Raw genomic sequence first — 112,606 nt, forward strand, 5'->3', positions numbered from 1 at the left:
CCCGGAAGCCGCACGGCCTGCGGAGACCGGCGGGCGGATGCCACCCGCCCGGGTGACGGGTTACTTCTCCATTCCGCGGTTGAGCTGGTGGAGCAGTCGGGCCAGTTCCGCGACCTCGCGCCGGTCCCAGTCGGAGAAGTGCGTGACGTACCGCTCACGGCGGGCCTCGCGGACGCGGCCGACCCGGCGGCGGCCCTCCTCGGTCAGGTCGACCAGCCAGGCGCGGCCGTCGGCCGGATCGGGCTCGCGGGCGATCAGTCCGAGCTGCTCCAGGGCGCGCAGCTGGCGGGACATGGTGGCCTTGCCGACGCCGATGTATCCGGCCAGTTCGGTGGCGCGCTGACGGCCGCACTCCTCCAGCCGGACGAGCAGACCGTACGCGGCGGACTCCAGGTCCGGGTGGACCTCGCGGGCCATTTCGCCCTGGTTGGCGCGGGCGCGCCGGAACAGGACCGTGAGTTCCCGCTCCAGCGAGAGGAACTCCCGGTCGCCCTGGTCCACCCCGCGCGGCGACGCCTCGCCGTTCGCTTCCTCGTGCACGTCAGCACACTCCTGTTTCCGCCGGTGCCCGCCCTGGCCGCGGCTCCTCGATTATTTCGCAGACGGGGAGCGGCGGCTGTTCGCAGGGGCTGGGACCGGCTGGGGCGGGCGAGGGCCCGGGCCTCCCTCAGGAGGAGCCCGGACCCCGCCCTGATCCGGCCCCGTCCGTCACGCCGCGGCCGGAACCTCGGGCGACGCGCCGTGCGCGGCGGGCGCGAGCGCCAGTTCCAGGACCTGCCGGACGTCGGTGACGGCATGGACGTCGAGCTTGTCCAGCACCTCCGCCGGGACGTCGTCCAGGTCGGGTTCGTTGCGCTTGGGGATGACGACGGTCGTCACTCCCGCGCGGTGGGCGGCGAGCAGCTTCTGCTTGACGCCGCCGATCGGCAGCACCCGTCCGGTGAGGGAGACCTCGCCGGTCATGGCCACGTCCGTGCGGACCAGGCGGCCCGAGAGCAGGGAGGCGAGGGCGGTCGTCATGGTGACGCCGGCGCTCGGGCCGTCCTTGGGGACCGCGCCCGCCGGGAAGTGGATGTGCACGCCCCGGTCCTTCAGATCGCCGACGGGCAGCTCCAGCTCCGCGCCGTGCGAGCGGAGGAAGGACAGGGCGATCTGCGCGCTCTCCTTCATCACGTCGCCGAGCTGGCCGGTCAGGGTCAGCCCCGCCGCGCCGGTCTCCGGGTCGGCCAGCGACGCCTCGACGTAGAGCACGTCGCCGCCCGCGCCGGTGACCGCGAGGCCGGTGGCGACGCCCGGGACGGCCGTACGGCGCTCGGCCGGGTCCTGGGCGGACTCGGGCACATGGTGCGGCCGTCCGATCAGGGCGCGCAGTTCGGCGTCGGTGACGGTGAACGGCAGCGTCCGCTCGCCCAGTTCGTGCTGGGCGGCGATCTTGCGCAGCAGCCGGGCGATCGACCGCTCCAGGGTCCGTACGCCCGCCTCGCGGGTGTACTCGCCGGCGAGCTTGCGCAGCGCGCTCTCGTCGAGGACGACCTCGTCCTGGTGCAGTCCGGCCCGCTCCAGCTGGCGCGGGAGCAGGTGGTCCCGGGCGATGACGACCTTCTCGTCCTCGGTGTACCCGTCGAGGCGGACCAGCTCCATCCGGTCGAGCAGGGCCTCCGGGATGGCCTCCAGGACGTTGGCGGTGGCGAGGAAGACCACGTCGGACAGGTCCAGCTCGACCTCCAGGTAGTGGTCCCGGAAGGTGTGGTTCTGCGCCGGGTCCAGGACCTCCAGCAGGGCCGCCGCCGGGTCGCCCCGGAAGTCGGAGCCCACCTTGTCGATCTCGTCGAGGAGCACCACCGGGTTCATCGACCCGGCCTCCTTGACGGCCCGTACGATCCGGCCGGGCAGCGCGCCGACGTACGTACGGCGGTGGCCGCGGATCTCGGCCTCGTCGCGGACCCCGCCGAGGGCGACGCGGACGAACTTGCGCCCCATGGCGTGGGCGACGGATTCGCCCAGGCTGGTCTTGCCGACGCCGGGGGGACCGACCAGGGCGAGCACGGCACCGCCGCGCCGCCCGCCGACCACGCCCAGCCCGCGCTCGCTGCGCCGCTTGCGCACCGCGAGGTATTCGGTGATCCGCTCCTTCACGTCCTCCAGGCCCGCGTGCTCGACGTCCAGGACGGCCTTGGCGCCCTGGATGTCGTAGGCGTCCTCGGTCCTTTCGTTCCACGGCAGTTCGAGGACGGTGTCCAGCCAGGTGCGGATCCAGGAGCCCTCGGGCGACTGGTCGCTGGAGCGCTCCAGCTTGTCGACCTCCTTCAGGGCCGCCTCGCGGACCTTCTCGGGCAGGTCGGCGGCCTCCACCCGGGCGCGGTAGTCGTCGGACTCCTCGCCGTCCTTGGCGGCGTCGCCGTTGAGTTCGCGCAGCTCCTTGCGGACGGCTTCGAGCTGGCGGCGCAGCAGGAACTCCCGCTGCTGCTTGTCGACGCCCTCCTGGACGTCCTTGGCGATGGTCTCGGCGACGTCCTGCTCGGCGAGGTGGTCGCGCAGCTGCTGGGTGGCGAGCTTGAGGCGGGCCACCGGGTCGGCGGTCTCCAGCAGCTCGACCTTCTGTTCGGTGGTGAGGAACGGCGAGTAGCCGGAGTTGTCGGCGAGCGCGGAGACGTCGTCGATGGCCTGGACGCGGTCGACGACCTGCCAGGCGCCGCGCTTGCGCAGCCAGGCGGTGGCGAGCGCCTTGTACTCCTTGACCAGGTCGGCGACATGGCCCGGCAACGGCTCGGGCACCTCCTGGTCGACCCGGACGCCCTCGACCCACAGGGCGGCGCCGGGGCCGGTCGTGCCGGCGCCGATCCGGACCCGGCCGCGGCCGCGGATCAGCGCGCCCGGGTCGCCGTCGGCCAGCCGGCCGACCTGTTCGACGGTGCCGAGCACACCCGTGCTCGCGTACGTCCCGTCGATGCGCGGCACCAGCAGCACCCGTGGCTTTCCGCCCTCGGAACGGGCGGCGGCCTGGGCGGCCTCCACCGCGGCGCGTACGTCGGTGTCGCTGAGGTCCAGCGGTACCACCATGCCGGGGAGCACGACCTCGTCATCGAGAGGCAGTACGGGCAGGGTGAGCGATGCGGACGTCGAAGCCATGATCTCCCCTTCGGCAGTCAAGTTGAGCTATGCCGACTCAATGCACATGCGCCGCCGAATGTTCCCGTGGATGCGCCGCGTTCGCTGTGGGCGATCAAGGGAGGCGGGGGCGGGCCCCGCGCAAGAGCGGCCGCCGGAAGCGACGCGGCCAGGAGCGGGCGCTCGGGGGCGCGCCGAAGGAGACCGCACGACCGGCCGTGCCTCCCCGCTCCCGCCTTCCCCCTACCCCGTCCACCCGCTTACGGCATTCACCCCGAAGCCACCCCGCAGGGCGACCACAATGCGCGTATGACCGATGACTGGAAGCGACGGCTCGACGCGCTGCACGCGGATCTCGTGCGCCGGGACGACCCCGTCGCCTGGGTGATGGAGGCAGACGCCGTGGAGGCCTCCCGGCGTTATCCGCACATCGCCCTGCGGGGGCCCGTCTTCGGTGTCGCCGTCCGGGACCCCGCCCGCGGCGAACCGCGCTGGCGGCTGCTGAAGCCGGTGGTGGACGGCATGCCCCAGCAGTCCCGGGACGGGCTGAACTCGCACCTGTGGTTCACCGCCAAGGAGGGCACCGACGACCGGGCCGTCCGGCGCGCCCTGCTCGCGGCCGTCTCGTTGCTCGAGCGCGATCCGGCCGACGAGGTGGAGGCAATGGGCGTGCGCTACCGGGTCATCCGCGGCGACGAGTTCACGCGGACCGGCGACGACGGCCTGGAGCCGCCGCGGCCCACCGATCCGGAACCGGTCCGGCCGTCGTGGGAGGAGCGGGCGGCGGCCCCCTCCCCCGATGTCGGATTCGCGCTGGATCCCGGCCGGGACGAGGGCCCGATGGCGGGCGCCCTGCGGCTGGGCCTGCGCGACTTCGTGTACTCCGGCGCCCGCTTCCCCGAGGACGTGCTCGCCGACTCGGTGCGGGCGGCCGGCACCCACCCGGACGTGGTGCGGCTGCCCGTGGGTTTCGCGGTGGCCGAGCGCGGCGCCGCCGGCTGGAGCCCCTGCGGCTCCCTGCACCCGACCCCGCACGACGCCCGTCGCTCGCTCTACGACGGCATGTCCCGCGTCTGGGCGATGCTGTACCGCTTCGACGAGCGCAAGAAGGCCCGGTACGCACGTGCCGCCGAGGCGTTCCGGGCGGCGGGTCGGGCCGACGAGGCGAGCGTGGACGACCGGGTGTTCCGGGTCTGCCGGGTCGAGCGGATGGTCCGGATGGGTCCGGACGGCCCGGAGCCGCCCCGCCCGTCGGACGCCGACGAGTACGGCCCCATGAAGATCCACCCGACCCTGCGCGAGGACGGCAGCGTCCGCTACGACGACTGACGGACTGCCTTGCCCTCGCGAGCCTCCTGCCGCTTCCCCGCAACCGAACGCCTCGGCGGTGGGGGCTGCGTGGCCGGACGCGGGGGCGCACCGGAGGGGCAGGGGGGCGCCATGGGCGTCCGAGGGGAGTGAACGGGGCGTCCGAGGGAGCGTGCGGCTCGGGTGCGCGCTTCTTGGGTGCCCCGAGCTCCCCCCGTACAGCGGCATTCCGGCGTTCGGACACGCAGCACACGGGGCCCGGGTGGGCGGTCTGGTGGGTGTGATGCCCGATGCGGCCGCGGCGGGGGATGCAGCGGCCTTGACCGACGACCACCACCGAGGCCGCATGACCACGTGTACCGAGCCCGAGGACCCGGACGACGACCGCGTCCACGACACCCGTGACCACCCGCTCCCCGACAACCAATGGGTGCGCGCCATCGCCGAGGGCGACGAGGAGGCCCTCTCCGCACTGATGTCGCGCCGTTCGGGGCTCGTGTTCGCCCACCTCCTGCAGCACGGCCTGCCCGCCGATGTCGCCGAGGAGGCCGTGCAGGATACGTTCCTGTCCGTCTGGAAGAGCGCGTCGCGGTTCCACGACGGAAACGCGCTGAGGTGGCTGCTGCGGATCGCCCGGTGCCGCGCCGTGGACCTGAGCCGCAGCCGTGAACGTTCCTGGGGGCGTGCCGAACAGTCCGCCCGTGCGGGATTCGACCCGGCCGGCGCCGTCGCCCCGGCACCCGACGAGCACCTGCTCGCCTCGATCCCCGACGACGCCGCCCTGAGCAGGGCTTTCGGCCGTCTGACGACACACCAACGAGAAATTCTCACGCTGCGCCACATAGACGGTCTCACCGTCGAGGAGACGGCCCGTCACCTGGGCCTGTCCAGGAGCACCGTCACGTCCTGCACGGCCCGGGCACGGGCGCGGCTGCGCGCACTGCTGCGGGAGGAACGCGAGCGGGAGGAACGGGAGCGGCAGGAGCGGGGAGGAGAGGAATGACGACGATGGCCGAACTCACGGCGCGGCTGCCCTGGCCGGGTGTCCGAGGCCAGGGGCACGGCACGGTGGTGCGGACACGAACACTGCGGGGGGTGTGCCCGGCGGGGGCGGTCGTGCTCGCCGGAGCGCTGACGTGGGCCGGCCTGGCCACTCTCTCCTCCTGGCGCAACGACTGGTTCGCCGTGGCCCACCACATGCACGGCAGCCTCACGGTCGCCCTGCCGATCGCGGCGCTCTTCGCCTGCTGGCAGGGCGGCCTGGAAGCCCGCTCGGGAACCGCCTGGACCGACGACAGTTCCCCGCGCGGCCCGTGGATTCGCGCCCTGTTGTCCCTCGCGCCGTCCGTGCTGTGGCCGGTGGCCGTGCACGGCACGGCACTGCTCGTCATGCTGGCCGTGGCGCGGCCGACGGCCCTGGGAGGGCGGGCACCGCTGCCGATGCTGGCCTACGTCCTGTGCCTGCTGACCGGCACGGCGTGCGCCGCGCACGCTCTGGGCGCCCTGCTGCCGTTACGGGTCCTGCCGCCGGTGGTCGCGCTGTCCACGCTGTGGTCGGCGGGGCAGGGCCAGGACGTCCTGGGGTACGAGGACCCCGGTCGGCGACCGTACTCCGGCGCGTCCGGCGCGTCCTTGTTCGAGACCCCATGGCTGCCCTGGGCAGCGGCGGTCCTGCTGCTGACCGTCGCTGTCACGACCCTCGCCCTGCACATGCGGCGCCGGCTGGTCCCGGGGCTGCTGCTGCTCGTCGTGGTCGCCCTCTCCGTCCTGGAACTCCTGCCCCGGGGGGAGGTGTCACCGGGTATCGGGACCGTCGGGCTGCACTGCTCGCAGGGCACGCCGGCCGTCTGTCTGTCGGACGACCGCGCCGACCGGCGGGCGGACGTGGCCGAGCTGGCCGCGCACTTCGGCCGCCGCCTGGCCGGCGTGCACCGTGCCCCCAGCCGCTACTACGCCACAGCCGAGACGACCTCGGGCGCCCTCTGGTCGTACTGCCCGACCTTGGGGAGCTGGGGAGGCGGCACGCGGGACACGATGCCCGTCGATCTGGCGGACACGCGCGCGGAACGCTTTCGGCGGACCGCCGAGTGTCTCGCCGGCGGGGAGTACGGGACGCTCGACACCCCCCTCCGCGCCGCCGTCACCGACTGGCTCCTTCCGCCCGCCTACCGGCAGTACCGGGACACCCACGAGGTGACCCGCCTGGTCGACCGGATCGACGCGCTTCCCCCCGCACCGCGAGCCCGCTGGCTCGACGCCTACTTCACCGACAGAGGCACCATCACCCCACTCATCTCTCTCCTGAAGGCCACAGCCCGATGACCGAACACCCCACCCGCTCCGGGCCCCCGGCACCCCGCGCGGACGGCGGCGCCCACCTCTCCGGCCCCTCGGTGGCCGCCTACGCCCTGGGCCGTCTCGACGCCGGTCTGCGCGACGGCGTCGAGGCCCACCTGCTGCACTGCCCGCGCTGCGCGGACGCCGTCGACGGGGCCGTACGGCAGGGCCCGTACGGCACCCGGGTGGAGGCGCTGCACCGGGCCGTGCTCGACCGCGTGGGCGCCGCCCCCTCCGCGGCCTCACGCCCGGCGCCGCGCCGACGCCGCACACCACCCCCCGCTACGGCCCCCCGCCGCACCTGGCTCCCGCCCTGGGTCTCGGCGACGCAGGGCCTGCGGCCGTCCTGGTTCGCCGCCGTGGCCTGTGTATGCGCGCTGAGCGTGCTGTTCGGCCGGCTCAGCCAGTCCCCCGCGCCCCGCCTGCTGCTGCTGTTGCTGGCGCCCGTACTGCCCGTGCTCTGCGTGGCCGGCAGCTACGGCGGGCGGGCCGACCCGTTCGCCGAGGTCACCCGCACCACCCCGCACGGCGGCCTGCGCATCCTCCTGCAACGAACCGCCCAGACCCTGGTCGTGTGCGTACCCCTGCTGACAGGAGCCGCCGCCCTGATGCCACGGAATGGTCTGCCCGCCTACAGCTCGGCGGGCTGGCTGCTGCCCTGTCTGACGGTGACCCTCGCGACCCTGCTGCTCAGCGCGTCCCTGGGCAGCTGGGCCGCGGCCCTGACGACGGGCGGCGGCTGGCTGCTGCTGGTGTGCGTCCTCGCCCAGCCGCTCCTGGCACACTCCGGGCACGGCAAGCGGGAATCCGGCGACCGGATGGTGCACGTCCTGGAGGGAGTGCAGCTCAAGCTGCTCGACATGCTCGGAACGACCCTGTTCGGTGCCGCCTCCGCCGTCCTCGTCGAACTCCTCGTCCTGCGCCGCCACTCCTTCAGCCGGCTGGGGGCACGGTGATTCACGCCGAAGGTCTCTGTGTACGGCGCCGGGGCGCCCTCGTCCTCGACGGCGTCGACCTGCGTCTCGGCCTCGGCGTGCATGCGCTGCTGGGACCCAACGGCGCGGGCAAGACCACCCTCCTGCGGGTCCTGGCGACGGCGGCCGGCCCGACCGAGGGCCGTGTCACCCTGCTGGGCCGTGACCCCCGCGTTCCCGCCCAGCGCCTGGAGATCCGGCGCCGGCTCGGTTATCTGCCGCAGGAGTTCGGGGTGTTCCCCCGCTACACCGTGCGCGAGTTCCTCTCGTACGCGGCCTGGCTGCGCGACATGCCCGGCGGGCGGATCCCGGCGGCTGTGGAGGAGGCCGCGGCGTCGGTCGGGCTCACCGGCCGCCTCGGACGCCGTATGAAGACTCTCTCCGGCGGCATGAAACAGCGCGTCGGTATCGCCCAGGCCGTCGTCAACCTGCCGGAGCTGCTGCTCCTGGACGAGCCGACCGTCGGCCTGGATCCGGGGCAACGAACCCGTTTCCACTTCCTGGTGCGCGACCTCGGTCAGCGCTCGTGCGTCGTCCTGTCGACCCATCTGCTGGCGGAGGACGTACGCGGCGTCTGCGCGGACGTCACGCTGCTGCTCGGCGGGCGGATCGCGTTCCACGGCACTCCCGAGCAACTGGACACGGCTGGCGGCTACGAGGCGTTCGTCCCGCCGGAGGAGTGAAGGCGGCTCCACCGCCGTACCCACGGCCAGGTCGCCACGCCGATCGTCAGCGCGAACAGGTGGCCCCAGTCGGTGAGGGGGTCGGTGAAGGCGAGCAGGTCCTGGAGGAGCATGCCGCCGACGGCGATCAGGAGAGGCAGGCGCAGCCAGGGGCGGAGCAGGCAGGACAGGGCGCCCACGCACGTGGCGACCCCGAAGCTGATGCCGTAGTCGAGGCGGTGCAGGGAGCTGGTGGGCAGATGGCCGACCAGGACGGCGAGGCCGACCGGGACCTCGGTCGCGAGGGTGGCCAGGACGTGTCCGAGCAGGAAGACGACGGCCGTGCGGGCGCCCCCGATCCGGCGTTCCAGCAGGGTGAGGACGATCAGGAAGCCGAGGGTGAAGGGGGAGAGGAGACCGCCGGCTACCCAGAGCGCGCTGGCGAGGAGCACCTGTGCCGGGGCGGTCAGCAGGTGGGCCACATCCGTGCTGGAGCCCTGCTGGAGGGCGTGCACGAGGGCCGGGTCGGCGTACGCGGCGACGCAGGAGGTGACGGCGAGGACGGCGGCGTAGGACAGGGTGAAGGGGACCGGGAGCCGGCGGGGCTGCCGGTACCGGACGCGGGGTCCCTGCTCGGCGGGTCGTGTGACCTGCCGCGGGGAGTGCTGGCCGGGGATGCCGTCCAGGAGTCCGGTGACACCGGTGGCATCGGGAAGGGGCGGGCCCGTACGGGCGGTCGCGGGTTCCACTGTGAGGGCGCTCCTTCCGTTTCACCCCCACCTTTCGTGGCCGACCCGCGCCGTGTCTGTGACCGGCGCCACGCGGGGCCCGATTCACAGGAAGCTCCGAGGCTCCCACGGGCTGTACGCCATCCAGCGCACCGCGGCGCGTCAACGTCACACCCGCCCCTCACCCCCGCGCGACCGGCGCTGCCATAAACCCGTCAACAGACGGTCAGGGAGGTGCCAGGATGGGCCGATGCCCCGTTCGTACGACGTCCCCGACGGCCCCGAGGTGCTCGACCGTCGCGAGGGACCCCATGGTGAGGTCGTGTTACGCCGGCACGGCGAACTGCTCCAGATCATCGCCAACGGCTGCTTCCTGATGGACACCTCCGACGGTCGCTCGGAACGGCTGCTCGTCGACGCCGCGCTCGCCGCGCTGGACGGCCGTCCCGCACCGAAGCTGCTGATCGGCGGCCTGGGCGTCGGGTTCTCCCTCGCCCATGCCGCGGCCGACGCCCGCTGGGGCGCGATCACCGTGGTGGAGCGGGAACGGGCCGTCGTCGACTGGCATCTCGACGGTCCGCTCGGGCGCATCTCCGCACGGGCCCTCGCCGATCCGCGCACGACGATCGTCGAGGCGGACCTGCTGGACCACCTCCGTGAGACGTGCGACACGTTCGACGCGATCTGCCTGGACATCGACAACGGACCCGGCTGGACCGTCACCGAGAGCAACGACAGTCTGTACTCCCCGGCCGGACTCACGCAGTGCGCAAGGGTGTTGGCACCCGGTGGCGTGCTGGCCGTCTGGTCCGCCCAGCCCTCTCCGGAATTCGAGGGAACCTTGCGGAATGCCGGGTTCCAGCGGGTGCGTACCGAAGAGATCCCGGTTGCCCGAGGAGTGCCGGACGTCGTGCACCTCGCGGTCCGTCCCGCCGTCGGGGCTGGATAGCAATGCGTCGGTGACTCCGGGTACGTTGCATGCCTGACGCCGATCATTTACGCGTCAACCGCAGTCATGCGCAGACAAGGGATCACCCCACTGGTTCCGGAAAGCACACTCAGGGGCGGGCGATGGAGACGACACACACCTCGCACAACGGCACGACGACGGCGACCCCGGGCGCGCAGCGGCGCGTCCTGGTGGTCGAGGACGACCCGACCATCGTCGACGCCATCGCGGTCCGCCTGCGCGCCGAGGGATTCCTCGTGCAGACCGCGGGCGACGGTCCGGCGGCCGTCGACACCGCCGAGGCCTGGCAGCCCGACCTGCTGATCCTCGACATCATGCTGCCCGGCTTCGACGGTCTGGAGGTCTGCCGCCGTGTGCAGGCCGCCCGTCCCGTGCCGGTGCTCATGCTCACGGCGCGCGACGACGAGACCGACATGCTGGTCGGGCTCGGCGTGGGCGCCGACGACTACATGACCAAGCCGTTCTCGATGCGGGAGCTGGCCGCGCGCGTGCACGTGCTGCTGCGCCGGGTGGAGCGGGCCGCGATCGCGGCCACCACCCCCCGCAGCGGCATCCTGCGCCTCGGCGAGCTGGAGATCGACCACGCGCAGCGCCGGGTGCGGGTGCGCTCGGAGGACGTGCACCTGACGCCCACCGAGTTCGACCTGCTGGTCTGTCTGGCGAACACCCCGCGCGCGGTGCTCTCCCGTGAGCAGCTCCTCGCCGAGGTCTGGGACTGGGCGGACGCCTCCGGCACCCGCACGGTCGACAGCCACATCAAGGCGCTGCGCCGGAAGATCGGCGCCGAGCGGATCCGCACGGTGCACGGGGTGGGCTACGCGCTGGAGACCCCGACGCCATGAGCGGCGCGGACGGACCGAGAAGCCCCGGCTCCGGACCGGGAGAGCCCTGGGGCGGAGTGCGCCCGTTCTCGGTCAAGACCAAGCTGGGCGCGCTCGTCGTCATTTCGGTGCTGATCACCACGGGCCTGTCGATGATCGCGGTGCACACCAAGACGGAGCTGCGCTTCATCACGGTCTTCTCGATGATCGCCACGCTGCTGATCACGCAGTTCGTGGCGCATTCGCTCACCGCGCCGCTGGACGAGATGAACGCGGTCGCGCGCTCCATCTCGCACGGTGACTACACCCGCCGGGTCCGCGAGAACCGACGGGACGAGCTGGGCGACCTGGCCCAGACGATCAATGTGATGGCGGACGAGCTGGAGGCGCAGGACGCCCAGCGCAAGGAGCTGGTGGCGAACGTCTCGCACGAGCTGCGCACCCCGATCGCGGGCCTGCGGGCCGTCCTGGAGAACGTGGTCGACGGCATCGCCGAGGCCGATCCGGAGACGATGCGGACGGCGCTGAAGCAGACGGAGCGGCTCGGGCGGCTGGTGGAGACGCTGCTCGACCTGTCCCGGCTCGACAACGGCGTCGTACCGCTGCGCAAGCGCCGTTTCGAGGTGTGGCCGTATCTGTCGGGCGTGCTGAAGGAGGCCAACATGGTCGCCTCCGCGCGGGCGACCATGGGCTCGGGCGGCAGTCACACGCGCACGGACGTCCATCTGCACCTGGACGTCTGCCCGCCGGAGCTGACCGTGCACGCGGACCCGGAGCGCATCCACCAGGTCGTGGCGAACCTGATCGACAACGCGGTCAAGCACAGCCCGCCGCACGGCCGGGTGACGGTGAAGGCGCGGCGCGGGACGCAGCCGGACTCGCTGGAGCTGGAGGTCCTGGACGAGGGTCCGGGCATACCGCGCTCGGAGTGGCACCGGGTGTTCGAGCGGTTCAACCGGGGTGCCGTCCGCCGGCCGCACGGCCCGGGCAGCGACGGCGGTACGGGGCTGGGGCTGGCGATCGCCCGGTGGGCGGTCGATCTGCACGGGGGACGGATCGGAGTGGCCGAATCCGAGCGGGGTTGCCGGATTCTTATCACTCTTCCGGGAGAGCCTTCTCTTCCAAGTTGACGTATGGTGCGCACCGGAGCCTCAAGATCCACCTGTTGTCCGCGTGGCCGGACACGTGTGATCAGGCAGAGGACCGGTGCAGGTCGGCACCGGTTCGCACGGGTCCGCGCGCTCGGCGTGCGAGATCTGCGTCAACGGACCCTTTTCGCACCGCAACCGCGCTTGTTTCCCGCCATTTCCACCACCGAAACACGCTTTCCGATGTGACTTACGCGACGATGGACCGGCTCGACCTGACCTTAGTGCTCTTGGGGGCGTAGCCTTTATTCCCGCTGTCCATCACCTTGTGAAGCGGAAGAGGGCGGTTGCCGCCGTGTCGCCACAGTCCCCCAGTAACGCATCGAGCATCTCGACCGACGCAGACCAAGCGGGCAAGAACCCCGCTGCCGCGTTCGGGCCGAACGAGTGGCTCGTCGACGAGATCTATCAGCAGTACCTCCAGGACCCGAATTCGGTAGACCGTGCCTGGTGGGACTTCTTCGCCGACTACAAGCCGGGGGCGGCCACTCCCCCGGCTCCGGCGGGTACTGCGGCCGCGGGGGCCGCAGGGACCACCAGCACGCCCCCGGCGCCCGCCACCCCGGCTCCGGCCGCCGTGCCGGCCCCGGCCGCCGCCCCCAAGCCCGCGGCCGCGGCGCCCGCGCCGGCCGCTCCGGCCGCGGCCCCCGCTCCGGTGAAGGCCGCCCCGGCCGCCGCGAAGCCGGCCGCCGCCGCTCCCCAGGCAGCCGCCGGGGCGCCCGCGGGCCCCGAGCTGATCACGCTGCGCGGCCCGGCCGCCGCGGTCGCGAAGAACATGAACGCCTCGCTGGAGCTGCCGACGGCCACCTCGGTCCGCGCGGTCCCGGTGAAGCTGCTGTTCGACAACCGCATCGTCATCAACAACCACCTCAAGCGCGCCCGGGGCGGGAAGATCTCCTTCACGCACCTGATCGGCTTCGCGATGGTGCAGGCCATCAAGGCCATGCCGTCGATGAACTGGCACTACGCGGAGAAGGACGGGAAGCCCACCCTCGTCAAGCCGCCGCACGTCAACTTCGGCCTGGCCATCGACCTGGTGAAGGCCAACGGCGACCGCCAGCTCGTCGTCGCCGGCATCAAGAAGGCCGAGACGCTGAACTTCTTCGAGTTCTGGCAGGCCTACGAGGACATCGTCCGCCGCGCCCGCGACGGCAAGCTGACGATGGACGACTTCACCGGTGTCACGGTCTCCCTGACCAACCCCGGCGGCCTCGGCACCGTCCACTCCGTGCCGCGTCTGATGCCCGGTCAGTCGGTCATCATGGGCGTCGGCTCCATGGACTACCCGGCGGAGTTCCAGGGCACCTCCCAGGACACCCTGAACAAGCTCGGCATCTCCAAGGTCATGACGCTCACGTCGACCTACGACCACCGGGTCATCCAGGGCGCCGCCTCCGGCGAGTTCCTGCGGATCGTCGCGAACCTCCTGCTCGGCGAGAGCGGCTTCTACGACGAGATCTTCGAGGCCCTGCGGATCCCCTACGAGCCGGTCCGCTGGCTCAAGGACATCGACGCCAGCCACGACGACGACGTCACCAAGGCCGCCCGGGTCTTCGAGCTGATCCACTCCTACCGGGTCCGCGGCCACGTCATGGCCGACACCGACCCGCTGGAGTACCGCCAGCGCAAGCACCCCGACCTGGACATCACCGAGCACGGCCTCACCCTGTGGGACCTGGAGCGCGAGTTCGCGGTCGGCGGCTTCGCCGGCAAGTCCCTGATGAAGCTGCGCGACATCCTCGGCGTGCTGCGCGACTCGTACTGCCGCACCACCGGCGTCGAGTTCATGCACATCCAGGACCCGAAGCAGCGCCGCTGGATCCAGGACCGCATCGAGCGCGCGCACACCAAGCCGGAGCGCGAGGAGCAGCTGCGCATCCTGCGCCGCCTGAACGCCGCGGAAGCCTTCGAGACGTTCCTGCAGACGAAGTACGTCGGCCAGAAGCGCTTCTCCCTGGAGGGCGGCGAGTCCGTCATCCCGCTCCTTGACGCGGTCATCGACAGCGCGGCGGAGTCCCGTCTGGACGAGGTCGTCATCGGCATGGCCCACCGCGGCCGGCTGAACGTCCTCGCCAACATCGTCGGCAAGTCGTACGCGCAGATCTTCCGCGAGTTCGAGGGCAACCTCGACCCGAAGTCGATGCACGGCTCCGGCGACGTGAAGTACCACCTGGGCGCCGAGGGCACCTTCACCGGCCTCGACGGCGAGCAGATCAAGGTCTCCCTGGCCGCGAACCCGTCCCACCTGGAGACGGTCGACCCGGTCATCGAGGGCATCGCCCGCGCCAAGCAGGACATCATCAACAAGGGCGGCACGGACTTCACCGTCCTGCCCGTCGCCCTGCACGGCGACGCTGCCTTCGCGGGCCAGGGTGTGGTGGCCGAGACCCTGAACATGTCGCAGCTGCGCGGCTACCGCACCGGCGGCACGGTCCACATCGTCATCAACAACCAGGTCGGCTTCACCGCGGCCCCCGAGTCCTCGCGCTCCTCCATGTACGCCACGGACGTGGCCCGCATGATCGAGGCCCCGATCTTCCACGTGAACGGCGACGACCCGGAGGCCGTGGTCCGCGTCGCGCGGCTCGCCTTCGAGTTCCGCCAGGCGTTCAACAAGGACGTGGTGATCGACCTCATCTGCTACCGCCGCCGCGGTCACAACGAGTCGGACAACCCGGCCTTCACCCAGCCGCTGATGTACGACCTGATCGACAAGAAGCGCTCGGTGCGCAAGCTCTACACCGAGTCCCTGATCGGTCGCGGCGACATCACCCTGGAAGAGGCCGAGCAGGCGCTCCAGGACTACCAGGGCCAGCTGGAGAAGGTCTTCACGGAGGTCCGCGAGGCCACCGCGCAGCCCGTCGGCGGCGACGCCCACGAGCCGCAGGACGGCTTCCCGGTCGCGGTCCCGACCGCGGTCTCCGCCGAGGTCGTCAAGCGCATCGCCGAGTCCCAGGTCAACATCCCGGACTCCTTCCACGTCCACCCGCGCCTGCTGCCGCAGCTCCAGCGCCGGGCGGCGATGGTCGAGGACGGCACGATCGACTGGGGCATGGGCGAGACCCTCGCGTTCGGTTCCCTCCTGCTGGAGGGCGTCCCGGTCCGGCTGTCCGGCCAGGACTCCCAGCGCGGCACCTTCGGCCAGCGTCACGCGGTCCTCATCGACCGCGAGACGGGCGAGGAGTACACCCCGCTCCAGTACCTCGCCGAGGACCAGGCGCGCTACAACGTCTACAACTCCCTGCTGTCCGAGTACGCGGTCATGGGCTTCGAGTACGGCTACTCGCTGGCCCGCCCCGACGCGCTCGTGATGTGGGAGGCGCAGTTCGGCGACTTCGTCAACGGCGCGCAGACGGTGGTCGACGAGTACATCTCGGCGGCCGAGCAGAAGTGGGGTCAGACGAGCGGCGTCACGCTCCTGCTGCCCCACGGCTACGAGGGACAGGGCCCGGACCACTCCTCGGCCCGTGTCGAGCGCTTCCTTCAGCTCTGCGCCCAGAACAACATGACGGTCGCCATGCCGACCCTGCCGTCGAACTACTTCCACCTCCTGCGGTGGCAGGTGCACAACCCGCACCACAAGCCGCTGGTCGTCTTCACCCCGAAGTCGATGCTGCGCCTGAAGGCGGCGGCCTCGAAGGCGGAGGAGTTCACCTCGGGCCAGTTCCGCCCAGTCATCGGCGACACGTCGGTCGACGCGAACGCGGTCAAGAAGGTCGTCTTCTGCGCCGGCAAGGTCTACTACGACCTGGACGCCGAGCGTCAGAAGCGCGGGGTCACGGACACGGCGATCATCCGTCTGGAGCGCCTGTACCCGCTGCCGGGCGCGGAGGTCCAGGCGGAGGTCAACAAGTACCCGAACGCCGAGAAGTACCTGTGGGTCCAGGAGGAGCCGGCCAACCAGGGTGCCTGGCCGTTCATCGCCCTGAACCTGATCGACCACCTGGACCTGGCCGTCGGCGCCGACGTCCCGCACGGCGAGCGCCTGCGCCGCATCTCGCGGCCGCACGGCTCGTCCCCGGCGGTCGGCTCCGCCAAGCGCCACCAGGCGGAGCAGGAGCAGCTGGTGCGCGAGGTGTTCGAGGCGTGAGCCTCTGACCGGTCGTGACCGATCGGGCCTGATCAGCGAAAGAGCCCGTCCCCGGAGATCCGGGGGCGGGCTCTTTGCCGTACGTCAGTCCTTGCCGTACGTCAGTCCTTGCCGTACGTCAGTCCTCGTCGTCCTCGTCGTCCAGCCGGGCGAGCCAGGTGGCCAGGCGCTCCACCGGCACCTCGAAGTCCGGGTTCAGGTCGACGAACGTGCGCAGCTGCTCGGCGAGCCACTCGAAGGTGACCTCCTCCTCGCCCCGCCGCTTCTCCAGCTCCTCGATGCCTCGGTCGGTGAAGTACAACTCTCGCTCCTGCTCCTGTGGGCCTACGCCCCCAGGGTAGGCCGCCGGTCACCCCCTCACACTCACGGTGTCTTGACTTCCGGCGCCCGCGATATATCGTGAATTGAAGAAGACGCGATATGGCGCGTTGTACCGGGAAGTCGTGCCGAGGAGGGGTTCTCCCATGTCCGAATGGTCCGTCGCCGAGCCGAGCAAGCTCACCTTCGACGAGCCCGTCAGCACCCTGCACGTCCGCATCGTCGACGGCACGGTGAACGTGGTGGGCACGGACGAGGGCCCGGCCCGGCTGGAGGTGTCCCGGATCGAGGGGCCACCCCTGGTGGTGAGTCATCGCAGCGGCACCTTGACGGTGGCGTACGAGGATCTGCCCTGGAAGGGGTTCCTGAAGTGGCTCGACCGCAAGGGGTGGCGGCGCAGCGCCGTGGTCTCCCTGGCGGTCCCGGTCGGCACCCGGGTGGAGCTGGGCGTGGTGAGCGCCGGGGCGACCGTCTCCGGGATCGACGGGCGTACGGAGATCAAGGGCGTCACCGGTGACGCCACGCTGGTGGGCCTCGCCGGCACGGTGCGCGCGGACACGGTGTCCGGCAGTGTGGAGGCCCAGGCGCTCACCGGCGATCTGCGGTTCAACTCCGTCTCCGGGGACCTGACCGTCGTCGAGGCCGGCTCCTCCGTCAAGGCGGACTCGGTGAGCGGCTCGATGGTGGTCGACGTGGACCCGACGAGCAGGCCCACGGAGATCTCCCTGACCAACGTCTCGGGCGAGATCGCCATCCGGCTGCCCCACCCGGCCGACGCGGAGGTGGAGGCGAACACGGCGAGCGGCGCCGTCTCCAACGCCTTCGAGGACCTCCGGGTCAGCGGCCAGTGGGGCGCCAAGCGGATCACCGGTCGCCTCGGCGCGGGCAACGGCCGGCTGAAGGCGACGACGGTCTCCGGCTCGATCGCCCTGCTGCGGCGCCCGCCCGTGGAGGACGGGGACTGGTCCGCCGACGGCTTCGGCGCGGGGGACAATGCCGATTCCGGCCCGGACGGCGGTTCCCCCTCCGCCGGCCCGGCCGACAGCACGACCGACAAGAAGGTGCTCTGACATGCCTCCCGTCTTCGCCCACGGCCGTCTCCGTCTCTACCTGCTGAAGCTGCTGGACGAGGCCCCGCGCCACGGTTACGAGGTGATCCGCCTCCTGGAGGAGCGCTTCCAGGGGCTGTACGCGCCGTCGGCGGGCACCGTCTACCCCCGCCTGGCCAAGCTGGAGGCGGAGGGCCTGGTCACCCACACCACCGAGGGCGGGCGCAAGGTGTACGCGATCACCGACGCGGGCCGGGCCGAACTCGCCGACCGCAGTGGTGAACTGGCCGATCTGGAGCTGGAGATCCGCGAGTCGGTGGCGGAGCTGGCCGCGGAGATCCGGGCCGACGTCCGGGGCGCGGCGGGTGATCTGCGGCGGGAGATGCGGGCGGCGGCCACCGAGGCCCGGCGGGACGGCCGGTCCGCCCCCGCCCCCGAGCACGGCGAGTACGGCGAGTACGGCGAGTACGGCGAGTACGGCGACAAGGAGTCCTGGCGGGCCGCCAAGGAGGAGATGCGCCGCGTCAAGCAGGAGTGGAAGGAACAGGCCCGCCGGGCCAAGGACGAGAGCCGCAGGGCCCGTGAGGAGGCCCAGCGCGCCCGCCGTCAGGCCAAGGACGCCCAGGATCATGCGCGGGCCCAGGCGCAGGAGGAGATGCAGCGCATCGCCCGGCGCGTCCAGGAGCAGGTCCAGGACCACTTCGCGCGCGGCGACTGGCCGACGGGGGTCCGCGAGGGCCTGACCGAACTGGCCAGGGAGTTCGGCGAGTTCGGCAAGGACTTCGGCAAGGAGTTCGGCAAGGACCTGGGCTTCGGCCGGACCTCCGGGGGCCCGGCCCCGTCCTCCTCCCACTCCCCCGAGGACTTCCCCGCGGAGTACGAACCGTCCTGGGCCCGCGAGGACTCCAGCGGCGACCCGGCCCGCGACCTGGACCGCCTCCTGGACCGCTTCCGCGACGACATCCGCGACTCGGCCCGCGACCACGGCATCACCGCCGACCAGCTCCGGGCCACCCGCACCCACCTGTCCCAGGCGGCGGCCCACATCGGGGCGATCCTGCGCGCCCCGAAGGGCTGAGAGCCCGAGGGGCCGTGGAGCCGGGGGGCGAGGCACGGGCGCCCGGCGGGGGCCGGGGGTGGCCGGTGACGTGGGCCGGGGCGGACCGACCCGGGCTCAGCTCGCCCTGGGTTCCGCGTCGCCGTAGAGGACGCGGGTCAGGCTCGCGTGGGTCACGCCGTGGTCGGCGAGTGTCTCGGCAGTGGGGCCTGGCCGGGTGGTGAGGGCGAGGAGGATGTGCTCGTCTCCGATGCGCCGGTCACGGTGGGCCAGCGCCATGCGCAGGGACTGTTCCAGGATCCGCTTGGCCTCACGACCGAAGCCGGGGCGGCCCGCCCGGCCGCCGGCGGCCATCGCGCCGACCCCGTGCACCTCCTCCACGCGGGCGACGATCTCCGTGACGTCGATGCCCAGTCCGGCGAGGGCGTCGGTCTCGGCGCGCGAGAGACCCGCCCGCCGCCGCGACTGCGCCAGCGCCTCCCGCACCGAGTCCCTGCTGCGGTCGGCGAGCCCCAGGGCGGCCAGCGCGAAGGAGGCGCGGCTGCCCTGCCGGTCCAGCAGGGCGAGCAGCAGATGCTCGGGCCCGACGGTCCGCACGCCCGCCCCCGCACAGCGCTCGACGGCACCGCGCACCACGTCACGGGCGTCCTTCGTGAACCGTTCGAACATCACAGCCTCCCGTACTTCTTGTGCACGGCCTGCCTGCTGACTCCGAGTTCCGCGGCGATCTCCTGCCACGACCAGCCCTGATGGCGCGCACTGCGCACCTGCACCGCCTCCAGCTGCTCCAGCAGCCTGCGCAGCGCGGCGACGGCCCGCAGTCCGACCCGTGGATCGCGGTCGCCTGCACGCTCGGCGAGATCCGTTGCTTCGGTCATGATGTCAACATAGGTTGACGCACCCCGCATGTCAACCTTGGTTGACAGACGGGGTGCGGAGAAGGCGCGCAGGGCCCCGACGGACGACGGCCGGTCGGCTCAGTCGTGGGTGAGCACGATCTTGCCGAACTGGTCGCCTGACTCCAGGCGGGCGAAGCCCTCGCGGGCCCGGTCCAGCGGGAGGATCTCGTCGATGACGGGCCGGACCCCGGTGGCGGCGCAGAAGGACAGCAGGTCCTCCAGTTCCTCCTTGGTCCCCATGGTGGAGCCGACGACCTTCAGCTCCAGGAAGAAGATCCGGGTGAGCTCGGCGTGCGAGGGCCGGTCCCCGCTGGTGGCACCGGAGATGACCAGGGTGCCCCCGGGCCTGAGCGACTTCACCGAGTGGGACCAGGTGGCCGCGCCGACGGTCTCGATGACGGCGTCCACGCGCTGCGGCAGCCGCGCACCCGGCTCCACCGCCTCCACCGCGCCGAGCTCCAGCGCCCGCTTGCGCTTGGCCTCGTCACGGCTCGTCGCGAAGACCTTCAGCCCGGCGGCCTTCCCGAGGACGATCGCGGCGGTGGCGACACCCCCGCCGGCCCCCTGGACGAGGACCGAGTCACCGGGCCGGACGCCCGCGTTGGTGAAGAGCATCCGGTACGCCGTCAGCCAGGCCGTCGGCAGACAGGCGGCCTCGGCGAAGGACAGCTCCCTGGGCTTGGGCAGGATGTTCCAGGTCGGCACGGAGACCTGTTCGGCGAAGGTGCCCGGGTAGCGCTCGGTGAGGATGGAGCGGGGCTCCGCGGGCCCGACGCCGTGTCCGGTCTGGCCGATGACGGAGTGCAGGACGACCTCGTTGCCGTCGGCGTCGACACCGGCGCCGTCGCAGCCGAGGATCATCGGCAGCTTGTCCTCGGCGAGGCCGACGCCGCGCAGGGACCAGAGGTCGTGATGGTTGAGGGAGGCGGCCCGCACGGTGACGGTACTCCAGCCGGGGCGGGCCTCGGGGGCCGGCCGCTCCCCCAACTCCAGTCCGGAGAGCGGCTGGTCGCGGTCGATTCGGGCGGCGTAGACGGCGAACATGCACCTGACGATAGGCGGCGCGGGGGGTGGGCGAAACCGGGGACCACTGTGAGACATGCCCTCTTGCACAACAGCCGTCGCGTTCACCTCGTCATCACCCGGTCGGGCAGGCGGGTGGGCAAAGAAATGGGCAAGGAAATGGCCCCGCCCTCACGGGCGGGGCCATTCAGGTGCACGTCAGCGACGCGCGACGCCCTCCGCACGGGCAGCCGCGGCCACCGCCGCCGTCACCGCGGGGGCGACCCGCTCGTCGAACGGCGACGGGATGACGTAGTCCGCGGCGAGATCGTCGCCGACGACCCCGGCCAGCGCCTCGGCCGCGGCGATCTTCATCCCCTCGGTGATCCGGGAGGCCCGCACCTGGAGCGCCCCGGCGAAGATCCCGGGGAACGCCAGCACGTTGTTGATCTGGTTCGGGAAGTCCGAGCGCCCGGTCGCGACGACCGCCGCGTACTTGTGGGCGATCTCGGGGTGCACCTCGGGGTTGGGGTTGGCCATGGCGAAGACGAACGCGCCCTTCGCCATGGAGGCCACCGCCTCCTCCGGGACCGTACCGCCGGAGACGCCGATGAACACGTCCGCGCCCGCCAGCGCGTCCTCCAGCGAGCCGCTCAGCCCCGCCTTGTTGGTGAACCCGGCGACCTCGCGCTTGACGTCCGTGAGGTCCTCGCGGTCGGCCGACACGATGCCCTTGCGGTCGGTCAGCGCCACATCGCCGATACCAGCCTCGACCAGCATCTTCGCGATGGCGACCCCGGCCGCGCCGGCGCCCGAGATCACCGCCCTGAGTTCGCCGATGGTCCGCCCGCTCAGCCGCGCCGCGTTGCGCAGCGCCGCCAGCGTCACGACCGCCGTACCGTGCTGGTCGTCGTGGAAGACCGGGATGTCGAGCTCCTCCTGGAGCCGGCGCTCGATCTCGAAGCACCGGGGTGCCGAGATGTCCTCCAGGTTCACACCGCCGAACGAGGGCGCGAGACGCACCACCGTCTCGACGATCTCGTCCACGCCGGTGCAGGCCAGCGCGATCGGAACCGCGTCGACCCCGCCGAACTGCTTGAACAGGATGGCCTTGCCCTCCATGACCGGGAGGGAGGCCTCCGGCCCGATGTCCCCGAGCCCGAGGACGGCCGTGCCGTCGGTCACGACGGCGACGACGGAGGACTTCCACGTGTAGTCGTTCACCAGGTCCGGCTGTTCCGCGATCGCGGTGCACACGCGTGCGACGCCGGGCGTGTAGGCGAGGGACAGGTCGTCCTTGTCGCGGACCGGGACGGTGGCCTGCACGGCCATCTTTCCGCCGCGGTGCAGTGCGAACGCCGGATCGAACGAATCGAGGGGTTCCGCACCGCCCTCCTGGCCCGTATGGTCCGCGCTCTCGCTGCGAGGATTGACGATCTCCGCTGCCACTTCGATGTACCCCTTAGCTGTTCTTGGTCTGAGGGTGGCCACTCCGGGTGAGGAGTGGGCGGGCGTCGCGCAGGACCCTGAGCTGATGCGTACGGGCGCCTGCGCGTCGGGCGCGCCGCACACGCGCCCTGAGCCCCGGATGAGGGGTGTAGAGAACCTTCATACCGGACGGAGACCACAGCCGACGAGTCCAATCGGTGCAAGGTCACATCGCTCTGACTGTGGACCCTCGACAGAGGTGATCACGAGTGACATGACTCATGCGCGAAGACCGGCCAAGGCCTGGCGAAGGCTTGACACGGACTCAACTGAACGGACGCGTCGCACAGTCGGCGATCACATGGTGAGATGAACCGAAGATCCTTCGGCCATGGGAGCGAATTCCCGCAGATGGTCCGGCGTCGTCCGGCCGTGATGGACCGGACTGTGCGGCTCGGGGGTCGCCCGTTATCCGATTTTGACATGGCTGGCCCCCTGATTGGCGTAGTCCGAATGGCAAGATGCCGTAATCACACGAGGTCGCGACACCCGAAGCTGTGTGTTCTCGTCGACCCATCGGCACTTGTCGACTCCGGTCGACGCGTGTCGACCCATCGGCATCGCCATCCATCCGCCGGAGGAACCCAAAATGACCGCAAGCACCACCCGACGCACGACCGCCGCGCGCACCCGCCTGGCAGCGGTCGGATCTCTCGCGGTCGCGGGCGCCTTGCTGCTCTCCGCCTGTGGCGACCAGACCAACAACAGCGGCAGCAGCTCCTCGGAGTCCGCCGGCGCCGCCTCCACGGCCCCTCTCTTCTCGAAGCTGCCGGCCGACATCCAGAAGAAGAAGGTCATCCAGGTCGGCACGAACGCCGAGTACGCCCCCATGGAGTCCGTGGACGGCGGCAAGATCGTCGGTGTCGACCCCGACATCGCCGCCGCACTCGGCAAGCAGCTCGGTGTCGAGTTCAAGTTCACCAACGGTGGCTTCGACACCCTGATCACGGCCGTCAACACCGGCCGGTACGACATCGCCATGTCGTCGATCACGGACAACAAGCAGCGCCAGGAGGGCCTGGACGACAAGGGCAAGAAGCTCGGCGAGGGCGTGGACTTCGTCGACTACTTCACCGCCGGTACGGCCATCTACGTGCAGAAGGGCAACCCCAAGGGCATCCAGTCCCTGGACGACCTCTGCGGCCAGACCGTCGCCGTGCAGCGGGGCACCACCTACGAGGAGGCCCTGAAGGCGCAGTCCAAGACCTGTACGAGCGGGGGCAAGAAGGCCCTGAACATCGAGTCCTTCGAGAACGACACCGAGGCCCAGACCCGTGTGAAGTCCGGCGGTGCCGTGGCCGGCGTCAACGACTACCCGGTCGCCGTGGACATGGCGCGCAAGGCCGGTGGCGGCAACACCTTCGAGGTCCTGGACAAGCAGTACGAGGCCGCCCCGTTCGGCATCGTCGTCACCAAGAAGAACACCCAGCTGCGCGACGCCCTGAAGGACGCCGTCGACGCGATCATCAAGGACGGCTCGTACCAGAAGGTGCTGGAGAAGTGGGGCGCCGAGAGCGGCGCGATCAGCCAGTCCGCGATCAACGGCGGCAAGTGATCCACCCGCTCCGCTCGAAGCCTTCGAAGGGCAGTCCCCATGTCTGACAAGCTCGACAAGACCCCCGCGGGCGCACCACCGGAGGACAACCCTCCGGTCGCCAAGGACTCGGCGTACGCCGGGCCGCCCGAGACCATCAAGGCCATCCCGGTGCGCCACTGGGGCCGCTGGGTCAGCGGCGTCGTCGTCGTCGCGCTGCTCGCGCTGCTGATCAACGCGTTCGCCAACGGTGACATCCAGTGGTCGACGGTCGGCGACAAGATCTTCGACTCGACGGTCGTCGCCGGCGCCGGGCGCACCCTGCTGATCAGCATCCTGGCGATGGTGCTCGGTGTGGTCCTCGGCATCCTGCTGGCCGTGATGCGGCTGTCGAAGAACCCGGTGACCAGCACCGTCGCCTGGCTGTACATCTGGTTCTTCCGCGGCACCCCGGTCTACGTCCAGCTGTTGATGTGGTTCAACCTGGCGCTGATCTTCCCCGTCCTGAACCTCGGTCCGATCTACAAGGACGAGATGACGGACGTCATGACGCCGTTCATGTGCGCCCTGCTCGGCCTGGGCCTGAACGAGGCCGCGTACATGGCCGAAATCTGTCGTGCCGGTCTGCTGGCGGTGGACGAGGGCCAGACCGAGGCGGCCCACGCGCTCGGCATGAGCCACGGCAAGACCCTGCGCCGGATCGTGATCCCGCAGGCGATGCGGGTGATCGTGCCGCCGACCGGCAACGAGTTCATCAACATGCTGAAGACCTCGTCGCTGGTGTACGTGGTGACGTACAACGAACTGCTGCGCTCGACGTCGGTGATCGGCTCCTCGTCGTTCGCCGTGATGGAGCTGCTGTTCGTCGCGTCGATCTGGTACCTGGTCATGACCAGCATCTTCAGCGTCTTCCAGTACTACCTGGAGCGGTACTACGCGCGCGGTTCCAGCCGCAGCCTCCCGCCCACGGTCTTCCAGAAGATCAGGTCCCACCTGTTCGGATCCTCGAGGAGCACGGCATGACCGCGATGGTGAAGGCCGAGGGCGTCCACAAGTCCTTCGGCGCGGTCGAGGTCCTCAAGGGCATCGACCTCCAGGTCAACACCGGCGAGGTGTTCTGCCTCATCGGCCCGTCCGGCTCCGGCAAGAGCACCTTCCTGCGGTGCATCAACCACCTGGAGAAGATCAACGCCGGGCGGCTGTACGTCGACGGGAACCTGGTGGGGTACCGCCAGAAGGGCGACAAGCTGTACGAACTCAAGGACAGCGAGGTCGCGCTGCAGCGCCGGGACATCGGCATGGTGTTCCAGCGGTTCAACCTGTTCCCGCACATGACCGCGCTGGACAACGTGGTCGAGGCCCCGGTCCAGGTGAAGGGCACCAGCAAGGCCGAGGCCCGGGAGCGGGCACGGGAGCTGCTGGACCGGGTCGGCCTGGCCGACAAGGCGGGGAACTACCCCTCGCAGCTCTCCGGCGGTCAGCAGCAGCGCGTGGCCATCGCCCGGGCCCTGGCGATGGACCCGAAGCTGATGCTGTTCGACGAGCCGACCTCGGCCCTCGACCCGGAGCTGGTCGGTGACGTCCTGGACGTCATGCGCGACCTGGCCGAGTCCGGGATGACGATGGTCGTCGTCACGCACGAGATGGGCTTCGCCCGTGAGGTCGGCGACAGCCTCGTCTTCATGGACGGCGGCGTGGTCGTCGAGTCCGGCGACCCGCGCGAGGTCCTGACGAACCCGCAGCACGAGCGGACGCAGGCCTTCCTGTCCAAGGTGCTCTAGCGGCCCGGCGGGCGCTCGGGCGGTACGACGCCGAAGGGGCGGTACGGAGTCTCCGTACCGCCCCTTTCGCCGTCACGTCACTTCAGCGCGAGCAGCAGCGTGTCCGAGGGCGAGCACCACACCGGCCGGGCCTCGCCGAAGCCCTTCTCCTTCAGCACGCGCGCGTGCCACGCCGCCGAGGGCATGTCGCCGTCGGCGTGCTCGCCGTAGATCTCGAAGCGGCGGGCCGTGGGGGCGGCGAGGACCGGGTCCTGGGCGGCGAGCCGCCACCATTCGGCCCAGTCCAGGGCGCCGCCGCTCCTGGCCTGTTCCATGCGGGCGCGCCGCAGGGTCCGCTCCGCCGCGTTGATCCGGGGCGTCGTGTCGTCGATCATGTGGTCCGCGTTCATGAAGAGACCGCCGTCGCGGACGAGGTCCGCGATCCGACCGTAGAGGGCCGCGAGGGGGTCGCTGTGCAGCCAGTGCAGGGCCGTGGCCGTCAGGACGGCGTCGTACGTGTCGTACGGCAGCCGGGACGGCCAGTCGGGGTCCTTGAGGTCGGCGGTCACGAGCGTGACCCGCTCGTCCCCGGCGAAGGTGCCCCCGGCGATGGCGAGGAGCGCCGGGTCGAGGTCGACGCCGGTGCTGGTGGCGCCGGGGAGGCGGGCCAGCAGCCGGGCGGTGATGGTGCCGGTGCCGCAGGCGAGGTCCAGCACGCGGGGCTCGGGCCCGACGACTGCCTCGACCATGTCGAGCATGACCCGGAACCGGTCCTCCCGGTCCGGCATGTACCACTCCTGCTGCCGGTCCCAGCTCTCCTGCCAGGCCGCCCAGTCGGTCGTCGCGCTACCCGTGGTGGTCATGGAAGCCCCCTCGCCGCCCGTCGCGTAATACCCTGAAAGCACGATCAGCCGTTACCTGGCCGCCCTCACGACCATAGAGCCCCGCCGTAAGGACTACAAGTGGAACTGGCCTATTACTCGGACTACGCCGTGCGTCTCGTCAACAGCGAGGAGCCGGTCCGGGGCAAGGACGCGCTCACCTCGGTCGAGGCCGTCCGTGATCTGTTCGGCGGCAACCAGTCGGCCGCCCGCCGCGCGACCGACGCGGACGTCACCCGCTTCCGCTCGGTCCGGGCCCGGCTGCGCGCGGTGTTCGAGGCGGCCGACCACGGCGACGAGACCCTCGCCGTGGACCTGCTGAACTCGCTCCTGCTGGAGTTCCCGGTGAGCCCCCAGATCTCCGGCCACGACCACCGTGACGACGACGGCCGCCCGTTGTGGCACATGCACCTGGCCGACCACCCGTCGAACGCGACCGCGGGCTACGCCGCCATCGCCGCGATGGGCCTGGCCTTCCATCTCACCGAGTACGGCGTGGACCGGCTCGGCCTGTGCGAGGCGGCCCCCTGCCGCAACGCCTACCTCGACACCTCCACCAACCGCTCCCGCCGCTACTGCTCCGACCGGTGCGCGACCCGGGCCAACGTGGCCGCCTACCGCGCCCGCAAACGCCTGGAGGCCGACCGCACCGCGAGCACCGGCCTCGCCGCCGAGAACGCCCAGCGCACCACGGCCAGCGGCGAACGCTGATCCGGCTTCAGCGGCCGGTAGCGCAGCCGCACCTTGCCCAGGATCAGCTCGTCGGGCACGGTCCCGTAGTCGGTGCTGTCCCCGCCGGCGTACGCGTTGTCCCCGAGCACCCACCACCCCCCGTCCCGCCGCTCGACGGCCCGCTTGACCACGAGCAGGTCCTGCTGGAAGGGGTGCCGCAGCACGACGACGTCACCGGCCCGTACCCGGGCGCCGTACTGCACCACCAGCTGGTCCCCGTGATACAGCGTGGGCACCATGGACGGCCCGGTCACCTCGGCCAGCCCGAAGGGCGCCCCGGCCCTCTCCCGCTCGGTCTCCTGCGACAGTTCCGGCATCCCCGGCACCTCCCCGGTCCGTTCCTCCACCAGTCTCAGTCTGACCCCGGACTTTTGTCCTAAGCCCATGGGGGCACTCGCGAAAACCCGTCTCGCAGGGAGTAATGTCCCACCTGAGAAGACGATCACGAGGAAGGAATGCTCCATGCTTTCCCGCCTGTTTGCCCCCAAGGTCAAGGTCAGCGCGCACTGCGACCTGCCCTGCGGTGTGTACGACCCGGCCCAGGCCCGCATCGAGGCGGAGTCGGTGAAGGCCGTGCAGGAGAAGATGGCCGCCAACGACGACCCGCACTTCCAGGCGCGCGCCACCGTCATCAAGGAGCAGCGTGCCGAGCTCGCGAAGCATCACGTCTCCGTGCTGTGGAGCGACTACTTCAAGCCCCCGCACTTCGAGAAGTACCCCCAGCTGCACGTGCTGGTCAACGACACCCTGAAGGCCCTGTCGGCCGCGAAGGCGTCGACGGACCCGAAGACCGGCGAGAAGGCTCTCGAGCTGATCGCCGAGATCGACAAGATCTTCTGGGAGACCAAGAAGGCCTGACCGCGGTCACCTTCTTCTTTCCCGCACCCGCACCCGGCCCGCAGGCCGCCGCACATGGCGTCCTCGGCGGTCCGGGTGCGGTGCTGTTCCCGGGGCCGTCAGCTCAGCACGAGGAGCACCGCCAGCGCGATCAGCAGGGAGTCGATCCGGTCGAGCAGGCCGCCGGAGCCGGGCAGCCAGCGGCCCGCGTCCTTCGCCCGTGCACCCCTTTTGACGAGGGATTCGAGGAGGTCGCCGGCCGGTCCGCCGACCGCCACCGCGACGGCCGTCGGCCAGCCGGGCGCGGACAGCGCGGCGAGCGTGCCGAGGCCGGCCGCGGCACCGGCCAGGGTGCCGCTCCACCGTTTGGCCGGTGACAGCGGCGACAGACGCGGGCCGCCGAGCCGGCGCCCGGCGAAGTACGCCGTGATGTCGGCGACCGAGACGGCCACGAACAGCGCCAGCGCGCTCGCCCCCAGCGGCACCAGCGCCGCCAGGCCCCCCAGCCAGGCCAGCCCGAGCAGACCGGCGGTGAGCCGGTGCAGGCCCCGGTCGGCGTCACCGGCCAGCAGCGGTACGGCGGCCACCGCGAGCGCCCCGACCGCGACCGCCCGCGGCACCTGGCCGGGGACCAGCCAGGCCGCCAGGATCACCCCGGTCACCGCCGCGGACAGCACCGCGCGGTCCACCGGCCCCAGCCGCAGCAGCCCGCCGTACTCCAGCACGGCGATCACCCCGACGACGACGGCCACGGCCGCGGCCCCCGGGCGGCCCAGCCAGAACGCCCCGGTGACCAGCGGCACCCCGACCGCCCAGGCGCACCACCGGATCATCAGCTCGCGCCGCCGGGACACCGCGACGGCGACGCCGCCGAGCGCCAGCGCGCCGCCCAGCCAGGGCGCCAGCGAGGCCGTCGTGATCATCGAACGGAACCGGCCGCGAGCCGCGCGGACGCCGGCCGCAGCGCGGCCCGGACAGCGGCCACGATCCGCGCGTTCTCGTCCGTGTCCCGCACCGCGATCCGTACCGTGCGCCCCTCGTAGCGCGGCGACAGCGGGGACAGGTCGCGCAGGAACACGTCGTGCCGGCGGCACTCGGCCACCAGTCGCGCGGCGCTCGGTCCGTCCGGCGGGAGCGTGACGGTGAGGAAGTTCGCCACCGCCTCCTCGACCGTCAGGTCCCCGTCCGTGCCGGCCAGGTCGGCCGCCAGCCGGCGGCGCAGGACGTGGGTGCGCTCCCGGCGGTCGGCGTAGTACGCCGGGTCGCGCAGCGCGGCGACGGCGGCGAGCTGGGCCGGGAGGCCGACCGGCCACGGCGGGGTCCGGCGGCGCAGCTCCGCCGCCGTGACCGGCTCGGCGACCAGGTAGGCGGCGCGCAGGCCGGACAACGCGTACATCTTGGACAGGGAGGTGCAGACCACCACCCTGGGGTCCGTCGCGGCGAGGCCGGCCAGTGACTCGGCCGGGTCGACGTACCCCAGATACGCCTCGTCGATCCACCAGCGGGTGCGGGCCGGTGCGGCCGAGAGGACCGGGCGGAGGGCGGCGGCCGGGGCGTGGCGGCCGGTCGGGTTGTTCGGGTTGACGAGGACCACGAGGTCGTAGCGGCCGGAGGCGACGGCGGCGGAGAGCCGGTCGGGGTCCACCCGCCAGCCGTCCTCGCGGCGCAGCGGCAGCCGGTCCACCCGGCAGCCGATCACCCGCTCGGTGACATGGGCGTACTCGCCGTAGCAGGGGTCCGTCAGCAGGACCCGGCTCTGCGGGGTCAGCCAGTGGCCGAACGCCCGGAAGATCAGGTCGGAGGAGCCGGCGCCGACGGCGAGGGTGTCGGCCGGCAGGGCGCGGGCCGTGGCGATCTCCGCCAGCAGTCCCTCGGCGCCGGTCGGCGGGGAGGTCCGGGCGATCCAGTCCGGGTCCTCGGCGAGCACCGCGCGCACGCCGGGGGCGGGCGGGAACCAGGCGTCCAGGACGTCGGCCATGACGATGTCGTGGCGGCGGTGGAGGGCGCGGAAGTCGGTGCCGAGGGCGGTGAAGGAGGCACCGCCGTGCTCGCAGCCGTCGGGGCGGGGGTCGAAGGGCGCGTCCAGGCGCCAGTCCACGGTGGTCCGCAGCCGCTCCAGGGCGCTGCCGTACCGGTCGGTCACGAGCCTCGTCAGCTCGGTGACGCCAGCGGTGAGCACCTCGAAGCTCTGGGCACCGCTGTGGACCGTGCGGCCGACCGGGGCGAGGCCGACGGACCGGTAGAGGTCGAGGAGGTCGGTGCGCCCCATCGCCACCAGGCGGCGGCCGCCGCGGGAGGCGGTCCAGCGCAGGGCGGCGTACATGAGCAGGGGCGCGGCGGCGGTGGCCCGCCAGCGCGGCTCGACGGTGAGGATGCGCACCTCGAACGGGTCCTCGTCGAGCAGGGGCAGTTCCTCGCGGGTCAGGTACTTGTCCAGCCCGTACCGTCCCAGCCAGGGCGGCGTCAGGCTGACGAACCCGATCCGGTGCGCTCCGCGGGCCGCGACCAGGTAGACGTTGTCCCCGTCCAGCCCGTCGCGGAGCCGCCCGGCCGGATCGGGGGCGTGCTGGCCCAGCTCCTGTGCGTAGACGCGGTGCCGCAGTTCATGGATCCAGTCCCTGTCCTCCTCGGTGGCGGAACGCAGCTGCAACGGGTCACGGCCCATGGAAACCTCTTTCGACGCGGGAGCTCCCCATGCTCGGGAAGCCGCGCCGGACGCGTCAGGGCCGGGCGACGCATGCGGGGTGAGTACGGCTACTCAGGCGCGGTCGCCGTCGTCGCCCCCTCTACGATCGCCCCATGAGCTCCCGCACCCCCGTCCCGGTCCGCTGGACGTACGCCTTCGTCGACCGGCCCGCCGAGCGGTTCCGTACGGCGTGCGCGTTCTGGACCGCCGTCACGGGCACCACGCTGTCCCGACCGCGCGGTGAGCGGGAGGAGTTCGGCACCCTGCTGCCGGGCGGCGGCGCCGACGCCTGTGTGAAGGTCCAGGCCGTCGCGGACGGGGACGGCGGCGCGCATCTCGACTTCGCGGTGGAGGACGTGCCCGGGTTCGTCCGTGCGGCGACGGAGCTGGGGGCGGGGACGGTCGCCGCGCACGACGGGTGGGCCGTGCTGCGCTCCCCGGCCGGGCAGGTGTTCTGCGCGGTGCCCTGGCAGGGGGAGTCCGTGCGGCCGCCCGTCGTCGGGGGCAGCCGGCTGGACCAGGTGAGCGTCGACGTCCCGCCGTCGGCGTACGGCGCCGAAGTCGCGTTCTGGAGCGCGCTGCTGCCCGACTGGTCGGCCCGGCCGGGGTCGCTGCCGGAGTTCCATGTGGTCGCTCCCCCGCCGGGGCTGCCAGTGCGCATCCTGCTCCAGCGGCTGGGCGAGGAGCGCCCGGCCTCCGCCCATCTGGACCTGGCCTGCGGCTCGGGCATCGACGCCGTGCGCGCCCGGCACGAGCGGCTCGGCGCGACGCTCGTCGCCCCGGCCCGGCACTGGACGGTGATGCGCGACCCGGCGGGCGCCCTGTACTGCCTGACGGGCCGGGACCCGGGGACGGGCGGGCTGCCGGCTCCGGCGTCCGGCTGAGTCAGCGGGTCCAGGGCTCCACGTCCACCACGGCGTCCACCGGGATCGGCCCGTACACGTGCGGGAACTCCTCGCCGCCGGGTTCCGGTGCCTCGTACTTCAGCGGGACGTCCAGCCGGGCCGGGTCCACCACCAGGACCACCAGGTCGTCGGGGCCGTCGTAGGAGCCGTAGAGGAAGGCGGCGACCTTGGGGAGCTGGGTGCGGGTGGAGCAGTGGACGAACCCCTCCTGCGCGAGGGTGCGGCCCCGGGTGGACCAGGTGTAGGCGCCCTGCGCGCGGGCCGCCGTCCAGAGCGCGCGTTCGGTGATGTGGAGGATGTGCGGAAGGGGTTCGGTCATGGGGTCACGCTAACCGGTCGGCTCGCGGCGGACCTCCGGCTCCTCCTCGTGGGTCACCGCCGGGGCGCCCTCCTCGACGTACGCCTCGCACCCGGTGTTGTGGCACGGGCCCGGCACCCAGCGCGGGACCCAGGTGCCCAGGGTCTTGTGGCGCCGGACGACGGACTGTACGGGCTGCCCGCAGAGGGGACAGACACGCTGTTCTCTGTCCATGCCCTCAGCGTAGGGCGGGTGCGCCCGCAGCGCTCCCTTGTGTACGTCCGTACGACGACGCCGTTGCCGAAGGGATCGGACGATCTCGACGTCCGGGTCGGGCGACCGGCCAGGGTGCAGGAGGCGACGTCGGGCCTCGCGGGCCTCGGCCGCCGAGCGGGCGTGGGCCCTCGACACCCGGCTGCCCGTCCGGGGGTGCCGGAGGGGCTGGTGGAGCGGATCGTCGCGACGCTGCTGCCGCAGGGGGCCTGACCGGCGGAGAACACCGGCGGGCCCCGCACGCCGTGGGGAGGTGCGGGACCCGCCGGGGTCAGGTGCTGCGCCGGGTCACGAACTCGGCCAGGGACAGCAGACCGCCCGCGGACTCCGGGTCCGGGATCGCCCGGGCCAGTTCGTCCATCGCCCGGGACATCCGGTCGGCCGCCTGGTCCTGCGCCCAGGCCCGGCCCCCGGCCCGCTCCACCGCCAGCGCGGTGCGGACGAGGTCGTCCGGATCCTCCGGCACGGGCGGCCGGGCGTACAGCTCGGCGAGTTCGCCGGCGGCCGGGGTGCCGGAGGCCAGGGCGGCGACCACCGGCAGGGACTTCTTGCGGGCGGCGAGATCGGCGCCCGCGGGCTTCCCGGTGTGCCCGGGGTCGCCCCATATGCCGATGACGTCGTCGATGAGCTGGAAGGCCAGCCCGGCCTCCCGGCCGAACGCGTCCAGCGCGTCGACGTCCTGCGGCGCCGCCCCCGCGTACAGGGCGCCCACCGCGCAGGCGCATCCGATCAGCGCACCCGTCTTGGCCTCGGCCATGACGAGCACCTCGTCGAGGGTGACGTCGGCGGGCGACCGCTTCTCCAGCGCCGTGTCGGTCCCCTGGCCCTCGCAGAGCTCCACCACACAGGCCGCGAGCCGGGCGGCCGCCTCCGCGGCCGCCGGGTGCGGATCCCGCGCGAGCATGCCGAGGGCCTGAGCCTGGAGGGCGTCCCCGGCGAGGATCGCGGCGGCGTCGCCGAACACGGTCCAGGCGGTGGGGCGGTGCCGGCGGGTGGTGTCCCGGTCCATCACGTCGTCGTGCAGCAGCGTGAAGTTGTGGACCAGTTCGACCGCGGCGGCGGCCCGGGCGGCCGCCGCCCGGGCCGCCGGACCGCCGAGCGCGGTGGCCGCCGCGAGAACCAGCGCGGGCCGGATCGCCTTGCCCGCGTTCCCCGCGGCCGGGGTGCCGTCGGCCTGCTCCCAGCCGAAGTGATAGCGGGCGACCCGGCGCATCTGGCGGGGTAACGAGTCGACGGCGGCGCGCAGTTCGGGGTCGACCGCCGCCCTGGCACGCTCCAGGATCGCGGTCGCCTCCTGCCCGTCGGAGGCCGCCGGGCCGGTCCCCTCCTCGCCGCCGCCCCGGCTCTCCCCCTGGCTCCCGATGGACCTCCGCCTTTCCCGCGTCCCGTACGGCCTGGTGGCGGAGGTCACCGCCAGCGGCCGATCTCGACGTTCTCCAGGACGCCCAGCGCGTCCGGCACCAGCACCGCCGCCGAGTAGTAGGCCGTCACCAGGTAGTTGATGATCGACTGCTCGTTGATGCCCATGAACCGCACGGACAGGCTGGGCTCGATCTCGTCCGGGATCCCGGACTGGCGCAGGCCGATGACGCCCTGGTCCTGCTCGCCCAGACGCATCGCGATGATCGAGCTGGTCCGGGCCTCGGTGACCGGGATCTTGTTGCAGGGGTAGATCGGCACCCCGCGCCAGGTGGGGATCCGGTTGCCGCCCATGTCGATCGTCTCGGGCACCAGCCCGCGCTTGTTGAGCTCGCGGCCGATCGCGGAGATCGCGCGCGGGTGGGCGAGCAGCATCTTGGTGCCGCGGCGCCTGCTGAGCAGCTCGTCCAGGTCGTCCGGGCTCGGCACGCCGTCGTGCGGCTGGAGCCGCTGGTCGTACTCGCAGTTGTGGAGGAGACCGAACTCCCGGTTGTTGACCAGCTCGTGCTCCTGGCGCTCCTTGATCGCCTCGACCGTGAGCCGCAACTGCTGCTCGGTCTGGTTCATGGGCTGGTTGTAGAGGTCGGCCACGCGCGTGTGGATGCGCAGGACGGTCTGGGCGATGCTCAGTTCGTACTCGCGCGGGCGGGCGTCGTAGTCCACGAACGTGTGCGGGAGGTCGGGCTCACCGGCGTGGCCCGCGGCCAGGTCGACGGCCTTCTCGCCGTACTTGTTGGTGCGCTGCTCGGGAATGGCGCGCAGCCGGCGCAGGTGCGCGCGCAGGGTGTCGGAGCGCTCGGCGATCTGCTCGACGTCCTGGCGGGCCAGGATCAGCACCGTGCAGGCGGTGTCGGCGCGGGCGGTGTACTCCCAGATCGCGTCGGCGTCGAGCAGCGCCTGGTCGCCGAAGTAGGCGCCGTCGGCGAGGACGCCGAGCACCTGGTCGTCGCCGTAGGGGCCGGTGCCGACCTTCTCGACGCGGCCGTGCGCCAGCAGGTAGACCTCGTCGGACTGGTTGCCGAAGGAGGCGATGACCTCGCCGGGGCCGAACTCCCGCTGCCGGCAGCGCTGGGCCAGCTCCGACAGCACCTCGTCGTCCTCGTAGTCGCGCAGCGCCGGCAGTTCGCCCAGCTCGGCCGGGATGACCTCGACGCGGTCGCCGGTCTTGACGAACGTGATGCGGCCGTCCCCGACCGCGTACGTCAGCCGCCTGTTGACCCGGTACGTGCCGCCCTGTACGTCCACCCAGGGCAGGGTCCGCAGCAGCCAGCGGGAGCTGATCTCCTGCATCTGGGGTGCGGACTTGGTCGTGGTGGCCAGGTTCCGCGCGGCCGCGGTGCCGAGACTCTGCTGCGGCTTGCCCGCGTCCGTGCGGACCTCTTCGCCTACCGACATGGAGAAACGCCCTCCCGAATCACGCACGGGCGCCGAACTGCGCCGGTGCACTGGTACGCGGACAAGCCTTCCATCACGGTGTGTGGTCGTGGTATTACACGAAAGAGCGGGAATGGATCATCGCGGAGCTGGGCAGAGGGACGTTCCGGCGAACGGTGTTCGACAATGTGCGGATGACCCATCTGCGCCCCCGCCTGCCCTCCCCGCTCCAGGAGGTGGCCGACGACCGGTTCGCCCGGCACGGGGTGCGGCTGCTGCTGAAGCGGGACGACCTGATCCATCCGGAGCTGATCGGCAACAAGTGGCGCAAGCTCGCGCCCAATCTGACGGCGGCGGCCGGGCGGACGGTGCTCACCTTCGGCGGCGCCTGGTCGAACCATCTGCGCGCCACCGCCGCGGCGGGGCGGCTCCTCGGGCTGTCCACGGTGGGCGTGGTGCGCGGTGACGAGCTGGCGGGCCGGCCGCTGAACCCCTCCCTGGCCCGGTGCGCCGCCGACGGGATGCGACTGCACTTCGTGGACCGGGCGACGTACCGACGCAAGGGCGAGCCGGACGTCGTCGCGCGCGTGCTGCGCGCGTCGGGCGCCCCGGACGCCTATGTCGTGCCGGAGGGCGGCAGCAACGCGCCGGCCGTACGCGGCTGCCGGGTGCTGGGCGAGGAGCTGCGCGGACGGGCCGACGTGGTCGCGGTGGCCTGCGGGACCGGCGGCACGCTCGCGGGGCTGGCCGCCGGGCTCGGCCCCGGGCAGCGCGCCCTGGGCGTTCCGGTTCTCAAGGGGGGCTTCCTCGACGACGAGATACAGGCTTTGCAGGAGGCGGCGTTCGGCGGTCGGCGGGGCGAGTGGCGGCTCGACGAGCGCTTCCACTTCGGCGGGTACGCGCGGGTCACCCCCGGGCTGGAGGCCTTCGCGGAGGACTTCGAGCGGCGGCACGGCCTGCCGGTGGAACGTCTCTATGTCGCCAAGGTGCTCTACGGACTTGTCGCCCTGGCCGAGGAGGGTGCCTTTCCGCGCGGGACGACGGTGGCGGCGGTCGTCACCGGGCGCCCCTTCCCATAGGGCCGGCGGCTCAGCCCGCCTCGCGGTAGGCCGCCGCCTCCTCCAGGTCCAGCCTGCGCAGCAGGGTGCGGAGCATCTCGTCGTCGATGTAGCGGGCGTCGCGCAGCCGGACGAACATCGCGCGCTCGGCGCTGATCATCTCGCGGGACAGCCTGCGGTAGGTGTCGTCGACGGTCTCGCCGGTGACCGGGTTGACCTGGCCGAGGCGCTCCCAGACGGCGTTGCGGCGGCGTTCCAGGACGTCGCGGAGCCGGTCGGCGAGGGGTGGGGGCAGGGCGTTGCGCTCGTCGGCCAGCAGCGCGTCGAGGCGCTCCTCGGCGACCCGGGAGGCCTGCGCCTGGGCGTTCGCCTCGGCGAGGGTGGCGGCCTGCGCGTCGGGGGCGGGGAACTTCAGCATGCGGATCAGCGGGGGCAGGGTGAGGCCCTGCACGACCAGGGTGCCGATGACGGTGGTGAACGTCAGGAAGAGGATCAGGTTGCGGTGCGGGAAGGGCTCGCCGTGCTCGACGGTGAGCGGGATGGAGAAGGCGATCGCGAGCGAGACCACGCCCCGCATGCCTGCCCAGCCGATGACGAAGGGGCCCCGCCAGGTGGGGTTGTCCTCCCGCGCGCGGATGCGGGCCGAGAGGGCCCGCGGCAGGAAGGTCGCCGGATAGACCCACAGGAAGCGGGCGCCGACGACCACCAGGAAGAGGGCGACGGCGTACCAGGCGGCGTCCAGGCCCTCGTACGAACCGAGGCCTCTGAGGACCACCGGCAGTTGCAGGCCGATCAGGGCGAAGACCGCCGACTCCAGGATGAAGGCGACCATCTTCCACACGGCCTCCTCCTGGAGGCGGGTGGCGAAGTCGACCTCCCACGCGCGGTGGCCGAGATAGAGGGCGACGACGACCACGGCGAGGACGCCGGAGGCGTGGAACTGTTCGGCGGAGGCGTAGGCGACGAACGGGATGAGCAGGGAGAGCGTGTTCTGCAGGAGCGGTTCCTTCAGGTGGGTGCGCAGCCAGTGCAGGGGGGCCATGAGGATCAGCCCCGCGGCGACCCCGCCGACCGCCGCGACCAGGAACTCCTTGATGCCGCCCGCCCAGGACGCGCCCTCGCCGACCACGACGGCGAGGGCCACCTTGTAGGCGGTGATGGCGGTGGCGTCGTTCAGCAGGGACTCGCCCTGGAGGATCGTGGTGATCCTCGACGGCAGCCCGACCCGGCGGGCCACCGCCGTGGCCGCGACGGCGTCCGGCGGCGCCACCACCGCGCCCAGCACCAGCGCGGCGGTCAGCGGCAGCCCGGGGACCAGCAGATAGGCGGCCCAGCCGACGGCGACCGTCGCGAACAGCACGTATCCGACCGAGAGCAGGGCCACCGGCCGCAGCTGGGCGCGCAGGTCGAGGTAGGAGCTGTCGGTGGCCGAGGTGTACAGCAGCGGGGGCAGCAGCAGGGGCAGGACGACGTCCGGGTCCAGGGTGTAGTCCGGGACTCCGGGCACGTACGAGACCACCAGCCCGACGGCGACCAGCAGCAGCGGCGCCGGCACCGGGGTGCGCCGGGCCGCGGCCGCGACCGCCGCGCTGCCCGCCACCAGCAACAGCAGTGGCATCACGTCCATGTCTCGCCCGCCTCGTTTTTCCGCGCGGTCCCCCGCGCGACCGTCGTAATGTGGCAATCATGAAACAGTGCACGCACGCCGAAGCGCTGCCCGACCCCGAACCCGTCCCGCTCGGTGAGACGTGTCCGGAGTGTCTGCGGGACGGCACCCACCCGGTGCAGTTGCGGCTGTGCCTGACGTGCGGCCACGTCGGCTGCTGCGACTCCTCGCCGAGCCGGCACGCCACCGGGCATCACGACGAGACCGGGCATCCCGTGATGCGGACCTTCGAGCCCGGGGAGAACTGGCGCTGGTGCTTCGTCGATCATGTCCTCGTATGAGCGTCGGAGAGACGGCCCGGGCGTCCGGCGGGTACGGTTCGACCATCTGACGCCTGGGTACGTCAACCCGGCGCGCCCTCTTCCCTTTTGGGCCCGCAGACCCCTAGACACGGAGCGTGTTCACAGCTTTACTGTGAGTGACGCCAGGGGGTTGGGGTCCGGGGACAGGACACGTGAGGGCGCGATAGCGTCACCGCTGCACCACCCACGCGTTACGCCGGGGGGCGACCCTCGGCCCCGAAAAGCTTGTACCACCTTGGAGGTGAGGGTGTCCCAGATCGCAGGCGAGCCCGCGACCCAGGACTTCGTGGAAGTCCGGCTGCCGGCTGCGGGTGCCTACCTGTCGGTGCTGCGGACGGCCACGGCCGGCCTCGCGGCCCGTTTGGACTTCACCCTGGACGAGATCGAGGACCTGCGCATCGCGGTGGACGAGGCCTGCGCGATCCTGCTCCAGCAGGCCGTGCCGGGCTCGGTGCTCAGCTGTGTGTTCCGGCTCGTCGACGACTCGCTCGAGGTCACCGTCTCGGCACCGACCACCGACGGCCACGCCCCCTCGCGGGACACCTTCGCCTGGACCGTGCTGTCCGCCCTGGCGGGGAAGGTCTCCTCCGCCGTCGACGAGGACAAGACCGTTTCGATCAGCCTCTACAAACAGCGCGGCGCGGGACCCGGGCCGGCGTGAGGAACGGGGACGGGCCGGTGCGGGACGAGGAGCGCGGCACACGGGAGCTGCCGGCCGAGAACGATTCAGTCTCTCCGGGCGGTTCCCGACGCATGACCGCAGACGGTATCGACGGCATTCCCGAGCAGGCCAGGCCGCATCCGGAGGACGACGCCGGACACGGGGACCTGGATGCCGCGCAGGGCTCGCCCCGCAAGGGGCGGATCGGGGGCTCCCCCGGCCGGGCTGAGGACAGGGCTCGACAGAGGGCGACGGGCGGGACGATGAGCGAGCACGAGCGAGACGACGAACAGGGCGTGCCGGGCACGCAGCACGAACCCCGTGCCCAGCACGCACCCCGGAACCAGCACGAGCCGAGGGACCAGGGCGACCGCAGCGGGGCACGGGCGATGTTCGTCGAGCTGCGCGGACTGCAGGACGGCAGCCCGGAGTACGCGGAGCTGCGCAACAAGCTGGTCCGGATGCACCTGCCGCTCGTGGAGCACCTCGCGCGGCGTTTCCGCAACCGGGGCGAGCCGCTCGACGACCTCACCCAGGTCGCCACCATCGGTCTGATCAAGTCGGTCGACCGTTTCGACCCGGACCGCGGCGTGGAGTTCTCGACCTACGCCACCCCGACGGTCGTCGGCGAGATCAAGCGCCACTTCCGCGACAAGGGCTGGGCGGTCCGCGTCCCGCGCCGGCTCCAGGAGCTGCGGCTCTCGCTCACCACGGCGACGGCGGAGCTCTCGCAGCAGCACGGCCGCTCCCCCACCGTCCATGAGCTGGCGGAGAAGCTGGCCATCTCGGAGGAGGAGGTCCTGGAGGGTCTGGAGTCCGCGAACGCGTACTCCACGCTGTCGCTGGACGTCCCCGACACCGACGACGAGTCCCCGGCGGTCGCCGACACCCTCGGCGCGGAGGACGAGGCGCTGGAGGGCGTCGAGTACCGGGAGTCGCTCAAGCCGCTGCTGGAGGATCTCCCGCCCCGGGAGAAGCGGATCCTTCTGCTGCGCTTCTTCGGCAACATGACCCAGTCGCAGATCGCGCAGGAGGTCGGCATCTCGCAGATGCACGTCTCCCGGCTGCTGGCGCGCACGCTGGCGCAGCTGCGGGAGAAGCTGCTGGTGGAGGAGTGAGGGCTACTCGCCCTGTGCCCTGCCGGGCCCCCGGATCCCGAGGGCCCGGGTGGTCTCGGCGTTGACGAGCAGGACCAGCGCCGCCACGGCGACGACCGCGAGGGCGATGCCCGCCGGGATCGCCATGCTGTCGGCCTGGAGCAGGTTGTAGGCCACCGGCAGCGCCATGATCTGCGTGATGACGGCGGGCCCCCGGCTCCAGCCGCGTCGGCCGAGCAGCCCGCGTGCGGCGACCAGCGGCAGCAGCGCGAGCGCCATCAGGGTCAGTCCCCCGGTGACGGCCTGCCCCCGGTCGTCCGGGTCGCCGGTGATGCCGAGGACCAGGATCCACACCCCGCCGACGAGGAGCGCCAGCCCTTCCAGACCGGCCAGCGCGGCGGCGTACGTCAGCCGGCGCGGGCGCGGCCCGGTGGTGTCCGGGGCGGTCTCGGGGGCGAGGGGAGTCTGCTCACTGCTCACCCCTGAAGGGTAGCCCGGCCCTCTCCCGAGCCCGGCGGTCCCGCACGACAGGCCCGTGTCGAGGCTCACGTCCGATCTCTTACCGCTTCCCTACCTCGGCCTGTGCCCCGGTACCACCCAGTAGGTACGCTGCACCCCATGCGTGCACTCCTCGTGGTCAACCCGGCAGCAACCACCACCAGTGCACGGACGCGTGACGTCCTCCTCCACGCGCTCGCCAGCGAGATGAAGCTGGAGGCGGTCACCACCGAGTACCGCGGGCACGCGCGCGACCTGGGCCGGCAGGCGGCGGAGAGCGGGAACACCGATCTGGTGGTGGCGCTCGGCGGCGACGGCACGGTCAACGAGGTGGTCAACGGGCTGCTGCACCACGGCCCCGACCCGGAGGGGCTGCCCGGCCTCGCGGTGGTCCCCGGCGGTTCCACCAACGTCTTCGCCCGCGCCCTGGGCCTGCCCAACGATCCGGTGGAGGCGACCGGCGCGCTGCTGGACGCCCTGCGCGAGAAGCGGGAGCGCACGGTCGGCCTGGGGCTCGCCGCGGGCACGCCGGGCACGGAGGACGAGGCGGTGCCCTCGCGCTGGTTCACCTTCAACGCCGGGCTCGGTTTCGACGCGGGGGTGGTCGGCCGGGTCGAGCAGCAGCGGGAGCGGGGCCGGAGGTCGACGCACGCCCTCTATCTGATGCAGGCCGTGCGACAGCTCCTGGGCGAGCCGGACCGCCGGCGTGGATCGATCACGCTGGAGACGCCGGGCGCCGACCCGGTGACCGATTTGGTGCTGTCCCTGGTCTGCAACACGGCTCCGTGGACCTATCTGGGCAATCGCCCGGTGTACGCGTCACCTAAGGCCTCGTTCGATACCGGGCTCGACGTACTGGGTCTCAGCCGTCTGTCCACCGCCGCGGTTGTCCGGTATGGCACCCAGTTGCTCACTTCGTCCCCCGAGCGTGGCCCGCAGGGGAAGCATGCCCACTCATTCCATGATCTGGACCGCTTCACCTTGCATTCCAAGGTGCCCCTGCCCCTACAGATGGACGGCGACCACCTGGGGCTGCGCACGAGCGTGACGTTCACAGGCGTACGCCGTGCACTGCGTGTGATTGTGTGAGCAGAAAGGGCTGAAGTCCTTTCACTCGAACGTTTAGGCCAGGATCCACCCCATGGAAGTACGGCTGTGATGTAGTCGACACCGAGGAATCAAAAAAAACTTTCCAGAAGGGGTTGTATCCGCCGCTGAGGTTTGCGAGTCTCTACGTGGCGATCGGGACGGCCCGCACCACCAGCCTCCACTGATCACCAGAACCCCTCTTCAACTCACAGGACCACGTCGGTACATGCCGACGGGTTGGCCCTTCCCTTGTTGAGGGATTCGTGAAAGCGTTCACATTCACAAGCAACTTGCACGTAATACCAAGGAGAGGTAGCAGCCATGGACTGGCGTCACAACGCCGTTTGCCGCGAGGAAGACCCCGAGCTCTTCTTCCCCATCGGCAACACCGGTCCTGCGCTGCTGCAGATCGAGGAAGCCAAGGCCGTCTGCCGTCGCTGCCCCGTCATGGATCAGTGTCTGCAGTGGGCGCTCGAGTCCGGCCAGGACTCCGGCGTCTGGGGTGGTCTCAGCGAGGACGAGCGCCGTGCCATGAAGCGTCGCGCCGCCCGCAACCGGGCCCGTCAGGCCACCGCCTGACAACACCCGCCCCGCAAGCCTGAGCTTGGCGGCGCGTACAGCGTGTACGCTTCTCCCGCCCCCGAGCCGCAGCGCGCAGTACCCCCGATGCGCAGCTAATCGCTGGCAACGAGCATTCGAGCCCCGGACCCCTGAACGGTCCGGGGCTTCGTGCTGTGCCGCTCCGCTCTTACCCGGGGCTTACCCGGGCTGATCCGCGATTGTCCGGGGTTACTTCTGCGCCCGTACCGGGAGGTCCAGGATCACCTGGGTGCCGCGGTCCGGCGCCGGGACCATGTCGAACGCCCCGCCCAACTCTCCCTCCACCAGCGTCCGTACGATCTGCAGGCCGAGGTTGCCGGAGGTGTGCGGGTCGAAGCCCTCGGGCAGGCCCACGCCGTCGTCCTGGACGGTGACCAGGAGGCGGGCCTCCTTCGACGTGCCGCCGCGGACCGCCGAGACCTCGACCGTGCCGGTGTCGCCCTCGCGGAAGCCGTGCTCCAGCGCGTTCTGCAGGATCTCGGTGAGGACCATGGACAGCGGGGTGGCCACCTCCGCGTCCAGGATGCCGAAGCGGCCGGTGCGCCGGCCCGTCACCTTGCCCGGCGAGATCTCCGCGACCATCGCCAGCACCCGGTCGGCGATCTCGTCGAACTCCACGCGCTCGTCCAGGTTCTGGGACAGCGTCTCATGCACGATCGCGATCGAGCCGACCCGGCGCACGGCCTCCTCCAGCGCCTCCCGGCCGCGCTCCGACTCGATCCGGCGGGCCTGGAGCCGCAGCAGTGCGGCGACCGTCTGCAGGTTGTTCTTCACCCGGTGGTGGATCTCCCGGATGGTGGCGTCCTTGGTGATCAACTCGCGTTCGCGGCGGCGCAGTTCGGTGACGTCCCGGAGCAGCACGAGCGAACCGATGCGGGTGCCCTTGGGCTTGAGCGGGATCGTGCGGAACTGGATGACCCCGTCGTTGGCCTCGATCTCGAACTCGCGGGGCGCCCAGCCGCTGGCGACCTTGGCCAGGGCCTCGTCCACCGGGCCCCGGGTGGGAGCGAGTTCGGCGGTGGTCTGCCCGAGGTGGTGGCCGAGCAGGTCGGAGGCGAGGCCCATGCGGTGGTAGGCGGAGAGCGCGTTCGGGGAGGCGTACTGGACGATGCCGTCGCCGTCGACGCGGATCAGGCCGTCGCCCACCCGGGGGGCGGCGTCCATGTCCATCTGCTGCCCGGCGAAGGGGAAGGAGCCGGCCGCGATCATCTGGGCCAGGTCGGAGGCGGACTGGAGGTAGGTCAGCTCCAGCCGGCTCGGGGTGCGCACGGTGAGCAGATTGGTGTTGCGGGCGATGACGCCGAGGACGCGCCCCTCGCGCCGTACGGGGATGGACTCGACCCGTACGGGGACCTCTTCACGCCATTCCGGGTCGCCTTCGCGCACGATCCGGCCCTCGTCCAGGGCGGCGTCGAGCAGGGGGCGACGGCCGCGCGGGACGAGGTGGCCGACCATGTCGTCCTGGTAGGAGGTGGGCCCGGTGTTGGGGCGCATCTGGGCCACGGAGACATAGCGGGTGCCGTCGCTGGTGGGCACCCACAGCACCAGGTCGGCGAAGGAGAGGTCGGAGAGCAGCTGCCACTCCGAGACCAGCAGGTGGAGCCACTCGAGGTCGGAGTCGTCGAGGGCGGTGTGCTGGCGTACGAGTTCGTTCATGGAGGGCACGTGTGCGAGCGTACCCGTGGGTCTGTCCCTGGCCTAAAAACGCCGATACCGCCGGAGGGCCGGCCGGGAAGAACACCCGCGGGCCGCGGCGCCTAGGAGGGACCCTCAGCCCTCCCGGCACCGCAGCCCGGAGCAATATCGACCACGGGGTGTGCGGTCCCGTCGGCCGAAAGGTGAGGAGCCGGGGCAGTCAGGGCAGAGAGCACCGGTCCCTCGGTCCGCCCTCCTGTGCGGGGAGAACGGAAGTCGGTTTCATTGTGGACTAGACCACTAGGTGTGTCCATGCCCCCACCGTTCACAACGCAGCCTAGCCTGTGCGGGTTCCTCCACGGACTGAGATGCGGGGAGCAATTTCACCTGCCTCTGATAAATTGACCCTGGATTGGTCTAAACCACTCAGTTCAGAACGGCAGGTCAGCGTGGAAGTTGTCATCGTTCCGGATGCCAGGTCGGGTGGCGAACTGATCGCCGAGGCCATGGCGGAGCTGCTGCGGCGCAAGCCCGACGCCCTGCTGGGCGTGGCCACCGGCTCCACCCCGCTGCCCGTCTACCAGGCGCTGGCGGCCAAGGTACGGGCCGGGGAGGCGGACATCTCCCGGGCCCGGATCGCCCAGCTCGACGAGTACGTGGGGCTGCCCGCCGACCACCCCGAGTCCTACCGCTCGGTGCTGCGGCGCGAGGTGCTGGAGCCGCTGGGCATCGGCATGGAGGCGTTCCTCGGGCCCGACGGCACGGCCGAGGACATACGGGCCGCCTCCCAGGCGTACGACGCGGCGCTCGCCGCCGCCGGCGGGGTGGACCTCCAGCTGCTGGGGATCGGGACCGACGGGCACATCGGGTTCAACGAGCCGTGTTCCTCGCTGGCCTCGCGGACCCGGATCAAGACGCTGACCGAGCAGACCCGGGTGGACAACGCGCGCTTCTTCGACGGGGACATCGCGCAGGTGCCGCACCATGTGATCACCCAGGGGATCGGGACGATCCTGGAGGCCCGGCACCTGGTGCTGCTGGCGACCGGGGAGAACAAGGCGGACGCGGTGGCGGCCACGGTGGAGGGGCCGCTTGCCGCGGTGTGCCCGGCCTCGGCGCTCCAGTTGCATCCGCATGCGACGGTCGTGGTGGACGAGGGGGCGGCGTCCAAGCTGAAGCTTGCGGACTACTTTCGGCACACGTTTGTCAACAAGCCGGAGTGGCAGGGGATCTAGGGGAAGGGGGCGGGGGCTTCGCCCGCCGCCCCCACCCCCTTCGTCGCGGGCCTACGCCCCGGCGATCGCCTCCGCCGCCGCCCTGCCGCAGACCCGTGCCGCGCCGTGAGTCGCCAGGTGCGGCAGGCCCCGGGGCGGGGACTGGGGGACGCCCATTTCCACCACGATCGTGTCGGGGCGGGCCGTCAGGAGGGTGTCCAGGGCTGCCGACATCCAGGGGTGGCGGTGTTCGTCGCGGACCACGGCCACGATGCGCCGCTCGCCCGCTGCGGCCAGGATCGCCGGGGCGGTGTTCTCAGCGGTGAAGCTGCCCGCGCGCGTGCCGGGGAGCAGCCGGTCCAGCTCGGGCGCCACTCCCCAGGGGGTCTCGCTGCCCACCGCGATGTTGGCGACCGGGGTGAGGGCCGCGACGTAGGGAGGGGCGGTGAGCGGGGTGAAGCCGTCCGCGCCGGTGACGCGGAGGGCGCGGCGGGCGGCCGTCAGACCGATGTCCGGCTCGGGGGCGCCGGTCCCGCCGGGAGCCGTGGCCGTCCAGCGGGCCAGGCAGCGTACCCGCTCGGCCGCGTCGGCCAGGCGTTCCTCGGGGAGTTCTCCGGTGCGTACGGCGGTGACCAGGGCGTCGCGCAGACGCCGTACCGTCGCGTCGTCCTGGAGGCCGCCGCCCACGCAGATCGCGTCGGCGCCGGCGGCGATCGCGAGGACGCTGCCGCGCTCGATGCCGTAGGTCGCGGCCACCGCCTGCATCTCCATGCCGTCGGTGACGATCAGGCCCTGGTAGCCGAGGTCGCGGCGGAGCAGGTCGGTGAGGATCGGGCGGGACAACGTTGCCGGGCGCACCGGATCCAGGGCGGGGACCAGGATGTGGGCGCTCATGACCGCCTTCGTGCCGGCGCCGGTGGCCGCGAGGAAGGGGATCAGTTCGCGTGCGGTGAGGGCCTCGGCCGGGATGTCGATGCGCGGGAGCGCGTGGTGGGAGTCGACGGCCGTGTCGCCGTGGCCCGGGAAGTGCTTGGTGCAGGCCGCCACGCCCGCGGACTGAAGGCCGGTGACGTAGGCGGCGGTGTGCCGGGCGACCAGGGCGGGGTCGGCGCCGAAGGAGCGCACGCCGATGACCGGGTTCGCCGGGTTGGAGTTGACGTCGGCGGACGGGGCCCAGTTGAGGTTGACCCCGCACTCCGCGAGCCGGCGGCCCAGTTCGTGGGCCACCCTGCGGGTCAGGTCGACGTCGTCCACCGCGCCGAGCGCGTAGTTGCCGGGGAAGGAGGAGCCGGTGCGCACCTCCAGGCGGGTGACGTCCCCGCCCTCCTCGTCGACGGCGACCAGGACGTCGTCGCGTTCCGCGCGCAACTGGGCTGTGAGGGAGGCGAGTTGTTCCGGGGAGGCGATGTTGCGGCCGAACAGGCCGACCGAGGCCAGGCCCTCGCCGAGGCGGCGCAGCAGCCAGTCGGGGGCGGTGGTGCCGGGAAATCCCGGCTGGAGGACGGTGAGCGCGTCACGGGTGAGGGTGTCCGTGCCGCGGGCGAGTGTGGTCATCGGGGCGTCATCCCTTCACGGCGCCCGCGGTCAGGCCCGCGGCCATCTTGCGCTGGACGAGGAGGAAGAGGGCGACGATGGGCACGGCCAGCAGGGTGGCGCCGGCCATCATCGGGGCGTACTCGGTGCCGTGCTTGGTGGTGAAGTTGCCGAGCCAGACCGTCGCGGTCTGGTTCTTCTGGCTGAGCAGCATCAGGGCGTAGAGGTACTCGTTCCAGGCCTGGATGAAGCCGTAGACCGAGGTGGCGACCATGCCGGGGGCCAGGAGGGGGAACACCACCCTGACGAAGGCGCCGGCGCGGGAGCAGCCGTCGACCATCGCGGCCTCCTCCAGCTCCTTGGGGATGTTGACGATGAAGCCGCGCAGGGTCCACACCGTGAACGGGAGGATGAAGGTCAGATACGTGATGATCAGGCCGGAGAGCTTGTCGTACTGGTCCAGGTCGTTCAGCAGCAGGAAGACCGGGATGATCATGGCGACCAGCGGGACCATCTGGACCGCGAGGATGCCGACGATGACGACCTTGCGGCCGCGGAAGGCGAACCGGGAGATGGCCAGCGCGGCCAGCATGCCGACGACGACGCCGATCGCGACGACCGCGAGGGAGACGGTCAGGCTGCGCCCGACGGGGCCCCAGAAGTCCGCGATGTGCAGCGCCCGGCGGAAGTTGGCGAAGGTGAAGCCGGTCGGCAGCAGGCTCGGGTCGGGGTCGATCGCATCCTTGGCGGGCTTGATCGCCGTGTTGAGCATCCAGTAGACGGGGAAGCCGGCGGCGGCGAAGACGAGGAGCCCGAGGAGGTTCCAGCCGAGCCGCGTCCGTCCGCGGGCGGAAACCGTACTCATGCCGCTCATTCGACCTCTCCGATCTTCAGCATCTGGCGCATGTAGACGGCGACGACCCCGAGCAGGAGCAGCACGGTGATCAGGGCGATCGCCGAGCCCTGGCCGTAGTCGTTGACGACGAAGGCGCGGTCGTAGGAGTACGTCGTCAGCAGCTGGAACTCGGGCTCCGGGTGGCCGTTGCGCATGACGAAGACCTGCGGGAAGACGCCCATGTCCCAGATGACCGACAGGGTCGTGAGCATCACGACGATCGGCTTGAGGACGGGCAGGGTGACGTACCGGAAGACGCCCCAGGAGCCGGCGCCGTCGAGGCGGGCGGCCTCCTCCAGTTCGGCGGGGACCTGGGTGAGGCCGGCGCTGAGGGTGATGACCACGAAGGGGACCGCGCCCCAGATCACCAGCAGCATGATGACGGCCAGGCCCTGGGGCCCGCTGGCGAACCAGTTGTGGCCGATCAGGTCGACGCCGGGGAGCTTGCTGAGGATCGCGTTGAGGATGCCGTAGTCGGAGTCGAAGAGCCACTTGAAGACGGTGGTGGCGACGATGACGGGCATGCCCCAGCCGGCCACGAGGGCGATGTTGACGAGGGTCTTCACCCAGCCGGAGACCCGCTGGAGCAGCAGGGCGATCAGCATGCCGAGGACCATCGTGAGGATCACGCAGCCCGCGGCGAAGACGACCGTGCGGACGACGACCTGCCAGAACTCACCGTCGCCGAGGACGCCGGTGAAGTTGTCGAGGCCGATGTTCTGTGCGGGCTGGAAGCCCCAGAGCTGGGACTGGCCGAACTTCTGGAAGGACAGCGTGACCAGGCGGACCAGTGGATAGCCCATCACCAGCAGGAGGATGAGCAGACAGGGGGCGAGCAGCAGCCAGGGGGTGCCGGCGGACGTCCGCTTCGGCCGGGGTCGGCCCGGTGGGGCGGGCGGTGGGGGGGACGGCCGCGTCGGCGGCGCCTTGGCAGGGGTGGTCGTGTCTGCGGCACTCATCCGCGCGCTCCTCAGCGGTCCCTCGGGTCGTACGAAGGCGAAGCCCCGTACGGGTCGTACGGGAGGCGGCGCCCGGCTCGGGGGCTGGGCGCCGCCCTCAGGTCACGAGTTGTTGATGACCTTGTCGATCGCGGCGTCCGCTTCCTTCGCGGCGTCCTCGACGCTCTTCTTGCCGGTGCCGATGGACTGCAGCATGTTCTGCAGGACCTGGGCCTTCTCGACCTGGCCCCAGCCGGGGGCCATCGGGACGAACCAGTTGGACTCGGCCGCGGTGGCCGGCACGGCCGTCGCCGGGTCGTTCTTGAGGGTGGCGAGGTCGGTCTTGTTGTTGGGCAGGTTGCCCTTGGCCATCAGGCCCTTCTGACCGGAGGGGCCGGTGAAGGCGTTGATCCACTCGGCGGCGAGGGCCTGCGCGTCGGACTTGACCGGGACGGCGAGGTCGGAGCCGCCGAGGAAGACCGGGAGGTTCTTGCCGGACGGGCCGGGCATCACGAAGTTCTCGACGTTGCCGGCGAGCTTGCCGGTCTTGTCGTTCTCCTTGGCCGCGGCGGTCGCGCCCTCCCAGGCGGGGGCGAAGATCATGCCGGACTTGCCCTGGCCGTAGACGATGTACCGGTCGGACTCGTCCTTGGTCTTGTCGCCGTGCATGTACGTGTCGACGACCGTCTTGAACTCGCCCAGGCCCTTGAGGGACTCCGGCGAGGAGAGGTTGGCCTTCCACTTGCCGCCCGACTCGACGGCGATGGAGCCGCCCGCGTCGTAGACGAAGGACATGGCCGCGTACCAGTCGCGGGTGGGCTGGTACCAGGCGGAGAACTTGTCGCCCTCCTTCTTCTGGACCTTGTCGAGGGCGGCGGTCAGCTCGGCGTAGGTCTTGGGGGCGGACTTCACGCCGACCGAGGCGAAGACGTCCTTGCGCCAGTTGGCGACGCGGCCGCCGGCGTAGTACGGGACGCCGTAGATCTTGCCGTCGTAGGTGACGGAGGCCTTCAGGCCGTCGAGCCAGGCGGAGGAGTTGTCGAACATGGCGGCGTCGAGGGGGGCGAAGGCGCCCTTGACCATGTAACCGAGCATCTCGGTGTTGCCCATCTCGACCACATCGGGGGCCTTGTCGGTGGCGAGGACCGCGTCGAGCTTGGCGTTCTTGTCGGGCCAGCCGTAGTACTCGTGGTTGATCTTGAGGCCCGGGTGCTTCTTCAGCACAGCCGCGTCGGCCGCCTTGACCAGCGCGGGCCAGTTGTTCTGGGCGTCGACCGTCAGCCAGACCGTCAGCTCCTTAGGCTCGGAGCCCTTCGCGTCCCCGCCGTCCTTGTCGCCGCCGCACGCCGCGATGGAGACCATCATGCCCGCGATACCGATCGCGGCTATCAGCTTGCGCTTCACGCCACCCTCCTCAGGGATGCCCACACCCCCCGCCCACATGCCGGGACCTGGACCAATGGTGTAGACCAGTGCGGTGAGCTTGGCGCAGACCATTTCGGCTGTCAAGGGTGGCCGAAACTGCTTTGACCAGCCGTTATGGGTTCTAGATATGCAGGAACCTTTAAGTAAGAAGCCGTCGAAAACATCGGCCCCACAGGGGCGGAGTCCGGTAGACCACCCACCCTCTGGACTAGACCAGCGAAAGGGTGTGACGGTATACAGAGGGGATCACGGAACGGCGGGGCGAGTCCTGCCGCCACCGTGCCACGATGTGGAGCCGCGGCCGACGGTGTGTCGGCCCTTCGGCTCCCGAAGCCGGGAAGGCAGGCCATGAGCACCGACGTCAGCAGTGCGGAGAACGAGGGTGGGGCGACCGTCCGTACCGCGCGCGTGCCCAAGTACTACCGGCTGAAGAAGCATCTGCTCGACATGACGGAGACCCAGGCGCCGGGCACCCCGGTCCCGCCGGAGCGGACTCTGGCCACCGAGTTCGACACCTCGCGCACCACCGTCCGCCAGGCCCTCCAGGAACTGGTCGTCGAAGGGCGCCTGGAGCGCATCCAGGGCAAGGGCACCTTCGTCGCCAAGCCGAAGGTCTCCCAGGCGCTGCAACTCACCTCCTACACCGAGGACATGCGCGCCCAGGGCCTCGAACCCACCTCGCAGCTGCTGGACGTCGGCTACATCACCGCCGACGACACCCTCGCCGGGCTGCTGGACGTCACCGCCGGCAGCCGGGTGCTGCGCGTCGAGCGGCTGCGCATGGCCAACGGCGAGCCGATGGCCATCGAGACCACCCATCTGAGCGCCAAGCGCTTCCCGGCCCTGCGCCGCTCGCTGGTCAAGTACACCTCCCTGTACACCGCGCTGGCCGAGGTCTACGACGTCCGGCTCGCCGAGGCCGAGGAGACCATCGAGACCTCCCTCGCCACCCCGCGCGAGGCCGGCCTGCTCGGCACCGACGTCGGCCTGCCGATGCTGATGCTCTCCCGGCACTCGCTGGACCAGGACGGGCAGCCGGTGGAATGGGTGCGGTCGGTGTACCGGGGGGACCGCTACAAGTTCGTGGCCCGCCTGAAGCGGCCCACCGAATAGAACTGGCCACACGTGCGCGTGGAGGGTCTGTAGAGGGTCTTCCACTCGGCTTATCCGTCACTTACATTGCCTGCGCGTTACATCTGTGATCAAGGCGATCAGTGAGGGGACGGAAGCCGCCGATGTCAGAATCCCCGGAGTTGCCCAAGGAGCCGGTGGTGACGCCTGTGCGCGTCGCCATCGGCCTCTGTCTGCTCGCCCCCTTCGCGGCGATGCTGTGGGTGGGTTCCTACGCCAAGGTGGATCCCCGGTTCATCGGGATCCCCTTCTTCTACTGGTACCAGATGCTGTGGGTGCTGATCTCGACCGCGCTCACGACGGTGGCGTACCGGCTCCGGCGGCGTGACCAGCGGGCGCGGCGGGGAGGTGCCGGCCGATGAAGGACGGCGTGAACGGCGTGGCCCTCGCCGTCTTCATCCTCCTCTTCCTGGCCGTCACGGTCATGGGCTTCCTGGCCTCCCGCTGGCGCCGCGCCGACAACGAGCACAGCCTGGACGAATGGGGCCTGGGCGGCCGGTCGTTCGGCACCTGGATCACCTGGTTCCTGCTCGGCGGCGACCTGTACACGGCGTACACCTTCGTCGCCGTACCGGCGGCGATCTACGCGGCGGGCGCGGCCGGCTTCTTCGCCGTCCCCTACACGATCCTCGTCTACCCGCTGATCTTCACCTTCCTCCCCCGCCTGTGGTCGGTCTCCCACAAGCACGGGTACGTGACCACCTCGGACTTCGTGCGCGGGCGCTGGGGGTCGAAGGGCCTGTCGCTGGCGGTGGCACTGACCGGCATCCTCGCGACGATGCCGTACATCGCGCTCCAGCTCGTCGGCATCCAGGCGGTGCTGGACGTGATGGGCGTCGGCGGCGGCGACGACACCCACTGGTTCGTGAAGGACCTGCCCCTGCTGATCGCGTTCGGCGTGCTCGCGGCGTACACCTACTCCTCGGGTCTGCGCGCCCCCGCGCTGATCGCGTTCGTGAAGGACACGCTGATCTACATCGTCATCGCGGTGGCGATCATCTACATCCCGATCAAGCTGGGCGGCTTCGACGACATCTTCGCCAAGGCCGGTGAGGCGTTCAGCCTGACCAACCCGGCGACGGGCAAGCCGCGCGGCGCGCTGACCCCGGCGGAACCGGGGCAGTGGACGTACGCGACGCTGGCACTGGGCTCCGCGCTCGCCCTCTTCATGTACCCGCACTCGATCACCGCGACCCTGTCCTCCAAGAGCCGTGACGTGATCCGCCGCAACACCACGATCCTGCCGCTGTACTCCCTGATGCTCGGTCTGCTGGCCCTGCTGGGCTTCATGGCGATCGCGGCCGGCGTCAAGGTCACCAACGGCCAGCTCGCCATCCCGCAGCTCTTCGAGGACATGTTCCCGTCGTGGTTCGCGGGCGTGGCGTTCGCGGCGATCGGCATCGGGGCGCTCGTCCCGGCGGCCATCATGTCGATCGCGGCCGCGAACCTGTTCACCCGCAACATCTACAAGGACTTCATCAGACCGGACGCCACCCCGCAGCAGGAGACGAAGGTCTCCAAGCTGGTCTCGCTCCTGGTCAAGATCGGCGCCCTCGCCTTCGTCCTCACCATGGACAAGACGGTCGCCATCAACTTCCAGCTGCTGGGCGGCATCTGGATCCTGCAGACCTTCCCCGCCCTGGTCGGCGGCCTGTTCACCCGCTGGTTCCACCGCTGGGCCCTGCTCGCCGGCTGGGCGGTCGGCATGGTCTACGGCACCTTCGCCGCGTACGGGGTCGCCTCCCCCACGCAGAAGCACTTCGGCGGCTCGGCCAAGGAGATCCCCGGCATCGGCGAGATCGGCTACATCGGCCTCACGGCGTTCGTCCTGAACGTCGTGGTCACGGTCGTGCTGACCTTCGTCCTGAAGGCCGCGAAGGCCCCCGAGGGCGTCGACGAGACCAGGCCGGAGGACTACACGGCGGACGCGGGCGACCCGGGGGTACAGGTGGAGCTTCCCCCGGCGACCGCGGGCTCCGCTCACTGAAAGCGCCCTGAGGGGCGCGGGGAACCGCGCGACCGGCCACCCACAACCGGCAGCGGGCCGCCGACATGAACCACCACGGCGGCCCGCTTTCGGCTACTCCCTCGTCCGCCGAGCCATCGCACCCCAGAAACGATCCAACTCCCGGACCCGCATCCCCACCCAGTGCGGCGTCTTCCGGCGCACCCCCCGCGGCAGCCAGCGCCGCACCCGCCCCGGCAGCAGCGCCTGCTGCTGCCGGCAGAAAGGCTCCCGGATCTCACCGCGGGGCAGCCAGCCGCGCGGCGGATACGGGCAGAGCTGGAACGTGCAGTCGGGCAGACAGGTCGTCCCCGGTTCGGGCGGGGTGGACGTCCCGACCCGCAACCCGGGCCGCAGCGGTTCCCGGTCGGTACGGATGCACGGCGGCAGCGGTGCACCGGGCTGCTCCGCGCGGGCCAGGCGTTCCTCCACCTCGTCCGGGTGCCCGTCCCGTTCGATGAGGTTCAGCATGACCAGGACGTCGGCGACGAGCCGCTGGGCGCGCGGGTCAAGGGTGCTCCAGCCGACCGACGGCGGAATCCACAGGCTGTGCCTGCGGTGGCTCCCGCGGAGGTCGGTGCGGGCCCCGACGTTGTCGGCGACGCCCTTCTCGTCGATCCACAGGAACCGCTCGGGCTGCCCGGTCTCCAGGGCGAGGGCCACCAGATCCCCGGCCTCGGCGACGAACGGATGCAGACATCGCCGGGGCGTCGCACCGGACGCGTCGGTGTGGCCCGGCGCCGCGTTCACCGTGCCGGCCATCGACAGCCAGCGCCGCACGGTCTGTACGGCGGTGGCCCCGCCGTGGCCGCCGGCGCAGTCCTGGAGTTCCCACAGGCACAGCGCGTGCAGCAGGCTGAGCTGCGCGTACCAGCAGCGGGACTGCTGAAGCACGGTCTCCGCCTGCCGGATCAGACCGGCACGTCCGCCGGGGTAGGTCTCCGGCTGGCGCGGCCGCCGGTTGGCCGCGTACTTGAAGCCCTGGGCCAGCGCGGCCTCCAGGGCGAGCGGCAGATCGGGGGCGCCGCCGACGACGTTCGGGTCGAGGTGGCGCAGCCACTTGGTGAGGCGCTCGTGCGCCTCGTCGCGGTGGGCCTCGTCGACGGAGCCCAGAAGCATCGGGAGGGTCCAGGCCCGCATCACGAACTCCCGGAAGAGGACCACCCGTTGCGTGCGGTAGCGCCGGTTGAGGGCCCTGCGGTCCTGCTGGAGCCGCCGGACGCGCTCGGTCGACGCGGCGCCCGAGAGGGAGGTGGCCGACCTGGCCCGACCCATGTTCGCGGACCAGGTCTCGTACTCCCGCCGCTTCCAGGCCCTCAGCTTCGTCAGCCGGTCCTCGTACTCCCGCACGGGGTCGGTGCTCAGGCCGACCCGCTCGCGGATCACGGCGAACGCGGCGTTGCCACCGGCCCCGAACTCCTGGGCGACGGCGAGGCGGATGGAGTACGAGGACTCCTCGATGCCGAGCCGGAAGAGCTCCCAGTACAGCGGGGTGGTGTCGACCCGGTCGGACACATGGCGCAGCGCGCCTCCGAACTGCTTGAGCACGCGGCGCTTGGCGTCCCTCAGGGTGCGCCGGTCCCCCTTGATGGCGGGCCAGCGTTCGCGCAGCGCGGCCGCGATGTCGCCCAGCCGCCGGGGATCGGCCTCCGCGCTCTGCCCTGCCCGACCCGGTTGCCCACGCGTCGCAGGTCCAGTGTCGCCATCGGCGCGTCTCGCGGTCGCTCCTTGCCGGCCAGGTGCCGGACAACCCTCGTCATGGTGTGTTCTCCTTCCGAGAGCGGTGCTCGGGACGGAGGACCTGAGGGGGCGACCACGTCTCCTTCCATGGAAGCACTCCCGCCCCACCCCGCAACCCGGGCGTCCCCGACGGGAAATCGGGGGTTTCCGCAGGGCTGGGTCCGGCAGACTCGGGCCATGGACATCGTGATACGGCGGGCGGAGCCCGGTGAGTACGAGGCGCTGGGTGAGATCACCGCGCGGGCCTACCTCCAGGACGGCCTCCTCGACTACGGCGAGGGGGACGAGTACCTGCCGGTGCTCAAGGACGTCGCCGCCCGCGCGGCCGCCGCGGAGGTGCTCGTGGCCGTGGACGGCGACCGGCTCCTCGGCGGTGTCACCTTCGTCGCCGGCCCCGGCCCGGTCGCCGACATCGCGCGGCCCGGCGAGGCCGAGATCCGCGCCCTCGCGGTCGCGCACGACGCGCGGGGCCGGGGCGCCGGGGAGGCCCTCGTGCGCGCCTGTCTCGACCGCGCGCGGGCCACGGAGGGCTGCACGGCGGTCGTCCTGTCGACCCAGCGCAGCATGCACGCCGCCCACCGGATCTACGAACGTCTCGGCTTCGTCCGTACACCCGCGCGGGACTGGAATCCCGTGCCGCACCTGGACGACGTCACTCTCCTCACCTACGAGTTGACACTCTGACACCACCCCGACACAACATCTGGGGGTGGCGTTACGGGCGAGCACAAGATGTATGCTCATGCTCGTTGTCGCCGCAGGGGAATCCGGTGCGAATCCGGAACTGTCCCGCAACGGTGTACTCGTGCACGTCTGTGCCCGAGCGTCAGTCCGAGGACCTGCCGACAGCGCGCCCGGCCGTCCCGGTCCGGGTGCCTTGACGTCCGGGTCTCGTGGAGTGGGCCGGTGGACGCGACGCCGTGCGCGCTCGTGTGCTGCCCCCTGCCCTCCGCGAGGCCCCCTGCCGAGCGAGGGAGAGCCCCACGTGACCATCGCGCCAGCCGATCCGGCCTCAGCGATCCAGCCGGACTTCGACGGTCCCGGTGCCGCGCTGCTGCGGACCCTGACCGAGCTGACCGCCGACCTCCCCGACGCCGACCCCGGTCGGGTCGCCGCCGCCGCGCTGCGCGGCCGCTCGGCGCGGGCGGACGAGACGGAGCTGCGCGAGCTGGCCACGGAGGCGGCCGCCGGCCTGATCTCCGAGGACCCCGCCTACTCGAAGCTGGCCGCCCGGCTGCTGACGGTCTCCATCGCCGCCGAGGCCGCCTCCCAGGGCGTCACGTCCTTCACCGGGTCCGTCGCCGTCGGCCACCGCGAGGGGCTCGTCGCCGACCGCACCGCCGCGTTCGTACGGCTGCACGCGGACCGGCTGGACGCGCTGATCGACCCGGCCGCCGACGACCGCTTCGGCTACTTCGGGCTCCGCACGCTGCACAGCCGCTACCTGCTGCGCCACCCCCTCACCCGGAAGGTCGTCGAGACGCCGCAGCACTTCCTGCTGCGTGTCGCGAGCGGTCTCGCCGAGGACGACACGGCCCGCTCCGTGGACGAGGTCGCCGCGCTCTACGGGCTCATGAGCCGGCTCGACTACCTGCCCTCCTCCCCCACGCTCTTCAACTCCGGCACCCGGCACCCCCAGATGTCGTCCTGCTACCTCCTCGACTCCCCGCTGGACGAGCTGGACTCGATCTACGACCGCTACCACCAGGTGGCCCGGCTGTCCAAGCACGCCGGCGGCATCGGGCTGTCGTACTCCCGCATCCGCTCGCGCGGTTCGCTGATCCGCGGCACCAACGGGCACTCCAACGGCATCGTGCCGTTCCTGAAGACCCTGGACGCCTCCGTCGCCGCCGTGAACCAGGGCGGGCGGCGCAAGGGCGCGGCCGCGGTCTACCTGGAGACCTGGCACTCCGACATCGAGGAGTTCCTGGAGCTGCGCGACAACACCGGTGAGGACGCCCGCCGTACGCACAACCTGAACCTGGCGCACTGGATCCCGGACGAGTTCATGCGCCGGGTGAACGCCGACGGCCAGTGGTCGCTGTTCTCCCCCGCCGACGTGCCCGAGCTGGTCGACCTGTGGGGCGAGGAGTTCGACGCCGCGTACCGCAAGGCGGAGGCGGCCGGGCTCGCGAAGAAGACCATCCCGGCCCGTGATCTGTACGGCCGGATGATGCGGACCCTCGCGCAGACCGGCAACGGCTGGATGACCTTCAAGGACGCGGCCAACCGCACCGCCAACCAGACGGCGCTGCCGGGCCATGTCGTCCACTCCTCCAACCTCTGCACGGAGATCCTGGAGGTCACGGACGACGGCGAGACCGCGGTCTGCAACCTGGGTTCGGTGAACCTCGGCGCGTTCGTCGACCCGGCGACCGCCGATCTCGACTGGGAGCGGCTGGACGCCACCGTCCGCACCGCCGTCACCTTCCTGGACCGGGTCGTCGACATCAACTTCTACCCGACCGAGCAGGCGGGCCGGTCCAACGCCAGGTGGCGTCCGGTGGGCCTGGGCGCGATGGGTCTGCAGGACGTCTTCTTCAAGCTGCGGCTTCCGTTCGACTCCGCCGAGGCGCGTGCGCTGTCGACGCGGATCGCCGAGCGGATCATGCTCGCCGCGTACGAGGCCTCCGCCGGCCTCGCCGAGCGCAGCGGCCCGCTGCCGGCCTGGGAGAAGACCCGTACCGCGCAGGGCGTGCTGCACCCCGACCACTACGGCGTGGAGTTCACCTGGCCGGAGCGCTGGGCGGCGCTGCGCGCGCGGATCGCGACGACGGGCCTGCGCAACAGCCTGCTCCTCGCCATCGCGCCGACCGCCACCATCGCCTCCATCGCGGGCGTCTACGAGTGCATCGAGCCGCAGGTGTCCAACCTGTTCAAGCGCGAGACGCTCTCCGGTGAGTTCCTCCAGGTCAACTCGTACCTCGTACAGGACCTCAAGGAGCTGGGCGTGTGGGACGCGCGTACCCGGGAGGCGCTGCGCGAGTCCAACGGCTCGGTGCAGGACTTCGCGTGGATCCCGGCGGACGTACGGGCCCTGTACCGGACGGCGTGGGAGATCCCGCAGCGCGGCCTGATCGACATGGCCGCGGCCCGCACCCCGTACCTGGACCAGTCGCAGTCGCTGAACCTGTTCCTGGAGACGCCGACCATCGGCAAGCTCTCCTCGATGTACGCGTACGCCTGGAAGTCGGGCCTGAAGACGACGTACTACCTGCGTTCGCGTCCGGCGACCCGGATCGCCCGGGCCGCCCAGGCGCAGACGCCGACCACCATCCCGGTGCAGCAGACGGCCGACCCCGACGCCGTCGCCTGCTCCCTCGAGAACCCCGAGTCCTGCGAGGCCTGCCAGTAATGCCCAGCAACAAGAACCTGCTCGACCCCGGCTTCGAGCTGACGCTGCGCCCCATGCGCTACCCCGACTTCTACGAGCGCTACCGGGACGCCATCAAGAACACCTGGACCGTGGAGGAGGTCGACCTCCACTCGGACGTCGCCGACCTCGCCAAGCTGTCCCCGATGGAGCAGCACCTGATCGGCCGGCTGGTCGCCTTCTTCGCGACGGGCGACTCGATCGTGGCGAACAACCTGGTGCTGACGCTGTACAAGCACATCAACTCCCCCGAGGCGCGCCTGTACCTGAGCCGGCAGCTCTTCGAGGAGGCCGTCCACGTCCAGTTCTATCTGACGCTGCTGGACACCTATCTGCCCGACCCGGACGACCGGGCGGCCGCCTTCGCGGCGGTCGAGAACATCCCGTCGATCCGCGAGAAGGCGGAGTTCTGCTTCAAGTGGATCGACGAGGTCGAGAAGATCGACCGCCTGGAGTCGCAGGCCGACCGCCGCCGCTTCCTGCTGAACCTGATCTGCTTCGCCGCGTGCATCGAGGGCCTGTTCTTCTACGGCGCCTTCGCCTACGTCTACTGGTTCCGCAGCCGGGGTCTGCTGCACGGTCTCGCCACCGGCACCAACTGGGTGTTCCGCGACGAGACCATGCACATGAGCTTCGCGTTCGACATCGTCGACACGGTCCGCAAGGAGGAGCCGGAGCTGTTCGACGAGCAGCTCCGGCAGCAGGTCACGGACATGCTCCGGGAGGCCGTCGAGGCGGAGCTCCAGTTCGCGCGGGACCTGTGCGGCGACGGACTGCCGGGCATGAACACCGACTCGATGCGGCAGTACCTGGAGTGCGTCGCCGACCAGCGCCTCACGCGGCTGGGCTTCGCCCCGGTGTACGGCTCGGAGAACCCGTTCTCCTTCATGGAGCTCCAGGGCGTCCAGGAGCTGACCAACTTCTTCGAGCGGCGTCCGTCGGCGTACCAGGTGGCCGTGGAGGGCACGGTCGACCTGGACGAGGACTTCTGACCCTCGGCTCGCTTCGGGGGTCGCCTCAGGTCGCCTCACTGTGGTGGGCGGTGCCGGCGTTCTTGTACTGGAGCCCGACCTCCTGATGACCGTGGTGAGGCCGGAGGCGCGCTTGACCTTGTACTCGGCGATGTGGTCGGAGATCCAGTAGTCGCCGTCCTTCGCCTTGCCCTCGGCGTGCGCCCCCGTGGCCGCCACCAGCACGAGGGCCGCGGCTCCAACTGCCGCGGCCCCTACCGCTCTTCGCATGGTCCTCCCCTTGTCCTTCGGTCAGGAGAGGCTGTCGGCGGACCTTCCGGGGGCGGCGGGCCCCCGCGCGCTCTCACCCCGGCAGCGCCCGCACCCGCAGTCGGCGCGGGCGGAGCGTGATGCCTATGTGCGTGCGGTGGTCGGAGCCGGGCGCGGGCTCGAAGCGGAACGCGCTCGCCGCCACCGCGGTGATCAGGGTCAGTGCGGCCATCGAGAAGTGGTCGCTCGGGCACTTCCGGTTGCCGACGCCGAACGGCGACATGGCGTACTTCGGCACCGCGGCGGAGTGACCGGGCAGCCAGCGGTCGGGATCGAACTCCTCGTTCCGTGCGAACGAACGCGGATCGCGCTGGATCGCGTACGGGCTGTAGACGATGTCCGCACCGGCCGGAATGCGGTATCCGCCGAGCCTGGTGTCGGTCACCGCGCGCCGGGTCAATATCCATACGGCGGGATACAGCCGCATGGTCTCGACCACCACATTGGCCGTGTGCCGGAGCTTTCGGACGTCGTCGAATGCGACCCGCCGGTCACCGACGACTTTTTTCACCTCGGCGCGGATCTTGTCCACTTGATCCGGATGCTCGGTGAGGACGTGGAGCAGCGACATGACCACGGAACCGGCGGTTTCGCTGCCCGGGGTCAGTATCGCCACGACCTGGTCGTGGATCTCCTGTTCCCCGATGGGATCGCCATTCTCGTCCTCGGCCTCCAGCAAAGCCGTCAGCAAATCGTCCGGCTTTTGACCGGATGCCCGCCGCTCGGCGATGATCTCGTCGACCAGCCGGTGGAGATCGGCCAGTGCGCGGTTGAATTCGCGGTTGGCCGGAATCGGTAGCCGATAAAGGGGTCCGAGGGGGAGCACCATGCGCTGGTACATCCCGGCGAACAGGGTGGCGAGCGCGGAGGTGATGCGCTCGGACCGGCTGTCCATGTAGGTGCCGCGCATCAGACAGCGGGCGGAGATGCGCACCGACACCCGGAAGCCCTCGGCGGTGGCGTCGAGGACCTCACCGCGGCTCCAGCGTTCGACGAGCGCGTACGCCTCCTCCTCCATGACCGGCCCGTAGGCGGGGAGGGCGTCGAGCCGGAACGCGGGCTGGATGGTGCGTCGCTGGCGTCGGTGGAGCGGGCCGTTGGCGGTGGCCACGCCCTCCTTGCCGAGCAGGCTCTCCAGGGACTCCCACAGTGGTCCGGAGATGATGTAGTCCGGGCTGAGGGCCAGTTCCCCGGTGAGTTCGGGCGCGGTGACGGCGTACACCGTCTTGGGGCCGAGCCGGAGGCGGACCACGTCCCCGTGGTCGCGCAGCTGTTCGAGGAAGGCCAGTGGGCCGCGGGCCAGCCTCCAGCCGTGGCCGAGGAGCGGGACCCCGCCGCCGGCCAGGGGTGGTTCCTGCGGTGCCGTGGCCCCGGAGGACTCGGGTTTCACCGATTCGACGGTCATTTCTCACCTGCCGCTTCGTTGTTGACGTACGGGGGCGTGGACCGGTCGTCCCAGCTGTCGACCGTGTACCGGCCGGACTCGTGGTGGAACCAGTAGACGGAACTGAACCAGTTCCGCATGTTCGCGAGGCAGGCCCGTACGGCGGCACCGAGTTCTTTTCCGTGGACCGTCCCGTCGGCGAGCCGGTCGGCCAGCCGTAAGACGTCCTTCTCGACGTCGATGAATCCGGATATGCATTCCTCGACGCGCCGTCGTACTTCGTCCACCGCTTCTTCGAGAGTCAGCCCCTCGTGGGTGATGAGGCTGATTCCGAGATTGTGCACCTCATCGCCCGCTATTTCCTTGGGGAGCGAGCAGAGGTCGTTGTACCAGGCGGCGAACTCCTGGCTCAGCAGGGCCGCCTTTCGAAAGGAAGGGTGTTTCCTTACCGCGTCCGGCAGTTCGCATCCGGCACTCAGCTCCAAGAGGTCGGTCCAGATCCAGTGCGCAAAGGTGAGCCGGCGCAGCGCCAGATATTCGTCGACCGGGGGGACCCGCCCCTGGAGACGATTGCGGAATTCCCGGTGGTACGCCTCGATCACGGCGTGGAAGTGGCGCCTGAACCGCGCGTTCCAGGTGCCGGGAAGGAACGCGAACAAACGGCCCGCGCTGTCCGCGAGCCCGGCCACCAGCGGGTCGGGATGGCGCAGGTGGGCCGCCGGGGCGTCCAGCGCCGCGTGCAACCGGAACCTGAGCCGGCGCCACTGCGCGGTACGTCCGTGGACGACGTCGCGGTCGTGCCGGTCGTCCCAGACGAAGAACCATGCGCTGTAGTCGGCTATGGCCTGGAGAACCTCCTCGGAGGCACCCAGGTAGTAGCCCGCCATCAGATCCGTGTAGCACAGTCCGTCGGCATATTCTGCGACCTTGTCCGCCGGCATGAGGCCTTTTTCCAGCAGCCAGGAGCGGGTCTTCTCCTGCAACCGGGGCCAATACGGATGCAGATGCCGGGGAAAGGCCGCCTCGATGACCGGAAGAGAGAGCGAGGGCGGAACCGTTGGTGCGGCCACCCTCACCATGGTGCGGTATGTGGTGCTGTATGGGAAAGCTGGCACGAACAACCCCTCTCAGCCGCCAGTGGGCAACACGCCCCTCCCGCCGTGCCGGGCGCGCGCCGTTGCGTATCCCGCGCTTCCCATTCAGCACCACAAGTGACCGCTATGGGAACGGATTTGCTTCATTCACTACCTCGACCCACTGAGATTCCACCCTACGGTGACTGGTAATGGATCAGCGGATGTGCATAAGCGATCGAACATGGGTCGGGCATACGAACGACGCCCGGCCGGGAGGTTCCGGGCCGGGCGTCGTGGGCGAGGTGGCGTGGTTCAGCCGTTGGCGACCACGGGGTAACGGGGTTCGTTCTCGGCCATCTGCCGCAGGGCGTCCTTGCGTTCACGCTTGGACAGCCGGTCGATGTACAGGTACCCGTAGAGGTGATCGGTCTCGTGCTGCAAACACCGAGCGAAGTACCCGGTGCCCCGCACCTTGATCGGGTTGCCCCGCTCGTCCTGCCCGGTCACCTCGGCGTAGTCGGGCCGGGCGAGCGGCGCGTAGGCCGTGGGAACGGACAGACAGCCCTCGTTGCTGTCGTCCAGCCGGCGCCGGTCGGCGGGCAGTTCGACCAGCTTGGGGTTGCAGACGACCCCGACGTGCCGGGCGCCCTCGTCGTCGGGGCAGTCGTAGACGAAGACCTTCAGGTCGACACCGATCTGGTTGGCCGCCAGGCCCACGCCCTCGGCGGTGCGCTGCGAGGCGAACATGTCGTCGACCAGCTGCCGCAGCTCGTCGTCGAACACGGTGACGTCCTTGCACTCCTTGTGCAGCACCGGGTTCCCGACGACGGTGATGGGCCGCGAGGTACCGCGCTCCCGGTACGCCTGTTCCCGCTCCTCGGTGTCCTCGACGTCGATGACGAAGCCCTCGTCGTCCACGGGGAGCACGCCCGCGTGCTGCTGATCGGTGTCCTGCTGCGCCATGACCGACGATGCCTTCCTCAAAAACCAGGGGTGATGTTGCGGATACAGGGTACGTGGACGCGCCCTTCAGGGGCGCGGGGCGGTTTCGGTATGCGGCTCCTCCGGGGGGCGCGACCAGCCACGACGGAGCCGCAGCCGAAGAACGACCTCAGCACACCTCTTCCAGATCCCGCCAATCCCTGGAATCAGGGCTGTCGGCGACCCAGCCGTCCAGCAACCCCCGCACCAGCCCGGCCGGCGCGGCCACCCCGCACTCCCGCTCCGGCACCCACAACTGCCCGTCCGTGCGATGCCCCAGCGGCCCCGGATGTCCCGGCTCACTGTGATCATGCGGATCCAGGTGCTCCCCGTCGCCCTCGTCCGACGGCATCCGTGACTCCGAGCACATCCGGCACAGCAGACGCACCGACGACGACCAGTCCTCCGCGGCGAACCCGGCGTCCGCGGCCAGCTGCTCCAGCGCGTCCCGGTCCGCCTCCGTCGCCGCCTCCAGCAGGACGACCCAGGTCGGCACGGGCGACGGCGCCCACAGCTCGATCTCGTCGAAGACGGGGTAGGAGTGCCCGGCGGCCGTGGTCCGCTCGCCGTGCGGCACGCCGTCGTGCAGGACGACCTCGCCCCAGCGCCGCCCGGACGACGGCAGCGGGATCGACAGCACCTCCATCCGGGCGGGGTCCAGCCGCCGCCCCCACACCACCTCGGCCTCCCCCTCCGGGGACAGCCGTACGGCGGCGCTGCCCAGCTCCATCCCGACGGGCTCGCCGGAACCGATGCCGCTGCCGGGCACGTGCAGCCCGTACGCCTGCCAGGCACGGCGGGCCAGCGGCCAGTCCTGGAGCGCGGTGGCGGCGATACCGACGTTCCACCAGTCGGGTGCGCCGGTTTCTCGGTCCAGCAGCGCGACGGCCCGCAGGCCGGCGGTACGGGCCTGTTCCCAGTCGTGCCGGAACTTGTGCAGCAGGGCGAGGTTGAACCAGGACTCCGACAGCCAGGGCTCCAGGTCGGCGGCACGTGTCAGCAGTGCGCCCGCGTCCTCGTAGCGTCCGTCGCCGATGAGCGTGAACGCGCGGTCCGTGGCCTGCCGCCAGGAAGCGGAGGGCCGGTGCCGTCCCTTGCCGAAGATCCTCACGATTCCCGCCTGCCAGTTCCGTTCAGTGGGCTGGCCAGTGCCCCCGGACACTCTCTCCCTCGCATCCAACCACGTGCGGCTGGGAGGGCGCTCATTACCCATGGGTTACCCACCCCCGGGCAGGGTCAGACAGTCGCGGCACAGCACCCTGGCCAGCGCCTCGACGACCTCCGGGGCATACTCCCCGCCGGTGCCCAGACGCAGTTCCTCCAGGGCGGCGAGGGGGCCGCCCGGCCCGGTTCCCTGCACCTTCTCCTCGTAGGCGTTCACCACCCGGACGATGCGGGCGGCCGGCGGCTGCTCGGGATAGGGGTCGGCCTGCCGCTCGACGACCGCCGCGACCTGGGCACCCGCCCCGGTCTGGCGGACGACGGCCCCGCCCAGAAGCGCGATCCGGCGCTGCTCGGCCGCGGGAAGGCCGCAGGTGGCGCCGGCCGGGACCGGGTCGACCAGGCTGAGCTGACCGATGTCGTGCATGAGGGCCGCGTACTCCAGGACGGTCAGCTCCGCCTCCGGCAGCCCGAGGTCCCGGCCCACGGCCTGGCTGAGGGCGGCGACCCGGCGGGCGTGCCCGGCCGGGGTGTAGCCGGCGATCTCGGTGGCGCGGGCGAGGGAGACGATGGTCTGCCGGTTGGTGGCGCGGACCGCGGCGAACCGGCGCAGGGACAGCTGGGTCAGCAGCAGCGGCACCGAGAACACGGGCAGCGCCCACAGCCCGACGACGGCGACCGCGAGCGCCGTCACCGCGCCGGTCGCGCACACCGCCGAGCCGATCCCGGGCACCGCCCGCAGCTCGTCGCGGAGCAGCGGGGGGAACGGCCAGCCGGTGCGGGAGTGCGCGAGCGCGGCGGCGATCACGGCGTCGCAGAGCACGGTCAGGACGAGCAGGGAGAGCAGGACGAGGGCGTAGAGCGGGCCCCGCAAGTGGTCGAAGGCCCCTGTGTTGTAGAGCGGCTGGAAGCAGACGGCCGCGAAGCCGACGGCCAGGACCCGGCGGACCAGATGGTCGAGGACGGGGCCCTGGCCGCGGGCGAGATGCGGCACGCTGCCCAGCAGGGAGGCGGCGGCGACCACCGACACGACCTGGGCGACCCCGTGGTGGCCGGGGTGTCCGGCGTGCTCCCCGAGCAGGGCGTACGACAGTCCCGCGGCGGCGCCGAGCGGCGCGGCCTCGCGCAGTCCGGGGCCGCTCATCACCTCCCCCACGGCGACCAGCGCCCCGAAGGCCAGCGCGACGGCCCCCTCCTCGACGCCGGTGCGGAAGGTGACGAGGAGGGAGCCGACGGTGAGCAGCGCGGCCGCGGTGTGCAGCGGGCGGCGCGCGGTCATCGGGTCACCCCCGGACGCTCCGGGGCCGCGGCGGGGGCGGGGAGCGTGGGCCCGGGTTCGTCCGCGGTCACCCTGGGGTGCCAGCCCTCGCGGCCGATCACCCGGACCAGGGCCGTGACCATGCGGGGGTCGAACTGGGTCCCGGCGCACCGCTGGAGCTCCGCCAGGGCGACCTCGACCGGCCGGGCGCGGCTGTAGCTGCGGGTGGAGGTCATCGCGTCGAAGGCGTCGGCGACGGCCACCACCCGTGCGGGCTCCGGGATCTGACGGCCCGCCAGCCCGTAGGGGTAGCCGCTGCCGTCGATCCGCTCGTGGTGGTGGAGGATCGCCGAGCGGGCCTCGCCGAGGAAGGAGATCCCCCGGGTGATCTCGTGGCCGTACTCCGGATGCAGTTCGATCACACGCCGTTCCTCGGGCGTCAGCGGCCCGTCCTTGCGCAGCAGCCGGGTGGGCACGCCGAGCTTGCCCACGTCGTGCAGGATGCCGGCGAACCGGATGACCTCCACCCGGCGCTCGTCCATGCCCAGTTCGCGCGCGATCATCACGGAGGCCTGTCCGACGCGTTCGCTGTGGCCCCGGGTGTAGCCGTCCTTGATGTCGACGGCCTGGACGAGCGCGCGGATCGTCGCCCGGTGCGCGGCGCGCTCCCGGTGGTACTGGGCGAACACCCACCAGGAGACGGCCATCGGGAACAGCACCAGCAGCGCGGCCACCGGCCCGTAGGGGCTGCGCCAGAGCACGGCCATCATCACCCCGGCGAGTCCGTGCACGGCGAGGGGCGCGAGCGAGCGCAGGAACAGGCCGTGGACGACCTTGGTCGCCGGGAGGCCCTCGGCGAGCGCGAGCATCCCGCCGTCGAGGGCGGCGAGCACGGCGCAGTGGACGAGGACGGCCGCGCCCGCGGGCAGCAGCACGCAGGGGACGTCGGAGCCCGCCACGGCCGTCGGCCCGCCCAGAGCGCCGTGGACCTGCGCGGCGGCCCAGACGGCGAGACACGACTGGGCGGCCCGCCAGACGCGGCGGAGCAGGAAGGGGCCCTTGTCGACGTACGAGCACAGGGCCCCGGGGAGCGGTACGAGCGCGGCGGCGGGCGCCGGCAGGAGGAAGGCCCCGGCGAGCAGCACGGGGGAGAAGGTCCCGGCGAACCGGCGCCGGGCGATCTGCTCACCCGCCGCGTACAGCGCGGCGAGCAGTCCCACGGCCCACCAGGGCGTGCCCGGGGCGGTGGTGAGCGGGGACAGACAGAGCAGGGCGGCGAGGGCGGCACCGGCGACGTAACCGCGCGCCCGCGCCGGTACTCCCTCCATGACGCCTCCCCAGCCATGCCCGTCCGGGCTCCGTCAGGGGTCCGGGCTTCGGAGCCTAGGGTGGCGTGGGGTGGCTCGGCGGGCGTATCACCCGCGGATTAGCACATTCGGGTGAAGACGGACGCGGTCAGGACTCCTGCGGAGAGACCGGGGAGACCCGCGAGACCGGTGTGACGGGCGCCGCCGTGACGTCGTGCTCGGGCACGGCCTGCCCGGAACGGATCAGATCGAGCCGTCCCAGGACCTTGGCGCGCAGGTCGGTCGGTACGTCGTCGTGCCCGCAGCACCGCTTGACCAGTTTCTTCACGGCCTCTTCGAGTCCGTACTTCTCCAGGCACGGGGAGCACTCGGTGAAGTGCTGCTTGAACTTGTCGCGATCGACGTCCGGCATCTCGCTGTCGAGGAACTCGTAGAGATGATCGAGTACCTCACTGCAGTCCGTCTCGTGCGGCTCTCCGCAGCTCATGAGCCCGAGCCTTTCGCTTCGTTCGAGTCCCCGGCACCGGCCGGGACCAGCCCGCGCTCACGGGCGTAGTCCTCGAGCATGCCGCGCAGTTGACGGCGGCCCCGGTGCAGCCGGGACATCACCGTACCGATGGGTGTCCCCATGATGTCCGCGATCTCCTTGTAGGCAAAGCCCTCGACGTCCGCGAGGTACACGGCGATGCGGAACTCCTCGGGAATGGCCTGAAGTGCCTCTTTCACGTCCGAGTCGGGCAGGTGGTCCAGCGCCTGCGACTCGGCGGAACGCAGACCGGTCGACATGTGCGACTCGGCACGGGCGAGCTGCCAGTCCTCGATCTCCTCGGCCGCGCTGCGCTGGGGCTCGCGCTGCTTCTTGCGGTACGAGTTGATGAAGGTGTTGGTGAGGATCCGGTAGAGCCAGGCCTTGAGGTTGGTGCCCTCACGGAACTGGTGGAAGGACGCGTACGCCTTCGCGTACGTCTCCTGCACCAGGTCCTCGGCGTCCGCCGGGTTGCGCGTCATGCGCAGCGCGGCCGAGTACATCTGGTCGAGGTAGTCGAGCGCGTCCCGCTCGAAGCGCGCGCTGCGCTCCGCGGACGACTCGCTGCTCGTGCCCAGGCCCTGGCCCTCGGGCAGCTCCGCCTGGCCGTTGTCGGTCCCTGCGTCGGTACCGGTGACCGGACCCACCTCCTCAAGATTCCGGACGGGACCGAATCCGGTCCCACTCGAATCGGAGGATAGACGACTACCCGTGCCTGCCGCCGCTCCAAAAGGAGTGGTGGTGGCCGCGTGCAGCACCGTCCAGTCCAGGTCGGTGCGGCCGGAACGGCTCGGGCAGATGGTCGAACCCATGCGGCGGACTTCCTCTCCCACGACATCGGTGCTGCCTGTTCAGCACTTCTGTCCGCCTCAACAGCGACCCTCCGCACAACATTCCCGAACCTTTACCCCAGTGACCCGGTCCACTTCACGACCGCGTCCGTGACGATCCCCACGGCCTCCTCCTGACCGATGTCCGCCCGCTTGGGCACGGCGAGGCCGTGGTCGGCGTACGGCACCTCGACCATCTCGTACGTCCCCCCGGGGAACTCCTCGGGCCGTCCGAACGTGTCGTTGCCGCCCTGGACGACGAGCGTGGGGACGCCGGAGCCCAGCAGTTCCGCGGCGCGGGACTTCTCCGGCCTGCCCGGCGGGTGCAGCGGGAAGCTCAGCGCGAGGACCGCGTGGGCCCCGAGCTCCACCGCCGTACGGCAGGCCACGCGCGCACCGGCGCTGCGGCCGCCGGAGACCACCGGGAGGCCGGGCCTCGCGACCGCGGGCCAGATCCCGCGCCAGCCGGTGTCCAGGGTCCCGGGCGCGGGCGCCACCTTCTTGCCGGCCACCCGCCAGGGCTGCTCGACGAGGGCGACGGTGACGCCGTGCGCGGGGAGCACGGCGGCGAGGGCCACGAGGTCGCGCGCCTCGATGCCGCCGCCCGCGCCGTGACTGACGGCGAGGACGAGCCGGGGCCGCTTCGCCGGGTGCCAGGTGATGCGGGCGTCGCCGGCGTCGGTGGGGACGAGTTCGGTGGTCGCTGTGCTCACGGTGCTCACGTCAGAAGAGTGTGCCCTCCTCGGGGCCCTCCAGCTCCTTCAGCAGCTCCGGGCTGTTGTTGCGGACGTTGCTGACGGCCGTGGACACCGGGTAGGCCCGCATCAGCCCGGGCGGCGGGGGCTCCAGCAGGGACCGCAGGTGCTCGGGGTCGGTGCGGGCCGGGTCCAGCCAGGAGTCCCAGCGGTCCGGGGTGAGCATCAGAGGCATCCGGGGGTGGATCTCGGCGAGCGCGTGAGGGCCCTCGGCCGGGGCCACGGCGAGCGGGGTGGTCTCGGCCTCGGTGGTGATCACCGAGCAGGTCACCCACCAGGCCTGCGGATGGTCGTCGGGCAGGGTCCGGTCCCGCCAGAACTCGTACAGCCCGGCCATCGCGAACACCGAGCCGTCGGCCGGGAGCACGAAGTACGGCTGCTTGCGCGGCCGCTTCCTCCTCCCCTCGACCTCCAGGTCGCGCTCCTCCTTGGCGGTGACCCACTCGTAGTAGCCGTCGGCGGGCAGGATGCAGCGGCGTGAGGTGAAGGCGCGGCGGTACGACGGCTTCTCGTGGACCGTCTCGGCGCGCGCGTTGATCATCCGGGCCCCGCCCTCGGGCGACGTGGCCCAGGAGGGCACGAGTCCCCACTTCAGCTTGCGCAGCTGCCGAACCGGACGCGGGTCCTCGGCGTCTTTCACCGGACGGTCGAGGACGGCGTAGACCTCCTTGGTCGGCGCCACGTTGTAGTCGGGTCCGAGGGTCTCCTCGGGCTCCCACTTCTCGATGTCGAAGACCCCCGCGAGATCCTCGGGCCTGCGACTCGCTGCATACCGTCCGCACATACGTGCCACACTGCCAGACTCGACCCGACGAGAGGGAGTCACCGCCGACCATGGAGAGCATCGCCGCCCTAGCGCTGCCCGACCTGTGGGACCGTCTCGTCGGCACCCAGCCCGACCCCGATCTGTGGGTGGTGATCGCGACGGCGGTCGCGGCCCTCGCGGTCGTCGTCCCGCACAGTCTGTGGCGGATATCCCGCAACGCGATCACGATCGCCCACGAGGGCGGTCACGGCCTGGTCGCGCTGTTGACGGGCCGCCGGCTGACCGGGATACGGCTGCACTCCGACACCAGCGGTCTCACGGTGAGCCGCGGCAAGCCCCACGGCCTCGGCATGATCCTCACCGCCGCCGCCGGCTACACCGCTCCCCCGCTGCTCGGCCTCGGCGGCGCGGCCCTCCTCGGCGCCGGCCGGATCACCCTGCTCCTCTGGCTGGCGACGGCCCTGCTGGTCGCGATGCTGGTGATGATCCGCAACGCCTACGGCGCCCTCACGGTCGTCCTGACCGGCGGCACCTTCCTTCTGGTCTCCTGGCTGGCGGGCCCCCAGATCCAGGCCGCGTTCGCCTACGCGGTGGTGTGGTTCCTGCTCCTGGGCGGCGTACGCCCGGCCTTCGAACTCCAGGTCAAGCGCAGGCGCGGCGGCGCGGGCGACTCGGACGCGGACCAGTTGTCGCGCCTGACGCACGTACCGGCGGGCCTGTGGCTGTTCCTGTTCCATGTCGTGTCGCTGTGCGCGCTGATGGGCGGGGGCCGCTGGCTGCTGGAGATGTGAGGGGATGCGGCCCGCGGGGCGCATCCTCCGGGGCGCGGGGCTGTGCCGCCTTGCGGCTCCCCGCGGGGGCGCGAGAGGCCACGGCGGCGCCGCACCCATCCACCGGCACTAAAGTGAACGCATGCCCAGAACCCCGGCCCTCTGGCCCGCCCCCACCGCGAGCGAAGCCGTCGACGCGACGGTGCACGTGCCGGGGTCCAAGTCCGTCACCAACCGAGCCCTCGTCCTCGCCGCCCTCGCCTCCGAGCCCGGCTGGCTGCGCCGCCCCCTCCGCTCCCGCGACACGCTGCTGATGGCCGAGGCCCTGCGCGCGATGGGCATCGAGATCGAGGAGGGCGTGGGCCCGGACGGCACCGGCGAGGCCTGGCGCGTGCTCCCCGCGGGCCTGCGCGGCCCGGCCACCGTGGACGTCGGCAACGCGGGCACGGTCATGCGCTTCCTCCCCCCGGTCGCCGCCCTCGCCGACGGCGCCGTCCGGTTCGACGGCGACCCGCGCGCGTACGAGCGCCCCCTGCACGGTGTCATCGACGCGCTGCGCGTCCTCGGCGCCCGGATCGACGACGACGGCCGGGGCGCGCTGCCGCTGACGGTGCACGGCTCGGGCGCGCTGGACGGCGGCGCGGTGGAGATCGACGCCTCCTCGTCCTCGCAGTTCGTGTCGGCGCTGCTGCTGTCGGCCCCCCGCTTCAACCAGGGCGTCGAAGTCCGGCACACCGGCTCGACGCTCCCCTCGATGCCGCACATCCGGATGACGGTGGACATGCTGCGCGCGGTCGGCGCCCAGGTGGACACCCCGGAGTCGGGCGGCGAGCCGAACGTCTGGCGGGTCACGCCGGGGGCACTGCTCGGCCGGGACCTGACGATCGAGCCGGACCTGTCGAACGCTCAGCCGTTCCTGGCGGCGGCGCTGGTGACGGGCGGCCGGGTGCTGATCCCGGACTGGCCGGCGCGGACCACCCAGCCGGGTGACCGGCTGCGGGAGATCTTCACCGAGATGGGCGGCTCCTGCGAGCTGACGGAGTACGGTCTGGTCTTCACCGGCTCGGGCGCGATCCACGGCGTCGACGTCGACCTGGGGGACGTCGGCGAGCTGACCCCGGGCATCGCGGCGGTCGCCGCGCTCGCGGACTCCCCGTCCACCCTGCGGGGCGTGGCCCATCTGCGGCTGCACGAGACGGACCGGCTGGCCGCGCTCACCAAGGAGATCAACGAGCTGGGCGGGGACGTCGCCGAGACGGCCGACGGGCTGCACATCCGCCCGCGCCCGCTGCACGGCGGGACCTTCCGTACGTACGACGACCACCGTATGGCGACCGCCGGTGCGATCATCGGGCTGGCCGTGGCGGGTGTGCAGATCGAGAACGTGGCGACGACGGCGAAGACCCTGCCCGACTTCCCCGGGTTGTGGACCGGGATGCTCGGGGAATAGGGACGGCGGGAAACAGGCATGCGCCGCTACGGCAAGCACACCGACGAGGACGACATCCGCTCCCGCCCGAACCGCAAGGGCAACCGGCCTCGTACACACATCCGTCCCAAGCACGAGGACGCCGCCGAGGGCATGGTCCTCACCGTCGACCGAGGCCGGCTGACCTGTCTGGTCGAGGACCGGACCGTCGTCGCGATGAAGGCCCGTGAGCTGGGCCGCAAGGCGGCGGTCGTGGGTGACCGGGTCGCCCTGGTCGGCGATCTGTCCGGCGCGAAGGACACCCTCGCCCGGATCGTCCGCATCGAGGAGCGCGCCTCGGTGCTGCGCCGCACCGCGGACGACGACGACCCGTTCGAGCGGGTGGTGGTCGCCAACGCCGACCAGCTCGCCGTCGTCACGGCCCTCGCCGACCCGGAACCCCGGCCCCGGCTGATCGACCGCTGTCTGGTCGCGGCCTACGACGGCGGCCTCACCCCGCTGCTGGTGATGACGAAGTCGGACCTGGCCCCGCCGGACAAGCTGCTGGAACTGTACGGCGACCTGGACATCCCGTACGTGGTCACCAGCCGTGAGGAACTGGAGAACGGCGGCGCGGCGGACCGGGTGCGCGAGCATCTGGAAGGGCGGATCACGGCGTTCGTCGGGCACTCGGGCGTCGGCAAGACCACCCTCGTCAACGCGCTGGTCCCCGAGGAGCGCCGCCGGGTGACCGGGCATGTCAACGCGGTGACCGGACGTGGCCGTCACACCACGACCTCGGCGCTGGCGCTGCCCCTGGCGGGCACCGGGGACTGGGTGATCGACACTCCGGGCGTCCGGTCGTTCGGGCTCGCGCACATCGATCCGTCCCGGGTGATCCACGCCTTCCCCGATCTGGAGCCGGGCACCGAGGGCTGCCCGCGCGCGTGCAGTCACGACGAGCCGGACTGCGCGCTGGACGCGTGGGTGGCCGAGGGACACGCGGACCCCGCGCGGCTGTACTCGCTGCGCCGGCTGCTGGCGACCCGGGAGCGCACGGAGGGCGACTGACCTCCGCGGTGTTTGTCAGGACGTGAGTCCGGTCAGTGCATAATCGCACCGAGCCGGACCGCGGGCGCACGAGCGGACAAACGGGAGGACAGCACATGGCGTGGCTGCTGGTCATCGTCGCGGGACTGCTCGAGACCGGTTTCGCCGTGTGCCTGAAGCTGTCCCACGGCTTCACCCGGCTCTGGCCCACCATCGCCTTCTGCGCCTTCGCCCTCGGCAGCTTCGGTCTGCTGACGCTCTCTCTGAAGAAGCTCGACGTCGGCCCGGCGTACGCGGTGTGGACGGGCATCGGCGCGGCGGGCACCGCGATCTACGGCATGGTCTTCCTCGGCGACCTGGTGTCCATCCTGAAGATCGTCTCGATCAGCCTGGTGATCGCCGGGGTGATCGGGCTCCAGCTGTCGGGCTCGGCGCACTGACCCGCGACCGATCGGCCGCCGTCCCGTCTACGACCGCTGGAGTGCCGTCCGTACCAGGTCGGTCACCCCGTTCTCCCCGGCCGGCGGGGCCGCCACGCAGGACAGGGCGAGCCGTACGGCGAGTTCGCAGGAGCGGGCCAGGTCGGCGGCGTCCGCGCGGGCCGCGCCGGGGCCGCCGAGCACGGCGACGGCCCGGTCCCGTACGCCACCGATGAGGTCGCCCGGCGACGGCAGCGGCCCGTCCGCGCGCCGCTGCGCCGGGACGGCGGAGGAGGACGGCACCGCCGAGAGCGTCGGCGAGGGCAGCCGCTCGCTCCAGCAGCCGGTGAGCAGGGCGCGCAGGAGCGGGTTGTCCCGGGCGGCCGTGAAGGTCCAGCCGGCGGCGCCGACCAGCCGTTCGCGGGCGTCGCCGGGCCCGGCCAGCGCCCGGTCGATCCCGGCGAGGTAGGCGTCGGCCTCCCGCCGCACCAGGGCTCTGGCCAGCCCTTCCTTGCTGCCGAACTCGTTGTACAGCGTCTGCCGGGACACCGCGGCGGTCGCCGCCACGTCCACCATCCGCACCGCGGACCAGGGCCGCAGGGCGAGTGCCGCGTAGGCGGCGTCCAGCAGGGATTCCCGCGCTGCAGGCATCATCGCCTCCCGGGGCGAGCGGATGCTGCCAGGGTTGACGCGCACGGGAGCACTGTCAAGGGTGCGCGGCCACGGCGAAGACCGACCGACGGCCCCGGCCGGTCCTGCATGGCCGGTCCCGCACGGCCGGTCTCCGCATGGCCAGTCTCCGCACGCCCCGTCCCCGCGCGGCCGGTCCCTGCACGGCCAATCCCTGCACGGCCGGTCTCCGCACGGCCAATCCCCGCACGGCCGGTCTCCGCACGGCCAATCCCCGCACGGCCGGTCTCCGCACGGCCAATCCCCGCACGGCCGGTCTCCGCACGCCTTGCCCACGCATGGCCCGTCCCCGCGCGACGAGTCCCCGCGCGACCCGTCTCTGCGCGACCGGTCCCCGCACGGCCCGTCCCCACACGCCCCGTCCCCGCACGCCCCGTCCCCACACGGCCCGTCCCCACACGGCCCGTCCTCGCACGCCTTGCCCCCACACTGCCCGTCCCCACACAACCCATCCCCGCACGTCCGGTGCGTGGTCCCCTGTGGCCTCGCCCGATCCGGCCGGATACCGTTCGTCCCATGCCGGACTACCTCGACGATCTCCGCCTCGCGCACGTCCTCGCGGACGCCGCCGACGCCGCCACCATGGACCGTTTCAAGGCCCTCGACCTCAAGGTCGAGACCAAACCGGACATGACCCCGGTGAGCGAGGCCGACAAGGCCGCCGAGGAACTGATCCGCGGTCAGCTCCAGCGCGCCCGCCCCCGGGACGCGATCCTCGGCGAGGAGTACGGCCTGGAGGGCACCGGCCCGCGCCGCTGGGTGATCGACCCGATCGACGGGACCAAGAACTATGTGCGCGGGGTGCCGGTGTGGGCGACCCTGATCGCGCTGATGGAGGCGGGCGAGGGCGGCTACCACCCGGTGGTCGGCGTCGTCTCCGCTCCGGCGCTGGGCCGCCGGTGGTGGGCCGCGAAGGGGCACGGCGCCTTCAGCGGCCGCAGTCTCTCCTCCGCGACCCGGCTGCGCGTCTCCAAGGTCGCGAAGCTGTCCGACGCCTCCTTCGCGTACTCCTCGCTGACCGGCTGGGAGGAGCGCGGCAAGCTGCACGGCTTCCTGGACCTGACCCGCGAGGTGTGGCGCACGCGCGCGTACGGCGATTTCTGGCCCTACATGATGGTCGCCGAGGGCTCGGTCGACCTGTGCGCCGAGCCGGAGCTGTCCCTGTGGGACATGGCGGCCACCGCCATCGTCGTGACGGAGGCCGGCGGCACCTTCACCGGCCTCGACGGCCGCCCGGGCCCGCACAGCGGCAACGGGGCCGCGTCCAACGGTCTGCTCCACGACGAGCTGCTGGGGTATCTCGGCTGACACTCCCGACCGGCACATGTGAGCGCGTGCGCCCTCACTTGGTCGCGCGCGCCCCCTTGTTGACCCCCGCTTTACCTGAGACTCTGAGGATTCCCCCACTTGTGAACTTGTGAATCAGCGCACGTTCGGGTACCCGTCCGCATGAGGCACTGATTCCGGTAGGAGGTGGCTCCATCCCATGCTCACCCCCATGCTCGCCCCCGTGTTCGTCCGAGACGCCATGAGCACGGTGGTCCTCACCATCGGCCCCGCCCATACCCTCCGCCAGGCCGCCGCCCTGATGTCCGCCCGCCGCGTCGGCGCCGCACTCGTCCTCGACCCCGACGCCGGCATGGGCATCCTCACGGAACGGGACATCCTGAACTCCGTGGGCCTGGGCCAGGACCCGGACACGGAACGCACCGACGCCCACACCACCAACAACGTGGTCTTCGCCGCCCCGGACTGGACTCTGGAGGAGGCGGCCCAGGCGATGGCCCACGGCGGCTTCCGCCATCTGATCGTCCTCGACGGGGGAGAACCGGCCGGGATCGTCTCGGTCCGGGACATCATCCGCTGCTGGGTCCCGGCGCGCCGGCGCGTCCCCGCCTGAGCGCGCCGCCGGGTCCGACGGGCGCGCCGTGGACAGTCCCGATCCGATCATGGACACTGTCTAAGTCAGGGTCAGCTCCAAAACAACACCCGATCGGGAACTGTTCCTCCTGCTGTTAGGCTGGTGCGCATGAGTGACCTTCTGGACCGGCTGCGTGGACGCGGATGGCGGATGACCGCACAGCGACGCGTCGTGGCCGAGGTGCTCGACGGTGAGCACGTCCATCTGACGGCCGACGAAGTGCACGCCAGGGCCGTGGCCAAGCTGCCCGAGATCTCCCGGGCGACCGTCTACAACACGCTCGGTGAGCTGGTCTCCCTCGGCGAGGTGCTCGAGGTCGCGACCGACCGGCGCGCCAAGCGGTACGACCCGAACGCCCACCGCCCGCACCAGCACCTGGTCTGCGCGCGCTGCGGCGCCATCCGCGACGTCCACCCGACCGGCAACCCGCTGTCCGACCTCCCCGACTCCGAGCGCTTCGGCTTCACGGTCTCGGACGTCGAGGTGACGTACCGCGGCCTCTGCCCGAGCTGCGCGGCGGCCTGAGCCGCCGGTCCGCACCGGGGCGACCAGCCAAGAAGGCCGACCATGCAGGCCGACCAGATCGTCTGACATCACGACCGAGGGCCGGAATCCTGTCGGATTCCGGCCCTCGGCCTTCAGTAGCGGGGACAGGATTTGAACCTGCGACCTCTGGGTTATGAGCCCAGCGAGCTACCGAGCTGCTCCACCCCGCGTCGGTGAATGCAACGTTACGTGAAGGGGGAGGCCGGAGGCAAATCAGTTGGCGGAGGCCGGGTGTGCCCCAGGGGGCGAACCCCCTGGGACGGGCACCTCAGGCCGACAGTTCCTGCCGCAGCGCGTCGCGGAGCCGCGCCGCCCGCTGCGCCACCTCCCCCGGTCCGAGCGACACCGCCCGGTCGGCCCACCGCTGCCCTTCCGCGAGCTCCCCCCGACGCGCGTAGACCAGGGCGAGCCGCAACGCCGCCCGACCGTGCCCGTCGTCGGCCGCCCGCGTCCACCACACGACCGCCTCCGGCTCGCTCCCCTCGCGCGCGAGCAGCAGCCCGAGGTTGAAGGCGCCGTTGCGCGACCCGGCCTCGGCGGCCTCCCGGTACCACCGCGCCGCCCCGACCACGTCCCCCCGTGCCGCGGCGAGCATGCCGACCCTGACCTGGGCGCGCCGGTGCCCCTGCTCGGCCGCCCGCTCGTACCACTCCTCGCACTCGGTCTTCTCGTGCGCGATCTCCCCGAGCTCGTGCGCGGGCTGCGGCGGCCGGCGCGCGTCCAGCACGGCGGCCAGCCGGTACGCCGCCTCCGCGCTGCCCCCGCCCGCGGCACACCGCAGATGCCGTTCGGCCTCCTGCTCGTCGCCCTCGCGCAGCCGGGCGATGCCCACCTGGAGCGCCGCCTCGGTGTGCCCGGCGGCGGCCGCCCGCTCGTACCAGCGCAGCGCGACCGTGTCCTCGCCGCGTCCGGCGAAGAGGATCCCGAGGTTGAACGCGGCGTCGACGCTGCCCGCCTCCGCCGCCTTGGAGAACCAGGGCTCGGAACCGGCCGTGTCGCCACCCCGGAGCAGCAGCACGGCCAGCGCGTTGGCGGCCTCCCGGTGCCCGGCGTAGGCCGCGCGCCGGTACCACTGCTCGGCCTGGGCGGTGCGGCCCTGCTCGGCGCAGAGCAGGGCGAGGTTGTAGGCGCCGTTGTCGTCACCCGCGTCCATGGCGGCCCGGTACCAGCGCTCGGCGGTCTGGGTCTGCCCGCGCTCGGCGTGCAGGGCGCCCAGCGCGTTGGCGGCATTGCCGTCGCCGTCCTGGGCGGCCCGCAGCCACCAGATCGCGGCGTTCTCGGTGTCGCCGGCGTCCCGCAGCAGGAACCCGAGGGCGCAGGCGGCCCGTGCCTCGCCGTCCTTGGCGGCGGTCAGGTACCAGCGCCCGGCCTCCTTCAGCTCGCCCTTGCGCTCCAGGATCGCCCCGAGGTGCAGGGCGGCCCGCCGGTGTCCGCGCGCGGCGGCCTGCCGGTACCACTGCTCGGCCTCCGAGTGGCCTGCGGTCCCGGCGTCACCGTCCCTGCCGGCGCCTCCCGGGTCCGCCGACTCGCCCTCGGCGAAGCGGGGGTCCCGGCGGTCCAGGGCCCGCGCGAGCCGGTACGCCGCCTCCCGGTGACCACGCTCGGCGGCGGCCCGCATCCACCGCTCGGCCCCGCTGTCCCCGCGGTGTTCCAGCAGGTCGGCGAGTGCGTAGGCGCCGAGGGCGTGGCCCTGCTCGGCGGACTGGCGCAGCCAGTACTCGGCGGCGGGCTCGTCACCGCATTCACGGCAGTGGCGCCCGAGCGCGTGCGCGGCGGCGGCGGAGCCGGCGACGGCGGCGACCCGCCACCATCCGGCGGCCTCGTCGGCGTACCCGCGCTGGTGCAGCAGGACGCCCAGGTTGTTGGCGGCGGCCCGGTCCCCGGCCGCGGTGGCGGCGCGCAGATGCGGCTCGGCCCCGTCCAGGTCGCCGCGGCGCAGCAGCATGGCGCCGAGGACGCTGGTCGCCTCGGCGTCGCCGGCCGCGGCGGCGAGCCGCAGCCTCATCTCCTCGACGGCCTCCCCCGTCTCGACCGTCACCCCCGTCTCGGCTGTTTCTTCCGTCTCTACCGTCTCGTCCGTCTCTAGCGTCTCCACCGTCTCGACGCCGTCCGCCGTCTGGTCCCGGCGCTCGTCCGGGGTCGCTTCCTCACCGGAAGGCTGCACAAATCGCCCTGTCTCGAACAGAGTTGCCTTGTCCCCCATAACGTCCATCGTCGCACCACCTGCAACCCGGGTACACCTGTGTATACCGCAGCCCGTGAGGTCACTTCAGCGTTTTGTCGACATGCCCACAGAGAGACAAGTCAAACACAGTCGGCCCAACTCCCCACAGCGGCGCGACGAAGTCGAACTGCGGCACATGCATTCGCACATGACGAAGGCCCGGATCCGTGTACCGGATCCGGGCCTTCGTCTTCAGTAGCGGGGACAGGATTTGAACCTGCGACCTCTGGGTTATGAGCCCAGCGAGCTACCGAGCTGCTCCACCCCGCGTCGTGTTCCACAACCGTATCACGACGCGGGGCCGGCTTGATCAGCCGCTGGGACTGGCGCTCGGGCTGGGACTGCCGCTCGCCTTGGCCCCGCCGGTGCCACCGCTGCTCGGCGACGCCGTCGGACTCGGGCTGCTGCTCGCCTTGTTGCCGCCCTTGTCCGCCGCGGCCTGGGCGTCCTCGGCCCGCTTCAGGGCGGCCTCGAGGTCCTTCTGCGCCTTGCCGTAGGCCTCCCAGTCACCCTTCTTCAGGGCGTCCTGGCCGGCGGTGAACGCCTTCTGCGCGTCGTTCAGCGCCTGCTGGACCGTCGCGTTGGAGGAGGGCGGCGGGGTGGTGCCGTCACCGCCGTCGTCCCCGGGCGGGGTCGCGCTCTGCGCGCCGAAGACCTTGTTGAGGGCCCCGTCGAGGGTGTCCTCGAAGGCGGTGTTGCCGCCGTAGGTCACCAACACCTTCTTCAGCAGCGGGTACTTGAGTCCGCCACCGCGCACATAGACCGGCTCGACGTAGAGCAGTCCCCCGTCGAGCGGCACCGTCAGCAGGTTGCCGTACTCGATGTCGGAGTCACCGCCCTTGAGGAGTCTGATCGACTCGGCGATGTCCTGCTCGGAGTTGAACTGGCTCTGGACCTGTTTCGGTCCGTCGACGGTGGTGCTCGTCGGCAGCTTCAGGATTCTGATCTTGCCGTAACCAGGCGTCCCCGCCTCGGAGTCCACCGCCATGAAAGCGCTGAGGTTGTCCCGCCCGTTGGGCGTGAACGTCGTCGTCAGCGAGAACGCCTGCGCGGCCTGGTCCGGCATCTTCATGCTCAGGTAGTACGGCGGCACCGCGTCGCCCGACTTGTTGGACGGGTCGTCCGGCACCTGCCAGACCTCGCTGCCGCTGAGGAAGGTCGTGGCGTCCTTCACGTGGTAGCGGCTGAGCAGCTCGCGCTGGACCTTGAACAGGTCCTGCGGGTACCGCAGGTGGGCCATCAGCGACGTCGAGATGTCGGACTTGGGCTCCACCGTGCCGGGGAACGCCTTCATCCAGGTCTTCAGGACCGGGTCCTGGGTGTCCCACTGGTAGAGCTTGACCTCGCCCGTGTACGCGTCGACGGTCGCCTTCACCGAGTTGCGGATGTAGTTGACCTGGTTCTGCTGGGCCACCACCGCGCGGTTGTCGTTGGTCGCGGTGAGCGAGTCGGCGGTGGTGTCGCCGAGCGTCGTACGGGAGGCGTACGGGTAGCCGTTCGTCGTGGTGTACGCGTCGACGATCCACTGGATCTTCCCGTCGACGACGGCCGGGTAGGCGTCGCCGTCGATGGTCAGCCACGGGGCGACCGCCTCGACGCGCTCCTTGGGCGTGCGGTTGTACAGGATCCGCGAGCCCTCGCCGATCGCGCCGGAGTACAGGATCTGCGGCTCGCCGAACGCCACCGCGTACGCGGCACGGTTGACCGGGCTGGAGAGGTTGACCCCGCTCTTGCCCCGGTAGCTGGTGGTCTTCTCGCCGTTGTCGTCGGAGTAGTCGATCTCCTTCTGGGGACCGCCGACGATCGAGTACGTCGTCGTCTTCTCGCCGTAGTACACGCGCTGCTCATAGGTGCCGAGGTCGCCCTCGGAGGGCAGGTTGGACTCGGTGAAGACCGGGCGTCCCTCGGAGTCGGCGGTGGTGCCCTTGGCGGCCACCACGCCGTAGCCGTGGGTGTAGCGGAAGTGGTTGTTGATCCAGTTCTGCTTGTCCACGCCCGCGAGGTTCAGCTCGCGCAGACCGATGACCGTGTCCTGGTCGGAGCCGCTGACGTTGTAGCGGTCCACGTCCAGGTTGGTGGGGAAGGCGTAGTACTTCCGCATCTGCTGGAGCTGCTGGTACGTCGGCGAGACGATGTTCGGGTCCAGGACCCGGATGCTCGCGGTGGCGTCCACGTCGTCGCGCAGCTGCGTCTTGTCCTTGGTGGTGCTGGTCCCCGAGTACTCGGTGACCTGCGCGCCGTCGATGCCGTACGCCTCACGCGTCGCCTTGAGGTTCTTCTCGACGTACGGGGCTTCCTTGGCCTGCTCGTTCGGCTGGACCTGGAACTTCTGGACGATCGCCGGGTACAGCCCGCCGATCAGGATCGCCGAGAGCACCATCAGACCGAACCCGATCACCGGCAGCTGCCAGGTGCGCCGCCACAGGGTGGCGAAGAACAGCAGGGCGCAGATGACCGCGATGCAGAACAGGATCGTCTTGGCGGGGAGGTAGGCGTTGGCGTCGACGTACCTCAGGCCGGTCCAGTTGTCGGTCGCCTTGAAGTCGCTGGACTTGACGGCCAGACCGTACCGGTCGAGCCAGTAGGCGACCGCCTTCAGGGCGACGAAGATCCCGAGCAGCACCGACAGGTGTCCGGTGGCGGCGGCCGTGGCCCGCGCGCCGGGGCTGGTGACGCGCAGCCCGCCGTACAGGTAGTGGGTGAGCGCCGCGGCGATCAGGGAGAGGATCGTGGCGGCGAAGCCGAAGCCGAGCAGGAAGCGGTACCAGGGCAGGTCGAAGGCGAAGAACGACACGTCGAGATGGAACTGCGGGTCCTTCTGTCCGAAGGAGACGCCGTTGACCCACATCAGCCAGGTCCGCCACTGGCCGGCCGCCGAGGCGCCGGCGATGAGCCCGACCAGGGCGGTGATGCCGAGCAGCAGCCACCGCTTGTAGGGGGCGATGCCCATGCGGTACCGGTCGAGGCTCTGCTGCTCCATCGACATCGCGCTCAGCGGGGGCCGCAGCCGGTGGGCGAGCCAGATGTTGAAACCGACCGCGAGCGCCATCAGCAGACCGAAGACGGCGAACAGGCCGATCTTGGTCCAGAGGGTGGTGGTGAACACGGACGAGTAGTTCACCGACCGGTACCAGAGCCAGTCCGTCCAGAATCCCGCGAACATGGTGAACGCCATACCGAGGACGGCAAGGACGCCCAGCGTCATGAGCAGGGTCCGGACGCGCCGGGACGGGCGGCCCACTCTCATCCGCGGCCCTGTCGGGCCTCCGCCGCGGTCCGGCATCTGGAAAGCCAAGGTGCGCACCTCGAAGTTCGCTGTCGATCCCTCAGGCCCGCGTGTTCGCCGGCCCCCAGTGGCCCCCCGTGATCGTGGGCCCACACCTATGCAACTTACTCACCGTTTACTCGGTTCCCGATTCCGCCCGAGAACGAGAGAGGATTGTGACCATGTCCAACACTCCCATGGCGGCGAACCCGCTCACCCGGGCCGTACTCGAGATCGACGAGTACGCCTCCGGCCTCGGCTGGGACCAGCCCGCCCGCCTCTTCGCCCTCGTAGACACCGCACGCCTGCGGGCTCAGGAACCCTCGCTCGCCGCCCAGCTCGGCCTGACGGAAGAACCCGAGACCACCGGTCTCACCCCGATCGAGCAGGACGAAGTGCCAACGGACAAGGCGCTCGACGAGTTCCTGGCCACGATCGCCTGGCCCGACGCGGTGGCCGGCTGCGCCCTGACCGTCGAGCGGCTGATGCTGCCGCCGTCCGCCGAGGCGCAGGTCCCGCAGGGCCTCAGCGAGGGGAAACTGGCGAAGTGGGTGGCCGAGCACCCGGACCGCCAGGAGGTCCGGATGACGGTCGCGGTGCTGCGCGACGGCACCCGTGAGTCGGCACTGCGGCTGCGCGAGAAGGACGCGCCGACGGAGGTGCTCACCGGCGGGAACCTGGTCCCGGGCCTGGCGGAGGCGCTGTCGGCGACCTTCGAGGAGTAGCCCGCCCGCGGCGCTACTTGGTGCACTTCGGCAGATCGGCGGTGTCGCCGCTGCGGATGTCCTTGAGGGCGGAGAGGGCGTCGTCGATGGTGGCGACCTTGACGAGCCTGAGTCCCGAGGGGGTGTCCTTGGCGGCGGCCGCGCAGTTCTCGGCCGGCGTCAGGAAGTACTGCGCCCCCTGGCTGCGGGCGCCCACGGTCTTCATCTCGATGCCGCCGATCGGCCCGACCTTGCCCTCGTCGTCGATGGTTCCGGTGCCGGCCACGAATGTGCCGCCGGTGAGACTGCCGGGCGTCAGCTTGTCGTAGATCCCGAGGGCGAACATGAGTCCGGCGCTGGGCCCGCCCACGTCGGCGAGCTTGATGTCGATCGTGAACGGGAACGTGTGGTCGGTCCCGGCCGAGATGCCGACGATGGCCCGCTTCTGGCCGACGTCGTCGGAGGTGGCGGTCGTGATGGTCACGGCCTGCGTCCTGGTCGCCGTCCTGTTCGCCTTCTCCGCGGCGGCCTGCTCCTTGGCCGGGACGATGGTGAAGACGACGTCCTGACCGGGCTTGTGCTTGGTCACCAGCTTCGCGACATCGGAGGGCTCCTTCACCGCGGTGCCGTCCACGGCCTTGATCACGTCCCCGGCGTGCAGCTTGCCCTCGGCCGGGGAGTCCTTCACCACCGTGGAGACGATCACCCAGGACTGCACCGGGACGTCCAGCTCCTTCAGGGCGGCGACCTTGGCGCTCTCCTGGGACTGGCTGAACTCCTCGGCGTTCTCCTGGGTGGACTGCTCCTCGGTCTTGCCGTCCGGGTAGAGCGTGTCGTGCGGCACGACCTTGTTGTCGTGCGCCAGCCAGCCGTAGACCGCCTCGACGAGGTTCATCCGGTAGTCGGCGCTGGTGACCCGCACGGTGGTCATGTTCAGATGGCCGCTCGTCGCGTACGTCTTGTGGCCCGCGATCTGCAGCACCGGCTCGCCGTCGTGCTCACCGAGCGTGTTCACCGTCGGCCCCGGGGACATCTCCGAGTACGGCACGGGGATGAGCACCCCCGCGCACAGGAGCGCGATCAGCATCAGGGTGGAGGCGAGCATCGTCGCGGTGCGGCGTGGCATGCCTCGACAGTACGGGACGCCTCTGTCAGCGCACCGTCAGGGCCACCACCCGGGTCAGCACCCGGTCAGCCCCCCGAGGACGACCTCGGTACGGCGACGGACTTCTCCATGGCGGCGCGGAACCGCGCGTACCCGTCGAGCTCGGGACCGTCGCCGCGCGCCTTGCGGGTGCGGCTGGCCCAGCTCCCCCAGAGTCCGGCACCGATCGCAGCCACAAGCGGAATCAGCAACCAGGCGAGCACCGCCATGCCGACCTCCCAACCCCATTACCGCAACTGACTGATCAGCAGATTAACCATCCGTACTGACAACGCTCACGGCAGGGGTGGGGTTACGCAACCGGAGGCGGGGCGGGCGCTCAGCAGGCCCCGACCCACTCCTCGGTGCCGTCGGAGAACCTCTGGTGCTTCCAGATCGGCACCTCGTGCTTGAGATCGTCGATCAGCTTCCGGCAGGCCTCGAAGGCCTCGCCCCGGTGCGGACACGAGACGGCGACGACCACCGCGAGATCACCGACGGCGAGGTCCCCCACCCGGTGCACGGCCGCGAGCGCCCGCACCGGGAACTCCGCGGCGACCTTCTCCGCGATCCGCCGGATCTCGGCCTCGGCGGTGGGATGGCAGGAGTACGCGAGCGTGTCGACGTCGGCGCCCCCGTCGTGATTGCGCACGGTCCCCACGAACAGCGCGGTCCCCCCGGCCGCGTCGTCCCCGACCGCCCGGAAGACCTCGTCGAGGGAGAGGGCGGTGTCCCTGATGCCGATCAGCTTGATGGGGTCCTCGGCCGCCCGCTCGCCGGGATGGTCGTTGGTGGATGCCATACGTCCATCGTGCCTCACGAGGCACCGGCGGCGACCATCCGGTCCGTCCGGCGCTTCCCGTCCGGCGCTTCCCGTCCGGCCGCTTGAGGACGACGCCCGTTCAGGGCCGACGGGGGTCCAGGGGGCGAGGCCCCCTGGTTCACGGCGCGCCCTTATCGGCGCCGCGCCTTGCGCGCCCGCCGCACCACGGCGGCGGCGCCGAGCAGCGCGACCGTCGCGCCCGCGGCCCCCGCCGCCGTCGCGTCCTTGCGCCCGAGGCGACGACCCGCCACGGTGTGCCGTCCCGCCACCTCCTCCAGCAGCTCGGCGAGCACCTCCTCGTTGGTCCACTGCGCCCGCCACCCCGCGTCGTGCAGCCGCGAGCCGCTCACCACCCACGGGTACATCGTGTACGCCAGGTCGCCCGCCGGGGACGGCGTCAGCCCGATCCGGTGCAGCCGGGCCGCCGCGCCCAGCGCGACCGCCGACGGCAGCTCCATCCGCCGGATCCCGCTGAGCTCCTCGACCTCCTCCTGCTCCAGCCACCCGTCGCAGCCGACGGCCAGCTCGCCGTCCACCTTCTCCAGGACGGCGTACTCCAGGGCGCCGCACAGATCCTCGACGTGGCAGAACTGCCAGGCCGGCCGGGACCCCGCCACGACCAGCAGCCGCGGCGACTCGAAATACCTGGTCAGCGCCGTGTCCGTACCTCCCACCAGCACGGCCGGGCGCACCACGGTGACATTCAGCCCGGGGTGCGCGCGGGGCGCGCGCCGTGCCAGCCGTTCGATTTCCAGCAGGTCCCCGACGCCCGTCGCCTCCGCGGTCGCGCGCAGCTCCGCGTCCTCCGACAGGGGGAGCTCGTTGTCCGGCAGCGCCCCGTAGACCATCGAGGAGGTGCACAGCACCACGCGCCGTACACCGGCCGCCGCGGACGCCGTCAGCACGGTCTGCGTGCCACGGACGTTGTAGGCCGTCCGGGCGGCGGCGTCACTCCCCAGGTCGAGATCGAGCGCGAGGTGCACGACGACGTCGACGCCCCGCAGCTTGTCGGCGATCGCCGGGTCACGGACATCGAGGATGTGCCACTGCGCCGCGTCGCACTCGCCCCGTCGCTCGTCGATGGCGACGACCTGCTTGATCTCGTCCGACGCGGCGAGCCGCTCGGTGAGCAGCGCGCCGACCCCGGTGGCTGCGCCGGTCACGGCGACGACGGGCCCGCGCGAACCACCCGGGGCGGAGTGGTTTCGCGCTGCGCGAACCTGCGGATCTGGGGAACTCACCAGGTGTCTCCAGCGGTTGTCTTGGCATACGGGCGCGACGGACGCGTACGTACCAGGTGGCATCCATCCTGCCGCAGGCCAGGAGTCGGCGAAGCACCGAGGCCCGATCGAGCCCCGGGGTGTCTACGCTGGGTGGTGTTGCAGGGCAGCCGCGCCGCCGGGTGAAAACCCGGTGGCCTAACCAGCCGAGGAACCCCGTGAGTGACACCCCATTCGGATTCGGCCTTCCGCCGGAGGAGCCGGAGGACGGCGACGAGGGCAAGAAGAAGGACCAGCAGAGCGGTGGCGGTCAGGGACAGGCCAACCCGTTCGGTTTCGGCATGCCCGGCTTCGGCGGCCCGGGCGGTCCCGGCGGCGACAATCCGCTCGCGGCCATGTTCGGCTCGCTGAACCCCAACGACCTGGGCGCGGCCTTCCAGCAGCTCGGCCAGATGCTCTCGTACGAGGGCGGCCCGGTGAACTGGGACATGGCCAAGCAGATCGCCCGCCAGACGGTCTCCCAGGGCACCTCGGACGGCGTGAAGGACGAGAGCGTCGGCCCCGCCGAGCGCACCGCCGTCCAGGAGGCCGTCCGTCTGGCCGACCTGTGGCTGGACGACGTGACCTCGCTGCCGTCCGGCGCCGGCTCGGCCGTGGCCTGGTCGCGCGCGGAGTGGGTCGAGGCGACCCTGCCCGCGTGGAAGGAGCTGGTCGATCCCGTCGCCGAGCGCGTCGGCGCGGCCATGGGTGATGTCCTGCCGGAGGAGATGCAGGCCATGGCCGGTCCGCTGATCGGCATGATGCGCTCGATGGGCGGGGCGATGTTCGGCTCCCAGATCGGGCAGGCCGTCGGCGTCCTGGCGGGCGAGGTGGTCGGCTCGACCGACATCGGGCTGCCGCTCGGCCCGGCGGGCCGGGCCGCGCTGCTGCCGCTGAACATCGCGTCGTTCGGCAAGGACCTGGGCATCCCCCAGGACGAGGTGCGGCTCTACCTGGCCCTGCGCGAGGCCGCCCACCAGCGCCTCTTCGCGCACGTGCCCTGGCTGCGCTCGCATCTGTTCGGCGCGGTCGAGGGCTACGCGCGCGGGATCAAGGTGGACACCGCGAAGCTGGAGGACGTGGTCGGCCAGTTCGACCCGCAGAACCCCGAGCAGCTGCAGGACGCACTCCAGCAGGGCATGTTCCAGCCCGAGGACACCCCGGCGCAGAAGGCCGCCCTGGCCCGTCTGGAGACGGCCCTGGCGCTCGTCGAGGGCTGGGTGGACGCGGTGGTGCACGCGGCGGCGAAGCCCCGGCTGTCGTCGGCGGACGCGCTGCGCGAGACCCTGCGCCGCCGTCGCGCCACGGGCGGTCCGGCGGAGCAGACGTTCGCCACGCTGATCGGCCTGGAGCTGCGCCCGCGCCGGCTGCGGGACGCCTCCCGGCTGTGGGCCTCGCTGACCGACGCGCGCGGCGTGGACGGCCGTGACGCCCTGTGGGCGCACCCCGACATGCTGCCGACGGCCACCGACCTGGACGACCCGGACGGCTTCGTGCACCGTGAGCAGCTGGACTTCTCCGAGCTGGAGAAGATGCTCGGCGAGGCGGGCGGCGCCGGCGGCCCCGACCAGAAGCCGAACCTGAAGAAGGACGACTCCGACTCCGAGGGCGACGGCACCGAGTGAGCCTGTACGACGACGCGGTTCTCGTGCTCAAGGAGTACGAGGACCAGCCGGACCTGCGCCAGACCTACCTGGATCACCTGGCTGCCCACTCGGACGGCGTGTGGAAGGCCTGCGGCGACGGGCACATCACCGCGAGCGCGCTGGTGATCGATCCCTCACGCGCGCGTGTGCTGCTCACCCTGCACAGGAAGCTGCGGATGTGGCTGCAGATGGGCGGCCACTGCGAGCCGGGCGACGCGACGCTGGCGGCGGCCGCCCTGCGGGAGGGCACGGAGGAGTCGGGTATCGAGGGGCTGAGCCTGCTGCCCGGCGGCCCCGTGCGCCTGGACCGGCACGAGACACCGTGCGCCTGGCACCTGGACGTCCAGTACGCGGCGCTCGCCCCGGCCGGGTCCGTGGAGGCGATCAGCGACGAGTCCCTGGACCTGCGCTGGTTCGCCTACGACGAGGTCGCGGAGGTGGCCGACGACTCGGTCGTACGACTGCTGGAGGCGACCCTCGCCAGACTGTGACGGGGTAAGGGGCGCCCGCTCAGGCAGGCGCCCCTTACCCCGTACCTCTTACCTGTTACCTCTCATGACCGCTCGGTCAGCTCCAGGCGTTGCCCTGGTTCTGCTGGCGGACCCCGTGCTGGCCCATGCCGTACTGCGCGGCGAGACCGGAACCGATCTGGGCGTTCTGCGGCGGCAGCAGCTCGCTGGGCTGCACCAGCGCGAACCCGCTGCCCATGAAGCTGAGCTCCCAGCCCTCGCCGGTGTTGCCGCGCCGGCGCCACACACCGGAGGAGTGCGTCTGGGCCTGCATCTGCACGCGCAGCCCGGTCGACCAGGCCACGATGGCGTCGGCGTCGCAGTTGACGTACTTGTCCGGCGTGACCTGCATCATCAGCGGCGCGCCCGACGTCATCAGGGCGACCCGGCCACGGCCGGTGATGTTGAGCTGGTACTTCCCGGAGCCGGAGATGCCGTAGAGGCTGTCGACGGCGACGACCTCGTGGTGCAGCGAGGAGTCCATGGCGAGGACGTAGCTGCTGTCGACGGTCAGCCCGTCCTGCTCGACGTCCACGAGGTGGATGTGCTGGGCGAGGTTGGCGAGGTAGACGGTGCCCTGTCCGTGGCAGCGCATCAGGTCCAGGCCCTCGCCCGTGTACGCACGCGCGCGTCCCTGCTGGTTGCTCTGGTACTCGGCGTCGAACTCGACGAGCCCCTGGTAGGCGACCATCGTGCCCTTGCGGGCCAGGATGTCGTCGTGGCCCTCCAGGACGATCCGGAGCATCTGCTTGTTCTGCAGGCTCCAGCGTTCCTGGGCCTGCGAGTCGTTGTGTGCGAAAAGTGAGCTCTGCATGACTTTCTGGCTCCCCCTCAGCCCCGGAACCGGAGACGGTCGGTGCTGTCCTCGCTGGGCTGGACGACGACGATGCCCTGGCCGGAGAAGGCCATCTGGAAGGCCTCGCCGCTGCCGCGGCCGATGAGGGACTGCGCCTTGAAGCTGCGCTTGCCCTTGACCTTGAGGTTCGGCGACCAGGCGACGAGCGCGTCCGGGTCGACGTAGGTCTCGTCCTCGCCACCGCCGCAGTCGACGACGATCGGCTTGCCCCGGGAGGTGAGCGCGACCCAGCCCTGACCGGAGATCTTGGTGTTCCACAGGCCCTGTCCGGCGAACTTCGCCAGGCCCTTGACCCGCTCCACGCCCCAGGTGAGGTGCGCGTCGAAGGCGAGCAGGTTGGTGGCGTTGACCGAGATGCCGTCGCCGTTGAGGTTGATCACGACCACGTTGGCGCCGTAGTCGGCGAGGTAGAGCAGTCCGTCGCCGGAGCACTTCATCAGGGGGGCGCCCTCACCGGTCATCCAGTCGCGGGCGATCTGGCGCACGGCCGGCGGGTTGGGCTCGTACTGGACGAAGCCCTCGTAGGCGACCATCGAGCCCACGCGCGCGAGGAGGTCGTTGCCGGTCTGCATGGCGACCTTCAGCATGTGATCGCCGTGGTTCTCCATGCGGGCGGTGACGGGTGCGGGGGCGTAGCCCGCGAGCGGCTGGTTCATGACGGGCTCCCTCAGACCTCGTACGGCTGGACGACGATGAAGTTGCCGGGCGCGCCCCGGAACTGGAGGTTGACGCTCTCCCCGGTGTCGCCGGGGTAGGCGTTGCGGCGCATCCGCACCTGGCTGGAGACGACCACCTGGGCGGCGGACGACCAGGCGACGACGGCGTTGCAGTCGGCGAACGTGGTCGGGGTGACCGGCAGGACGACGGGCGTGCCGTGCGTCTTGACGACGATCGTGCCGGTGCCCGTGAACTGCATGGTGAACAGCGCGCCGCCGGGGATGCCGTGGCCCTCGATCCGGCGGACCTCGTACTGGAGGCTCTCGTCGAAGGCGAGGACGTTCTCGGCGGAGACGCAGATGCCGTCGCCCTGGAGCTCGATGGGGTGCAGCATCGTGGCGTTGTCGGCGAGGAAGACCTGGCCCTGGCCGGTGCAGCGCATCAGCTGCATCTCCTGGCCGGTCGCGTTGCCGACGATCCGGCCGGCGAATCCGGCGCCCTTGTAGCTGAAGTCGACCTTGCCCTGGTAGAGCACCATGCTGCCCTGGCGGGCGAGCACGGGCTGGCCGCCCATGCCGAGGTCGACGCGGATCAGCTTCTTGTTCTGCTGCGTCCAGCGCTGCCCGGTGGGCGTCTCCTTGAACTGCTGGAGCGCCGCGGTCACTCCGGCGCCGCCCGGGGGCGCGCCCTGCGGCACGCCGTACGCCTGCTGGCCCGGGACCTGTCCGAACGGGGGCTGCTGGCCGTAGCCGGGAGGCATCGGGGCCTGGGGCGGCATGGGGGCCTGCGGGGCGTGGGGCGGCTGGCCGTAGCCGGGGGGCGGCGGCGGGGCGGCCGGGGCGCCGGGCTGCCCGTACGGCTGCTGCTGGTGGGGCTGGCCGTAGGGCGCGGGGACCGGGCCGGGCGGCGGGACGGGGACGCCACCGGGCGGGGTCATGGGCGCGATGATGGTCGGCGCGGCGTGCACCGGGGGCGCGGGCGCCGGGACGGGCGGCGGCGCGAAGCCCTGCGGGGCGGCTGCCGGCGCCGGGGCGGGCGCGGGCGCCGGAGCGGGCGCCGAGGGGGCGGCGAACGCGGGCGGGGCGAACCCGGGAGCGGCACCGGACTGCGGCTGGGGGACGGCGGGCGCGGGCGCCTCCTCCTCGGCGACCTCGCCGCCGAAGTTCTTCAGCAGGGCCTCCAGACCGCCGTCGAAGCCCTGTCCGACGGCCGCGAACCGCCAGACGTCCTTCAGGTAGAAGTCGCCCAGCATCACGGCCCGCTCGCTGGTGAACTCCGAGCCGTTGAAGGCGTACCGGGCGACCTCCTCGCCGCCTGCGACGATCCGCAGATAACCGGGGTTGATCTGCGACATCTGTCCGGCGCCGTCGATCGTCGCCGTGAAGGACAGCTTCTGGATCTGCGGCGGGATCCGGTCCAGCGTGACGCGGAAGGACTCGGTGTCACCGGCCTGGGCGCCCAGGAGCTGGATCGACTCCTCGGGGGACTTCGGCTGGTTGAAGAAGACGAAGTACCTGTCGTCGGAGAGCCGTTCGTCGGCGTCGAGGCCGAAGCAGCTGATGTCGAAGGTCAGACCGGGGGCGGTGATCTGCACGCCTACGTACAGATCGGTGCCCGCCGTGAGGTCACTGATCCTGGCCTTGTGGCCGCGTTGGAATTCCCTGGGCATGCGTAACGACCGTCCCCCATCCCGATTGCGAGTGCGTCGCGTCAGGCTAACGGCAAACTCCGACAACGCACGATGTCGGTACAGACCCGGTACACAACCCGCGTCGACCGATACCGGGCGCGGGCACACTCCGCGCCCCCGGGGTCACTCCTCGCGCGTGCCGGGCGGATGGGGCAGCCGCTCCGCCGCGACCACGCCCTCCAGATAGCCGCGGGCCCGCTCGGTGCGCGGGTAGGCCTCGAGCAGCCGCCAGAAGTCGGGGCCGTGGCCGGGCACCAGCAGGTGGGCGAGTTCATGGGCGAGGACGTAGTCGACGACGTAGTCGGGCATGCCCTGGAGGCGGTGCGAGAGCCGGATGCTGCCCTCGGCCGGGGTGCAGGAGCCCCAGCGCGTGTTCTGGTTGGTGACCCAGCGCACCGAGGTGGGCCGGGCCCGGCCGCCGAAGCACTGGGCCGACAGCCGCTCGGCGCGCTCCGTCAGCTCGGCGTCACCGGGCACCCGCTTGCTCTCCTGCGCCGCGAGCTTGTCCAGCATGACGCCCACCCAGCGCCGTTCCTCGGCCTCGGACATCCGGGCGGGGATGAGCACGATGGTGCGGTCGCCCTCGCGGTAGGCGGAGACCGTCCGGCGTCGACGGGCGCTTCGGCGCACCTCGATCGCGCTCGCCCCCGATCCGTTCGCGGGCTGGCTCGTCGGCTTCCGCTGTGGCGTTCCGGCGCGGTGCAGGGGGTCGGCGGGCACGCCCCGACGTTACCCGTTGCACCTGGGGGAAGTCCCGACTCCGGGACGGTCGGGTTCCGATCCGGCACCTGCGTTTTACGTCATACGACGGATTTGTACGACGAATTCCCGTGCCTGTGGACAACTCTCGGCGCGGTCCGGCGGGGCCGGGCATGCTGGCAGGAGTCGGCGGAGCGAGGAGACCCCATGCACCCGCTCCGCCGACGCACGGGGAGTTTCCGGTACCGCATGGGCATATGCGGCGACACACAGGCATACGGGGGCCTTTGATGCATCCGATGGTGAAGCCCGCGCTGCGGCGCGGTTGGCGGGACCTCAACACCGTGCAGTTCGGAATGACACCGGCGCACGCGCTGACCCTCGGCCCGGTGGACACGGCGACGGGCAGTTTCCTCGACCTGCTGGACGGCACCCGGGGCCTCGACCTGCTGCGCGCGGAGGGGCGCCGCATGGATCTTCCGGACGGTCACGTGGACCGGCTGGTGGAGCGGCTGGGCCGGGCGGGACTCCTCGACGACGCGCGCGGGGGCGGGCCGGACGCGGCGGCCCTGCGCGAGAAGCGGGAGGTCGTGGACCGGCTGCGGCCGGACCTCGCCTCGCTGTCCCTGACCACCTCCGCCCCCGGCGAGGCGCTCGGCCGGCTCGCGGCCCGGCGCCGGCTGCGGGTGCAGGTGCACGGCGCGGGGCGGGTCGGCGCGGTGCTGGCGGCGCTGCTGTCGGGCGCTGGGATCGGCGAGGTGGACGTGCGGGACGGCGGTCGGGTGGAGCCGGGGGACGTGGCACCGGGCGGGCTGTCCGCCGAGTCGGTCGGCGAGCGCCGGGACGAGGCCGCCCGCCGTGCGGTGCGCGCCGCCGCCCCGGACCGCCCGTCGCGCAGAAGGACCGGGTCACCGTCCGGGGCGGAAACCCCCGGCCTCGCCCTGGTGATCATCGCCTCCCGGGACGACGTGAGCACCCACGCGCCGCCGCCCTCCGCCGCCGAACCGCTGCTCGCCTCGGGCACCCCGCATCTGTACGCGGGGGTGGTGGAGGCGACGGGTGTCGTGGGGCCGCTCGTCCTGCCCGGGGAGACGGGCTGCGCGGGCTGTCTCCAGCGGACGCGCACCGACCGGGACGAGACCTGGCCGCGGCTGCTCGCGCAATGGCAGTCGGGGCGGCGCCGCCCCGCGCGGGCCTGCGACCTGACCCTGGCCACGGCGGTCGCGGGCCTCGCCGCCGCCCACGCGCTCACCTTCCTCGACGGCCGCCTCCCTTCCAGCGCGGGGGCCCGCTGGGAGGTCTCCCTCCCCGCTCTGCAGTGGCACGCCCGGCCGGTGCGGCCGCACTCCGCGTGTCCGTGCGGCGCCTTCGGGGAGGGCGTGCGGAAAGGTAAGGGGGAACACACACACGAGGACGGGGGATCACACGCGACAATGGCAGGGCAACGGCAATCGAGGGAATTACGCCGTACGACAGTGGCGGCGCGGCAGGCTGGGACTTGGAGGGCGCATGTCTGATCTTCCCCGGAAGGCGGTCACCCGGACCGCCAAGCTCGCCGCGCTGCCGCTCGGCTTCGCCGGCCGGGCGACCTGGGGCCTGGGCAAGCGGATCGTGGGCGAGTCCGCCGAGATCGTCGGCCGAGAGCTGCAACAGCGGACGGCGGATCAGCTCTTCAAGGTGCTGGGTGAGCTCAAGGGCGGCGCGATGAAGTTCGGACAGGCCCTGTCCGTCTTCGAGTCGGCCCTGCCCGAGGAGGTCGCCGGCCCCTATCGCGCGGCGCTGACGAAGCTCCAGGACGCGGCGCCGCCGATGCCGACCCGCACGGTGCACTCCGTGCTCGCCGAGCGGCTCGGTGCCGACTGGCCGGACCTGTTCGTGGAGTTCGACGACAAGCCCGCCGCCGCGGCCTCCATCGGCCAGGTCCACCGCGCGGTCTGGCACGACGGGCGGGCGGTCGCGGTCAAGGTGCAGTACCCGGGAGCGGGCGAGGCGCTGCTCTCCGACCTGACCCAACTGAGCCGTTTCGCCCGGCTGCTGGGTCCGCTGATCCCGGGCATGGACGTCAAGCCGCTGATCTCCGAGCTCCGTGACCGGGTCTCCGAGGAACTGGACTACGCCTTGGAGGCGCAGGCCCAGCAGGCCCACGCCGAGGAGTTCGCCGGCGATCCGGACGTCGTGGTCCCGGTGGTGGTGCACCAGTGCGAGCAGGTCCTGGTCACCGAGTGGATCGACGGCATTCCCCTGTCCGAGGTGATCACCGCGGGGACGCAGGAGCAGCGCGACCGCGCCGGACAACTGCTGTCCCGCTTCCTGTTCTCGGGTCCGGCCCGCACCGGTCTGCTGCACGCCGATCCGCACCCGGGCAACTTCCGTCTGCTGCCCGGCGGACCGGACGGCGAGGAGGACTGGCGGCTCGGCGTCCTGGACTTCGGCACGGTCGACCGGCTCTCGGGCGGTCTGCCGGAACCGATCGGCGAGTCCCTGCGCATGACCCTGGACGGCGAGGCCGACGCGGTCTACGAACTCCTGTGCTCCGAGGGCTTCGTGAAGGAGTCCATCGAGCTGGACCCCGACGCGGTCCTCGACTATCTGCTGCCGATCATCGAACCGGCCAAGGTGGAGGAGTTCACCTTCACCCGCGGCTGGATGCGCAGCCAGGCCGCCCGGATCGCCGACCCCCGCTCCCCCGCCCACCAGTTGGGCAAGCAGCTCAACCTGCCGCCGGCCTATCTGCTGATCCATCGGGTGACCCTGAGCACGATCGGTGTGCTGTGTCAGCTCGGCGCGACGGTTCGGCTGCGGGACGAACTGGAGGAGTGGCTGCCGGGGTTCGTCCCGGAGGGGGACCTGGAGGAGCTGGACGCACAGGACTCGGCGGCGGGGGCCTGACGGGCCGTCGGACAACGCGCCGCGGGGGCCGGTCCGTTCGGACCGGCCCCCGCGGGGACAGTTTCCGCCTCTCCTGCCGGGAGGCCACCGCTTCCGGTGTGGGGTTACTGCATCACGGCGAGGGCGAGCGCCCGGCGGGCGCGCAGCGAGGCGCGCTCGGCCTTGCGCTGCATCCGGCGGGCGGCCGCGAGGCGCACGGCCACACGGTCACGCTCGGCCTCGTGCAGTCGCTCGTGCATATGCGCACGTGCCAGGGCTTCTGGGATGAGTTGCATTTCTCGGGTCCTGTTCTGACGCGAGTCGATCGCGCCGGTGGTGGTGACGTCTTCGGTCGCGGAGCCTGCGGGCTCGCTGGTGAACGGCTTCATCGGGGCCTGCTTCTGGGGGTCTTGCGTGAGGGGGCGGTCGATCGTTCCTGCGGTGTTCATGCCGTGACCGGGTTCTTGCGCGGGCGACCACGCGGCCGCTTCCGGGCGACGACGACACCCTGCACGAACAGCTCGCCACCCCAGACGCCCCAGGGCTCACGCCGCTCCTTGGCGCCGGCGAGGCAGGCCTCGATCAGCGGGCAGGTGCGGCAGAGGGACTTGGCGTACTCGACGTCCGCCGGCGACTCGGCGAAGAAGACCTCCGGGTCGTAGGAGCGGCAGGGGACGGGTACGCCGAGGTTCTCGATGGCGTCGTCGAGCGCGGTGAGCGCGGTGAGCGGGGTCAAGGTGGAGTCCTCCGTGAGGCCGGGCGGGGAGATCGTTTCGGAAGGCGGTACGGACGTGGCGTGCGCTTCGAGTTGCACGGTTCGTCTTCCTCGTCTGTCGGTCCGGCCCTGTTGGGCCGGGTGTCGGCGTTTCTGGTCCCGAGGCCCCTTCGCCCGTCCGTCCCCGGTACGGGGACAAACAGAAGGGCCGCGGATCCCGGTTGGGGTTCCGCGGCCCTGAAGGCGCCGGCCTGATCGACGATCAGGCTGGATCACTCCAGGGTTCTGGCCCACGGAAGGCCCACATCAGGTGGTGCTGCGTCGTCTGCTTCCGGAATCCGGCACCGGCCGCGGTAAAGGCATAGGCCTGCGCCTGTCCCTTTACTGCTTCCAGTGCCTGGGTCGGTCGCTCATCGCGCTCACGGACGGGAAGGCCCGCGGGAGCAACGGAGGAGGACGCCGGGCGACCGGCACGAATGCCGGACAGACCGGTGCCCAGGGTCGAGGCGCCGAGCATGCACGTGGAGACGACCGAGCGATCGGTCAGTTTGGCGGAGCTGATGGAGCTGCGGTTGATGATGATCACTGGAATCGCCTCCTCTCGGCGTCTCGGGGGACCGGGGGTGAGCCCAGTCCAACGGATATGTAAGTAGAGCACGGAATCAGGGCCTCAGAGAAGGCCGCCGTCCCCGTGTCCTAGAACCTATGGGGATTCCCGGGGCATGCGCAAACTATTTTTTCGACGAGTTCGCCTCAACTCCGCGCCCGTCCGCCTCCGCGTCGTCCTCGAGCGGCTGGCCTGCGCAGATGGCCAGCACATCGGCCCCGTAACGGTTGAGCTTGCGCACGCCGACCCCGGGGATCCGGGCGAGCTCACCCGCATCGTCGGGAACGGCCTCGGCAATGGCCATCAGCGTCTTGTCGGTGAAGACGCAGAAGGCCGGCTGTCCAGCGCGCCGCGCCTGTCGCTCGCGCCACTCCCGCAGCCGCTCGTAGACCTCCTCGTCCATGTCGGAGGGGCAGCCCTCGCAGCGCATCAGCTTCATCTCGCCGGCGTCGGTGAGGGTCCGTCCGCAGACCCGGCACCGGGCCGGGGTGCGCCGGGTCCGGCGGGGGACCTCCACCGTGCCCGCGCCGGCGGTGCCGAAACCGCGCTCGACACCGCCCGAGGCTCCGCCGCCCCGGGCGGCTCCCGTGCCGGATCCGGGACGCAGTCCGTCGAGGAAGCGGCTCGGGCGGCGACCGGGCCGGCCGCCCGGCGAGCGGGCGAGCGCCCAGGACACGTGCAGGCGCTGACGGGCACGGGTGACGCCGACGTAGAGGAGGCGGCGCTCCTCCTCGATCTGCTCGTCGGTCCTGGCGTAGGTGATCGGCATCATGCCCTCGGCGACGCCGACCAGGAAGACGACGTCCCACTCCAGGCCCTTGGCCGAGTGCAGGGAGGCGAGGGTGACGCCCTGGACGGTCGGGGCGTGCTGGGCGCTCGCCCGCTCGTCGAGTTCGGCGACGAGGTCGGCGAGGGTGGCGCCGGGCCGGGCGGCCTCGAAGTCCTGGGCGAGGTTGACCAGGGCGGCCAGCGACTCCCAGCGCTCTCTGACGGCCCCGGAGCCCGCGGGGGGTTGTGGGGTCCAGCCCTCGCCGGAGAGGACCGCACGCACCTGCGACGGCAGGTCGACGGTGTCCTCCAGGAGGGTGTCGTTGCGTCCGAAGCGTGCCGCGCCGCGCAGGGCGACTCCCGCCTTGCGTACCTCGGGCCGGTCGAAGAAGCGCTCGGCACCGCGCAGTTGGTAGGGGACGCCGAGGTCGGCGAGGGCCTGTTCGTACGTCTCGGACTGCGCGTTGGTGCGGAACAGGACGGCGATCTCCGCGGCCGGGACACCGGCGGCGAGGAGGTCCCGGATGCGGCGGGCGGCACCCTCGGCCTCGGCGGGCTCGTCGGTGTACTCGGTGTAGACGGGTTCGGGTCCGGCGGCGCGCTGGGAGACCAGTTCCAGCCGGTGGTCGGCGGCGCGGCCGCGGGCCTGGGAGAGCAGGCCGTTGGCGAGGTGGACGACCTGGGGCGTGGAGCGGTAGTCGCGGACCAGCTTGACGACGGTGGCGCCGGGGTGGCGGGTGCGGAAGTCGAGGAGGTGGTCGGGGGTGGCGCCGGTGAAGGAGTAGATCGTCTGGCTGGCGTCGCCCACGACGCAGAGGTCGTCCCGGTCGCCGAGCCACAGTTCCAGCAGGCGTTGCTGGAGGGGGCTGACGTCCTGGTACTCGTCGACCACGAAGTGCTGGTACTGGGCACGCACCTGCTCGGCGATGTCGTGCCGGTCCTGGAGGACGGCGACGGTCAGCAGCAGGACGTCCTCGAAGTCGATGACGCCGCGGTCGCGTTTGAGGTCCTCGTAGGCGGCGTAGAGCTGGGCGATCTCGGCGGGGTCGCGGGGGGCCTCGCGGCCGGCCCTGACGGCGGCGAGGGCGTAGTCCGCGGGGACGGTCTGGGTGACCTTGGACCACTCGATCTCCGCGGTGGCGTCCCGCAGCTCGCCGCGGTCGAGGCGGAGACGGCAGGCGGCGGCCGCGTCGGCGACGAGCTGGATCTTGCGGTCGACGAGCCGGGGCAGCGAGCCACCGATCGCTTTCGGCCAGAAGTACTGGAGCTGACGCAGTGCGGCGGAGTGGAAGGTGCGGGCCTGGACGCCCTGCGCGCCGAGCTGACGGAGCCGGCCGCGCATCTCGCCGGCGGCGCGGTTGGTGAAGGTGACGGCGAGCACGCTGGAGGGCTGGAGGATGCCGGCGCGCACGCCGTAGGCGATGCGGTGGGTGATCGCCCGGGTCTTGCCGGTGCCGGCTCCGGCCAGCACGCACACCGGCCCGTGCAGGGAGGTGGCCACCTCGCGCTGCTCGGGGTCGAGCCCTTCGAGCACCGCGTCGGCCGAGTCGGGGACCCGCGGGAAGAGGGGGGAGTGCGTTGCTGCTGTCACACCGCCATGCTGCCAGGTCGGCGGAGACGGGCGAGCCGGTTGTCCACAGGCGGGGCCTCGCGGTCGTACTAATGCGGTGGACGTCACCTCCAGGTCGTGAAGGACGGGAATGGTGGCGCTGTCACGTACGTTCCCCTTTCAGATCGCCCGTCCCCGACCCGCCTAAGGAGCACGAGAGACATGCTGGGCACTGTGACGATGTACAGCACCACGTGGTGCGGTTACTGCCAGCGGCTGAAGAAGCAGCTGGAGCGCGAGGGCATCGCGTACACCGAGATCAACATCGAGCAGGACCCGGAGTCCGCGGCGTACGTGGAGAAGGCGAATGGCGGAAACCAGACGGTGCCGACCGTCCGGGTAGTGCCCGCCACTGGTGGCGGCGAGGTCGTGATGACGAACCCGAGCCTCGCCCAGGTGAAGCAGGCTCTCGCGGTCTGACGCTTCCCAGCGCTTCGGCCCTCTCTGGTCAAGGTCACCAGAGGGGGCCGCTCCGTATGCAGCGCGACGACCGTGCGCGCGTTCTGCTCCCAACTCCCATGAAGGGGTGGGTGTCCCGGCCAGGACACCACCCTTCGCTGTCTCAGAGGAAGCTGCGCGTCGGCAGTGGCTTGCCGTACCAGAGCTCGATGAGGCGGGCCGCGATGGAGATGCCGTACGGGGGCAGGACCTCGCCCGCCTCGAAGGCCGCGGTCAGCTCGTCGCGGGAGAACCAGCGGGCCTCGTGGATCTCGTCGCCGTCGACGTCGATCTCGGTGGAGGTGGCGCGGGCCAGGAAGCCCAGCATCAGGCTGGACGGGAACGGCCAGGGCTGGCTGGCGATGTAGTCGACCGGGCCGACGCTGATCCCGGCCTCCTCGAACACCTCGCGGCGCACCGCCTGTTCGATGGACTCACCGGGTTCGACGAAGCCGGCCAGCGTCGAGAAGCGGCCCTCGGGCCAGTGGACCTGGCGGCCGAGGAGGATGCGGTCGTCCTCGTCGGTGACGGCCATGATCACCGCGGGGTCGGTGCGCGGGTAGTGCTCGGCGCCGCAGGCGGGGCAGCGGCGGATGTGGCCGGCCGCGGCGATGACCGTGCGCTCGCCGCAGCGCGAGCAGAAGCGGTGGGTGCGCTGCCAGTTCTCCAGGCCGACGGCGTGCACCATCAGGCCCACGTCCCGGGGCGACAGCAGCAGCCCCGCCTCGCGCAGTCCGGCCGGCCGGGCCGACTGGTCGATCCGGCCGGGCAGGGCGTCCTTCTGGAGGGCGAAGTAGCTGACGCCGTCGTCGTCGGTGCCCAGGAAGTAGCGGTGCGCCTCGGTGAGCGGGGCCTCGAAGGAGGGCGTCATGACCAGCTCGGTCCGGCCGTCCGGCGTCTCGTCTATGAGGACCTGACCGCCGGAGACGACGAAACAGCGCGTGCTGGGGTGGCTCCACGCGGCGGCGAGCCAGGCCTCGTCGAGCCGGTGGTGGGCGGCCCGGTCGATGCCGCTGGGCGCGGTGAGCGAGATGGGCCTGTCGGCGTTCTGGTCGGTCCAGGTGGTCACGGGTGCTTCCAACTCCCCCGGTGGAACGGTTGATTCGGCGGGCGGTTCAGCGGAACGTGCGGGTGGGGGCGACCGGCTCCGGTGCGGCGCCGCGATGCGGCCTTTCCCGTGTGCGCCGCGCGCAAACCCGCTCCGGGCCGGGCGGGGCGGTCAGGGCGCACGGCGCCAGTTCTCGGCCAGGTCGCCCCAGAGGTACGCGGCGGTCTCGACGCCTTTGAGGAGGAGGTCCAGCTCGACCTTCTCGTTCGGCGCGTGCCAGCCGTCCGAGGGGACGGAGATCCCGAGGAACAGCACGGGCGCGCCGAGGACCTCCTGGAGGTCGGCGGCGGGGCCGGAGCCGCCCTCGCGGGTGAAGCGGACGGGGCCTTCGAAGGCGCGGCCCATGGCGCGGACCACGGACTTGAGGGCGGGGTGGTCGAGCGGGGTCAGGCACGGGCGCGTGGCGGGGCTGAAGGTGATCTCGTGGCGGATCCCGGCGGGGATCCGCTCGTCGGCCCAGGCGCGGACGGCCTTCTCGATCCGGTCGGGTTCCTGGCCGGCGACCAGCCGGAAGGACAGCTTCACGAAGGCCGAGGACGGGACGATCGTCTTGCTGCCGGGCCCCTGGTAGCCACCCCCGATGCCGTTGACCTCGGCGGTCGGGCGGGCCCAGATGCGCTCCAGCGTGGTGTGCCCGGCCTCACCGTGGGAGGCGTGCGACTTGGCGGTGCGCAGCCACTGTTCCTCGTCGAAGGGCAGCTCGGCGAAGAGCTCGCGTTCGCGGTCGGTGAGCTCGACGATGCCGTCGTAGAAGCCGGGGACGGCCACGCGCGCGTGCTCGTCGTGCAGGGCGGCGACGAGGCGGGCGGCCTCGGTGGCCGGGTTGGGGACGGCGCCGCCGAAGGAACCGGAGTGGATGTCCTGGTCGGGGCCGAAGAGGCGGATCTCGCACTCGGCGAGGCCGCGCATGCCCGTGCAGACCGTGGGGGTGTCCGCGGACCACATGCCGGTGTCGGAGACGATCACGGCGTCCGCGGCGAGCCGCGCGGCGTGCGCCTCGACGAGGTCGCGGAAGTTCGGGGAGCTGGACTCCTCCTCGCCCTCGATCAGGAGCTTGAGGTGGACGGCCGGCGCGGTGCGGCCGGTGGCGGCGAGGTGGGCGCGCACGCCGAGGGTGTGGAAGAACACCTGGCCCTTGTCGTCGGCGGCCCCTCGCGCGTAGAGGCGGTTGCCGCGGACGACCGGCTCGAAGGGGTCGCTGTCCCACCCGTCCTCGCGGGCGGCGGGCTGCACGTCGTGGTGGCCGTAGACCAGGACGGTGGGGGCCTCGGGGTCGTCCGAGGGCCACTCGGCGAAAACGGCGGGGGCGCCGGGCGTCGGCCAGACCTCGACCGTCGGGAAGCCGGTCTCCGTCAGCTTCGCGGCGAGCCAGTCCGCGCTGCGTCGTACGTCGGCGGCGTGGTCGGGCTGCGCGGACACCGACGGGATGCGCAGCCACTCGGCGAGGTCGTCGAGGAAGGCGGCGCGATGCTGCTCGATGTACGTGCGGACGGCGCTGACGGCACTGTCAACGGGATGGCTCATGGTCACGAGCCTATCGGCCCGCGCCGACATCCTCGCCGGGCGGTTGCGCACGCTTTTCCCGCCCTTGGGGTGACTCGTGATCATCCGCGAAGGCTTCCTCGCCCCTCAACAGGCGCTCCAGGGCGGCCCGATCGGGCAGGTCGCGGGGCCGTACGACCTCGCCGGTGCGGACGTAGAGGAACACCGCTGTGACGGATTCCACGGGCACCCCCTGCTGCTCGGCCCAGGCGAGCCGGTAGAGGGCGAGCTGGAGGGGGTCGGCGGTGCGGGCGCGGTGGGTCTTCCAGTCGACGATCTCGTACGACGTCGTACCGCCGTCCTCTTGTCGGTAGACGGCGTCGATACGGCCCCGTACGACGCGGCCGGCGAGGGCGAGCTGGAAGGGGGCCTCGACGCGGTAGGGGGTACGCCGGGCGTACTCGGTGCGCTCGAAGGCCTCCTTGAGGTCCTCGAGGTCGCGTTCGTCGGCGATCTCGGCGTCGGCGCCGGGTAGCTCGTCGGGTTCCAGGAAGGGAAGCGTCAACGCCTCGAAGCGGGCTTCCACCCATGCGTGGAACCGGGTGCCACGGCGCGCGGCCGGTTGCGGGGGGCGCGGCATGGGGCGGGCGAGCTCCTGCGCGAGACCGTCCGGGTCCTCCGCCAGGCGCAGGACCTGCGAGGCGGTGAGCGTCGTCGGGAGGGCTACGTCCGTGACGCTCCGGCGGGCGCGCAGCAGCTCACCGGCGAGCGCGTCGAGGTCGCGGTCCCAGGAGGCGACCGCGCGGGCTTCCTCGGGCGTGAGGGAACTCCGCCGGGGCCGCACGGCAGCGGGTTCGGGGGCGGTGGCCTGGTGGGGGACGGCGGGGCGGGGCGGGGCGTCGTGGGGGTCGAGGGGGTCGTGGGGGTCGTGGGGGTCGTGGGGGTCTTCGTCGAACGGGTCGGGTTCGCCCTCGAAGGCCTCGCCAGCGAAGTCCGCGAAGGGATCCGTGTCCTCGAACGGGTCCGCCTCGAACGGGTCGGTCGCGAACGGGTCGGTCGCGTCGTGGGGCGGCTCGTCCTCGGCGGGGGGCGGGGGCCAGTCAGGGGCGTCGTGGGCGTCCGGGTCGTGCGTGGCGGGCCGTGCGTCGGCCTGGGCGGCGAGGTCGTCCAAGTGGGCGAGGACGGTGTCGGCGGCGGCGCGGCGGCGGGCGAGTGCGTCGGCGTCCAGGGGGAGCGGCCAGGCCTGGTCGGCTGTGGCGCGGTGCAGCGCGGGGTTCTCCGCGTCCTCCTCCGGCTCGTCGGCCCAGGCCTCGATCTCGCCGTACCCGGCGGCGCAGTGGTCGTACAGGGCCCGCAGGAAGTCCGAGGGGCCGCGGCGCTTCTTCTGGGTGGGGCCCCACCAGTGGCCGGAGCCCAGGAGGAGGGAGCGGGGGCGGGTGAAGGTGACGTAACCGAGGCGGAGCTCCTCGGTGTGCTGGTGGTCCTTCATGGCCTCGTGGAAGGCCTTCATGCCCCGGGAGTCCCAGGAGGCGACGTCGGGGAGGGTGTCGGCGTCGCCGCGCAGGGCGTGCGGCAGCACCTTGGCCTGGGCGGTCCACTTCTCGCGGCCCTGGCCGCTGGGGAAGGTGCCGGTGACCAGGCCGGGGACGGCCACGACGTCCCATTCGAGGCCCTTGGACTTGTGGGCGGTGAGCACCTTGACGGTGTTCTCGCCGCCGGGGAGGGCGTTGTCGAGGCCTTTCTCGTACTGGGCGGCGGTGCGCAGGAAGCCGAGGAACGCGAGCAGGCTCGCCTCGCTCTCGCCCGCGGCGAAGGAGGCGGCGACGTCGAGGAAGTTCGACAGGGTCTCGCGGCGGCGGGCGGCCAGCGCGTGCGGGGAGGCCGACAGTTCGACCTCGAGGCCGGTGACGGCGAGCACGCGGTGCAGCACGTCCATGAGCGGGTCGGCGAGGGAGCGGCGCAGGTCGCGCAGTTCGGCGGCGAGGCGGGCGAAGCGCACGCGCGCGTCCGGCGAGAACGGGAGCCTGTCGTCCCGACCGCCCTCCAGGGGTGTCTCCAGGAAGGTGTCGAGGGCGTCCGCGAGGGAGATCACCTCGGACGGGTCGACACCTTCGACGGCCTCGGCGAGGCGGCGGTCCGGGTCGTCGCCGTCGTCCCCGCGCGCGTGGGCGACGAGCAGCCGGGCCCGCCGGCCGAGGAGGGCGAGGTCGCGCGGGCCGATGCGCCAGCGCGGGCCGGTGAGCAGCCGGACCAGGGAGGCGTTGGCGCCGGGGTCCTGGAGGACCTCGCAGACGGCGACCAGGTCGGCGACCTCGGGCAGGTGCAGCAGTCCGGAGAGACCGACGACCTCGACGGGCACGTCCCGGGCGACGAGCGCGCCCTGGATCTCCGCGAAGTCGGTGGCCGTGCGGCACAGGACGGCGATCTCGCCCGGTGCCGTGCCGGTGCGGACCAGGTGGGCGACGGAGTCGGCGATCCAGTCGATCTCCTCGGCGTGGGTGGCGAGGAGCGCGCAGCGGACCAGGCCGTCGCGTTCGGCGCCGGGGGCCGGGCGCAGGGCCTCCACGCCCGCGTGCATGGCGCGCAGGGGGGCGGCGAGGCCGTTGGCGAGATCGAGGAGGCGGCCGCCGCTGCGGCGGTTCTCGCCGAGTGCCTGACGGGTGGCGGGGCGGCCGTCGGCGTGGGCGAAGTGGTCGGGGAAGTCGTCGAGGTTGGCGACGGAGGCGCCGCGCCAGCCGTAGATCGCCTGGCAGGGGTCGCCGACGGCCGTCACCGGGTGTCCGGTGCCGCCGCCGAACAGGCCGGCCAGGAGGATGCGCTGGGCGACGGAGGTGTCCTGGTATTCGTCGAGGAGGACCACGCGGAACTCGTCCCGCAGGATCCGCCCCACCTCGGGGACCTGTGCGAGCCGGGCCGCGAGGGCGATCTGGTCGCCGAAGTCCAGCAGGTCGCGGTGGCGTTTGGCGGCGCGGTAGCGGAGCACCAGGCCGGCCAGCTCACGCCGGGCGGCGGCGGCCTCGGGCACCTTGCGCAGATCGGCGTTGCTGAGCCTGGTGCCCTCCAGGGTGTCCAGCAGTCCGGCGTCCCAGGTGCGGAGCTCGTCGGGGTCGACGAGGTGTTCGGCCAGCTCGGAGTCGAGGGCGAGGAGGTCGCTGACCAGGTCGGCGACGGAGCGGGTGAGCGACGGGTAGGGGCCGGGGGCCTCGCGCAGGACGCGCGCCGCGAGCTGGTAGCGGGTGGCGTCGGCGAGGAGACGGGAGGTCGGCTCCAGGCCGATGCGCAGGCCGTGGTCGGTCAGCAGCCGGCCCGCGAAGGCGTGGTAGGTGGAGATCACCGGCTCGCCCGGCGGGTGGTCGGGGTCGATGACGTCGGGGTCGGTGACGCCCGCCTTGACCAGGGCCTTGCGGACCCGTTCGGCGAGTTCGCCGGCCGCCTTGTTGGTGAAGGTCAGGCCGAGGACCTGTTCGGGGGCGACCTGCCCGGTGCCGACCAGCCAGACCACGCGGGCGGCCATCACCGTCGTCTTGCCCGACCCTGCTCCGGCCACGATCACCTGCGGGGCGGGCGGCGCGGTGACGCAGGCCGTCTGCTCCGGGGTGAAGGGGATCCCGAGGAGCTCCTTGAGCTGCTCGGGATCGGTGATGCGGGCGGGCATGAAAAAAGGCTAACGGCGGGCACCGACAATCGATGACCACGCACGGGCCGCACTCCCGCTGGGCCCGCGGGCCCGCTCACTCCACCCCGTGCCCGCTCACTCCACCACGTGCCCGCTCACTCCACCACGTGCCCCGCTCACTCCACCACGTGCCGCCCCTCCGGCCGCGCGCTGCACGACGCCCGGAACGCGCAGTGGGCGCAGTGCTGGCCGGCGCTCGGGGTGAACCGTTCGTCGAGGACCTTGCCGGCCGCCGTGGCGAGCAGCTCGCCGACCCATTCCCCCTCCGGGCCGTCCAGTGCCTCCTGGGCCTGCACCTTGGGCAGGGCGTCACCGCCGTCGCGCTGAGCGGCGCCCTGGCGCAACTGAACGAGTTCGGCGCCGCCGGGCGTGGGGCGTACGCCGTCGAAGGCCTCGTCGACGGCGCCCTCCCGGACGGCGAGCTGGTAGACGGCGAGCTGGGGGTGCCGCTCCACCTCGCGCGCGGTCGGCGCCTGCTTGCCCGTCTTGAAGTCGACGACGTAGGCGCGGCCCTCGCCGTCCGCTTCCACGCGGTCCATCTGGCCGCGGATGCGCACCTCGTAGGCGCCCGCTTCGAGGGTGACGTCGAAGTCGTGCTCGCTGGCGACGGGCGTGCGCCCCGCGCGGTCGCCCACGTGCCACTGGAGGAAGCGTTCGAGGGCCACGCGCGCGTTGCTCTTCTCCTGCTCCGACTTCCAGGGCGCGTCGAAGGCGAGCGCGTTCCACACGGAGTCGAGGCGCTCCATCAGGACGTCGAGGTCGGCCGGGGTGTGCCCGGAGGCGACCTCGTCGGCGAGGACGTGCACGACGTTGCCGAAGCCCTGGGCGGCGGTGGCGGGCGCGTCGGCCTTCACCTCGCGCCCCAGGAACCACTGGAGGGCGCAGGTGTTGGCCAGCTGGTCGAGGGCGCTGCCGGAGAGCACGACGGGCTGGTCCCGGTCGCGCAGCGGCACCCTGCTCTCGGTCGGCTCGAACATGCCCCACCAGCGGTAGGGGTGCGCCGAGGGCACCAGCGGGCGGCCGTCCTCGTCGGCGAGCGCGGCCAGGCGCGCGAGGCGGCGGGCGGCGGCCTCGCGGAGGGCGGCGGAGGCGCGGGGGTCGACCGTCGTGGCGCGCAGTTCGGCGACGAGCGCGGCGACGGACAGGGGGCGGCGGGGGCGGCCGGTGACGTCCCGGGGTTCCACGCCGAGTTCGGTGAGGAAGCGGGAGGGCTGGTCGCCGTCGTCGGCGGGTGCCTTCACGGCGGTGACGACGAGCCGGTCACGCGCGCGTGAGGCGGCGACGTAGAACAGCCGCCGTTCCTCGGCGAGCAGCGCGCCCGGGGTGAGCGGCTCGGCGAGGCCGTCCCGGCCGATGCGGTCGGCCTCCAGGAGGGAGCCGCGGCGACGCAGATCGGGCCACAGGCCCTCCTGGACGCCGGTGACGACGACCAGGCGCCACTCCAGGCCCTTGGCGCGGTGGGCGGTCATCAGCCGGACGGCGTCGGGGCGTACCGCTCGGCGGGTGAGGGTGTCGGCGGCTATGTCCTCGGCCTCGATCTCGGCGAGGAAGTTCAGGGCGCCGCGGCCGCCGGTGCGTTCCTCCGCGCGTGCGGCGGTGGCGAACAGCGCGCACACGGCGTCCAGGTCGCGGTCGGCGTTGCGTCCGGCAGCGCCGCCGCGGCGCGCGGCCCGTTCCAGACGGGTGGGCCAGGGTGTGCCCTCCCAGAGGTCCCACAGTGCCTCCTCGGCCGTGCCGCCGCGGGCGAGGCGCTCGCGGGCCGTGGCGAGGAGCGCGCCGAGGCGCTGGGCACCGCGCGCGTACACCGGGTCGTGGGTGACCAGGCGTTCCGGTTCGGCCAGGGCCCGGGTGAGCAGTTCGTCGGAGGGCGGCGGCAGCGGGTTGCCCGCGGCGCGCTCCTCCTCGCGCAGGGCGCGCCCCAGGCGGCGCAGGTCGGCGGCGTCCATGCCGGCGAGGGGGGAGGCGAGGAGGGTGAGCGCCGTCTCGGTGTCGAGCCAGCAGGGGTCGCCCTCCCGAGAGGCGCCGGTTCCGTCGGTTCCGTCCGTTCCTTCGGTGCCGCCGGTGTGATCGGTGCCGCCGACACCGCCTGCGCCGTCCGCGCCGACCACGCCATCGGTGTCGTCCGTGCCACCGGTGCCGACCACCCCATCAGTACCGTCGCTGCCACCGGTGCCATCGCTCCCGCCGGTGTCCTCCCCGCCCCGGGAGACCTCCGCGCTCGCCACCGCCCGCAGGGCCGTCAGCAGGGGGGCCACCGCGGGTTCGTGCCGCAGGGGGAGGTCGTCGCCGTCGATGTCCAGGGGGACGCCGGCCGCGGTGAGGGCGCGGCGGACCGTGGGGATGGTGCGGGAGCCGGCGCGGACCAGGACGGCCATCTCGCCCCAGGGGACGCCGTCCTCCAGGTGGGCGCGGCGCAGGATGTCGGCGACGTTGTCCAGCTCGGTGCCGGGGGTCGGGTACGTGTAGACCTCGACGCGGCCGCCCTCGCGCGCGGGGACGAGTTCGCGGTGGGCTCGGACCTTCTCCGCCGGGAGGCGGGTCAGGGGCATGCGCCCGGTCAGCAGTCGGGTGGCGGCGAGCAGCGCGGCGCCGGAGCGGCGGGAGGTGCGCAGCACCTCGACGGGGGCCGGGCGGCCGTCGGAGCGGGGGAAGGCGCCCGGGAAGTCCAGGATGCCGTTCACGTCGGCGCCCCGGAAGGTGTAGATCGACTGGTCGGGGTCGCCGAGGGCCACGAGGGTGCGGCCGCCGCCGGCGAGGGCGTGCAGCAGTCGTACCTGGGCGGGGTCGGTGTCCTGGTACTCGTCGACGTACACGGCGTCGTACTGCGCGGCCAGTCGCACGGCGGTGTCGGGGCGGTGGGCGAGGAGGACCGCGCGGTGGACGAGTTCGGCGTAGTCGATGACGCCGTGCAGGTCGAGGACGTCGAGGTACTCGGCGAGGAACGCGGCGGCGGCCTGCCAGTCGGGGCGGCCGATGCGGGCGGCGAAGGCGTCCAGGGCGTCGGGGCCGAGGCCGAGTTCCCGGCTGCGGGCGAGCACCGCGCGGACCTCGTCGGCGAACCCGCGCGTGGTCAGGCAGGCGCGTAGTTCGTCCGGCCAGCGCACGTGCGCGAGGCCGAGCCGCTGGAGGTCGAGCTGGCCTGCGAGCAGCTCGCGGACGGCCACGTCCTGCTCGGGGCCGGACAGCAGCCGCAGCGGCTCCGCGAACAGCTCGCCGTCCTGATGGGCGCGGACCAGGGCGTAGCAGTAGGAGTGGAAGGTGGTCGCCTGGGGCGCGCGGGAGGCGCCCATGCGCTGCGCCATCCGGTCGCGCAGCTCCACGGCCGCCTTGCGGCTGAAGGTCAGCACCAGCACGCGCGCGGGGTCGCCGCCGCGGGCGACGCGGGCCGCCACGGACTCCACGAGGGTGGTGGTCTTGCCGGTGCCGGGACCGGCGAGGACGAGCAGCGGCCCGGTGACGTGGTCAACCACGGAGCGCTGTGCGGCGTCCAGACGAGGGGGGGCGGTCCGGGCGGGCGGGGTTCGGACCAGCCGGTAAGCGCCACGGTTCCCCTGTCGACCCTGGGGGTGCGACAGGCGCCTGGTGGAGGAAGAGGAGCTCACGTGGTTCGCCGGTCCTGGTGGGTGTGCTGGGTGGTCGAGGGCCGCATTCTCCGCCCCGCGCCCCTCGAACGTACGCCATGCCACCGACGTGCCCGGTTTTCCTGTTTTCCCCCGTACGGGCTACAGGGTCCCCTCGGGCGGGTCGGATGGCGGAAGCTGTCAGGTGTGACCGTCCGCGTGTTCGCCGCCGTCCCAGCGCGCCCGCCGCATGTCGAGGCGCGGCAGATGGCCCTCGGCGGCCCTGCTCGCCTCCTTCAGCGGCGTGCCCTCGTCGCGGTAGTGAGCGAGCGCCCGCAGCTCGTGGCCGGGCAGCAGCGCCCCGTCCGCGCGCACCACACGCCACCACGGCACGGCACCGCCGTAGAGGGCCATCACCCGGCCGACCTGCCGGGGCCCGCCCTCCTCGAGCCACTCGGCGACATCCCCGTACGTCATGACCCGCCCGGGCGGGATCAGCTCGGCGACCCCGAGGACCCGCTCGGCGTACTCCGGCAGCGCGTCGGGGTACTCGGGGCGGGCGTCGGGATCCTCCGGGCAGGCGTCGTCCGGGATGCTCCGCTCGCTCATCCTCCCTATCCTGCCGCACCCCACCGACAGGACGGCCGCCGCGTGACCGTGCGTGACCCTCGCCCCCGGGCGGCGCGTGGGGCAGACTGTCCGCCCCCGCATTTGCACCCTGATGCCCCCGTGTGTCGGTGGAGCATGCCACCATCGTGCGGGCGGTGACCGGTGATACGAGATCAAGAAGAGACGATGAAGCAGCAGGGTGTGCATCCCGAGGACGCGGAGGGCACCTCTGACGCTGCGTCGCGCCCGGACGGTCCCGAGAACCCGGACAGCGCCGAAGCCCCGAAGGAGGGCGGCGCCCCGAAGGAGCCGCTCGACGCGTCGCCGGACGACGTGCACAGCGACGAGGTCGAGGGTGACGAACCGCTGCTCCCCGCGCGCGTGCACCGCCCCTCCGACCTCATGCGACTCCTGGTGGGCGTGCTGGCCGTCATCGTGCTGCTGGGCATCGCCGCCTTCGCACACGGAACGACCTCGGGCCTCGAACAGGACATCAACAAGGGCACCGGTCAGGCGCCCGACCTGCTCATCAAGATCGCGGGACTGGCGTCCAGCATCGCGATCCTGCTGGTGCCGGTGGCCTTCGCGATCGAGCGGCTGATCAAACGGGACGGGCTGCGCATCGCCGACGGCGTGCTCGCCGCCGTCCTGGCGCACGGTGTGACACTCGCCACGGACCTCTGGGTCGCCAAGGCGGCCCCGGACTCGATCCAGGAGGCGCTCACCCAGCCCTCCCCCGGTGACATCCACGCCCTGACGGACCCGGTGCACGGCTATCTCGCGCCCGTCATCGCCTATATGACGGCCGTCGGCATGTCACGCCGGCCGCGCTGGCGCGCGGTGCTGTGGATGGTGCTGCTCCTGGACGCGTTCTCGATGCTGGTCACCGGCTACACCACGCCGTTCTCGATCATCCTGACGGTGCTGATCGGCTGGACGGTCGCCTACGGCACGCTGTACGCGGTCGGCTCGCCCAACGTACGGCCCACGGGACGGACGCTCATGGCGGGCCTGCGGCACGTCGGCTTCCATCCCGTGAGCGCGGCCCGGGAGGAGGCGCCGGACACCTCCGAGACCGGCGACCGCGGCCGGCGCTACTTCGTCACCCTGGAGGACGGCCCGCCGCTGGACGTCACCGTGGTCGACCGGGAGCAGCAGGCGCAGGGGTTCTTCTACCGCGCGTGGCGCAACCTGACCCTGCGCGGCTTCGCCACCCGCAGCAGCCTGCAGTCGCTGCGCCAGGCACTGGAGCAGGAGGCGCTGCTCGCCTACGCGGCGATCGCGGCGGGCGCCAACGCCCCCAAGCTGATCGCCACCTCCGAGCTCGGCCCCGACGCCGTGATGCTGGTCTACGAGCACACCGGCGGGCGCACCCTGGACTCGCTGGCGGACGAGGAGATCACCGACGACCTGCTGCGCGACACCTGGCACCAGGTGCGCGCCCTCCAGTCCCGGCGGATCGCGCACCGCCGGCTGGTGGGGGACGCCGTCCTGGTGGATCGTTCCGGCACGGTGATCCTCACCGATCTGCGCGTCGGCGAGATCGCGGCCGGTGATCTTCTGCTGCGCATGGACATCTCTCAGCTGCTCGTGACGCTGGGGCTGCGCGTGGGCGCGGAGCGGGCGGTCTCCTCGGCGGTGGGCGTGCTCGGCCCGGACGCGGTGGCGGACTGTCTGCCGATGCTCCAGCCCATCGCGCTCAGCCGCTCCACGCGCGCGACGCTGCGCCGACTGGCCCGGGAGCGGGCGCAGCGGGAGCGCGAGGCGGTCCTGGAAGCGTCCCGGCAGGCCAAGCAGGCCCGGCTGGACGCGGGGCACGAGCCGGAACCCGTCTCCGAGAAGGCCGAGAAGAAGGCCGTACGGGCACAGGCGCGGGCCGAGAAGCGGGCCATCGACGAGGCGCTGGAGGAGGCGCGCGAGGAGGATCTGCTGACCCAGATCCGGCATCAGGTGCTGCGGATCCGGCCCGAGGCCCCGGTCGAGCCGGCCCGGCTGGAGCGCGTGCGGCCGCGCACCCTGATGAGTTTCATCGCCGGTGCGATCGGCGCGTACTTCCTGCTGACGCAGCTCACGCACATCGAGTTCGGTCCGCTCGTCGCCAACGCCGAGTGGGGCTGGGTCGCGGCGGCCGTGCTGTTCTCGGCGCTGAGCTATGTCGCCGCCGCGATGAGCCTGCTGGGGTTCGTGCCGGAGCGGGTGCCGTTCCCGCGAACGGTCGCGGCGCAGGTCGCGGGGTCGTTCGTGAAGATCGTGGCCCCGGCCGCGGTCGGCGGGGTCGCGCTCAACACGCGGTTCCTCCAGCGTTCGGGGGTGCGCCCGGGGCTCGCGGTGGCGAGTGTCGGCGCGTCGCAGTTGTTCGGGCTCGGCTGCCACATCCTGATGCTGCTGTCGTTCGGCTATCTGACGGGGACCGAGAAGACCCCCTCGCTGTCGCCGTCCCGCACGGTCATCGCGGGCCTGCTGACAGTGGCGGTGCTCGTGCTGGTGGTGACGTCGGTGCCGTTCCTGCGGAAATTCGTCGTCACGCGCGTGAGGTCGCTGTTCGCGGGTGTGGTGCCGCGGATGCTCGACGTGCTGCAGCGGCCGCAGAAGCTGGTCACCGGCATCGGCGGCATGCTGCTGCTGACGTTCTGCTTCGTGATGTGTCTGGACGCCTCGATCCGCGCGTTCGGCACCGCATCGTCCTCCATCAGCATCGCCAGCGTCGCGGTCGTCTTCCTCGCCGGCAACGCGCTGGGCTCCGCCGCTCCGACGCCGGGCGGTGTCGGAGCGGTCGAGGCGACGCTGACGGTCGGTCTGATCGCGGTGGGACTGCCCAAGGAGGTGGCCGCCCCCGCGGTGCTGCTCTTCCGGCTGCTGACGCTGTGGCTCCCGGTGCTGCCGGGCTGGCTGGCCTTCAACCAGCTGAGCCGCAAGGGCGCGCTCTGATCCCCTCGGGACACCGACCGTCCAGGACCTGTGTGCGACCTAGTGCTGTGACCGGAAAGGTTCACCGGCTCGCGACGCCCGGCACGGCACCTCGCCGCGTTGGCGCATCACCCGAGTACATCCAGTACGCGGGCGATGCTCCGCCTTGCGATGCTCCCCCCACTGCCTGAATGGCGTGGGAGGTGCCCCCAGCGCCGGACGCCGCGAGCTTCCGGCAAACCTTTCCGGTCACAGCACTAGCGGTACGGCGTAGCTCGTACGGCCCGTGCCCCGCGCGCGGGGGCGGGCCCGACCCCACGATGGGACCATGCCGAACCCCGCCCGTCTGCGCGCCGCAGCCCTGACCGCGACCGCCCTGCTGCTGACCTCCGCACTGGCCGGCTGCGGCGAGGACGCCGGGGACGAGGACCTGACGGCGCAGAAGCTCGACTGGGAGGACTGTCCGGCCCCGTCCGCGTCCGAGGGCGGCGGCACCGCCCCGTCCCCGCTGCCGGACGGCGACCACTGGCAGTGCGCCACGATGAAGGCGCCCCGGGACTGGGCCGACCCCGGAGGCGACACCATCAAGATCGCACTGATCAGGGCCGAGGCGAGCGGCTCCCCGGACCGGCGGATCGGGTCGCTGGTGTTCAACTTCGGCGGGCCCGGCGGCTCGGGCGTCAGCACCCTGCCCGCGTTCGGCGAGGACTACACGACCCTGCGCACCCGCTACGACCTGGTGAGCTTCGACCCGCGCGGAGTCGGCCGCAGCGCGGGGGTGACGTGCGAGAACGACCAGCAGCTCGACGCGTACTTCCAGCAGGACATGACCCCCGACGACGCCGCCGAGCGCGCCGCGCTGCTCGACAACACCGAGGCGTTCAACGCGGCCTGCCGCAAGCACTCCGGGACGATGCTGCCGCATGTCCGCACCACCGACGCGGCCCGGGACATGGACCTGATGCGCCAGGTGCTCGGTGATACGAAGCTGCACTACTTCGGCATCTCCTACGGCACCGAACTCGGCGGCGTGTACGCCCACCTGTTCCCGAAGAACGTGGGGCGGGCCGTGTTCGACGCGGTCGTCGACCCCACGCAGACGCCGGAGCAGGGGGCCCTCGGCCAGGCCAGGGGCTT

100 protein-coding genes, 2 tRNA genes and 1 riboswitch (1 of these 103 running past the window's edge) are annotated in these 112,606 nt (G+C 71.8%); of the genes, 46 read left to right on the forward strand and 56 right to left on the reverse strand.

What is annotated here, in order from left to right:
- Positions 1 to 60: 60 nt before the first annotated feature.
- Positions 61 to 540: a MarR family winged helix-turn-helix transcriptional regulator gene (locus AQJ58_RS10575; RefSeq protein WP_067247959.1), complete on the reverse strand. Its 480-nt coding sequence runs from the start codon at positions 538 to 540 to the stop codon at positions 61 to 63.
- Between the two features lie 168 nt (positions 541 to 708).
- Positions 709 to 3,129: an endopeptidase La gene (lon, locus tag AQJ58_RS10580; RefSeq protein ID WP_067247962.1), complete on the reverse strand. Its 2,421-nt coding sequence runs from the start codon at positions 3,127 to 3,129 to the stop codon at positions 709 to 711.
- A gap of 288 nt (positions 3,130 to 3,417) precedes the next feature.
- Here lon and AQJ58_RS10585 point away from each other — a divergent pair, with 288 nt between their 5' ends.
- The 5 genes from AQJ58_RS10585 (at position 3,418) to AQJ58_RS44345 (ending at position 8,410) form a co-directional block, all read left to right on the forward strand.
- A complete protein-coding gene (locus AQJ58_RS10585) occupies positions 3,418 to 4,437 on the forward strand; it encodes a DUF5954 family protein (protein WP_067247965.1) in 1,020 nt (339 codons plus the stop codon).
- A 325-nt stretch (positions 4,438 to 4,762) separates the two neighbouring features.
- Positions 4,763 to 5,419 (forward strand): RNA polymerase sigma factor, encoded by a 657-nt coding sequence (locus tag AQJ58_RS10590; RefSeq protein ID WP_159056229.1) that lies wholly within the window; start codon positions 4,763 to 4,765, stop codon positions 5,417 to 5,419.
- Complete coding sequence (locus AQJ58_RS43265) at positions 5,416 to 6,738, forward strand: hypothetical protein (RefSeq protein WP_067247968.1); 1,323 nt, start codon at positions 5,416 to 5,418, stop codon at positions 6,736 to 6,738. Before AQJ58_RS10590 ends, AQJ58_RS43265 begins: the two co-directional genes overlap by 4 nt.
- On the forward strand, positions 6,735 to 7,709 hold the full coding sequence (locus tag AQJ58_RS44340; protein ID WP_067247971.1) for a zf-HC2 domain-containing protein: 975 nt from the start codon (positions 6,735 to 6,737) through the stop codon (positions 7,707 to 7,709). Before AQJ58_RS43265 ends, AQJ58_RS44340 begins: the two co-directional genes overlap by 4 nt.
- Positions 7,706 to 8,410 carry an ATP-binding cassette domain-containing protein gene (locus tag AQJ58_RS44345; protein WP_067247974.1) on the forward strand — a complete coding sequence of 235 codons (705 nt, stop codon included), beginning with the start codon at positions 7,706 to 7,708 and terminating at the stop codon, positions 8,408 to 8,410. The genes AQJ58_RS44340 and AQJ58_RS44345 overlap by 4 nt, the downstream gene beginning before the upstream one ends.
- Here AQJ58_RS44345 and AQJ58_RS10610 read toward each other — a convergent pair.
- Complete coding sequence (locus AQJ58_RS10610; RefSeq protein ID WP_067247976.1) at positions 8,380 to 9,138, reverse strand: rhomboid-like protein; 759 nt, start codon at positions 9,136 to 9,138, stop codon at positions 8,380 to 8,382. The genes AQJ58_RS44345 and AQJ58_RS10610 overlap by 31 nt on opposite strands.
- Positions 9,139 to 9,367: 229 nt before the next feature.
- Here AQJ58_RS10610 and AQJ58_RS10615 point away from each other — a divergent pair, with 229 nt between their 5' ends.
- The 4 genes from AQJ58_RS10615 (at position 9,368) to AQJ58_RS10630 (ending at position 16,146) form a co-directional block, all read left to right on the forward strand.
- Positions 9,368 to 10,066: a spermidine synthase family protein gene (locus AQJ58_RS10615; protein ID WP_067247979.1), complete on the forward strand. Its 699-nt coding sequence runs from the start codon at positions 9,368 to 9,370 to the stop codon at positions 10,064 to 10,066.
- A 122-nt stretch (positions 10,067 to 10,188) separates the two neighbouring features.
- A complete protein-coding gene (locus tag AQJ58_RS10620; protein ID WP_055635373.1) occupies positions 10,189 to 10,929 on the forward strand; it encodes a response regulator transcription factor in 741 nt (246 codons plus the stop codon).
- Positions 10,926 to 12,038, forward strand: a complete 1,113-nt coding sequence (locus AQJ58_RS10625) for a sensor histidine kinase (protein WP_079078850.1) — start codon at positions 10,926 to 10,928, stop codon at positions 12,036 to 12,038. The genes AQJ58_RS10620 and AQJ58_RS10625 overlap by 4 nt, the downstream gene beginning before the upstream one ends.
- A 313-nt stretch (positions 12,039 to 12,351) precedes the next feature.
- Positions 12,352 to 16,146: a multifunctional oxoglutarate decarboxylase/oxoglutarate dehydrogenase thiamine pyrophosphate-binding subunit/dihydrolipoyllysine-residue succinyltransferase subunit gene (locus AQJ58_RS10630; protein WP_067247985.1), complete on the forward strand. Its 3,795-nt coding sequence runs from the start codon at positions 12,352 to 12,354 to the stop codon at positions 16,144 to 16,146.
- A gap of 118 nt (positions 16,147 to 16,264) precedes the next feature.
- Here the strand turns inward: AQJ58_RS10630 and AQJ58_RS10635 are convergent, their stop codons facing one another.
- On the reverse strand, positions 16,265 to 16,447 hold the full coding sequence (locus tag AQJ58_RS10635) for a DUF6104 family protein (RefSeq protein ID WP_018535226.1): 183 nt from the start codon (positions 16,445 to 16,447) through the stop codon (positions 16,265 to 16,267).
- 163 nt (positions 16,448 to 16,610) lie between these two features.
- Between AQJ58_RS10635 and AQJ58_RS10640 the strand changes: the two genes are divergently transcribed.
- Together AQJ58_RS10640 and AQJ58_RS10645 are read left to right on the forward strand one after the other, a co-directional pair.
- A complete protein-coding gene (locus tag AQJ58_RS10640) occupies positions 16,611 to 17,534 on the forward strand; it encodes a DUF4097 family beta strand repeat-containing protein (RefSeq protein ID WP_067247988.1) in 924 nt (307 codons plus the stop codon).
- A gap of 1 nt (position 17,535) precedes the next feature.
- Entirely contained in the window at positions 17,536 to 18,591 is a 1,056-nt protein-coding gene (locus AQJ58_RS10645; protein WP_067247991.1) for a PadR family transcriptional regulator, read from the forward strand.
- Positions 18,592 to 18,687: 96 nt separating this feature from the next.
- Here the strand turns inward: AQJ58_RS10645 and AQJ58_RS10650 are convergent, their stop codons facing one another.
- The 4 genes from AQJ58_RS10650 to AQJ58_RS10665 form a co-directional block, all read right to left on the reverse strand.
- Positions 18,688 to 19,239 carry a Clp protease N-terminal domain-containing protein gene (locus tag AQJ58_RS10650; RefSeq protein WP_067247994.1) on the reverse strand — a complete coding sequence of 184 codons (552 nt, stop codon included), beginning with the start codon at positions 19,237 to 19,239 and terminating at the stop codon, positions 18,688 to 18,690.
- Positions 19,239 to 19,448, reverse strand: coding sequence for a helix-turn-helix domain-containing protein (locus AQJ58_RS10655; RefSeq protein WP_067247997.1), 210 nt, complete (start codon positions 19,446 to 19,448; stop codon positions 19,239 to 19,241). Before AQJ58_RS10655 ends, AQJ58_RS10650 begins: the two co-directional genes overlap by 1 nt.
- 99 nt (positions 19,449 to 19,547) lie before the next feature.
- A complete protein-coding gene (locus AQJ58_RS10660) occupies positions 19,548 to 20,513 on the reverse strand; it encodes a zinc-binding dehydrogenase (protein WP_067248000.1) in 966 nt (321 codons plus the stop codon).
- 177 nt (positions 20,514 to 20,690) lie between these two features.
- Positions 20,691 to 21,920, reverse strand: coding sequence for an NAD(P)-dependent malic enzyme (locus AQJ58_RS10665; protein WP_067248003.1), 1,230 nt, complete (start codon positions 21,918 to 21,920; stop codon positions 20,691 to 20,693).
- Between the two features lie 628 nt (positions 21,921 to 22,548).
- On the opposite strand from AQJ58_RS10665, the gene AQJ58_RS10670 reads away from it, so the two are divergent.
- Genes AQJ58_RS10670 through AQJ58_RS10680 form a run of 3 tightly spaced genes read left to right on the forward strand, consistent with a single transcriptional unit; the run spans position 22,549 to position 25,274 of the window.
- Positions 22,549 to 23,514 (forward strand): ABC transporter substrate-binding protein, encoded by a 966-nt coding sequence (locus tag AQJ58_RS10670; protein WP_067248006.1) that lies wholly within the window; start codon positions 22,549 to 22,551, stop codon positions 23,512 to 23,514.
- A gap of 39 nt (positions 23,515 to 23,553) precedes the next feature.
- Positions 23,554 to 24,516, forward strand: a complete 963-nt coding sequence (locus tag AQJ58_RS10675; protein ID WP_067248008.1) for an amino acid ABC transporter permease — start codon at positions 23,554 to 23,556, stop codon at positions 24,514 to 24,516.
- A complete protein-coding gene (locus AQJ58_RS10680; protein WP_067248011.1) occupies positions 24,513 to 25,274 on the forward strand; it encodes an amino acid ABC transporter ATP-binding protein in 762 nt (253 codons plus the stop codon). The genes AQJ58_RS10675 and AQJ58_RS10680 overlap by 4 nt, the downstream gene beginning before the upstream one ends.
- Positions 25,275 to 25,351: 77 nt before the next feature.
- Here the strand turns inward: AQJ58_RS10680 and AQJ58_RS10685 are convergent, their stop codons facing one another.
- A complete protein-coding gene (locus AQJ58_RS10685; RefSeq protein ID WP_067248013.1) occupies positions 25,352 to 26,116 on the reverse strand; it encodes a class I SAM-dependent methyltransferase in 765 nt (254 codons plus the stop codon).
- A 99-nt stretch (positions 26,117 to 26,215) separates the two neighbouring features.
- Here AQJ58_RS10685 and AQJ58_RS10690 point away from each other — a divergent pair, with 99 nt between their 5' ends.
- The gene (locus AQJ58_RS10690) at positions 26,216 to 26,845 is read left to right on the forward strand and encodes a CGNR zinc finger domain-containing protein (protein WP_067248016.1); all 630 of its coding nucleotides are present in this window, start codon (positions 26,216 to 26,218) and stop codon (positions 26,843 to 26,845) included.
- Here the strand turns inward: AQJ58_RS10690 and sodX are convergent.
- Positions 26,749 to 27,183 carry a nickel-type superoxide dismutase maturation protease gene (gene sodX / locus AQJ58_RS10695; RefSeq protein ID WP_067249618.1) on the reverse strand — a complete coding sequence of 145 codons (435 nt, stop codon included), beginning with the start codon at positions 27,181 to 27,183 and terminating at the stop codon, positions 26,749 to 26,751. The genes AQJ58_RS10690 and sodX overlap by 97 nt on opposite strands.
- 145 nt (positions 27,184 to 27,328) lie before the next feature.
- Here sodX and sodN point away from each other — a divergent pair, with 145 nt between their 5' ends.
- Positions 27,329 to 27,724, forward strand: coding sequence for a superoxide dismutase, Ni (sodN, locus tag AQJ58_RS10700; RefSeq protein WP_055634112.1), 396 nt, complete (start codon positions 27,329 to 27,331; stop codon positions 27,722 to 27,724).
- Positions 27,725 to 27,822: 98 nt separating this feature from the next.
- Here the strand turns inward: sodN and AQJ58_RS10705 are convergent, their stop codons facing one another.
- A complete protein-coding gene (locus tag AQJ58_RS10705; RefSeq protein WP_079078852.1) occupies positions 27,823 to 28,626 on the reverse strand; it encodes a phosphatidate cytidylyltransferase in 804 nt (267 codons plus the stop codon).
- Positions 28,623 to 30,368 (reverse strand): pyridoxal phosphate-dependent aminotransferase, encoded by a 1,746-nt coding sequence (locus tag AQJ58_RS10710; RefSeq protein WP_067248019.1) that lies wholly within the window; start codon positions 30,366 to 30,368, stop codon positions 28,623 to 28,625. Before AQJ58_RS10710 ends, AQJ58_RS10705 begins: the two co-directional genes overlap by 4 nt.
- A 134-nt stretch (positions 30,369 to 30,502) precedes the next feature.
- On the opposite strand from AQJ58_RS10710, the gene AQJ58_RS10715 reads away from it, so the two are divergent.
- Positions 30,503 to 31,273 carry a VOC family protein gene (locus AQJ58_RS10715; RefSeq protein WP_067248022.1) on the forward strand — a complete coding sequence of 257 codons (771 nt, stop codon included), beginning with the start codon at positions 30,503 to 30,505 and terminating at the stop codon, positions 31,271 to 31,273.
- Between the two features lies 1 nt (position 31,274).
- Here the strand turns inward: AQJ58_RS10715 and AQJ58_RS10720 are convergent, their stop codons facing one another.
- Positions 31,275 to 31,613, reverse strand: coding sequence for a DUF952 domain-containing protein (locus AQJ58_RS10720; RefSeq protein ID WP_067248024.1), 339 nt, complete (start codon positions 31,611 to 31,613; stop codon positions 31,275 to 31,277).
- A 9-nt stretch (positions 31,614 to 31,622) separates the two neighbouring features.
- Complete coding sequence (locus AQJ58_RS10725; RefSeq protein WP_067248027.1) at positions 31,623 to 31,826, reverse strand: hypothetical protein; 204 nt, start codon at positions 31,824 to 31,826, stop codon at positions 31,623 to 31,625.
- Between the two features lie 63 nt (positions 31,827 to 31,889).
- Between AQJ58_RS10725 and AQJ58_RS43275 the strand changes: the two genes are divergently transcribed.
- Entirely contained in the window at positions 31,890 to 32,078 is a 189-nt protein-coding gene (locus tag AQJ58_RS43275) for a hypothetical protein (protein WP_159056230.1), read from the forward strand.
- Between the two features lie 58 nt (positions 32,079 to 32,136).
- Here the strand turns inward: AQJ58_RS43275 and AQJ58_RS10730 are convergent, their stop codons facing one another.
- Together AQJ58_RS10730 and AQJ58_RS10735 are read right to left on the reverse strand one after the other, a co-directional pair.
- Positions 32,137 to 33,228: a family 2 encapsulin nanocompartment cargo protein polyprenyl transferase gene (locus AQJ58_RS10730; protein WP_234360042.1), complete on the reverse strand. Its 1,092-nt coding sequence runs from the start codon at positions 33,226 to 33,228 to the stop codon at positions 32,137 to 32,139.
- A gap of 44 nt (positions 33,229 to 33,272) precedes the next feature.
- Entirely contained in the window at positions 33,273 to 34,679 is a 1,407-nt protein-coding gene (locus AQJ58_RS10735; protein WP_067248032.1) for a family 2B encapsulin nanocompartment shell protein, read from the reverse strand.
- A gap of 173 nt (positions 34,680 to 34,852) precedes the next feature.
- On the opposite strand from AQJ58_RS10735, the gene AQJ58_RS10740 reads away from it, so the two are divergent.
- Complete coding sequence (locus AQJ58_RS10740) at positions 34,853 to 35,737, forward strand: 1-aminocyclopropane-1-carboxylate deaminase/D-cysteine desulfhydrase (protein ID WP_067249624.1); 885 nt, start codon at positions 34,853 to 34,855, stop codon at positions 35,735 to 35,737.
- A 10-nt stretch (positions 35,738 to 35,747) separates the two neighbouring features.
- Here the strand turns inward: AQJ58_RS10740 and AQJ58_RS10745 are convergent, their stop codons facing one another.
- A complete protein-coding gene (locus AQJ58_RS10745) occupies positions 35,748 to 37,343 on the reverse strand; it encodes a Na+/H+ antiporter (RefSeq protein WP_067248034.1) in 1,596 nt (531 codons plus the stop codon).
- A gap of 59 nt (positions 37,344 to 37,402) precedes the next feature.
- Between AQJ58_RS10745 and AQJ58_RS10750 the strand changes: the two genes are divergently transcribed.
- From AQJ58_RS10750 to AQJ58_RS10760, 3 genes are all read left to right on the forward strand, one after another.
- Positions 37,403 to 37,663, forward strand: coding sequence for a UBP-type zinc finger domain-containing protein (locus AQJ58_RS10750; RefSeq protein ID WP_067248037.1), 261 nt, complete (start codon positions 37,403 to 37,405; stop codon positions 37,661 to 37,663).
- A gap of 268 nt (positions 37,664 to 37,931) precedes the next feature.
- Positions 37,932 to 38,345 (forward strand): ATP-binding protein, encoded by a 414-nt coding sequence (locus tag AQJ58_RS10755; RefSeq protein WP_004925829.1) that lies wholly within the window; start codon positions 37,932 to 37,934, stop codon positions 38,343 to 38,345.
- Positions 38,342 to 39,463 carry an RNA polymerase sigma factor SigF gene (locus AQJ58_RS10760; RefSeq protein WP_079078853.1) on the forward strand — a complete coding sequence of 374 codons (1,122 nt, stop codon included), beginning with the start codon at positions 38,342 to 38,344 and terminating at the stop codon, positions 39,461 to 39,463. The genes AQJ58_RS10755 and AQJ58_RS10760 overlap by 4 nt, the downstream gene beginning before the upstream one ends.
- Before the next feature lie 3 nt (positions 39,464 to 39,466).
- Here AQJ58_RS10760 and AQJ58_RS10765 read toward each other — a convergent pair whose 3' ends face one another.
- Positions 39,467 to 39,922, reverse strand: coding sequence for a hypothetical protein (locus tag AQJ58_RS10765; RefSeq protein WP_067248042.1), 456 nt, complete (start codon positions 39,920 to 39,922; stop codon positions 39,467 to 39,469).
- 138 nt (positions 39,923 to 40,060) lie between these two features.
- Between AQJ58_RS10765 and AQJ58_RS10770 the strand changes: the two genes are divergently transcribed.
- Positions 40,061 to 41,029 (forward strand): diacylglycerol/lipid kinase family protein, encoded by a 969-nt coding sequence (locus tag AQJ58_RS10770; protein WP_067248045.1) that lies wholly within the window; start codon positions 40,061 to 40,063, stop codon positions 41,027 to 41,029.
- Positions 41,030 to 41,350: 321 nt separating this feature from the next.
- Positions 41,351 to 41,608, forward strand: a complete 258-nt coding sequence (locus AQJ58_RS10775; RefSeq protein WP_010353616.1) for a WhiB family transcriptional regulator — start codon at positions 41,351 to 41,353, stop codon at positions 41,606 to 41,608.
- Between the two features lie 210 nt (positions 41,609 to 41,818).
- Here AQJ58_RS10775 and AQJ58_RS10780 read toward each other — a convergent pair whose 3' ends face one another.
- Entirely contained in the window at positions 41,819 to 43,285 is a 1,467-nt protein-coding gene (locus AQJ58_RS10780; protein WP_067248048.1) for a sensor histidine kinase, read from the reverse strand.
- Positions 43,286 to 43,713: 428 nt separating this feature from the next.
- Between AQJ58_RS10780 and nagB the strand changes: the two genes are divergently transcribed.
- Positions 43,714 to 44,499, forward strand: coding sequence for a glucosamine-6-phosphate deaminase (nagB, locus tag AQJ58_RS10785; RefSeq protein WP_067248050.1), 786 nt, complete (start codon positions 43,714 to 43,716; stop codon positions 44,497 to 44,499).
- 51 nt (positions 44,500 to 44,550) lie between these two features.
- Here the strand turns inward: nagB and AQJ58_RS10790 are convergent, their stop codons facing one another.
- The 4 genes from AQJ58_RS10790 to AQJ58_RS10805 form a co-directional block, all read right to left on the reverse strand.
- Complete coding sequence (locus AQJ58_RS10790; protein ID WP_067248053.1) at positions 44,551 to 46,032, reverse strand: glycoside hydrolase family 3 protein; 1,482 nt, start codon at positions 46,030 to 46,032, stop codon at positions 44,551 to 44,553.
- Positions 46,033 to 46,039: 7 nt separating this feature from the next.
- On the reverse strand, positions 46,040 to 46,876 hold the full coding sequence (locus tag AQJ58_RS10795) for a carbohydrate ABC transporter permease (protein WP_420712149.1): 837 nt from the start codon (positions 46,874 to 46,876) through the stop codon (positions 46,040 to 46,042).
- 5 nt (positions 46,877 to 46,881) lie between these two features.
- The gene (locus tag AQJ58_RS10800) at positions 46,882 to 47,865 is read right to left on the reverse strand and encodes a carbohydrate ABC transporter permease (RefSeq protein ID WP_067248058.1); all 984 of its coding nucleotides are present in this window, start codon (positions 47,863 to 47,865) and stop codon (positions 46,882 to 46,884) included.
- Between the two features lie 102 nt (positions 47,866 to 47,967).
- Complete coding sequence (locus tag AQJ58_RS10805) at positions 47,968 to 49,248, reverse strand: extracellular solute-binding protein (protein WP_067248060.1); 1,281 nt, start codon at positions 49,246 to 49,248, stop codon at positions 47,968 to 47,970.
- Positions 49,249 to 49,617: 369 nt separating this feature from the next.
- On the opposite strand from AQJ58_RS10805, the gene AQJ58_RS10810 reads away from it, so the two are divergent.
- The 3 genes from AQJ58_RS10810 (at position 49,618) to mctP (ending at position 52,387) form a co-directional block, all read left to right on the forward strand.
- Complete coding sequence (locus tag AQJ58_RS10810; protein WP_067248063.1) at positions 49,618 to 50,382, forward strand: GntR family transcriptional regulator; 765 nt, start codon at positions 49,618 to 49,620, stop codon at positions 50,380 to 50,382.
- Positions 50,383 to 50,504: 122 nt separating this feature from the next.
- Entirely contained in the window at positions 50,505 to 50,762 is a 258-nt protein-coding gene (locus AQJ58_RS10815) for a DUF3311 domain-containing protein (protein WP_079078854.1), read from the forward strand.
- Positions 50,759 to 52,387 (forward strand): monocarboxylate uptake permease MctP, encoded by a 1,629-nt coding sequence (gene mctP / locus AQJ58_RS10820; protein WP_067248068.1) that lies wholly within the window; start codon positions 50,759 to 50,761, stop codon positions 52,385 to 52,387. Before AQJ58_RS10815 ends, mctP begins: the two co-directional genes overlap by 4 nt.
- Positions 52,388 to 52,480: 93 nt before the next feature.
- On the opposite strand, the gene AQJ58_RS10825 is transcribed toward mctP, so the two are convergent.
- Positions 52,481 to 53,953, reverse strand: coding sequence for a hypothetical protein (locus tag AQJ58_RS10825; protein ID WP_199844564.1), 1,473 nt, complete (start codon positions 53,951 to 53,953; stop codon positions 52,481 to 52,483).
- Between the two features lie 369 nt (positions 53,954 to 54,322).
- Here AQJ58_RS10825 and AQJ58_RS10830 point away from each other — a divergent pair, with 369 nt between their 5' ends.
- From AQJ58_RS10830 to AQJ58_RS10840, 3 genes are all read left to right on the forward strand, one after another.
- A complete protein-coding gene (locus AQJ58_RS10830; RefSeq protein WP_067248070.1) occupies positions 54,323 to 54,829 on the forward strand; it encodes a GNAT family N-acetyltransferase in 507 nt (168 codons plus the stop codon).
- A 45-nt stretch (positions 54,830 to 54,874) separates the two neighbouring features.
- A riboswitch (cobalamin riboswitch) is annotated at positions 54,875 to 55,007 on the forward strand.
- Positions 55,008 to 55,130: 123 nt separating this feature from the next.
- Positions 55,131 to 57,500, forward strand: a complete 2,370-nt coding sequence (locus AQJ58_RS10835; protein ID WP_067248072.1) for a ribonucleoside-diphosphate reductase subunit alpha — start codon at positions 55,131 to 55,133, stop codon at positions 57,498 to 57,500.
- Positions 57,500 to 58,510, forward strand: a complete 1,011-nt coding sequence (locus tag AQJ58_RS10840) for a ribonucleotide-diphosphate reductase subunit beta (protein WP_067248075.1) — start codon at positions 57,500 to 57,502, stop codon at positions 58,508 to 58,510. The genes AQJ58_RS10835 and AQJ58_RS10840 overlap by 1 nt, the downstream gene beginning before the upstream one ends.
- Before the next feature lie 322 nt (positions 58,511 to 58,832).
- Here the strand turns inward: AQJ58_RS10840 and AQJ58_RS10845 are convergent, their stop codons facing one another.
- The 10 genes from AQJ58_RS10845 to AQJ58_RS10890 form a co-directional block, all read right to left on the reverse strand.
- Positions 58,833 to 60,203, reverse strand: coding sequence for a bifunctional albaflavenone monooxygenase/terpene synthase (locus tag AQJ58_RS10845; RefSeq protein ID WP_067248078.1), 1,371 nt, complete (start codon positions 60,201 to 60,203; stop codon positions 58,833 to 58,835).
- The gene (gene cyc1 / locus AQJ58_RS10850) at positions 60,200 to 61,261 is read right to left on the reverse strand and encodes an epi-isozizaene synthase (protein WP_079078914.1); all 1,062 of its coding nucleotides are present in this window, start codon (positions 61,259 to 61,261) and stop codon (positions 60,200 to 60,202) included. The genes AQJ58_RS10845 and cyc1 overlap by 4 nt, the downstream gene beginning before the upstream one ends.
- A gap of 309 nt (positions 61,262 to 61,570) precedes the next feature.
- Positions 61,571 to 62,221 (reverse strand): peptide deformylase, encoded by a 651-nt coding sequence (gene def / locus AQJ58_RS10855; protein ID WP_067248083.1) that lies wholly within the window; start codon positions 62,219 to 62,221, stop codon positions 61,571 to 61,573.
- A 148-nt stretch (positions 62,222 to 62,369) separates the two neighbouring features.
- Positions 62,370 to 63,350 (reverse strand): tetratricopeptide repeat protein, encoded by a 981-nt coding sequence (locus tag AQJ58_RS10860; RefSeq protein WP_067248086.1) that lies wholly within the window; start codon positions 63,348 to 63,350, stop codon positions 62,370 to 62,372.
- 105 nt (positions 63,351 to 63,455) lie between these two features.
- A complete protein-coding gene (locus AQJ58_RS10865) occupies positions 63,456 to 64,679 on the reverse strand; it encodes an HD-GYP domain-containing protein (protein ID WP_067248089.1) in 1,224 nt (407 codons plus the stop codon).
- The gene (locus AQJ58_RS10870; RefSeq protein ID WP_067248092.1) at positions 64,676 to 65,986 is read right to left on the reverse strand and encodes an HD-GYP domain-containing protein; all 1,311 of its coding nucleotides are present in this window, start codon (positions 65,984 to 65,986) and stop codon (positions 64,676 to 64,678) included. Before AQJ58_RS10870 ends, AQJ58_RS10865 begins: the two co-directional genes overlap by 4 nt.
- A 127-nt stretch (positions 65,987 to 66,113) precedes the next feature.
- Entirely contained in the window at positions 66,114 to 66,452 is a 339-nt protein-coding gene (gene rsrA / locus AQJ58_RS10875) for a mycothiol system anti-sigma-R factor (RefSeq protein ID WP_067248093.1), read from the reverse strand.
- Entirely contained in the window at positions 66,449 to 67,303 is an 855-nt protein-coding gene (locus tag AQJ58_RS10880; RefSeq protein ID WP_079078855.1) for a sigma-70 family RNA polymerase sigma factor, read from the reverse strand. The genes rsrA and AQJ58_RS10880 overlap by 4 nt, the downstream gene beginning before the upstream one ends.
- 92 nt (positions 67,304 to 67,395) lie before the next feature.
- Positions 67,396 to 68,034, reverse strand: coding sequence for an alpha/beta hydrolase family protein (locus AQJ58_RS10885; protein WP_079078916.1), 639 nt, complete (start codon positions 68,032 to 68,034; stop codon positions 67,396 to 67,398).
- Between the two features lie 10 nt (positions 68,035 to 68,044).
- On the reverse strand, positions 68,045 to 68,860 hold the full coding sequence (locus tag AQJ58_RS10890) for an SOS response-associated peptidase (RefSeq protein ID WP_067248102.1): 816 nt from the start codon (positions 68,858 to 68,860) through the stop codon (positions 68,045 to 68,047).
- A gap of 50 nt (positions 68,861 to 68,910) precedes the next feature.
- Here AQJ58_RS10890 and AQJ58_RS10895 point away from each other — a divergent pair, with 50 nt between their 5' ends.
- From AQJ58_RS10895 to AQJ58_RS10910, 4 genes are all read left to right on the forward strand, one after another.
- Complete coding sequence (locus AQJ58_RS10895) at positions 68,911 to 69,633, forward strand: M50 family metallopeptidase (protein ID WP_067248105.1); 723 nt, start codon at positions 68,911 to 68,913, stop codon at positions 69,631 to 69,633.
- Positions 69,634 to 69,754: 121 nt separating this feature from the next.
- The gene (gene aroA, locus AQJ58_RS10900; RefSeq protein ID WP_067248109.1) at positions 69,755 to 71,062 is read left to right on the forward strand and encodes a 3-phosphoshikimate 1-carboxyvinyltransferase; all 1,308 of its coding nucleotides are present in this window, start codon (positions 69,755 to 69,757) and stop codon (positions 71,060 to 71,062) included.
- 18 nt (positions 71,063 to 71,080) lie between these two features.
- The gene (gene rsgA, locus AQJ58_RS10905) at positions 71,081 to 72,091 is read left to right on the forward strand and encodes a ribosome small subunit-dependent GTPase A (protein WP_067248112.1); all 1,011 of its coding nucleotides are present in this window, start codon (positions 71,081 to 71,083) and stop codon (positions 72,089 to 72,091) included.
- Between the two features lie 95 nt (positions 72,092 to 72,186).
- Positions 72,187 to 72,510, forward strand: a complete 324-nt coding sequence (locus AQJ58_RS10910) for a DMT family transporter (RefSeq protein WP_067248115.1) — start codon at positions 72,187 to 72,189, stop codon at positions 72,508 to 72,510.
- A gap of 27 nt (positions 72,511 to 72,537) precedes the next feature.
- Here the strand turns inward: AQJ58_RS10910 and AQJ58_RS10915 are convergent, their stop codons facing one another.
- On the reverse strand, positions 72,538 to 73,140 hold the full coding sequence (locus tag AQJ58_RS10915) for a TetR/AcrR family transcriptional regulator (RefSeq protein WP_067248118.1): 603 nt from the start codon (positions 73,138 to 73,140) through the stop codon (positions 72,538 to 72,540).
- Between the two features lie 555 nt (positions 73,141 to 73,695).
- On the opposite strand from AQJ58_RS10915, the gene hisN reads away from it, so the two are divergent.
- The 3 genes from hisN (at position 73,696) to AQJ58_RS10930 (ending at position 75,625) form a co-directional block, all read left to right on the forward strand.
- Positions 73,696 to 74,487 carry a histidinol-phosphatase gene (gene hisN, locus AQJ58_RS10920; RefSeq protein ID WP_067248120.1) on the forward strand — a complete coding sequence of 264 codons (792 nt, stop codon included), beginning with the start codon at positions 73,696 to 73,698 and terminating at the stop codon, positions 74,485 to 74,487.
- A 202-nt stretch (positions 74,488 to 74,689) separates the two neighbouring features.
- Positions 74,690 to 75,079, forward strand: coding sequence for a CBS domain-containing protein (locus AQJ58_RS10925; RefSeq protein WP_067249627.1), 390 nt, complete (start codon positions 74,690 to 74,692; stop codon positions 75,077 to 75,079).
- Between the two features lie 129 nt (positions 75,080 to 75,208).
- On the forward strand, positions 75,209 to 75,625 hold the full coding sequence (locus tag AQJ58_RS10930; RefSeq protein WP_067248122.1) for a Fur family transcriptional regulator: 417 nt from the start codon (positions 75,209 to 75,211) through the stop codon (positions 75,623 to 75,625).
- A 117-nt stretch (positions 75,626 to 75,742) separates the two neighbouring features.
- Here the strand turns inward: AQJ58_RS10930 and AQJ58_RS10935 are convergent.
- From AQJ58_RS10935 to AQJ58_RS10950, 4 genes are all read right to left on the reverse strand, one after another.
- Positions 75,743 to 75,816, reverse strand: a tRNA-Met gene (locus AQJ58_RS10935).
- Positions 75,817 to 75,914: 98 nt separating this feature from the next.
- Positions 75,915 to 77,858, reverse strand: a complete 1,944-nt coding sequence (locus AQJ58_RS10940) for a tetratricopeptide repeat protein (RefSeq protein ID WP_199844565.1) — start codon at positions 77,856 to 77,858, stop codon at positions 75,915 to 75,917.
- 208 nt (positions 77,859 to 78,066) lie between these two features.
- A tRNA-Met gene (locus tag AQJ58_RS10945) sits at positions 78,067 to 78,140 on the reverse strand.
- A 40-nt stretch (positions 78,141 to 78,180) separates the two neighbouring features.
- Positions 78,181 to 81,153 (reverse strand): UPF0182 family membrane protein, encoded by a 2,973-nt coding sequence (locus AQJ58_RS10950; RefSeq protein WP_067248125.1) that lies wholly within the window; start codon positions 81,151 to 81,153, stop codon positions 78,181 to 78,183.
- 164 nt (positions 81,154 to 81,317) lie between these two features.
- Here AQJ58_RS10950 and AQJ58_RS10955 point away from each other — a divergent pair, with 164 nt between their 5' ends.
- Positions 81,318 to 81,860, forward strand: a complete 543-nt coding sequence (locus AQJ58_RS10955; RefSeq protein WP_067249633.1) for a PPA1309 family protein — start codon at positions 81,318 to 81,320, stop codon at positions 81,858 to 81,860.
- 13 nt (positions 81,861 to 81,873) lie between these two features.
- Here the strand turns inward: AQJ58_RS10955 and AQJ58_RS10960 are convergent, their stop codons facing one another.
- The 4 genes from AQJ58_RS10960 to AQJ58_RS10975 form a co-directional block, all read right to left on the reverse strand.
- A complete protein-coding gene (locus tag AQJ58_RS10960) occupies positions 81,874 to 82,965 on the reverse strand; it encodes a YlbL family protein (RefSeq protein ID WP_067248128.1) in 1,092 nt (363 codons plus the stop codon).
- 65 nt (positions 82,966 to 83,030) lie between these two features.
- Positions 83,031 to 83,213, reverse strand: a complete 183-nt coding sequence (locus AQJ58_RS10965; RefSeq protein WP_067248130.1) for a hypothetical protein — start codon at positions 83,211 to 83,213, stop codon at positions 83,031 to 83,033.
- A gap of 110 nt (positions 83,214 to 83,323) precedes the next feature.
- Entirely contained in the window at positions 83,324 to 83,785 is a 462-nt protein-coding gene (locus AQJ58_RS10970) for a molybdenum cofactor biosynthesis protein MoaE (protein WP_067248132.1), read from the reverse strand.
- A gap of 152 nt (positions 83,786 to 83,937) precedes the next feature.
- The gene (locus tag AQJ58_RS10975) at positions 83,938 to 85,047 is read right to left on the reverse strand and encodes an SDR family oxidoreductase (RefSeq protein WP_067248134.1); all 1,110 of its coding nucleotides are present in this window, start codon (positions 85,045 to 85,047) and stop codon (positions 83,938 to 83,940) included.
- 197 nt (positions 85,048 to 85,244) lie between these two features.
- Here AQJ58_RS10975 and AQJ58_RS10980 point away from each other — a divergent pair, with 197 nt between their 5' ends.
- Positions 85,245 to 86,690 (forward strand): zinc-dependent metalloprotease, encoded by a 1,446-nt coding sequence (locus AQJ58_RS10980; RefSeq protein WP_067248137.1) that lies wholly within the window; start codon positions 85,245 to 85,247, stop codon positions 86,688 to 86,690.
- Positions 86,687 to 87,202: an NUDIX hydrolase gene (locus AQJ58_RS10985; RefSeq protein WP_067248140.1), complete on the forward strand. Its 516-nt coding sequence runs from the start codon at positions 86,687 to 86,689 to the stop codon at positions 87,200 to 87,202. The genes AQJ58_RS10980 and AQJ58_RS10985 overlap by 4 nt, the downstream gene beginning before the upstream one ends.
- Positions 87,203 to 87,278: 76 nt before the next feature.
- Here AQJ58_RS10985 and AQJ58_RS10990 read toward each other — a convergent pair whose 3' ends face one another.
- The 4 genes from AQJ58_RS10990 to AQJ58_RS11005 form a co-directional block, all read right to left on the reverse strand.
- The gene (locus AQJ58_RS10990; RefSeq protein WP_067248142.1) at positions 87,279 to 88,034 is read right to left on the reverse strand and encodes an AIM24 family protein; all 756 of its coding nucleotides are present in this window, start codon (positions 88,032 to 88,034) and stop codon (positions 87,279 to 87,281) included.
- Positions 88,035 to 88,051: 17 nt separating this feature from the next.
- Positions 88,052 to 88,732, reverse strand: a complete 681-nt coding sequence (locus AQJ58_RS10995; protein WP_067248146.1) for an AIM24 family protein — start codon at positions 88,730 to 88,732, stop codon at positions 88,052 to 88,054.
- An 11-nt stretch (positions 88,733 to 88,743) separates the two neighbouring features.
- Positions 88,744 to 90,402 carry a TerD family protein gene (locus tag AQJ58_RS11000; protein WP_067248149.1) on the reverse strand — a complete coding sequence of 553 codons (1,659 nt, stop codon included), beginning with the start codon at positions 90,400 to 90,402 and terminating at the stop codon, positions 88,744 to 88,746.
- Between the two features lie 144 nt (positions 90,403 to 90,546).
- The gene (locus tag AQJ58_RS11005) at positions 90,547 to 91,143 is read right to left on the reverse strand and encodes a M48 metallopeptidase family protein (RefSeq protein WP_067248152.1); all 597 of its coding nucleotides are present in this window, start codon (positions 91,141 to 91,143) and stop codon (positions 90,547 to 90,549) included.
- Positions 91,144 to 91,412: 269 nt separating this feature from the next.
- On the opposite strand from AQJ58_RS11005, the gene AQJ58_RS11010 reads away from it, so the two are divergent.
- Positions 91,413 to 92,639, forward strand: a complete 1,227-nt coding sequence (locus tag AQJ58_RS11010) for a TOMM precursor leader peptide-binding protein (protein ID WP_067248156.1) — start codon at positions 91,413 to 91,415, stop codon at positions 92,637 to 92,639.
- A complete protein-coding gene (locus AQJ58_RS11015; protein ID WP_067248158.1) occupies positions 92,632 to 94,011 on the forward strand; it encodes an ABC1 kinase family protein in 1,380 nt (459 codons plus the stop codon). Before AQJ58_RS11010 ends, AQJ58_RS11015 begins: the two co-directional genes overlap by 8 nt.
- Positions 94,012 to 94,115: 104 nt before the next feature.
- On the opposite strand, the gene AQJ58_RS11020 is transcribed toward AQJ58_RS11015, so the two are convergent.
- From AQJ58_RS11020 to AQJ58_RS11030, 4 genes are all read right to left on the reverse strand, one after another.
- Positions 94,116 to 94,439: a hypothetical protein gene (locus AQJ58_RS11020; RefSeq protein ID WP_067248161.1), complete on the reverse strand. Its 324-nt coding sequence runs from the start codon at positions 94,437 to 94,439 to the stop codon at positions 94,116 to 94,118.
- Positions 94,436 to 94,804 (reverse strand): WhiB family transcriptional regulator, encoded by a 369-nt coding sequence (locus AQJ58_RS11025; protein ID WP_055638270.1) that lies wholly within the window; start codon positions 94,802 to 94,804, stop codon positions 94,436 to 94,438. Before AQJ58_RS11025 ends, AQJ58_RS11020 begins: the two co-directional genes overlap by 4 nt.
- Positions 94,805 to 94,967: 163 nt before the next feature.
- Positions 94,968 to 95,291, reverse strand: a complete 324-nt coding sequence (locus AQJ58_RS40605) for a hypothetical protein (protein WP_079078857.1) — start codon at positions 95,289 to 95,291, stop codon at positions 94,968 to 94,970.
- A gap of 145 nt (positions 95,292 to 95,436) precedes the next feature.
- Positions 95,437 to 97,671: an ATP-dependent DNA helicase UvrD2 gene (locus tag AQJ58_RS11030; RefSeq protein WP_107122018.1), complete on the reverse strand. Its 2,235-nt coding sequence runs from the start codon at positions 97,669 to 97,671 to the stop codon at positions 95,437 to 95,439.
- Between the two features lie 180 nt (positions 97,672 to 97,851).
- Here AQJ58_RS11030 and AQJ58_RS11035 point away from each other — a divergent pair, with 180 nt between their 5' ends.
- Positions 97,852 to 98,109, forward strand: coding sequence for a mycoredoxin (locus AQJ58_RS11035; RefSeq protein ID WP_067248167.1), 258 nt, complete (start codon positions 97,852 to 97,854; stop codon positions 98,107 to 98,109).
- 142 nt (positions 98,110 to 98,251) lie between these two features.
- On the opposite strand, the gene nudC is transcribed toward AQJ58_RS11035, so the two are convergent.
- The 5 genes from nudC to AQJ58_RS11060 form a co-directional block, all read right to left on the reverse strand.
- Complete coding sequence (gene nudC, locus AQJ58_RS11040) at positions 98,252 to 99,196, reverse strand: NAD(+) diphosphatase (protein ID WP_067248170.1); 945 nt, start codon at positions 99,194 to 99,196, stop codon at positions 98,252 to 98,254.
- A gap of 150 nt (positions 99,197 to 99,346) precedes the next feature.
- Positions 99,347 to 100,759, reverse strand: a complete 1,413-nt coding sequence (locus AQJ58_RS11045) for a dipeptidase (RefSeq protein WP_067249636.1) — start codon at positions 100,757 to 100,759, stop codon at positions 99,347 to 99,349.
- Between the two features lie 10 nt (positions 100,760 to 100,769).
- Complete coding sequence (locus AQJ58_RS11050) at positions 100,770 to 104,372, reverse strand: ATP-dependent helicase (RefSeq protein WP_067248173.1); 3,603 nt, start codon at positions 104,370 to 104,372, stop codon at positions 100,770 to 100,772.
- A 137-nt stretch (positions 104,373 to 104,509) separates the two neighbouring features.
- Complete coding sequence (locus AQJ58_RS11055) at positions 104,510 to 107,995, reverse strand: ATP-dependent helicase (protein ID WP_079078858.1); 3,486 nt, start codon at positions 107,993 to 107,995, stop codon at positions 104,510 to 104,512.
- Positions 107,996 to 108,154: 159 nt separating this feature from the next.
- On the reverse strand, positions 108,155 to 108,562 hold the full coding sequence (locus AQJ58_RS11060; protein WP_067248181.1) for an MGMT family protein: 408 nt from the start codon (positions 108,560 to 108,562) through the stop codon (positions 108,155 to 108,157).
- A gap of 186 nt (positions 108,563 to 108,748) precedes the next feature.
- On the opposite strand from AQJ58_RS11060, the gene AQJ58_RS11065 reads away from it, so the two are divergent.
- On the forward strand, positions 108,749 to 111,490 hold the full coding sequence (locus AQJ58_RS11065) for a lysylphosphatidylglycerol synthase domain-containing protein (RefSeq protein WP_067248184.1): 2,742 nt from the start codon (positions 108,749 to 108,751) through the stop codon (positions 111,488 to 111,490).
- A 307-nt stretch (positions 111,491 to 111,797) separates the two neighbouring features.
- Positions 111,798 to 112,606, forward strand: partial view of an alpha/beta hydrolase gene (locus tag AQJ58_RS11070; protein ID WP_067248187.1) — the 5' portion only. The gene runs 736 nt beyond the window's last position; only the first 809 of its 1,545 coding nucleotides appear in the window; it begins with the start codon at positions 111,798 to 111,800; the stop codon falls past the right edge of the window.

It is taken from the genome of Streptomyces sp. DSM 15324 (assembly GCF_001514285.1).
Classification (GTDB): domain Bacteria; phylum Actinomycetota; class Actinomycetes; order Streptomycetales; family Streptomycetaceae; genus Streptomyces.

What these genes read in the sequence shown, in the direction of transcription:
- AQJ58_RS10670 (WP_067248006.1), top strand. Translation starts at nt 22,549, where the DNA reads ATGACCGCAAGCACCACCCGACGCACGACCGCCGCGCGCACCCGCCTG.
- AQJ58_RS11060 (WP_067248181.1), bottom strand. Translation starts at nt 108,562, where the DNA reads ATGAGCGAGCGGAGCATCCCGGACGACGCCTGCCCGGAGGATCCCGAC.
- AQJ58_RS10725 (WP_067248027.1), bottom strand. Translation starts at nt 31,826, where the DNA reads ATGGACAGAGAACAGCGTGTCTGTCCCCTCTGCGGGCAGCCCGTACAG.
- AQJ58_RS10830 (WP_067248070.1), top strand. Translation starts at nt 54,323, where the DNA reads ATGGACATCGTGATACGGCGGGCGGAGCCCGGTGAGTACGAGGCGCTG.
- AQJ58_RS11065 (WP_067248184.1), top strand. Translation starts at nt 108,749, where the DNA reads ATGAAGCAGCAGGGTGTGCATCCCGAGGACGCGGAGGGCACCTCTGAC.
- AQJ58_RS10775 (WP_010353616.1), top strand. Translation starts at nt 41,351, where the DNA reads ATGGACTGGCGTCACAACGCCGTTTGCCGCGAGGAAGACCCCGAGCTC.
- AQJ58_RS10655 (WP_067247997.1), bottom strand. Translation starts at nt 19,448, where the DNA reads ATGACCGAAGCAACGGATCTCGCCGAGCGTGCAGGCGACCGCGATCCA.
- AQJ58_RS10705 (WP_079078852.1), bottom strand. Translation starts at nt 28,626, where the DNA reads ATGATCACGACGGCCTCGCTGGCGCCCTGGCTGGGCGGCGCGCTGGCG.
- AQJ58_RS10795 (WP_420712149.1), bottom strand. Translation starts at nt 46,876, where the DNA reads ATGAGTACGGTTTCCGCCCGCGGACGGACGCGGCTCGGCTGGAACCTC.
- rsgA (WP_067248112.1), top strand. Translation starts at nt 71,081, where the DNA reads ATGCGCCGCTACGGCAAGCACACCGACGAGGACGACATCCGCTCCCGC.
- AQJ58_RS10970 (WP_067248132.1), bottom strand. Translation starts at nt 83,785, where the DNA reads ATGGCATCCACCAACGACCATCCCGGCGAGCGGGCGGCCGAGGACCCC.
- AQJ58_RS10770 (WP_067248045.1), top strand. Translation starts at nt 40,061, where the DNA reads ATGCGTGCACTCCTCGTGGTCAACCCGGCAGCAACCACCACCAGTGCA.
- AQJ58_RS44340 (WP_067247971.1), top strand. Translation starts at nt 6,735, where the DNA reads ATGACCGAACACCCCACCCGCTCCGGGCCCCCGGCACCCCGCGCGGAC.
- AQJ58_RS10840 (WP_067248075.1), top strand. Translation starts at nt 57,500, where the DNA reads ATGCCCAGCAACAAGAACCTGCTCGACCCCGGCTTCGAGCTGACGCTG.
- cyc1 (WP_079078914.1), bottom strand. Translation starts at nt 61,261, where the DNA reads ATGGTGAGGGTGGCCGCACCAACGGTTCCGCCCTCGCTCTCTCTTCCG.
- AQJ58_RS10950 (WP_067248125.1), bottom strand. Translation starts at nt 81,153, where the DNA reads ATGCCGGACCGCGGCGGAGGCCCGACAGGGCCGCGGATGAGAGTGGGC.
- AQJ58_RS11020 (WP_067248161.1), bottom strand. Translation starts at nt 94,439, where the DNA reads ATGAACACCGCAGGAACGATCGACCGCCCCCTCACGCAAGACCCCCAG.
- AQJ58_RS10685 (WP_067248013.1), bottom strand. Translation starts at nt 26,116, where the DNA reads ATGACCACCACGGGTAGCGCGACGACCGACTGGGCGGCCTGGCAGGAG.
- AQJ58_RS11015 (WP_067248158.1), top strand. Translation starts at nt 92,632, where the DNA reads ATGTCTGATCTTCCCCGGAAGGCGGTCACCCGGACCGCCAAGCTCGCC.
- AQJ58_RS11050 (WP_067248173.1), bottom strand. Translation starts at nt 104,372, where the DNA reads ATGCCCGCCCGCATCACCGATCCCGAGCAGCTCAAGGAGCTCCTCGGG.
- AQJ58_RS10675 (WP_067248008.1), top strand. Translation starts at nt 23,554, where the DNA reads ATGTCTGACAAGCTCGACAAGACCCCCGCGGGCGCACCACCGGAGGAC.
- AQJ58_RS10680 (WP_067248011.1), top strand. Translation starts at nt 24,513, where the DNA reads ATGACCGCGATGGTGAAGGCCGAGGGCGTCCACAAGTCCTTCGGCGCG.
- lon (WP_067247962.1), bottom strand. Translation starts at nt 3,129, where the DNA reads ATGGCTTCGACGTCCGCATCGCTCACCCTGCCCGTACTGCCTCTCGAT.
- AQJ58_RS10750 (WP_067248037.1), top strand. Translation starts at nt 37,403, where the DNA reads ATGAAACAGTGCACGCACGCCGAAGCGCTGCCCGACCCCGAACCCGTC.
- AQJ58_RS10845 (WP_067248078.1), bottom strand. Translation starts at nt 60,203, where the DNA reads ATGACCGTCGAATCGGTGAAACCCGAGTCCTCCGGGGCCACGGCACCG.
- sodN (WP_055634112.1), top strand. Translation starts at nt 27,329, where the DNA reads ATGCTTTCCCGCCTGTTTGCCCCCAAGGTCAAGGTCAGCGCGCACTGC.
- AQJ58_RS10740 (WP_067249624.1), top strand. Translation starts at nt 34,853, where the DNA reads ATGACCCATCTGCGCCCCCGCCTGCCCTCCCCGCTCCAGGAGGTGGCC.
- AQJ58_RS10930 (WP_067248122.1), top strand. Translation starts at nt 75,209, where the DNA reads ATGAGTGACCTTCTGGACCGGCTGCGTGGACGCGGATGGCGGATGACC.
- AQJ58_RS10865 (WP_067248089.1), bottom strand. Translation starts at nt 64,679, where the DNA reads ATGACCGCGCGCCGCCCGCTGCACACCGCGGCCGCGCTGCTCACCGTC.
- AQJ58_RS10620 (WP_055635373.1), top strand. Translation starts at nt 10,189, where the DNA reads ATGGAGACGACACACACCTCGCACAACGGCACGACGACGGCGACCCCG.
- hisN (WP_067248120.1), top strand. Translation starts at nt 73,696, where the DNA reads ATGCCGGACTACCTCGACGATCTCCGCCTCGCGCACGTCCTCGCGGAC.
- AQJ58_RS10880 (WP_079078855.1), bottom strand. Translation starts at nt 67,303, where the DNA reads ATGGGTTCGACCATCTGCCCGAGCCGTTCCGGCCGCACCGACCTGGAC.
- AQJ58_RS10640 (WP_067247988.1), top strand. Translation starts at nt 16,611, where the DNA reads ATGTCCGAATGGTCCGTCGCCGAGCCGAGCAAGCTCACCTTCGACGAG.
- AQJ58_RS11035 (WP_067248167.1), top strand. Translation starts at nt 97,852, where the DNA reads ATGCTGGGCACTGTGACGATGTACAGCACCACGTGGTGCGGTTACTGC.
- AQJ58_RS10915 (WP_067248118.1), bottom strand. Translation starts at nt 73,140, where the DNA reads ATGCCTGCAGCGCGGGAATCCCTGCTGGACGCCGCCTACGCGGCACTC.
- sodX (WP_067249618.1), bottom strand. Translation starts at nt 27,183, where the DNA reads ATGCCGGAACTGTCGCAGGAGACCGAGCGGGAGAGGGCCGGGGCGCCC.
- AQJ58_RS10790 (WP_067248053.1), bottom strand. Translation starts at nt 46,032, where the DNA reads ATGACCACACTCGCCCGCGGCACGGACACCCTCACCCGTGACGCGCTC.
- AQJ58_RS43265 (WP_067247968.1), top strand. Translation starts at nt 5,416, where the DNA reads ATGACGACGATGGCCGAACTCACGGCGCGGCTGCCCTGGCCGGGTGTC.
- AQJ58_RS10965 (WP_067248130.1), bottom strand. Translation starts at nt 83,213, where the DNA reads ATGGCGGTGCTCGCCTGGTTGCTGATTCCGCTTGTGGCTGCGATCGGT.
- AQJ58_RS10585 (WP_067247965.1), top strand. Translation starts at nt 3,418, where the DNA reads ATGACCGATGACTGGAAGCGACGGCTCGACGCGCTGCACGCGGATCTC.
- AQJ58_RS10720 (WP_067248024.1), bottom strand. Translation starts at nt 31,613, where the DNA reads ATGACCGAACCCCTTCCGCACATCCTCCACATCACCGAACGCGCGCTC.
- AQJ58_RS10940 (WP_199844565.1), bottom strand. Translation starts at nt 77,858, where the DNA reads ATGGACGTTATGGGGGACAAGGCAACTCTGTTCGAGACAGGGCGATTT.
- AQJ58_RS10625 (WP_079078850.1), top strand. Translation starts at nt 10,926, where the DNA reads ATGAGCGGCGCGGACGGACCGAGAAGCCCCGGCTCCGGACCGGGAGAG.
- AQJ58_RS11010 (WP_067248156.1), top strand. Translation starts at nt 91,413, where the DNA reads ATGCATCCGATGGTGAAGCCCGCGCTGCGGCGCGGTTGGCGGGACCTC.
- AQJ58_RS10745 (WP_067248034.1), bottom strand. Translation starts at nt 37,343, where the DNA reads ATGGACGTGATGCCACTGCTGTTGCTGGTGGCGGGCAGCGCGGCGGTC.
- AQJ58_RS10990 (WP_067248142.1), bottom strand. Translation starts at nt 88,034, where the DNA reads ATGCAGAGCTCACTTTTCGCACACAACGACTCGCAGGCCCAGGAACGC.
- AQJ58_RS10660 (WP_067248000.1), bottom strand. Translation starts at nt 20,513, where the DNA reads ATGTTCGCCGTCTACGCCGCCCGAATCGACCGCGACCAGCCGCTCTCC.
- AQJ58_RS11045 (WP_067249636.1), bottom strand. Translation starts at nt 100,759, where the DNA reads ATGAGCCATCCCGTTGACAGTGCCGTCAGCGCCGTCCGCACGTACATC.
- AQJ58_RS10735 (WP_067248032.1), bottom strand. Translation starts at nt 34,679, where the DNA reads ATGTCGGTAGGCGAAGAGGTCCGCACGGACGCGGGCAAGCCGCAGCAG.
- AQJ58_RS10710 (WP_067248019.1), bottom strand. Translation starts at nt 30,368, where the DNA reads ATGGGCCGTGACCCGTTGCAGCTGCGTTCCGCCACCGAGGAGGACAGG.
- AQJ58_RS10780 (WP_067248048.1), bottom strand. Translation starts at nt 43,285, where the DNA reads ATGAACGAACTCGTACGCCAGCACACCGCCCTCGACGACTCCGACCTC.
- AQJ58_RS10615 (WP_067247979.1), top strand. Translation starts at nt 9,368, where the DNA reads ATGCCCCGTTCGTACGACGTCCCCGACGGCCCCGAGGTGCTCGACCGT.
- AQJ58_RS10890 (WP_067248102.1), bottom strand. Translation starts at nt 68,860, where the DNA reads ATGTGCGGACGGTATGCAGCGAGTCGCAGGCCCGAGGATCTCGCGGGG.
- AQJ58_RS10645 (WP_067247991.1), top strand. Translation starts at nt 17,536, where the DNA reads ATGCCTCCCGTCTTCGCCCACGGCCGTCTCCGTCTCTACCTGCTGAAG.
- aroA (WP_067248109.1), top strand. Translation starts at nt 69,755, where the DNA reads ATGCCCAGAACCCCGGCCCTCTGGCCCGCCCCCACCGCGAGCGAAGCC.
- AQJ58_RS10895 (WP_067248105.1), top strand. Translation starts at nt 68,911, where the DNA reads ATGGAGAGCATCGCCGCCCTAGCGCTGCCCGACCTGTGGGACCGTCTC.
- AQJ58_RS10815 (WP_079078854.1), top strand. Translation starts at nt 50,505, where the DNA reads ATGTCAGAATCCCCGGAGTTGCCCAAGGAGCCGGTGGTGACGCCTGTG.
- AQJ58_RS10650 (WP_067247994.1), bottom strand. Translation starts at nt 19,239, where the DNA reads ATGTTCGAACGGTTCACGAAGGACGCCCGTGACGTGGTGCGCGGTGCC.
- rsrA (WP_067248093.1), bottom strand. Translation starts at nt 66,452, where the DNA reads ATGAGCTGCGGAGAGCCGCACGAGACGGACTGCAGTGAGGTACTCGAT.
- AQJ58_RS10810 (WP_067248063.1), top strand. Translation starts at nt 49,618, where the DNA reads ATGAGCACCGACGTCAGCAGTGCGGAGAACGAGGGTGGGGCGACCGTC.
- AQJ58_RS10590 (WP_159056229.1), top strand. Translation starts at nt 4,763, where the DNA reads ATGACCACGTGTACCGAGCCCGAGGACCCGGACGACGACCGCGTCCAC.
- AQJ58_RS10870 (WP_067248092.1), bottom strand. Translation starts at nt 65,986, where the DNA reads ATGGAGGGAGTACCGGCGCGGGCGCGCGGTTACGTCGCCGGTGCCGCC.
- AQJ58_RS10715 (WP_067248022.1), top strand. Translation starts at nt 30,503, where the DNA reads ATGAGCTCCCGCACCCCCGTCCCGGTCCGCTGGACGTACGCCTTCGTC.
- mctP (WP_067248068.1), top strand. Translation starts at nt 50,759, where the DNA reads ATGAAGGACGGCGTGAACGGCGTGGCCCTCGCCGTCTTCATCCTCCTC.
- AQJ58_RS10960 (WP_067248128.1), bottom strand. Translation starts at nt 82,965, where the DNA reads ATGCCACGCCGCACCGCGACGATGCTCGCCTCCACCCTGATGCTGATC.
- AQJ58_RS10800 (WP_067248058.1), bottom strand. Translation starts at nt 47,865, where the DNA reads ATGAGTGCCGCAGACACGACCACCCCTGCCAAGGCGCCGCCGACGCGG.
- AQJ58_RS10910 (WP_067248115.1), top strand. Translation starts at nt 72,187, where the DNA reads ATGGCGTGGCTGCTGGTCATCGTCGCGGGACTGCTCGAGACCGGTTTC.
- AQJ58_RS11000 (WP_067248149.1), bottom strand. Translation starts at nt 90,402, where the DNA reads ATGCCCAGGGAATTCCAACGCGGCCACAAGGCCAGGATCAGTGACCTC.
- AQJ58_RS10995 (WP_067248146.1), bottom strand. Translation starts at nt 88,732, where the DNA reads ATGAACCAGCCGCTCGCGGGCTACGCCCCCGCACCCGTCACCGCCCGC.
- AQJ58_RS10955 (WP_067249633.1), top strand. Translation starts at nt 81,318, where the DNA reads ATGTCCAACACTCCCATGGCGGCGAACCCGCTCACCCGGGCCGTACTC.
- def (WP_067248083.1), bottom strand. Translation starts at nt 62,221, where the DNA reads ATGGCGCAGCAGGACACCGATCAGCAGCACGCGGGCGTGCTCCCCGTG.